78 protein-coding genes, 2 tRNA genes and 1 riboswitch are annotated in these 90,613 nt (G+C 43.3%); of the genes, 53 read left to right on the forward strand and 27 right to left on the reverse strand.

Annotated features, from left to right (window positions below; all coding sequences use genetic code 11):
* The 8 genes from CXF65_RS04240 to recN all read right to left on the reverse strand — a co-directional run.
* Positions 1-539, reverse strand: a 539-nt coding sequence (locus CXF65_RS04240; RefSeq protein WP_101211160.1) for a hypothetical protein, incomplete at its 3' end; no start/stop codon positions are given.
* Between the two features lie 54 nt (positions 540-593).
* The gene (gene xerD, locus CXF65_RS04245) at positions 594-1,532 is read right to left on the reverse strand and encodes a site-specific tyrosine recombinase XerD (RefSeq protein WP_101211161.1); all 939 of its coding nucleotides are present in this window, start codon (positions 1,530-1,532) and stop codon (positions 594-596) included.
* A 38-nt stretch (positions 1,533-1,570) separates the two neighbouring features.
* Positions 1,571-2,791 (reverse strand): methyltransferase, encoded by a 1,221-nt coding sequence (locus CXF65_RS04250; RefSeq protein ID WP_101211162.1) that lies wholly within the window; start codon positions 2,789-2,791, stop codon positions 1,571-1,573.
* A 111-nt stretch (positions 2,792-2,902) separates the two neighbouring features.
* Positions 2,903-3,229, reverse strand: a complete 327-nt coding sequence (gene tusA / locus CXF65_RS04255) for a sulfurtransferase TusA (RefSeq protein ID WP_025652600.1) — start codon at positions 3,227-3,229, stop codon at positions 2,903-2,905.
* Between the two features lie 82 nt (positions 3,230-3,311).
* Positions 3,312-3,788 carry a hypothetical protein gene (locus CXF65_RS04260; RefSeq protein WP_025652599.1) on the reverse strand — a complete coding sequence of 159 codons (477 nt, stop codon included), beginning with the start codon at positions 3,786-3,788 and terminating at the stop codon, positions 3,312-3,314.
* A gap of 78 nt (positions 3,789-3,866) precedes the next feature.
* Positions 3,867-4,397, reverse strand: coding sequence for a Holliday junction resolvase RuvX (ruvX, locus tag CXF65_RS04265; protein WP_413772493.1), 531 nt, complete (start codon positions 4,395-4,397; stop codon positions 3,867-3,869).
* Between the two features lie 40 nt (positions 4,398-4,437).
* The gene (locus CXF65_RS04270; protein WP_025652597.1) at positions 4,438-5,001 is read right to left on the reverse strand and encodes a YqgE/AlgH family protein; all 564 of its coding nucleotides are present in this window, start codon (positions 4,999-5,001) and stop codon (positions 4,438-4,440) included.
* Positions 5,002-5,268: 267 nt separating this feature from the next.
* Complete coding sequence (recN, locus tag CXF65_RS04275; protein WP_101211163.1) at positions 5,269-6,957, reverse strand: DNA repair protein RecN; 1,689 nt, start codon at positions 6,955-6,957, stop codon at positions 5,269-5,271.
* 629 nt (positions 6,958-7,586) lie between these two features.
* Between recN and CXF65_RS04280 the strand changes: the two genes are divergently transcribed.
* A complete protein-coding gene (locus tag CXF65_RS04280; protein ID WP_010197725.1) occupies positions 7,587-7,922 on the forward strand; it encodes a pyrimidine/purine nucleoside phosphorylase in 336 nt (111 codons plus the stop codon).
* 200 nt (positions 7,923-8,122) lie between these two features.
* Complete coding sequence (gene rlmB, locus CXF65_RS04285; protein ID WP_101211164.1) at positions 8,123-8,893, forward strand: 23S rRNA (guanosine(2251)-2'-O)-methyltransferase RlmB; 771 nt, start codon at positions 8,123-8,125, stop codon at positions 8,891-8,893.
* On the opposite strand, the gene coaE is transcribed toward rlmB, so the two are convergent.
* The 4 genes from coaE to pilB all read right to left on the reverse strand — a co-directional run bounded on the left by coaE (position 8,856) and on the right by pilB (position 13,717).
* Positions 8,856-9,548 (reverse strand): dephospho-CoA kinase, encoded by a 693-nt coding sequence (coaE, locus tag CXF65_RS04290; protein ID WP_101211165.1) that lies wholly within the window; start codon positions 9,546-9,548, stop codon positions 8,856-8,858. The genes rlmB and coaE overlap by 38 nt on opposite strands.
* Before the next feature lie 60 nt (positions 9,549-9,608).
* Positions 9,609-10,508 carry a prepilin peptidase gene (locus CXF65_RS04295; RefSeq protein WP_101211166.1) on the reverse strand — a complete coding sequence of 300 codons (900 nt, stop codon included), beginning with the start codon at positions 10,506-10,508 and terminating at the stop codon, positions 9,609-9,611.
* A gap of 25 nt (positions 10,509-10,533) precedes the next feature.
* On the reverse strand, positions 10,534-11,757 hold the full coding sequence (locus CXF65_RS04300; RefSeq protein WP_025652592.1) for a type II secretion system F family protein: 1,224 nt from the start codon (positions 11,755-11,757) through the stop codon (positions 10,534-10,536).
* Positions 11,758-12,007: 250 nt separating this feature from the next.
* Entirely contained in the window at positions 12,008-13,717 is a 1,710-nt protein-coding gene (gene pilB, locus CXF65_RS04305) for a type IV-A pilus assembly ATPase PilB (protein ID WP_025652591.1), read from the reverse strand.
* Positions 13,718-14,048: 331 nt separating this feature from the next.
* On the opposite strand from pilB, the gene tpiA reads away from it, so the two are divergent.
* From tpiA to pnp, 14 genes are all read left to right on the forward strand, one after another.
* Positions 14,049-14,849, forward strand: a complete 801-nt coding sequence (tpiA, locus tag CXF65_RS04310; RefSeq protein WP_101211167.1) for a triose-phosphate isomerase — start codon at positions 14,049-14,051, stop codon at positions 14,847-14,849.
* Between the two features lie 223 nt (positions 14,850-15,072).
* A complete protein-coding gene (secG, locus tag CXF65_RS04315) occupies positions 15,073-15,381 on the forward strand; it encodes a preprotein translocase subunit SecG (protein WP_025652589.1) in 309 nt (102 codons plus the stop codon).
* 215 nt (positions 15,382-15,596) lie between these two features.
* Positions 15,597-15,681, forward strand: a tRNA-Leu gene (locus tag CXF65_RS04320).
* A gap of 124 nt (positions 15,682-15,805) precedes the next feature.
* Positions 15,806-15,882 (forward strand) — tRNA-Met (locus CXF65_RS04325).
* Between the two features lie 459 nt (positions 15,883-16,341).
* Positions 16,342-16,842 (forward strand): ribosome maturation factor RimP, encoded by a 501-nt coding sequence (gene rimP / locus CXF65_RS04330; RefSeq protein WP_025652588.1) that lies wholly within the window; start codon positions 16,342-16,344, stop codon positions 16,840-16,842.
* Positions 16,843-16,978: 136 nt separating this feature from the next.
* Positions 16,979-18,463, forward strand: a complete 1,485-nt coding sequence (gene nusA, locus CXF65_RS04335) for a transcription termination factor NusA (protein WP_101211168.1) — start codon at positions 16,979-16,981, stop codon at positions 18,461-18,463.
* A 166-nt stretch (positions 18,464-18,629) separates the two neighbouring features.
* Complete coding sequence (gene infB / locus CXF65_RS04340; protein WP_025652585.1) at positions 18,630-21,356, forward strand: translation initiation factor IF-2; 2,727 nt, start codon at positions 18,630-18,632, stop codon at positions 21,354-21,356.
* A 185-nt stretch (positions 21,357-21,541) separates the two neighbouring features.
* Complete coding sequence (locus CXF65_RS04345; protein ID WP_025652584.1) at positions 21,542-21,955, forward strand: ribosome-binding factor A; 414 nt, start codon at positions 21,542-21,544, stop codon at positions 21,953-21,955.
* Positions 21,952-23,010, forward strand: a complete 1,059-nt coding sequence (truB, locus tag CXF65_RS04350) for a tRNA pseudouridine(55) synthase TruB (RefSeq protein WP_101211169.1) — start codon at positions 21,952-21,954, stop codon at positions 23,008-23,010. The genes CXF65_RS04345 and truB overlap by 4 nt, the downstream gene beginning before the upstream one ends.
* 408 nt (positions 23,011-23,418) lie before the next feature.
* Positions 23,419-23,943 carry a type 1 glutamine amidotransferase domain-containing protein gene (locus CXF65_RS04355; protein ID WP_025652582.1) on the forward strand — a complete coding sequence of 175 codons (525 nt, stop codon included), beginning with the start codon at positions 23,419-23,421 and terminating at the stop codon, positions 23,941-23,943.
* 74 nt (positions 23,944-24,017) lie between these two features.
* On the forward strand, positions 24,018-24,179 hold the full coding sequence (locus tag CXF65_RS14910; RefSeq protein WP_156915649.1) for a hypothetical protein: 162 nt from the start codon (positions 24,018-24,020) through the stop codon (positions 24,177-24,179).
* 175 nt (positions 24,180-24,354) lie between these two features.
* Positions 24,355-24,528 (forward strand): hypothetical protein, encoded by a 174-nt coding sequence (locus tag CXF65_RS15025; RefSeq protein ID WP_198015448.1) that lies wholly within the window; start codon positions 24,355-24,357, stop codon positions 24,526-24,528.
* A 405-nt stretch (positions 24,529-24,933) separates the two neighbouring features.
* On the forward strand, positions 24,934-25,200 hold the full coding sequence (gene rpsO / locus CXF65_RS04360; RefSeq protein WP_025652581.1) for a 30S ribosomal protein S15: 267 nt from the start codon (positions 24,934-24,936) through the stop codon (positions 25,198-25,200).
* A 658-nt stretch (positions 25,201-25,858) separates the two neighbouring features.
* A complete protein-coding gene (gene pnp, locus CXF65_RS04365) occupies positions 25,859-27,979 on the forward strand; it encodes a polyribonucleotide nucleotidyltransferase (RefSeq protein WP_101211170.1) in 2,121 nt (706 codons plus the stop codon).
* 583 nt (positions 27,980-28,562) lie between these two features.
* On the opposite strand, the gene CXF65_RS04370 is transcribed toward pnp, so the two are convergent.
* The 6 genes from CXF65_RS04370 to CXF65_RS04395 all read right to left on the reverse strand — a co-directional run bounded on the left by CXF65_RS04370 (position 28,563) and on the right by CXF65_RS04395 (position 34,300).
* Positions 28,563-29,207 carry a hypothetical protein gene (locus CXF65_RS04370; protein WP_227523196.1) on the reverse strand — a complete coding sequence of 215 codons (645 nt, stop codon included), beginning with the start codon at positions 29,205-29,207 and terminating at the stop codon, positions 28,563-28,565.
* 200 nt (positions 29,208-29,407) lie between these two features.
* The gene (locus CXF65_RS04375) at positions 29,408-30,328 is read right to left on the reverse strand and encodes a haloalkane dehalogenase (RefSeq protein WP_101211171.1); all 921 of its coding nucleotides are present in this window, start codon (positions 30,326-30,328) and stop codon (positions 29,408-29,410) included.
* 139 nt (positions 30,329-30,467) lie between these two features.
* The gene (locus CXF65_RS04380; RefSeq protein WP_101211172.1) at positions 30,468-31,091 is read right to left on the reverse strand and encodes a hypothetical protein; all 624 of its coding nucleotides are present in this window, start codon (positions 31,089-31,091) and stop codon (positions 30,468-30,470) included.
* Between the two features lie 28 nt (positions 31,092-31,119).
* Positions 31,120-31,689 carry a hypothetical protein gene (locus CXF65_RS04385; protein WP_101211173.1) on the reverse strand — a complete coding sequence of 190 codons (570 nt, stop codon included), beginning with the start codon at positions 31,687-31,689 and terminating at the stop codon, positions 31,120-31,122.
* Positions 31,690-31,834: 145 nt separating this feature from the next.
* A complete protein-coding gene (locus CXF65_RS04390; RefSeq protein WP_101211174.1) occupies positions 31,835-32,092 on the reverse strand; it encodes a YheV family putative metal-binding protein in 258 nt (85 codons plus the stop codon).
* Positions 32,093-34,300, reverse strand: a complete 2,208-nt coding sequence (locus CXF65_RS04395; RefSeq protein ID WP_101211175.1) for a M3 family metallopeptidase — start codon at positions 34,298-34,300, stop codon at positions 32,093-32,095.
* Between the two features lie 600 nt (positions 34,301-34,900).
* Between CXF65_RS04395 and CXF65_RS04400 the strand changes: the two genes are divergently transcribed.
* The 3 genes from CXF65_RS04400 (at position 34,901) to CXF65_RS04410 (ending at position 38,117) form a co-directional block, all read left to right on the forward strand.
* The gene (locus CXF65_RS04400; RefSeq protein ID WP_101211176.1) at positions 34,901-36,013 is read left to right on the forward strand and encodes a hypothetical protein; all 1,113 of its coding nucleotides are present in this window, start codon (positions 34,901-34,903) and stop codon (positions 36,011-36,013) included.
* Positions 36,014-36,309: 296 nt separating this feature from the next.
* Positions 36,310-37,068: an endonuclease/exonuclease/phosphatase family protein gene (locus CXF65_RS04405; protein WP_101211177.1), complete on the forward strand. Its 759-nt coding sequence runs from the start codon at positions 36,310-36,312 to the stop codon at positions 37,066-37,068.
* Between the two features lie 53 nt (positions 37,069-37,121).
* The gene (locus CXF65_RS04410; protein WP_101211178.1) at positions 37,122-38,117 is read left to right on the forward strand and encodes an NADP-dependent oxidoreductase; all 996 of its coding nucleotides are present in this window, start codon (positions 37,122-37,124) and stop codon (positions 38,115-38,117) included.
* Here CXF65_RS04410 and CXF65_RS04415 read toward each other — a convergent pair.
* The 3 genes from CXF65_RS04415 to CXF65_RS04425 all read right to left on the reverse strand — a co-directional run bounded on the left by CXF65_RS04415 (position 38,114) and on the right by CXF65_RS04425 (position 41,637).
* Positions 38,114-38,731, reverse strand: coding sequence for an alpha-ketoglutarate-dependent dioxygenase AlkB family protein (locus CXF65_RS04415; RefSeq protein ID WP_101211179.1), 618 nt, complete (start codon positions 38,729-38,731; stop codon positions 38,114-38,116). The two genes, CXF65_RS04410 and CXF65_RS04415, sit on opposite strands and share 4 nt — an antisense overlap.
* Positions 38,732-38,742: 11 nt before the next feature.
* Positions 38,743-39,633 carry an alpha/beta fold hydrolase gene (locus CXF65_RS04420; RefSeq protein WP_101211180.1) on the reverse strand — a complete coding sequence of 297 codons (891 nt, stop codon included), beginning with the start codon at positions 39,631-39,633 and terminating at the stop codon, positions 38,743-38,745.
* Between the two features lie 90 nt (positions 39,634-39,723).
* The gene (locus CXF65_RS04425) at positions 39,724-41,637 is read right to left on the reverse strand and encodes an ABC transporter ATP-binding protein (protein WP_101211181.1); all 1,914 of its coding nucleotides are present in this window, start codon (positions 41,635-41,637) and stop codon (positions 39,724-39,726) included.
* 341 nt (positions 41,638-41,978) lie between these two features.
* On the opposite strand from CXF65_RS04425, the gene CXF65_RS04430 reads away from it, so the two are divergent.
* From CXF65_RS04430 to CXF65_RS04445, 4 genes are all read left to right on the forward strand, one after another.
* Positions 41,979-42,827, forward strand: coding sequence for a DMT family transporter (locus tag CXF65_RS04430; protein WP_101211182.1), 849 nt, complete (start codon positions 41,979-41,981; stop codon positions 42,825-42,827).
* 181 nt (positions 42,828-43,008) lie between these two features.
* Positions 43,009-43,899, forward strand: coding sequence for a fructose bisphosphate aldolase (locus CXF65_RS04435; protein ID WP_025652566.1), 891 nt, complete (start codon positions 43,009-43,011; stop codon positions 43,897-43,899).
* A 125-nt stretch (positions 43,900-44,024) separates the two neighbouring features.
* Positions 44,025-45,092: a hypothetical protein gene (locus CXF65_RS04440; RefSeq protein WP_156915648.1), complete on the forward strand. Its 1,068-nt coding sequence runs from the start codon at positions 44,025-44,027 to the stop codon at positions 45,090-45,092.
* A 6-nt stretch (positions 45,093-45,098) separates the two neighbouring features.
* Positions 45,099-46,244: a hypothetical protein gene (locus CXF65_RS04445; RefSeq protein ID WP_157824014.1), complete on the forward strand. Its 1,146-nt coding sequence runs from the start codon at positions 45,099-45,101 to the stop codon at positions 46,242-46,244.
* 43 nt (positions 46,245-46,287) lie between these two features.
* Here CXF65_RS04445 and thiC read toward each other — a convergent pair whose 3' ends face one another.
* The gene (gene thiC / locus CXF65_RS04450; protein WP_101211184.1) at positions 46,288-48,390 is read right to left on the reverse strand and encodes a phosphomethylpyrimidine synthase ThiC; all 2,103 of its coding nucleotides are present in this window, start codon (positions 48,388-48,390) and stop codon (positions 46,288-46,290) included.
* Positions 48,391-48,638: 248 nt separating this feature from the next.
* A riboswitch (TPP riboswitch) is annotated at positions 48,639-48,763 on the reverse strand.
* Between the two features lie 290 nt (positions 48,764-49,053).
* Between thiC and pstS the strand changes: the two genes are divergently transcribed.
* From pstS to phoU, 5 genes are all read left to right on the forward strand, one after another.
* On the forward strand, positions 49,054-50,220 hold the full coding sequence (pstS, locus tag CXF65_RS04455) for a phosphate ABC transporter substrate-binding protein PstS (protein ID WP_101211185.1): 1,167 nt from the start codon (positions 49,054-49,056) through the stop codon (positions 50,218-50,220).
* A 208-nt stretch (positions 50,221-50,428) separates the two neighbouring features.
* A complete protein-coding gene (gene pstC / locus CXF65_RS04460; protein ID WP_010200767.1) occupies positions 50,429-51,382 on the forward strand; it encodes a phosphate ABC transporter permease subunit PstC in 954 nt (317 codons plus the stop codon).
* A gap of 100 nt (positions 51,383-51,482) precedes the next feature.
* Positions 51,483-52,391, forward strand: coding sequence for a phosphate ABC transporter permease PstA (gene pstA, locus CXF65_RS04465; protein WP_101211186.1), 909 nt, complete (start codon positions 51,483-51,485; stop codon positions 52,389-52,391).
* A gap of 68 nt (positions 52,392-52,459) precedes the next feature.
* Positions 52,460-53,380 (forward strand): phosphate ABC transporter ATP-binding protein PstB, encoded by a 921-nt coding sequence (gene pstB, locus CXF65_RS04470; RefSeq protein ID WP_101211187.1) that lies wholly within the window; start codon positions 52,460-52,462, stop codon positions 53,378-53,380.
* Between the two features lie 273 nt (positions 53,381-53,653).
* Positions 53,654-54,442 (forward strand): phosphate signaling complex protein PhoU, encoded by a 789-nt coding sequence (gene phoU, locus CXF65_RS04475; RefSeq protein WP_025652558.1) that lies wholly within the window; start codon positions 53,654-53,656, stop codon positions 54,440-54,442.
* 104 nt (positions 54,443-54,546) lie between these two features.
* On the opposite strand, the gene CXF65_RS04480 is transcribed toward phoU, so the two are convergent.
* On the reverse strand, positions 54,547-54,837 hold the full coding sequence (locus CXF65_RS04480; RefSeq protein ID WP_025652557.1) for an oxidative damage protection protein: 291 nt from the start codon (positions 54,835-54,837) through the stop codon (positions 54,547-54,549).
* 189 nt (positions 54,838-55,026) lie between these two features.
* Positions 55,027-56,400, reverse strand: a complete 1,374-nt coding sequence (argH, locus tag CXF65_RS04485; RefSeq protein WP_101211188.1) for an argininosuccinate lyase — start codon at positions 56,398-56,400, stop codon at positions 55,027-55,029.
* A 101-nt stretch (positions 56,401-56,501) separates the two neighbouring features.
* On the opposite strand from argH, the gene CXF65_RS04490 reads away from it, so the two are divergent.
* From CXF65_RS04490 to CXF65_RS04515, 6 genes are all read left to right on the forward strand, one after another.
* Positions 56,502-57,653 carry a histidine kinase gene (locus CXF65_RS04490; protein ID WP_025652555.1) on the forward strand — a complete coding sequence of 384 codons (1,152 nt, stop codon included), beginning with the start codon at positions 56,502-56,504 and terminating at the stop codon, positions 57,651-57,653.
* Between the two features lie 176 nt (positions 57,654-57,829).
* A complete protein-coding gene (locus CXF65_RS04495; RefSeq protein ID WP_101211189.1) occupies positions 57,830-58,567 on the forward strand; it encodes a LytR/AlgR family response regulator transcription factor in 738 nt (245 codons plus the stop codon).
* Positions 58,568-58,773: 206 nt separating this feature from the next.
* Positions 58,774-59,808, forward strand: coding sequence for a hydroxymethylbilane synthase (gene hemC, locus CXF65_RS04500; RefSeq protein WP_101211190.1), 1,035 nt, complete (start codon positions 58,774-58,776; stop codon positions 59,806-59,808).
* Positions 59,809-59,953: 145 nt separating this feature from the next.
* On the forward strand, positions 59,954-60,940 hold the full coding sequence (locus CXF65_RS04505; protein WP_101211191.1) for a uroporphyrinogen-III synthase: 987 nt from the start codon (positions 59,954-59,956) through the stop codon (positions 60,938-60,940).
* Positions 60,941-61,037: 97 nt separating this feature from the next.
* Positions 61,038-62,054 (forward strand): hypothetical protein, encoded by a 1,017-nt coding sequence (locus tag CXF65_RS04510; RefSeq protein ID WP_101211192.1) that lies wholly within the window; start codon positions 61,038-61,040, stop codon positions 62,052-62,054.
* 70 nt (positions 62,055-62,124) lie between these two features.
* The gene (locus CXF65_RS04515) at positions 62,125-62,616 is read left to right on the forward strand and encodes an acyl-CoA thioesterase (protein ID WP_101211193.1); all 492 of its coding nucleotides are present in this window, start codon (positions 62,125-62,127) and stop codon (positions 62,614-62,616) included.
* A gap of 94 nt (positions 62,617-62,710) precedes the next feature.
* Here the strand turns inward: CXF65_RS04515 and ribBA are convergent, their stop codons facing one another.
* The gene (gene ribBA, locus CXF65_RS04520) at positions 62,711-63,823 is read right to left on the reverse strand and encodes a bifunctional 3,4-dihydroxy-2-butanone-4-phosphate synthase/GTP cyclohydrolase II (RefSeq protein ID WP_025652548.1); all 1,113 of its coding nucleotides are present in this window, start codon (positions 63,821-63,823) and stop codon (positions 62,711-62,713) included.
* Positions 63,824-64,108: 285 nt separating this feature from the next.
* Positions 64,109-65,401: a replication-associated recombination protein A gene (locus CXF65_RS04525; protein WP_101211194.1), complete on the reverse strand. Its 1,293-nt coding sequence runs from the start codon at positions 65,399-65,401 to the stop codon at positions 64,109-64,111.
* Positions 65,402-65,725: 324 nt separating this feature from the next.
* Between CXF65_RS04525 and CXF65_RS04530 the strand changes: the two genes are divergently transcribed.
* Together CXF65_RS04530 and CXF65_RS04535 are read left to right on the forward strand one after the other, a co-directional pair.
* On the forward strand, positions 65,726-66,226 hold the full coding sequence (locus CXF65_RS04530; protein WP_051395139.1) for a hypothetical protein: 501 nt from the start codon (positions 65,726-65,728) through the stop codon (positions 66,224-66,226).
* Positions 66,227-66,483: 257 nt separating this feature from the next.
* Positions 66,484-67,461: a hypothetical protein gene (locus CXF65_RS04535; RefSeq protein WP_101211195.1), complete on the forward strand. Its 978-nt coding sequence runs from the start codon at positions 66,484-66,486 to the stop codon at positions 67,459-67,461.
* An 88-nt stretch (positions 67,462-67,549) separates the two neighbouring features.
* Here CXF65_RS04535 and gltA read toward each other — a convergent pair whose 3' ends face one another.
* Positions 67,550-68,830: a citrate synthase gene (gene gltA / locus CXF65_RS04540; RefSeq protein WP_101211196.1), complete on the reverse strand. Its 1,281-nt coding sequence runs from the start codon at positions 68,828-68,830 to the stop codon at positions 67,550-67,552.
* Positions 68,831-69,875: 1,045 nt separating this feature from the next.
* Here gltA and sdhC point away from each other — a divergent pair.
* The 17 genes from sdhC to CXF65_RS04625 all read left to right on the forward strand — a co-directional run.
* A complete protein-coding gene (gene sdhC, locus CXF65_RS04545; protein ID WP_084212321.1) occupies positions 69,876-70,262 on the forward strand; it encodes a succinate dehydrogenase, cytochrome b556 subunit in 387 nt (128 codons plus the stop codon).
* Positions 70,262-70,669 (forward strand): succinate dehydrogenase, hydrophobic membrane anchor protein, encoded by a 408-nt coding sequence (gene sdhD / locus CXF65_RS04550; RefSeq protein ID WP_198551962.1) that lies wholly within the window; start codon positions 70,262-70,264, stop codon positions 70,667-70,669. Before sdhC ends, sdhD begins: the two co-directional genes overlap by 1 nt.
* Positions 70,670-71,097: 428 nt before the next feature.
* Positions 71,098-72,948, forward strand: a complete 1,851-nt coding sequence (sdhA, locus tag CXF65_RS04555) for a succinate dehydrogenase flavoprotein subunit (RefSeq protein ID WP_101211197.1) — start codon at positions 71,098-71,100, stop codon at positions 72,946-72,948.
* Positions 72,949-73,137: 189 nt separating this feature from the next.
* Positions 73,138-73,848, forward strand: a complete 711-nt coding sequence (locus CXF65_RS04560; RefSeq protein ID WP_025652539.1) for a succinate dehydrogenase iron-sulfur subunit — start codon at positions 73,138-73,140, stop codon at positions 73,846-73,848.
* Positions 73,849-74,785: 937 nt separating this feature from the next.
* Positions 74,786-77,665 carry a 2-oxoglutarate dehydrogenase E1 component gene (locus tag CXF65_RS04565; protein ID WP_101211198.1) on the forward strand — a complete coding sequence of 960 codons (2,880 nt, stop codon included), beginning with the start codon at positions 74,786-74,788 and terminating at the stop codon, positions 77,663-77,665.
* Positions 77,666-77,821: 156 nt separating this feature from the next.
* Complete coding sequence (odhB, locus tag CXF65_RS04570) at positions 77,822-79,081, forward strand: 2-oxoglutarate dehydrogenase complex dihydrolipoyllysine-residue succinyltransferase (protein WP_101211199.1); 1,260 nt, start codon at positions 77,822-77,824, stop codon at positions 79,079-79,081.
* 202 nt (positions 79,082-79,283) lie between these two features.
* A complete protein-coding gene (gene lpdA / locus CXF65_RS04575) occupies positions 79,284-80,735 on the forward strand; it encodes a dihydrolipoyl dehydrogenase (protein WP_101211200.1) in 1,452 nt (483 codons plus the stop codon).
* Positions 80,736-80,921: 186 nt separating this feature from the next.
* Positions 80,922-82,088, forward strand: a complete 1,167-nt coding sequence (sucC, locus tag CXF65_RS04580) for an ADP-forming succinate--CoA ligase subunit beta (protein WP_101211201.1) — start codon at positions 80,922-80,924, stop codon at positions 82,086-82,088.
* 133 nt (positions 82,089-82,221) lie between these two features.
* Positions 82,222-83,097 carry a succinate--CoA ligase subunit alpha gene (gene sucD / locus CXF65_RS04585; protein ID WP_025652967.1) on the forward strand — a complete coding sequence of 292 codons (876 nt, stop codon included), beginning with the start codon at positions 82,222-82,224 and terminating at the stop codon, positions 83,095-83,097.
* Between the two features lie 98 nt (positions 83,098-83,195).
* Complete coding sequence (locus CXF65_RS04590) at positions 83,196-84,401, forward strand: UDP-N-acetylglucosamine 4,6-dehydratase (RefSeq protein ID WP_101211202.1); 1,206 nt, start codon at positions 83,196-83,198, stop codon at positions 84,399-84,401.
* Positions 84,401-85,558 carry a LegC family aminotransferase gene (locus tag CXF65_RS04595; RefSeq protein WP_101211203.1) on the forward strand — a complete coding sequence of 386 codons (1,158 nt, stop codon included), beginning with the start codon at positions 84,401-84,403 and terminating at the stop codon, positions 85,556-85,558. Before CXF65_RS04590 ends, CXF65_RS04595 begins: the two co-directional genes overlap by 1 nt.
* On the forward strand, positions 85,548-86,129 hold the full coding sequence (locus CXF65_RS04600) for a NeuD/PglB/VioB family sugar acetyltransferase (protein ID WP_101211204.1): 582 nt from the start codon (positions 85,548-85,550) through the stop codon (positions 86,127-86,129). The genes CXF65_RS04595 and CXF65_RS04600 overlap by 11 nt, the downstream gene beginning before the upstream one ends.
* Positions 86,126-87,154, forward strand: coding sequence for an N-acetylneuraminate synthase (gene neuB / locus CXF65_RS04605; RefSeq protein ID WP_101211205.1), 1,029 nt, complete (start codon positions 86,126-86,128; stop codon positions 87,152-87,154). Before CXF65_RS04600 ends, neuB begins: the two co-directional genes overlap by 4 nt.
* 11 nt (positions 87,155-87,165) lie before the next feature.
* The gene (locus CXF65_RS04610; RefSeq protein WP_101211206.1) at positions 87,166-87,954 is read left to right on the forward strand and encodes a GNAT family N-acetyltransferase; all 789 of its coding nucleotides are present in this window, start codon (positions 87,166-87,168) and stop codon (positions 87,952-87,954) included.
* Positions 87,954-89,117 carry a UDP-N-acetylglucosamine 2-epimerase gene (gene neuC / locus CXF65_RS04615; protein ID WP_101211207.1) on the forward strand — a complete coding sequence of 388 codons (1,164 nt, stop codon included), beginning with the start codon at positions 87,954-87,956 and terminating at the stop codon, positions 89,115-89,117. The genes CXF65_RS04610 and neuC overlap by 1 nt, the downstream gene beginning before the upstream one ends.
* An 18-nt stretch (positions 89,118-89,135) precedes the next feature.
* Positions 89,136-89,798 carry a PIG-L deacetylase family protein gene (locus tag CXF65_RS04620; protein WP_101211208.1) on the forward strand — a complete coding sequence of 221 codons (663 nt, stop codon included), beginning with the start codon at positions 89,136-89,138 and terminating at the stop codon, positions 89,796-89,798.
* A gap of 11 nt (positions 89,799-89,809) precedes the next feature.
* A partial coding sequence (locus CXF65_RS04625; protein WP_101211209.1) for a sugar phosphate nucleotidyltransferase occupies positions 89,810-90,613 on the forward strand: 804 nt, incomplete at its 3' end.

Below are 90,613 nucleotides of genomic sequence, written 5' to 3' on the forward strand. Positions count from 1 at the left end.
AATGCTTCAAGTAAATTTCCTAAATTAGCTTGGTTAAATTTTTCGTATCTTTGATGCTTTACACCGTTATATTCGCGCCACCAACTGCTCAATCTTTCACGATTTTTCATAGATTGAACATCTTCATCCATTTTTACTTCCCCTGTTTTCTTACTTTTTTCTTCTATTTCTATTTCATGATTATAAAACATATTTTCAAAAGGCTTAAACAGCAGACTTTCACCAGTGATATTTAAAGTAACAGCAGTATTTCTCACCTCGGGAAAGTGGTCAAATAACATATCCATATTTCTACTAATACTAGAGCTTTTAGACTTACCTTTATTAATAAATTTATATATTTGCTCAAAGACGCTCTCTGTTTCAACACAGATAGCGAAATACAACTGCATGTTTTTAAGTGAGTAAGTATGAAAATTCGATTGAGTTATAGCAACGTAATCACTTATTTCTATGAGAGACTTTTCTAAGGATAAATAGTGTAGCCAAAATGGATTCAAATGATTGAGTTTCGTACTACCGCTTACTTTTTCCTTCATGTTTTATTCCATATAAAATTAATAACTATTAAAAATAATTTTTTATTTGAAACTTTAACCCCTCGGATGATGCTCCGCATGCAGCTTCTGCAATCTCGCCGTCGCCACATGGGTATATATCTGCGTGGTTGATAAATCACTATGCCCCAGCAACAACTGCACGCTACGTAAGTCCGCACCATGATTTAGCAAATGCGTGGCAAAAGCATGACGTAAGGTATGTGGCGATAGCTCTTTATCTATACTGGCAATTTTGGCGTACTTCTTTAATAAATACCAAAAGTTCTGCCGCGTCATATAGCCGCCTTGTGCGGTCAAAAACACCGCTTGGCAATTCCCCGATTTCAGGTGAGCAATCAAATCACCACGAGCATGCGTTAGATAATCTTCCAGCGCATCCGCTGCATATTCACCTAATGGAACCAATCGGGTTTTATTACCTTTACCGGTGATTTGTAGCCAGCCTGAATTTAGATTCACTTGTTCCAGTGACAGATTAATCAACTCACTGACCCGTAGACCGCAGGCATAGAGCACTTCTAGCATGGCTTTATCACGCAGTCCGAGCGCCGTGCTGGTATCAGGAGATGCTAGGAGATTATCAACATCGCCCTCGTTTAAATCCTTTGGTAATGGACGCCCAAGCTTTGGACTTTTAATACGCTCACAAGGGTTGTCTTCACGCAGGTTGCTAGCAATCATCCATAGATAAAACTGACGCAAGCTTGAGAGCATACGCGCTTGAGTACGTGGCGTTTTGCCGTCTTGGGTAAGCGTTGATAAGCAGTGCAGCACATCGTCGGGTTGCCAGCGTGTTAGAGCGATAGGATTGGTCAGCTCGCAAGAGCGCAGGTCGCGCACATAGGCATTACGCGTCCGCGTGGCTAGACCACGAGCCAGCATCGCTTGACGAAACTCGGTGATATAAGTAGGTTCATCATCAACGGCTAGCGCTTTAGGTTGGCGCTGTTGTACAGCACGGTCGCGGCTCATAATTTGATACTCAATGATTAATTATCAATTATTAAAGATTAGGCAGGTACTAAACACCATAATGAGGTAATTTCCGCACTACGCGCCGCATATAGAGGATCAGACTTATCTTGGCTGCGACCATGCTTAGGTTTTGTATCGAGGCGGTATTTTACTTTTAAATCGCTATCTGCAAACCAACCTAATAATTCCTCACGAGTACGCAGCTGCAAATGCTCAGCCAAATCTGACAGAATTAACCAGACTTCTCCTTGCTCAGCTAAATGAGTTTTCGCGCTCTGCAAAAACCCACGCAGCATGGTGCTATTGGCATCATAAACAGCGTACTCTAAAGGCGAGCTAGGCTTGGCAGGTAACCAAGGCGGATTACAGACAATTAAATTAGCGAGTGGCGCATCAGTCGGATACAAATCAGCTTGCTGCAACTGTACGTTAGTGAGTTTTAATCGCGTAAAATTTTCGCTAGCGCAGGCTAAAGCCCGTGGATTTAAATCGGTGGCAATCACCTGATTTACACCGCGCTGCGCTAAGATAATGGCAAGCAAGCCTGTGCCTGTGCCGATGTCATAAGCGATCTCATGAATGGTCGGCAGCGTCGCATCGAGCAGTAGCTGCACATACTCATGGCGGGTTGGTGCAAAAACGCCATAATGCGGGTAAATCGATAGACCTAAGCTTTCAACTGGCACGCCTTTTTCGCGCCACTGCGCTGCACCTAACGCCCCTTGCAAGTCACGAAATGAAAGTACACATGATTCATCAGCCGCGTTGTCTAACTGGCCAAAAGCTGCTGTACAGGCCGCGCTGACATCAGGGGCGCGACGCAGATGGCTGACATAATTGGCATCAAGCTCTAGTAGCAAGCGACTTAATATACGCGCACGCTGTGCTTGCATTTGCCGTTGTTGATGAAACAAGTTAGGTAGTTCTTTAGAGTTGACCGAATCAGACTCTGCGTTAGACTTAGCAGATTTATTAGCCGCTTTCTTTATTTTGCGCTGCTCAGAGCGCTCATTGGTACGCTCGATACGTCGGTTGAGCGCTTGTAGCAATTGCTTGGCATTATGAAAGTCACCGCGCCACAGCAGTGACGTGCCTTCGCAAGCCAAGCGGTACGCCTCATCAGCGGTTGTTTTGTCATCGACCAATACAATACGCGCAGGCGCTGCATGATTGCTCTCCGATAACCAGCGGGCACGACGTAAGGTTTCATTGCCATTTTCGTGCCACTGTACGTACTGCTGTTGGGTTGCTAACACGTTATCTACCTTTAATTTGTGAATGATATGTTTTGTACAAAGCAAAGATATCTTTGTGTTTTTGATGCTCTTAAATTATTAGTGCAAGGTCAACCGCATGCGTTCAAGCTTTTAAGCGCTCTTTTTCTTCACCAAATAACGATAAAGCGTGGCGCTGATAGGCGCGTTGTCATCGCTCACAATAGTGATTTCATCGGGATCGACATTTAAAGGTACATTTTCAGCAAGGGTTTCTTGCTGCACAAGCTCATGCCCTAAATGACGGCAAAAATTAGGAATATCGCGAGTGGTGGCTGGATCAGTGGCGAGGATCTCAATCACCTCGCCCGCATCAGCCTTACGGATGGTTCGATGCAGCATCATCACTGGCTCAGGGCAAATAAGCCCTTGGGTATCTAGATAATGTTGAATCGTGCTATCAGATATTGAAGTAGTCATAGTCGTCGTTTTAAATTAATAAAGTATGGTTAAAAAAGTTCTTTGCTAGCTATTGCTTAGCGTTATTTTCTGTTCAGCTGTTTTACACTTCTTCGGCGATTTCGGCTTCCTCAGCGTCTAAAAAGTTAAAAAAACGCTTAAAGCTCACCTTAAACAAAAATGCCACGCCAAGCCAGCAGGACAGCCCTAACCAAGCGGTATCGGCAAATAATAGCCCGCCAAGTAATATCACCGTGGATACGCCAATACTCATGGCAATCATCGACGGTTGGTTTAAGCGATAACGATAAATAACCAACGCATCGTAAATGGTAATGGGAATGGTCAACGCCACTAAAACGTAGGGCAAGTTATAGAAGAGTTGATAAAGCAGCTGATTGTCATGAAAGGCTTTGATACTGGCAATGGTACCAAAGACCATAAAGGCGAAGATAGCGGCATAAATAAGATAAATCGCTATTTGATTCGCTCGCTGAGCACCTTTGATACGAGCAATCGCAAGCGGAGCAAAGCCATGTTGCGATTTATTTTGCAGAGACTGGTCTGAGACAGTGGTCATAATAATCAGGCATTTATCCGTGTAGAGTGACGATATGTCAAAAATTAGCGCTATTGTAACAGCAAGCTAGTCGCTAATTTAGTCTGCTTTGATGGCATCGATGGCGATACTGCTACTGGGATCAGCGAAATAAGTCGACATCAGGATACAAGCAGAGATGTCATCGATGGGGTCGCGCTCATGCTTAATCCAGCCATTATCCCACGCGATCTCACGCGCCGCCACTGAAGTTAGGCGTTCATCGCAGAGGCTTACTACAACTGGCAGGTGCTGTTCCATGACTCGATGCGCTAGGCGACGGGCAAATTTGTGCGCGCGCTTCGACAGCATTGAGCTGCTACCATCCATATTAAGCGGCAACCCCACCACCACTTTTGTCACGCCCCATACCTTGATAATACCCAGTAGATTATCCCAATCAGGCTGGCCATTATTCATCGCTAAGATATCAAAAGCACGCGCGGTTTCGGTGATAGTGTTACCTAGCGCCATGCCCATTTTTTTGACGCCATAATCAAGCGCCAAAATAAGATGCGGCTTAATAACTGGTTCCACCATAGTCGTATCGGCAGTTTCGATTTCAGTGCTAGTTTTAGACTCTACCATCATTATGCATACTTCCTATTTTCATACTTATTGAGCTTCTGACTCAAGCGTGACCAATATCGCTACTTAAATAGTCAAAATTAACCCCAATCTTATCGGCAGCGATTTGCCAGCGTTCTTCAAATGGCGTATTAAACAATAAATTCAGATCAGCAGGACAGACGAGCCAGTCGCCACTAGCAAGCTCTTGGTCGAGTTGTTTTTTGCCCCAGCTGGCATGACCTAAGCACAGCTGATAATGACCAACGCCTTGACCGGCGGCGATACGCTTCAAGATATCTTGACTGGTAGTGATACAGACGTTTTCTGAGATGGCAAAAGACGATGCCCATTCTGGTTGACCTGTATGCAGGACAAAGCCGACCTCGGGATACATTGGACCACCTTCTAATGCCACATCTTCCATCACTTGCGGATCGGTGACTTCAATGTCTAAATCCTCTAGTAGTTTGCCCACGCGCGACTGCTCTAATGGACGATTGACCATCAGACCGAGGGCGCCATGTTTGTCATGACGACAGATATAAATCAGCGCCTGCTCAAACCGTGGGTCTGACAGCTCGGGTGCCGCGATTAAGAAATGATGGGTCAAATTGGCTTTAGACATAGCAACAAACGCAACCTAATAATAAAGGTGAAATAATAGAGAAGACACACCACTATATGGTGATAATGAGGGGGAAATCAACCGAGGCCAACAATCGCCATACGTTAGCCAGCAGTTATCTTTTTATAAATGATGGATACTTATAATCAAAATATCCTAAAAACGCTATGGTATTGCTGATATCAATTTTTTGCAGCCTCTGTCTGCGTAGGCACAGTAAGCAAGAAAAATTGATATCAGCAGTGCGCGATGTATCGATATGACTTTTCACTGACTATATTTTACATCAGACAATAGACTACGGGCATGATCACGGGTGACGTCAGTGATGGTCACACCGCCCGACATACGAGCCAACTCATCGACTTGCGCGCTGTCAGTCAATATTAACAGCTCACTTTCAGTCTGTTCGTCATGGTGTTTTTGTACCAAGATATGCTGATGCGCTTGCGCTGCGACTTGCGCCTGATGGGTAATGGCAAGTAGTTGCTGCGTCTGCCCAAGCTCGCGTAAGAGCTCACCGACCACTTGTGCGGTGCCGCCACTGATACCGACATCGACTTCATCAAATACTAGCATTGGCTTGGCGGCATTATTATCGGCATTGGTCGCTTGCAATACTTGCATGACCAGCGCCATGCGTGACAGCTCACCGCCTGAGGCAATCTTATGTAGCGGCTGCATCGGCATACCAACGTTGGCACTAAACAATAAGTCAATATCATAGCAACCTTGCGCACTATATTGGCTTGGATCTGCTTTCTTAGTAAAGACAAACTCGCAGCGGGCGTTGGGCAGGGCAAGCGGTTTTAATTGCTTAATCAGCTGCTTACTGATAGTTGGCGCCGCTTTTGTTCTTTCTTTATTTAGTTGGGTTGCTAGCGTCAGATACTCTTGCCATGCTTGTTCAATTTGCGCTGCCATGGCATCACTGCTTGGTTCGTTTTCAAGCTGCTCTAATTGCGCTTCCCAGCCTTTGGCCTCGTTAATCAAGTCGCTTGCTGGCAAGCTATGCTTACGTGACAAGCGGTGACCTAAGCTGATTAAATTGTCTAATGCTTGCAAGCGCTCTGGGTCAGGCAGTTGCTGCTCGGCATAATCTGAGAGTAGAGCGGTCACCTCAGTGATTTGCTGCTGTGCTAAATGTAGCTGCTCGGAAGCTTGCTCAAAGGTTTGACTAACCCCCAGCTGATGATCACAGAGCTTGATGGCCTGTCCTAATAAGGTCATGACGTCAGGCTCATCGGTATCATTGTCGAGTAGATGAAGACCGTGACTGGCCTCTTGCATTAACGCTTCGATATTAGACAGCTCTTCGTGCTCCGCTTCGACTTCCGCATAATCAACCGCCAGTAATGGGGCAATATCAGCCAGCTGACTTTGCAATAGTTGGATTCTATCTTGACGCTGAGCTTCGCGGCTGGCAATGTCATCCGCACGGCGTTTAAGCTGCTGATAAGCTTGATAGCTGCTAGCCGTTTGTGCCGCTAGTGGCGTGATTTGTGCCATCTCATCGAGCCATTGCACCACAAACTGCGGCTTAAGCAACGCTTGCTGAGCATGTTGGCTATGGATATTAACCAGTAATGCACCCAAACTTTTAAGCTCTGCCAAGCTCACTGGCGTGCCATTGAGCCATGCTTTGGAGCGCCCTGTGTTGCTCAATTGACGACGAATCAATACTTCCGGCTCTTCTAGCGCTCGCTCATTTTTGGCAAACCATTCAGCAACAACATTGTTATTTTCCACATCGAACTGCGCATAAATATCCGCATTTGCAGCGCCATGTCTGACCATCGCACTGTCTGCACGCTCGCCTGCACATAAGGATAGCGCATCTAGTAATAGCGACTTACCAGCCCCTGTCTCACCGGTAATGACATTAAAGCCTTCAGCCACACTCAGCTCATGCTGAGCAATCAATGCAAACTGATGTAAAGTTAATGATACAAGCATCAACGCCTCTCATGACAGACAATCAACCTCACATAAAAGCATGGGAGGTCATATCTAAAATAGGGTAAATAAAGAATTAAAATGGTAGGGGTAATAGTACTAAATAGACAATAGCCATTGGTAAATAGTATGGTGTCAAACGCTATTAAATACAAATTTTAAAGTCGTCAAATACTGCGAACTAACTAGGAAAGACTATCATAAAAATTCAATAAGCCTATGATAAAAAAGCAGTTAACCGTCTTAATAATCGCCTTAATAGCTATCATAAGCGTGATAATGAGCGACTGTCATAATAAGTTATTATCATTAAACAGCAATCGCCATAATGGGGCGCAACGTATATACACTATAGGCATCAGTCGATGGCTGCAAAGCGAATGGTTAAGAATTATTCAGCCTAAAAACGCAACAAAATTTTCATTGGTCCTGTAACAAACTTTATAGATATAATGTGGTAGCATAATCTCACATAATGATAAACTCTTACCACTAGATTTTTAGCCATTGTGCGACATAGCGTGTTTTTACTATAGTGCAAAATGCGTAGTACAACCTAGGTAGAGTAAGCAGTTCAATACGTTACTTATTTTTTAGTTTGGCAATAATTATTTGATAAGGAAGCCACTATGACAGCGGCGCAATTTACCAGTGTGACAGTCAATGCCCAAGCCACGATATCTTATGATGGTCGTTGCTCAAGCCATACCATTATGTTCGAGGATGGTCGGCACAAAACATTAGGTGTGATTTTACCTTGCGACAATTTGGTCGAGCATTATCACTTCAGTACCAATACCTCCGAGCGTATCGAAATTATCAGCGGCGAGTGTGAAGTCAAAATAAATGGTGATGAAGAGTTCAGCTACTATCGCGCGGGACAATCATTCGTCGTTGAAGGCAACAGTGGCTTTAACTTACGCACAGAGGAAATCGTGCAGTATATCTGTCATTTAGAAGGTTGATACTATTACCAGTTAAAGGTTCCAAAAGACAGTTTATAGCGGCTTAGCCCTCAAAAAGAAATAAATCTTGCGATAAGGTTTATTTCTTTTTTTTGGTGACATTATTTTGTTTAAGCCCTTGATTAATTGCTACAATTATCGTCATATCTCCCTTTTCTATCGCAGTGTGCGATAGCCACCTTATAACCGGCAGTCCTATTATGGCAAAACCCATTTATTTCTATGGCATTCATGCTATTGATGCGTTACTCGAACATCGTCCTCTTGATGGCCTTAGCTTGTTTGTACAGCAAGGGCGCGAGAGCGACAGTCATGTTAAAGCGATTATGGCGCAGGCAGCAGATAATGGCATCAGCATTCAACCGACGCAAAAAGACAAGCTCACGCAACTGTGTGGTAGCCCGCAGCATCAAGGTGTGGTGCTGAATGCACGACCGTTAGGTTTCGCTGATGAAGGCTTGCTTGATATTATCATCGGCCGTGAACAGTGTCTGCTATTGGTTTTGGATCAAATCACCGATGCGCATAACTTTGGTGCGTGCTTGCGTACCGCCGTTGCCATGGGTGTTGATGCGGTGGTTTGCCCAAAACATCATGCGGCGAGCCTCACGCCTACGGTTGCGAAAGTGTCGGTAGGGGCAGCAGAGATGATGCCTATTATTAGCGTTACCAATTTGGCACGCACGCTGACGCAAATCAAAAATGCCGGCGTCTTTGTATTCGGTACAGCACTCAATGCAGAGGCGAAGCCGATACATGAGGCAGACTTGACAGGTAAAACAGCTATTATTATGGGGTCAGAAGGAGAGGGCATGCGCCGCCTGACGACGGAGAGCTGTGATGAGCTGGTTTATATTCCGATGTCAGGCAATGAGCATGGCAACTTACAAAGCTTAAATGTAAGCGTTGCCACGGGCATGGCGCTATATGAAGTTAATCGGCAGCGTACTTTAGCTGCTGGGCAAGCGTAAGATAGCTCTGATGTAGTGGCTCTAATTTTAGGTAGAGATCAGCCAAATTACCATCATTAAGTACGACATCATCAGCGTGCTGATTCCGCTCTTCGCGGCTTAGCTGATTGACCATGATGGCTTTAATCTTTTGTACGCTTTGTTCATCTCGCTGGCTGGCACGGGTCAGCTGGGTGTCCACCGCCGCATCCATGACCAAAATACGCTGGCATAAATTGGCCAGCCCTGCTTCCGCCGCTTCGATGAGTAGTGGCGCTGACAACACCACATAAGGTGAGGTGCTTTCGGCCAGCTGTAGTTTTGCCGCCTCACGTATCGCTGGATGGGTAATCGCTTCTAGCTCAATCAGTGCTTCTGGATAAGTAAAAACATGCGTTCTTACCGCTGCCCGATCCATATCTCCTTTTTCATTCACTACCCAATCACCAAACTTCTTCTGGATTTTGCGTAGCGTTGCGCTGCCTTTGGCAACGACTTGATGGGCAATGACATCGGCATCAATAATATCAATGCCTTGCTCAGCGAACCAATCACTGGCGGCAGATTTACCACTACCGATGCCCCCGGTTAGACCTACTACTAGCGTCTTGCTTTTCTTTTGTGGGCTTTGTGGTTGATGAGAATAAGGCGAAGCTGTTGTGGCATATTTTGACATAATAATGACTTATCTAACGGATAGAATGGCAGTAATAAACTGAGAAAATAGTTTGTGACCCTAAGTATACATGCCCAAGTACCAACTGACGATATCTGAGCCATATAATAAAGCAACAATACCAGCCACTGCGATATAAGGACCAAAGGCAAAAGGCTTACTCTCACCTTGTTTTTTCATCAAGATAATCCCAACGATTGAACCGAGTAGGGAAGACAATAAAATAATCAATGGCAACATCATGGGCCCAAGCCAAGCACCCAGTACTGCTAGGAGCTTAAAGTCACCTTGTCCCATGCCATGTTTTTTGGTGATAAGGAAGAATACTTTGACCACTATCCATAATGATAAAAACCCAAACAACAAGCCCCAAATAGACTGAGTTGGTGAGACGAACCAGCTTTGTGAATTGACGGCCAATCCTAAACCCGCTAACGGAAAGGTTAGGCGATCTGGCAGTAGCTGGGTATCAAAATCGATACCCGTTAATGCAACTAGCGTCCATACTAAAACTAAGGCGGACAACCCAGCGGCACTGACCCCAAACTGATAGATGACCAGTATGGATAACAAGGCAGTGACGAGCTCAACCAAAGGATAACGCAGACCGATAGCAGCATTACAGTTTGAGCAGCGCCCACGTAACAGCAGCCAGCTTATTAAGGGTACGTTCTCATACCACTTTATTTTGTGCGCGCAGTGAGGGCAGCGCGACGCTGGTCGACTCAACGTAATAGGGGTATCCGCTGCGACGATATCAGTCAGTGGTATAGTATGCTCTTGCGGCATGTCTGCTTGCTGCGCCATAAATTGACTACATTCTTGACGCCAGCTATAGACCATCATCAGCGGCATACGGTGAATCACCACATTTAAAAAACTGCCCACACAAAGGCCCAACAGACCAAATACGACTAACGCTACCGTCATATTACTTTGTAATAATTCTATAAATTGCATTAAATCGCTGTCCTTTCCGTCATCTTTAACCTACCACTGAGCCCATTTGGAAGATTGGCAAATACATCGCAATCACCAAGCCACCGACCAAAACCCCCAACACAGCCATAATCATAGGCTCCATCAGACTGGTCAAGCCGTCGACCGCATTGTCGACTTCGTTTTCGTAATAGACCGCTACTTTATCTAGCATTTCTTCTAAGCTACCAGACTCTTCACCGATACCAACCATTTGAATGGCCATACTTGGAAATAGATTGGTAGAGCGTATCGAAAACTGCAATTGTTGACCAGTAGATACGTCATTTTTGATTTGCTGCGTCGCATTATAAAACACGACGTTATTAGTGGCGCCAGCAGTCGAATCTAGGGCGTCGATAAGGGGTACACCAGCGGCAAAGGTGGTAGATAAGGTACGAGCGAAACGCGCGATAATGGCTTGATAAGCAATATTGCCAAATATTGGTATTTTTAATACGGCACGGTCTAAAAAGTCTCGGAATTTCTTAGAGCGTTTTTTGGCTTCTGAAAAACCAATAATCGCCCCACCAATGAGAATAATCAAAATAAACCACCACGCCTGCATCCATTCTGACATGCCAACGACCATTTGGGTAAAGGCAGGGAGCTCTGCACCAAAAGATTCAAATAAGTCTGAGAATACAGGGACTACTTTGATAAGCAGAATCATGGTAACGATAACAGCGACGACAATAACCGCGATAGGATATTTTACCGCTTTTTTAATTTTGGCTTTTAATAATTCGCTTTTTTCTTTATAAGTGGCAACCCGCTCCAGCATGGTCTCAAGCGCACCTGATTGCTCGCCAGAGTCGACGAGCGAGCAAAACAGATCATCAAAATAGCGTGGGTGTTTACGCAAGGCTGAGGCAAAAGTCCCACCGGCTTCGATATCGGCTTTTATTTGCAAAACCAGTTCTTTCATACTGGGATTATCCAATGAGTCCGCGACAATCTCAAAGGACTGGGTCAATGGCACGCCCGCTTTCATCATGGTTGCCAATTGACGGGCAAAGATGGCAATATCAATAGGTTTGATGGGTTTTTTGAAGGTGTAGAGGGGCTTGGGCTTTTTCTTGATACCTTTGACGGTGATGCCTTGTTTGCGCAGAGTAGCTTTTGCCAGCTCTAGGCTACGACTGGTGGTTTCGCCCTTTACTTTTTGTCCGCGTCGATTTACCCCGTCATAGACAAAGTCTAACAGCATGTCGGTCTTCGCTTTTGCCATGTTACTACCCTCAAGATTTGTCTAATATAGATATTGCAAAGAAATACAACGATGCCTAACTTATTACACAAAGATGGCATACTTTATTTTAACGTAAAAAACCAGTATAACTCTGTTTTATTTTTAAGTACATCTGAGTAAGTATTATTGCTGGTTTATAAAAATAACGCCATTCGAAGTCAAGACTATTTAAAAGCAATGCTATCAATGCCTAGAGAGTAGAAATAATAAGGCGATTTAGCGTTCATCATTATTCAGAGGTAACGCGCATCATTTCTTGAATACTGGTCACGCCTTGTAAAACTTTTAACACCCCAGAGCGGCGCAAGTCTCGAAAGCCATTTTTGAGAGCCGCATCTTTGATATCAATTGCGTTGCCATCTTCCATGATAATCCGAGAAATATCAGGGCTGACTTTCATCACCTCGTAGATACCTACACGGCCTTTATAACCTTCGCGGCATTCGTTACAGCCTACGGGTTCATAGATGACATTGTCTGGGTTGTCCAAATCGGTGTCAGTAAAGCCAAGCTCAAGCAAGCTTTGCCGTGGCACGTTGATGGGTTTTTTACAGTTTTTACATAAGCGCCGTGCTAGGCGCTGGGCGATAACCAAGTTCACTGACGTGGCAATGTTAAAGGAAGCCACACCCATGTTGCGTAGGCGGGTCAAGGTCTCTGGTGCTGAGTTGGTATGCAGGGTCGAAAGCACCATATGGCCGGTTTGCGCAGCCTTAATGGCAATCTCTGCCGTTTCAAGGTCACGAATCTCACCCACCATTACGATGTCAGGATCTTGACGTAAGAATGACTTTAGCGCATTGGCGAAAGTCAGCCCCACTTTAGCATTCACGTTGACCTGATTAATGCCTTCGAGGTTAATCTCGACCGGATCTTCGGCAGTGGAGATGTTCGTTGCGCCTGTGTTCAAAATGTTAATGCCGGTATAGAGTGACACCGTTTTACCAGAACCAGTCGGACCAGTAATCAGTAGCATACCTTGCGGTTTATGCAACGCTTCCAAAAACATGTCTTGTTGGTCAGGCTCATAACCAAGAGCCTCGATACCAAGCATGGCGGATGACGGGTCCAAAATACGCAATACAAGCTTTTCACCAAACAAGGTCGGTAATGAGTTGACCCGGAAATCGATGGCTTTATTTTTAGATATTTTGAGCTTAATGCGCCCATCTTGTGGTATGCGGCGTTCTGAGATGTCCATCTGTGACATCACCTTTAGCCGCGCTGCAATTTTGCTAGCGAGCTGTACTGGCGGGTTGGCCATTTTTTGCATGACACCGTCGACACGGAAGCGAACACGAAAGCTTTTTTCATACGGTTCAAAATGCAAATCTGAGGCGCCCATACGAATGGCGTCGACCAGCATTTTATTGACAAACTTTACGACAGGGGCTTCGTCGATGTTATCGCTAAGCTTGGTTTCACCTTCCTCTTCTTCACCGTCTTCAAAGCCAATATTTAAGTCACTGTCAGAAAAACTATCAAAACTTTGCATGGTATCGGCATACAGACTCTCGATACGTCTTTTTAGCTTATCTTCTTCGACGACGACGGTTTCAATAGAGAGGCGAGAGTTAAAGGCAATAGCATCAATAGCATCTATACGTGTTGGATCGCTTAAAGCAACAAATAAGCGCTGCCCACGCTTAAAGAGGGGAAGGGCGTGAAACTTGCGTACAATTTTTTCATCGACCAAATCTTTTGGAATGACATCCGCACTGATTGCGTCAAGATCAAAGAGCGGATCGCCAAAAGCCTGTGACAGCATTTGTGCCAGTTGATAAGCATTGGCTAATTTATTGTCTACCAAATAAGGTACGAGCCCGATTTGCTGTTGCTGCGATTCTGTCTGCGCAGTTTTCATATGCGCTTCGCTTACGATACCTTCGCTAATCAGCTGCTGGGCTAAACCACCGTATTTATTGGCTGTGATAGACATAATGACCTCTCTTTGATATCGAATGTTTTGCTAAAACCCGCTTGCTAAGTATTTGAGTATTTAAGTATTGATGGTTTTCATGAGTAGCTCTTAATCATTAATTATCATCAATGTTGGTTAAAGTCGTTTGAGATAAGTAGTTTTAAGCGGCTGTTATTTTTTAGTATTCATAGTAGTGACTGTATTTTTTTAAGCTTTATATAGGGTATGCCACTATATATAAGCCATTTTGCTTCAGCTCGCACTATACTATAGCACTTGTGAAATATTTGTTATACTGGCGCGCATATGAGCCGAATTGGCAGGAATACATGAGACAAGGTAGATGAGTATGCAAGCTTGGGTAATTGGCAATTGGAAGCAAAATCCAGCAACGAGCCACGACGTCAATGCGCTACTAGATGACTTATTAACTGCCGTTGATACCGAAGAGCAAGTGGTCAAAAATAGCTGCAGGTTAATGGTGGCACCCAGTTGTATTCACTTGGCTGCTGTCAGCGTCCGCTTAAAAGATACCTCAGTGCTGTGTGCAGCGCAAGATATTAGTGCGCATAGTGCGAACACTGGTGCGTATACGGGGGATTGTTCCGCGCAGCAAGTGGTTGATGCTGGCGCAACTTGGACGATACTTGGTCACTCTGAACGCCGTCAATACCATCAAGAGTCTCATGAGTGCTTGCTGCAAAAGCTGACTCATGCGCTGACGCAAAATTTGGGCGTGGTATTTTGTATTGGTGAGACCCAAGCACAATATGATGATAAGCAGACGCTGCCAGTCATTGATACGCAGTTGTCAGTTATCAAAGACTTGCTAGCGCAACAGCCCGAGCTTACTGCCTCATTGTCTGAGCGCTTAATCATTGCCTACGAGCCAGTATGGGCGATTGGGACGGGTAAAGTGCCAACCGTGGCAGAGGTGAGCGCCACGCATCAACATATTAAGCAGACGGTTGCAGGCTTCGCTGATTCATTGGACACGATGACCGTACTATATGGTGGTAGTGTTAATGTCGATAACGCCGATAGTTTTGCGGCAGACCCTATGATAGATGGCGCATTAGTCGGCGGCGCGTCATTAAAAGCAGAAAGTTTTTTAGCGATTGCCGAGGCCTTTAGCCGTGCTATGGCTTAATAAAATTAAATAAAACATCCATTTAACAAATATTGAATGGCCACCTTATTCAAAAAATGTCTTTATCAGTTGGCAAAAGTGGGTTTAACAGTGCCCTTGCAATCGTGTACAATGCGCCTTATTTATATAATCGATTTGGCGTCATTACACGCTAAGCGCTATTATTAACCCCTACGATTTATTTTTCGTTATCAGTCGTCATTACGCGGCAAAAGAGGCCACCATGTTTACGTTTATATTAGCCCTGCACATTATCGTGGCAATTGCCATGATTGGCTTGATTTTGATACAGCATGGCAAAGGGGCAGACGCTGGGGCTTCTTTTGGCGCTGGTTCCTCAGGTACCGTATTTGGCGCTGCTGGGACCGCAAACTTTTTGACGCGTGCGACGGCAGTGTTAACCGTGATATTTTTTATCACCAGTATGACGCTGGCTGTACATGCGCGTAAGCAGGCAGAAGATCAGTTTCGTTTAGATGCGCCCGTGTCAGCACCACAAACGCCGCGCCCGTTAACGCAAAATCCTCAGTAGTTATTTTTTTAAAACGCTATCTCTAGAAACGGTATCTTTAATAACTGTTTTTTAGTATTCATTTTTAATCATTGTCTTTTAATGAAGGCAGCGCTTGCTATTTTAAGGCGTTAGATTTACAATGCTTTTTCTGTTTTTACAGTCTGATTCTATCGATGCCTACCTTAAGCATCTATTACGATAGATTAGACAGCAAAAGTAAAGCAGTGAAAAATGCGATTGTGGTGGAATTGGTAGACACGCCATCTTGAGGGGGTGGTGGCGCAAGCTGTGGGGGTTCAAGTCCCCCCAATCGCACCAAGTTTTATGGACGCTGCATAGCGTCAGGTTGGATTTTTTGGTAGCAAACGTTTGATTTAGACTTTATTTAAAATAAACGTTGACACTTCTACAAAACCTCCCTATAATATGCGTTCTAGATTGATGCGGGGTGGAGCAGTCTGGTAGCTCGTCGGGCTCATAACCCGAAGGTCGTTGGTTCAAATCCAGCCCCCGCTACCACTTTTTATACTGATGTTTTGTACACTAAATTTGTCAGTAACGATTAGCCCACCATTATGCTTGTGGGTTTTTTTGTATCTGCTGCTCGGTGTTATCGCGGTATCTATCCTACTTATGCTAAGCTCTAAGCCTATAGAATACGATACTATTCGTTACTGGGCGTCACTTGCTGCTACCAGCGCGATGATTCGTAAGCACACTATCTTTTATTCCTCACTCTTTTATCGATAGTACTGCTTTATGAATAATAAAAGCATTGTTTGGCTGAGCTTGATGTTTTCTATGCTCATCCTTATATAAACGCACAACGCATCTTAATAGATGTTTGTGGTTTAACATAATGACCGTGACTTATATTCATTAATAATAAATCAATATTCGTTAATAATAAATCAAAGTTGATACAGTTACGGTTTACTCAATAAGATAGATAAGTGAATAGGAAAATATAAATAGATTATGAAGCTTTCGACCAAAGTTACAGAACTGACCAAGATTATTGCCCCCGCCGTTGCTGCTTGTGATGTGGCATTATGGGGCATTGAATTTGCACCGCAAGGCAATCGCTCTTTATTACGTATTTATATTGAAGCTTTGCCAGAAGAGCAAGCCCAAGATAAGCAAGTAACCATTGAGAACTGTGCGGCAGTGAATCACCAAGTAAGCGGTATTCTTGAAGTGCATGACCCTATTGCTGGTGAGTACATTTTAGAAGTGTCATCACCTGGCTTTGACCGTGCGTTCTTCTCAGATGAGCAGATGCATGGCTATGTGGGTCAAACAGTGAGCTTGCGTTTGATACAAGCCATTGGTGAAGGCGATCAAAAACGCCGCAAAGCAACAGGTACTTTAGACAGTATCGATGAGACGTCTCTAAAGCTGACATCTGCTGATGGTGAGCAGTTCGAAATTGCTCTGAGTAATATTGATAAAGCCCACTTGATTTATGAAGATGTCTAATTGCAATATTCAATGGTAATGTAGTATTAATCCATATTTTGACCCCTAAATAGCGTATAACTGACGGTGACAATACAACGTCAATATGCCAATTATAAAATTTAAGTCAATTATAAAATGATAGGACAGGTATAGCATGAGTCGTGAAATCTTAACGGTAGTAGAAACTGTCAGTAATGAAAAGGGCTTAAATCCTGAAGATATCTTTGAAGCGATAGAAGACGCTTTGGTGGTATCGACTAAGAAAAAAGTATATACCGAACAGCCAGAAGTGGCGGTGCGGGTATCAATCGATCGTGCAACTGGCGATTATGATACGTACCGTTATTGGACAGTGGTTGCCGATGAAGACCATGAAATGCCAGCCTGTCAGCTGGCTATTACCGATCTTGATCAAGAAGAATGGTCAATTGGGGATATCAAAGAAGAGCAGATTGAGTCGATTGAATTTGGTCGTATTGCTGCTACCCAAGCCAAGCAAGTTATCATCCAAAAAATTCGTGAAGCTGAGCGTGCTCTAGTAGCAGACGCTTTCGAGCCACGTGTTGGTGAGATGATGTATGGCGAAGTCAAAAAACAGACACGCGATGGCTATATTATTGATCTAGGGGATAATGCTGAAGGCTATCTGTCACGTGATCAAATGCTGCCCCGTGAGCAATTACGTGCAAAATCTCGTATCAATGCCATTTTATATCATGTCAACCGCGAAAATCGCGGTGCACAGTTGCTTTTATCACGTACCCATCCCGAAATGCTATCAGCTTTGATGCAAAAAGAAGTGCCTGAGATTGCCGAACAAATTATTGAAATTCGTAACGTCGCTCGTTTGCCGGGTACTCGTGCTAAAATAGCGGTCAAAACCAACGATCATCGTATTGATCCGGTTGGCGCTTGTATTGGTATGCGTGGTACGCGTATCCAAGCGGTTCAGCAAGAGCTTGATGGTGAGCGTATTGATGTGGTGGTTTGGTCAGATGATCCAGCCCAATTTATCATCAGCTCTTTAGAGCCTGCGGATGTTAGTAGTATCATCCTAGATGAAGACATGCAGACCGCTGATATCATCTTTAGCACCAACGATCAGTTAGCGCGCGCCATTGGCTCACAAGGTCAAAACGTCCGTCTGGCCTCTGAGCTAACGGGTTATAAGCTCAATATGATGCTAGAAGAAGAGTATCAGCAGCGCCAACAAAACGAATCAAAAGCGTTCATCGAGTTATTTTATGAGCGCTTAGAAGTTGATAAAGATTTGGCCCAAGCGCTCGTCGATATTGGTTTTACCAGTATTGAAGAAGTGGCTTACGTACCGGTTGAAACCTTCTATGACATCGAAGGTCTCGACGACGAAGCGATCGACATGATTCAAGAACGTGCTAAAGAAGTCGTCATCGCTGATGAGCTGGTTAAACAACAGAACATGAAAGAGCCAAGTCAAGAACTGCAAGATCTTGAAGGAATGACGGTCAGTTGGGCTTATAAAATGGCACAAAAAGACATCATTACCGTTGATGACTTGGCAGAACAAGCCGTCTTCGATTTAGAAGATATCGAAGGATTAGATACCGAAACCGCAGGAAAACTCATCATGAAAGCTCGGGAATCTTGGTTCAATGAATAAGCGGTAACTGCATATCGCTGTCTTTTAGTGATATGCTATCGATAATAAAGTGCTGGTATTTATGTCGCATCATCAAATGCAACACAACCATCAGCCTTAACCCAATCATTTGTAGCCAACAACTGAATTGAACATATAGCAAATAATAGACAGTAGGTGATAATAAATGGCAGATAAGACCGTCAAAGAACTGGCAGATATGGTAGGCAAAACCGCAAGTGCTGTACAACAGCAACTGGTGGACGCTGGGCTGCCTGCTCGCGCAGAGGGTGACCTAGTCACCGAGCTTGAGCAAGAGAAGTTGGTGACGTATTTAAAGCAAAGTCATGGTCAGCAAGAAAAGCGTCGTATTAGTCTCAAGTCTAAAACAACGAGCACTGCGCGTGTGACCGGCTCTTCAGGTAAATCGAAGAGTGTCAATGTGGAAGTGCGTAAAAAGAAAGTGTTCGAGAAGCCTGATCCAGAAAAAATGGCTGAAGAATTGGCTGCGCGTGAGCAAGCGATGATCGAATCGCAAGAGCGTGCTGCTAAAGATGCTGAAGAGCGTGCGGCGACTAAGAAAAAAGCCGAAGAACGTCAAGCGGCAACCTTAGCGGCAATGCGTGCAAGCTTAGGCTCTAGCAAAAAGTCAGACGATAAGAATGACGATATTTCTACTTCAGTGGTTGTGAAGAAGGGTGGCAAGGCGACTGTAGAAGTCAAGCCGAAAGAGCAACCGAAGAAAAAAGTCGCGGCGACGAAACCAAAAGTTGAAACCGCCGCTGAGCGTAAAGCTCGCGAAGTACGCGAAAAAGAAGAAAATCGTCTACGCGAAATCGAGACAGAAACACGCCGTGTTCAAGCGGAAGAAGCGCAGAAGCGTACACTTGAGCAAATGCGTAAAATGGCTGGTAAATATACGGACCAGCCTGCTGCGGAAGTTCGTAAAGATGAGCCACTAGCCGAAGGTTTGGTCGGTGATGCACTAGAAGAATCATTCGAAAAAGAACGTCGCGAAATCAAGCGCGGTACTAGTAGTACTAGTGCCCGTGGTCGTGGTCGTCGTAAGAATCAAGACGAGCGTGAAATGAAAAACCGCAAAAACGGTTTACGTTCAACGCAAGCGTCACAGCATAAGTTTGAAAAGCCTGTCGAAAAAATCGTTTATGATGTCGAGATCAGTGAGCAAATTACCGTCGCAGATCTTGCCCAACGTATGGCAGTTAAAGCTCGTGAAGTCACTAAATTACTCATGAAAATGGGTGAAATGGCTCGTGAGTCAGATACCATTGATCAAGCGACAGCCAGTCTAATCGTTGAAGAGATGGGTCATAACCCTGTACCAGTCAGCGACACCAAGGTTGAAGACGATTTACAAGTTGCAGTCAATGAGCGCAGCAGTAACGTACAAACGCGTCCACCAGTTGTCACTATTATGGGCCACGTCGATCATGGTAAAACGTCTCTACTAGATAAAATTCGTGAGACTAAAGTTGCCACAGGCGAAGCTGGCGGTATTACTCAGCATATCGGTGCTTACCACGTTAAAACCGATCGTGGTGTGATTACTTTCTTAGATACTCCAGGTCACGCAGCCTTTAGTGCAATGCGTTCACGTGGTGCGCAAGCGACAGATATCGTCGTAATCGTTGTCGCTGCTGATGATGGTATGATGCCACAAACAGAAGAAGCAATTGATCATGCACGCGCCGCTGGCACACCGATTATCGTTGCTATCAACAAAATGGATAAGCCAAGCGCTGATCCTGATCGTGTCCTTAATGAATTGACTGCTAAAGAAGTCGTTTCAGAAGAGTGGGGCGGTGATACACCAATGGCGCGTATTTCAGCCAAAACCGGTGATGGTATTGATGGGCTATTAGAGCTTATTAGCTTACAAGCAGAACTAATGGAGCTAGAAGCACCGTTAGATGGTGCTGCGCAAGGTGTGGTGATTGAATCAAGACTTGAAAAAGGTCGTGGTCCTGTTGTCAGTGTGCTCGTCAAAAAAGGCACACTAAAGCAAGGCGACTTGGTCTTAGCGGGCGAGTATTATGGTAAAGTCCGTGCGATGACTGATGAACATGGTCAACGTATCCAGTCAGCTGGCCCTTCTATTCCAGTAGAGATCTTAGGCTTGCCTGAAACGCCGGCTGCTGGTAGCGAATTCTTAGTCGTCACTGATGAGAAAAAAGCCCGTGAAGTCGCTGATTTCAGAACCAATCGTGAGCGTGAGCGTCAGCTTGAACGTCAGAACGCCATGCGCTTAGAAAGCATGTTCGATCAGATGGAACAAGGCGATGTGTCATTCTTGAACATCGTACTTAAGACCGATGTCCGTGGTTCGCTTGAAGCGTTACTATCGGCATTGAATGAGCTGTCTACTGATGAAGTAAAAGTCAGAGTCATTAGCTCAGGTGTCGGTCCCATCTCTGAGTCTGATGTTACGCTTGCCGAATCTAGCGAAGCGGTACTGTTAGGCTTCAACGTTCGTGCAGATGCGACCGCACGCCGTAAAGCAGACGCAGCTAACATGGATATTCGTTATTATAGCGTTATCTATGGCTTGATTGACGATGTGAAAGCAGCCATGAGTGGCATGCTTGCGCCTGAACATCGCGAGAAAATCTTGGGTGTTGCCGATGTTCGTGAAGTATTCCGCTCTAGTAAGTTCGGTGCAGCTGCCGGTTGTATGGTGGTTGAAGGTACGATCTATCGCAACAAGCCTATCCGCGTATTGCGTGATGACCAAGTTATCTTTACCGGTCAATTGCAATCGTTACGTCGCTATAAAGAAGACGTCAACGAAGTACGCACTGGTATGGAATGTGGTCTAGCGGTTCGTGGCTATGATGTCGAAGCTGGTGATAAGATCGAAGTCTTTGAAATCCAAGAGTTCGAACGTACTATCTAAGCCTTCTTGTAGCATTGCACTATATGTGCTGAGCAAGTTAAGCTTAGACTACCGTAATAACGATATGCTTAGGCCTAACAGGTACATCCTGCTAGGCCTTTTTTGACAAATATCAGTTCTTCAGCTTATTCGTAAGCCAATATAGCAACCAATAAAAAAAGCTATTTTAAAAACAAGGTAATAACATGAACCAACGTTTACAACGCTTAGCGGATCAAATCCAGCGTGAGCTTGCCGTTCTTATTCGCGACGCAGTCAATGACCCACGTCTGACGGGTTTTGTCACCATCTCTAGTGTCAAGGTCAGCCCAGACTTAGGGTATGCGGACGTCTATGTCACTATCATGGAGCCAGAGCTTAATGATGCGATGACCAAAACCAACCACGAAGAAAGCATCAAGGTACTGAATAAAGCCGCCGGTTTTTTGCGTACCGAATTGAGCCATAGCCTCAAGACTCGTACCACGCCGCGTCTGCGCTTTCATTATGATGAAGTAACGGCTCGTGGCAACTATATGATGGACTTAATCAGTCAAGCGGTTATCAAAACTGAGCAGAATGAAGATGAAGTCGATAGTAAAGAAAATGATGACTCATGACAATGACTAGTCAAAAGACAACGGATAAACAAAAGGTCTCCGGCGTTATCTTAATTGATAAGCCGCAGGGTATGACCTCACAGCAAGTGGTCTCAAAAGTGAAGTATTTGCTTAAGTCTCCTATCCATGACAGCAAAAAAGCAGGTCATACGGGTACGCTTGATCCAATGGCTACCGGCCTCTTGCCTATTTGCATGGGTGAGGCCACAAAGTTTAGCCATTATCAGCTTGATGCTGACAAATCCTATCAAGCGACGATACTGCTTGGTAGTCAGACAGATACTGGTGATGCAGATGGTCAAATCGTTGCACAGGCGGCTATTCCAATATTTGATGAAGCGCTATTAAAAGACGTTGCCCAGCAGTTTTTAGGCGCTCAGCAACAAATTCCACCAATGTATTCTGCCTTAAAGAAAGACGGTAAAAAACTCTACGAATACGCCCGTGCGGGTATCGAAGTCGATAGACCGCCAAGAGATATCGTGATCAAAGCAATCGAGTTAAAAGCTATCGATAATGAGCAGGTTCAATTGACGGTGACTTGTACCAAAGGTACTTACGTGCGTGTATTGGCAGAAGATATTGCCAAGGTAATGGGTACATTAGGACATTTAATCGCACTGCGCCGTACGCAGGTTGGCAAGTTTGGTATAGCTGAAGCGACTTCTTTATCAGCGTTAGAGGCGCTATCGTTAGATAAGCGGCAGGCACAAATCCTTCCGATCGATGCGTGTGTTGATATAAAGGCTGAGCTTACATTAAGCGCCGAACAGTATGCCCGTGTCCATATGGGGCAACGCTTGAATGTCTTTGAGCAGCTAACAGACAGTCTACGCGACTATATTTCAACCAGTATTAGCCATCAGCCTTCTGTGTCAGCAAGCAATGCTACCCAATTAGATAGTGAGGTTATTAATAGTGACGATGAACAGCAACCATTAGCCCATGAGATAGCAGTTGATATACGCTTGCTAGATGAGCATGGGCAGTTTATTGGCTTGGGTGCTGTTAGTCTTAATGGTCGACTACAACCTAAAAAGTTAATTCAGCGTTAGAATCTTCTTTGCTAAGCTCATCATTGTTCGTACGTTTCGTATGACTGTAAGCCTATGAATCCTCCTAAAACTTACTAACAGTTTACACTAATCACATATCCTCACATTTTATTGCAGGTTTCACCTATGGTGAGACCTGTTTTTTTTGTACAGTAGATACACCAGCTAGGAAAGACTGGATCAAAAATAAACTGGAAAAACAATATAACAATAAAAAATAAGAATAAAAAGTATGTAGAAAGGACATTCTTTAATAAGAAAAAATATGTCAGAGGAAGACTATTATTAATGCAAAAATCATTTATCAAATCATAATAAACAACAAAAATTATCGCGCAATAATAAATTCGATTATAAAAACTCAAATGTAAATAAACAGAAACAAGTATAGACAGAAAAGGAAATATTATGAAAACGATCGCTTTTTTACTACACAATAATTTTGAGCAAGCAGAATACGAAGACGTTAATAACCAGCTGAAAGACAAAGGTTACAAGACCCTTCTGATCACTACTAATGAAGATAAAGAAGTGCAAGCTATGCAGCAAGATGTAAATAAAGGTGATACCTTTACTGCTGATATCTTCGTAAAAGATGCAAATGTTTCCGATTATGATGCATTGGTATTACCAGGTGGTACGGTCAATGCGGATACCATTCGCGGTAATAAAGAAGCCCATGATATTATCAATGCTATCAATGATGCAGGTAAACCATTAGCTGTGATATGCCACGCTCCTTGGGCGCTTATCAACACGGGCATTGCTAAAGGCAAAACACTAACAGCCTATCATACGCTGCAAACCGATCTAGAAAATGCTGGTGCGACGTACGTCGACAAGACTGTACAAGTCGATGGCAATTTAATTACTTCGCGTAATCCAGACGATATCAGTAACTTTGTCGATGCTATCGATAAAGCATTGTCTTAAATTTTGCTTCATTTATTCAAAGATGAAAAATTAAAAATTCTCAACTATTTATAATTACAATTAAGGAAAATATTATGTCTAACTCTAACCCAAATGATGCTGAACTTGAGCAACAACGTGCTGAGTCAGCAACAGCTGCCCTGAAGAGCCAAACTGAAAACAACCATACCGAAGAATCAGAAGCGGCCGCTGATCGCATCGCTGATAATTTAGAGAATGCAAAAAAAGATAAATAAAAAGGCTCTGCGTTATGTAGCGGTCTACGCTATTTAATGTAAGCATTATTTTATATAAACATTATTTCGTTGAGTCTTTACGCATTGATTCGAATATTCATAATTTTGAATGCTAATAAGTATGAACGGTGCGGTAAAGAGTTCACTTAATGAAAATGCTAATCTAGGAGTCATTATGAGTAATTCATCAAAAAACATGGATTCACAAGAACAAGAGATTGAAAAGCTAGCAGAAGATATCAACCCTAGCGAAGATGCTAGCCCTGATAGCTTAGCAGAAGCCACTACAGCCCCTCTTGCTGATGACGAGCTAGGTGGAAATGCAAACGAAGATGACGTGAAAAAGTAAGTCATTAGACTTTTCTAACAATTTATCAGGATCTTGCAAAATCATAGCTGTTATATAAGATTTCTGAATCGATGAATTCTATCGGCATAAAACTATTATGAAAAACTGCTGCTAGTTCAGCAGTTTTTTGTTATAATTGCCGTCACATTTAATAATGCTTTTAGATTAAGCCGATTATTTAGCTCACTGCTCGAAGCAGATTAATGAGTTGAGTGAATTTTTGCTGATATCTGGCTTATTTTTAAATGGTTTTATCATACATTGGGCTTGTCGTACACTAGGTCAACTCTAGTAATGCAGGGTTGTCCTGAATGGCGCACAAGTTACTTTATTTACTATTCTATTGCTTGTAAGATGGCTTAATTTGAGTACATCTTGGAGCTTTTAGCATTGCCGGAGATATTTATGCTAACTAATACCGATCGTGAACAAATCATTTCTCAGTACCAGCGCGGCGAAAACGATACTGGTTCTCCAGAAGTTCAAGTAGCTTTGTTGAGCGCACGTATCAACGATTTGCAGAACCATTTTAAAGCGCACAAAGCTGACCATCATAGCCGTCGCGGTCTTATCCGTATGGTTAACACGCGCCGTAAATTGCTTGATTACCTAAAAGGTAAAGATCTTGGTCGTTATACCACCCTTATTAGCCAGTTAGGTCTACGTCGTTAATTTAACGACAATAGTACGAGTGGTCGCTAAAATAACAGATGCCATCTTATGGCGCTATTTCAGATTTTTTGCTAAACCGCTTGGAACTTGCTTGTTGCTATCGATAAAATAGATTTTCTCTAAAACGGTGTGGAATAGTTTCACGCCGTTTTTTTATGCTTGTTAGTATGGATGATCGCGCTCGAGTGTTTAGATGATATAACGCTACCATATTTTGCAAAAATAACCGTTAATTTAATATCTAATATAGGCCATCATTCAGGGCGATTTATAGACAATGGCTCTGTTTTGCAATTAATTGGTCAATGCCTATAAATCACTGTAAAATAATGTCTTGTGAGCTTTATAGCATTGCTACTATTCGTCACAGTAGAGCAGTAAAGAGATAGTGAATACCATATATGTATGGTTTCTACTGGGCACAAGCTTTAGCCGTATGGGCAAAAAACCGAATTTGAACAACTAAAAATATGTAATAGTACGATGTCTACTATAGACAAATGCGTAAGATAAGTAGGTGACACTATCAGCCTGAGCAATAATACTTGTAGAAAAAAGACTTGTTGATCAGTAGCTAGATAAAAAGAATTTTAATGACAGATATCAGCGTGTTTATAACGTTGATGTTATTTTCGTCAGTCAACATTAGGAAGATTATATGACAATGTTTAACACTATTAAGCGTGAATTCCAGTACGGCAACCAGCAGGTTGTTATCGAAACTGGTCGCGTAGCACGTCAAGCAAACTCTATTTTGGTTCACATGGGCGGCGTTACCGTACTAGTAGCAGCAGTGGTAAAGTCTGACCCTAAAGAAGGTCAAAACTTCTTTCCATTGACCGTGAACTATCAAGAAAAAATGTATGCTGCTGGTAAAATTCCAGGCGCTTATGGCAAACGCGAAGGTCGTGCAAGCGAAAATGAAACGTTAACGTCACGCTTGATTGATCGTCCGATTCGTCCGCTATTCCCTGAAGGTTATGTCAACGAAATTCAAATTACCGCAACGGTTATCTCATCAGATAAGACTCAATCTGCCGATATTGCAGCCCTCATTGGTGCTTCAGCCGCATTGGCGATCTCTGATGCGCCATTCAATGGCCCTGTCGCTGCGGCCCGTGTTGGCTTTATCAATGGTGAGTACGTACTAAACCCAACGCTTGAACAACTCAAAGAAAGTGATCTGGATTTAGTAGTTGCTGGTACTAAATCTGCGGTACTAATGGTTGAATCTGAAGCGGCAGAGCTGTCTGAAGATCAGATGCTAGGCGCGGTATTATACGGTCATGAGCAACAACAAATCGTTATTGATAACATCGCTTCTATGGCGGAAGAAATCGGTACGGCTAAGCAGCAGTACGTCGCCCCTGTACGTGATGCAGCGTTAGAGACTAGCATGAAAGAGCAGTTCGGCGAGCAAGTGGCTGATGCTTATACCATTACTGATAAGCAAGAGCGTTATACTAAGCTTGATGACATTAAGCAATCCATTATCGATGCGCTTGCTGGTGATGCGGAATCTGAAAATTATGCTGATACCGTTTCTGAATTAAAAGAAATCTATAACGATCTTAAATATCGTACGGTTCGTGACAATATCTTGTCAGGTAAGCCACGTATTGATGGTCGTGACCTTGAGACCGTTCGTGCGCTTGACGTGCAAGTTGGCGTACTACCATACACGCATGGTTCAGCGCTATTTACTCGCGGTGAGACCCAAGCATTGGTTACTACGACTTTAGGTAACAGCCGTGATGTCAATATGATTGACTCATTAGCGGGCACTATCCGTGATCATTTCATGCTGCATTATAACTTCCCGCATTTCTCTGTTGGTGAAACGGGTCGTGAAGGTATTCCAAAACGTCGTGAAATTGGTCATGGTCGTCTAGCACGCCGCGGTGTACAAGCGATGCTACCGGACAGCGAACGCTTCCCGTACGTCATCCGTGTGGTATCAGAAATTACTGAATCAAACGGTTCTTCTTCTATGGCCTCTGTCTGTGGTGCCAGCTTGGCATTAATGGATGCAGGCGTACCGATTAAAGCACCAGTTGCTGGTATCGCGATGGGTCTCGTAAAAGAAGGCGAGCGTTTCGCTGTATTGTCAGATATCTTAGGTGATGAAGATCATCTTGGCGATATGGACTTTAAAGTGGCTGGTTCTAAAGACGGTATCACTGCGCTTCAGATGGATATCAAAATCGAAGGGATTACTCCTGACATCATGGAGCAAGCGCTAAAGCAAGCCCATGCCGGTCGTATCCATATCCTAGACGCGATGAATAAAGTATTGCCAGAGAGCCGTACTGAAATTAACGCCCATGCCCCTAACTATGCGGTTATCGAAATCAATCCGGACAAAATCCGTGACGTCATCGGTAAAGGCGGCGCGATGATTCGTCAGCTAACTGAAGAAACTGGTGCCGTTATCGATATCGATGATGGTGGTACGATTCGTATCTTTGGTGAAAACAAAGCAGCAACCAAAGCCGCTATCGGTAAAATCGAAGCATTGACTGCTGAAGTTGAAGTCGGTAAAACTTACGAAGGTACCGTTGCTCGTATCGTTGATTTTGGCGCGTTCGTTAACGTCTTGCCAAACACTGATGGCCTCGTACATATCTCGCAAATCGCAGAAGAGCGTGTAGAGAATGTCTCTGACTATCTAAAAGAAGGTCAAACCGTTAAGGTACTCGTACAAGACGTCGATAACCGTGGTCGCATCAAGTTGACTATGAAAGGCGTTGAGCAGGGTTCAACCTCAACTGCTGAATAAGTATTTTTTTGGTTGATGTCGCTTAGTACAATTTTGAAAACCGCTCTGATTTATTCAGAGCGGTTTTTTTTGTGGCTAAATAATTATTAAATAATCATTTCCATTTGTGTCAGGTTGAATATTGCTATCTCTATCCAATCTATAGTCAAAATATCCTAAAAGCGCGACGGTATTGCTGATATCAGTTTTTTGTAGTCTCTGTCTGCGCAGCCACAGCGAGCAAGAAAAATGTCTATCAGCAGTGCGTGATATATCGATACTGCTCTTTACTCGCTACATTTAATGACATTGCCTTTTAATAAAATCATACCTAAGCAACGGACAATAAAAAATCCAACGCCAAACGCTTATAGTAGACGTTCAACATTGGATTAATAAAATTCTAGACTAGGGCGTATCTTCAATTCAAGCGCTTGTATCTAAATGGCCTAAAAATAGCTAAATTTTGCCAAACATCGTCAAATAGCTGATTAATATCTCGATATTATTTGCGCTATTTTCCTTGTTTAACGACAATTTATTTCATTTTTATGACCATTTTTGAAATGAGGACACGCCCTAACTGGCTAATTAGCCAGAGTAATTACTCCTGATCTAACTCATCGATCATACCTTGGTATTTCTCTTTCTTTGCAGCGATCTTTTTGCGTCTCTCTTCAGCCGTCGCGACTAGATTTTTGGCGACGTCTAAGCTCTTATCAAAGGCCGCTAATTCAAGATCTACCGCATTCAACAGTTTACCAAGCATCATAGCCGTCGCTTTTTCAGAGACATCGTGAGTCATCCCACTAGCGTCAGAGGTAAAGTCATCTTTGAGTTTTGAGGCCCATTGGTAAATACCTGCCATAGTAATGCCAGATTTATCCTCTTGGTCAGCGCCGTCTTTTTTACTAGCTTTATCTTTTTTGCTGGACTTGCCGTCTTTAACCGTTTCATCGTCTTCATTTGACTTAGACTCTTTATCAGCGCTGCTAGCCTTGTCTTTTTTGTCAGATTTCTGCTCTTTTTCAGAATCTTTATTCTTACTTGATTTCTCTGACTTGTTCTTTTTAGCAGCACTGTTCTCTGTACCTTCTTCGTAGTCATGCTCAGTGTTGTACTCTTCAAAGTCGCCGTCCTCAAATACCACGGTATCATCTTTGACCACTTCTACGCCAGTAACGGCTTTGTTGCCTGTAGGGTTTTTCTTATTTCCAGCATTACTATTTTTTGCATCATTGTTTGACATGATTTATTATCCCTATTTGTATTTTGAGTAAAAAGTATTTGTAGTAGACACTCATAAATACTAAGCCAAGGCTATTTTTTAATCAATATACGGATATAAATCTACTGTTTAATGTCTACAGGAAAACACATGTCATGTTATAAACGCTTAAATAGTCACACTAATGTTGTAGGCGATAACGAAGAAAATACCAAATTTTATTAATAATTGCTGAGAGGGTTATCAGCAATAAACTCAACCAGCAGCTCTGCTACTTTTCCCCCTTGATCTTCTTGCAAAAAATGACCAGCGTTATTAACTGTGGTATGGTTTTGACCTTTCGTTCCCGGTATCAGCTTTTGCATGATTCGATCGCCACCAGCCGTGACAGGATCAGAATCACTGAACATCGTAATAAATGGCTTCGTCCATTGGCTGAGCTTACCCCAAGCCGCCCGATTATACTCTGAGGCAGGATCATCGGGCGTGGTGGGGACAAGAAGCGGAAACTGTCTAGCGCCTTCTTTGTATGACTCATCAGGGAAAGGGGCGTTGTACGCATCGATAACCGCCTGCGATAGCTCGGTAGTGGTGCCGCTCTTAATGATGCCTCCGACATGAAACTGCGGGGCGTCCTGTGAGAATTGCTGCCACTGGCGAAAGCTCTCTCCGGGATTATGATCCCCAGTGGGCAACATAGTATTGCCAGCTGCTACTCGAGAAAATTTTTCGGGATTATCGGCGACTAAGCGCAGACCGATTAGGCCGCCCCAATCTTGACAAAAAAGCGTGATGTTTGTTAAGTCTAATTGATCAAGCAGCGATTGCATCCAGTCGACATGGCGCTGGTAAGTATAGTCAGTACGTGCCGCTGGCTTGTCCGAGCGTCCAAAACCAGGTAGGTCTGGAGCAATAACGCGATATCCTGCGGCGGTCAATATCGGTATCATTTTGCGATAAAGATAACACCACGAAGGCTCACCATGTAGCAAAAGTATAGTCTCAGCGTCTTTTGGACCTTCATCGAGGTAATGTACGCGCAGTTCAGCGCCTTCACCATCATCAACCATGAGATAGTTCGGCGAAAAATCGTAATCGAGTAGGTTGGCAAAGTATGAATCGGGGGTTCTAAACGTTTTCATAGGGTATCCTTATCCTGATGATAAATAATCGTGCATTTGCAAACAGCCGATGCCAATTTAGCATAGCACTGACGCCACTATCTGTTGCATATCTTTTGAGTACTATGGCGTCCTATAAACACACTCTACAAATCGCCAATTAGCTTACGATATCAATGCTCTTAGGCACATGCACGTCAATACGTAGCTTAGGTAGATCTTGTAGTTGCTGCCTCAGTAAAGGCAAGATATCGAGATACCAGTCTAATGGCAGTGAGTTTGCGACGTTGGGTTCATTGAAGGACAAGCTACCAACTGAAAAGTTCTTAGATAAAGGTTCGTTAGATGAATTACTCATATTACTACGTAGCCGATTATCGATAAGTGGGCGAGCGAGTAGGGCAGCTCTGCGGATACCATGATAGCGAACAAGGGGGATAAGCTGGTGATGTAAGTCGATTAGAGCGTCAGTAAGCCAGCGTGTGCGTGTCGGATGATAAGGATGATCTGAGATAACAAGGTTGGCAATATAACTGGGTTGATTGCCATTACTGCTGATGCCAAGGCCAGCCTGCTCACGTGTACGCTTATGCAATAAACAGCTACCAGCACTTAAACTACCGTCACGACACGCGCGATAATAACGTTGATAGTTATCAGGGAATAACGTTTTAGCTCGAGTAAGAATAGGGTCGAGTAGTGTACCAGCAGTATTAACCGGTAAGATAAGCAGCTGGGCACTGCTATTTAAAATAGGGGCGTGCGTCAATTGTAAATTCGCCATAGTCAGCCCCTTTAAAAAAATTATGTATTCATTCTACTTTAGTCTGTCCGGCGTTTTCTGCTTCTAATTGGGCGATTTGTTGTTCAATCAGCGCAATTTGCTCTTCCTTCATCTCAGTCAGCTTTTTATTCATTGCCAATTGCTCAGCCGCCAGTTTTTCTTGGGCAGCAAAGCGTTTACTCTCATCTGCTAAGCGATCAATCTCTTCTTTGGCCAAGCTATCGGTTTTTGGTAAAGGGGCGTTTAAGATAGCAGTGGGCTTCGGCACTTGAATGGTCGAGTCAGTGCGCGTATCAGCATCGTCAGAATTTTGATCAATGACAGCATTTTCATTCTGTATAGCGTCATCACTATTGGCCTCACTGAGGACGTTTTCTACTGGCATAGTAGCGGACGGCTCAAGTCCTGTTTGCTCAGGGATTGACGGTGAGCTGCTATCAGTTTTACTTGTTTCAGGCACAGATTGTGCCCAAACTAAATAGCCGATAATAATAAATAGTAATACTAATATAATCGCCATCCAGATTTTACGACGTGATTTAGCGGCTTTCGCTTTTGCACGTTTGCTTAATAAAGGATGCTGTTTTTTATTTTTCATACTACGGTCAATTTATGTCAAAGATATAAGTAGTCATACTATAGCAAACTCAAAATAAAAAGCCTATCTATTGCTAGATAGGCTTAAAATACTGTTAAATGATAAAGCACTTAAAAGCTTTTAGATATGACTATTATTTGTTTGCTTAAGTTTTAAACTTTACCGTACCACTGGTACCTGTAGACATCGCATCACGAGCGAGCTGGTCTTCCGCATGGTTTTTGGCACTGATGGCATCAGGGTCAGGGCGATGCTCTGTATGTCCGCACTGGGTACATTCGATATACTCATCAGGTTCTGGCAGGACGATATTTACTTGTACCACCGCATCCAGCGCCTGACATTTCGGACAGCGAACACCCGCTAAAAAACGCCGCTTTGGACGTGACGATTGATAACGCATTTAAATCACCTCGCGATTGCTTTTAGCATTGGCGGCATCGATATTTTTAACATCGCTAAAGCCACTGTGACGCAATAAGGCATCGATGCTGGCACTGCGACCACGGAAGTTTTCAAAGTTAGTCTTGGCGGGAAAACTACCACCAACCGACAAGATACTCTCGCGGAAAGCTTTACCAGTGACAGGGTTAAAAATACCCTCTTCTTCAAACTTACTAAAAGCGTCTGCAGAGAGCAGCTCCGCCCATTTATAAGAGTAATAACCTGCCGCATAGCCTCCCGCAAAGATATGGCTAAAACCATTGGCAAAGCGGTTATAGTCAGGCGTTTGCATGATAGCAATGTCGCTACGCACGGTATTTAATGTTGCTAAGATACCGTTATAATCAAGCGCTGGCGTCTGTGCATGAATTAATAAATCAAAAAGCGCGAACTCGATTTGACGCAAGGTTTGCATGCCGCTTTGGAAGTTCTTCGCTGCCAATAATGCTGCGAGCTTATCTTTAGGCAGCGGCTCACCAGTCTCGACATGGCTACTAATCAGCGCAATCCCTTCGGCATCCCACGCCCAGTTTTCCATAAATTGGCTCGGCAGCTCGACCGCATCCCACTCGACACCATTGACGCCAGCGACATCGCCCACTGTTACTTGGGTTAAGAGATGATGTAGCCCATGACCAAACTCATGGAACAAGGTCAGCACTTCATCATGAGTCAATAAGCTCGGTTTGCCATCGAGGGCAGGCGTGAAGTTACCGACCATAAAGCAAACCGGTAGCTGTTGATGGTCTTGCTCATCATAAGTATAACGCGACTGAAAACCACTCATCCAAGCACCGCCGCGCTTACCACTGCGGGCAAATAAGTCAAAATAAAAGCCACCAAGCAAGTTATCGTCAGCATCGAACAGTTGGTAGAAGCTTACATCGTCGTGCCAGCGCGATACGGATGTGCTTTCACTGTCTGCCTTATCACTATTTTGCTCTTGGACTTTGATACCGTATAAACGCTCAACGATGGCAAATAAGCCGTTAATGACTTTTGGTAATGGGAAGTATGGACGTATCTCTTCTTGCGATAAACTAAATTCGCTTTGTTTTACTTTTTCAGCGATATAGGCACTGTCCCATGGCTGCAAATCATCAATACCATAATCTCGTGCATATTTTTGTAATTGTGCTAAATCCTGCTTAGCGGTTGGGGTCGCTTGCGTGGCCAAATCGCGTAAGAAGGTTTCAACTTCCGTTACGCTATCTGCCATTTTGGTCGATAGCGAAACTTCTGCATAATTATCAAAACCTAATAGCTTGGCTTTTTGCTCACGTAATTGTAGGATTTGACCCATGATATCGGCATTATTCAGCGATGCGCCTTTGCTATCGGTGTGCTCATCAAATTCAGAGGCGCGGGTGACATAAGCGCGATACAGCGTCTCACGCAGACTGCGATCGTCCGCATGAGTCATAATGGCAAGGTAAACAGGAATATTTAAACTTGCCACATAGTAAGGCGTCGGCAAAGTATCGATATCCGCTTGGGTGAGGGCACCGCTGGCAAGTTCGCGGGTTTTATATTGCTCACCTGCATCGGCCAATAGGCCCAGCCCACTGTCTGTCAAGCCCGCCAATTGCGCTGACTCTAATGGCAATGCATAGGCTTGCGTCGCGTCTAATATATGGTCTGAAAAGGTCGCCGACAGTGTTGACAGCTCACTTTGAATAGCTGCAAATTGTTCTTGCTCAGCTTTAGGTAGCGCCACGCCTGACATCTCAAAGCTTCTAAGCGCCAATTCAATAGCACGAGCGCGGGCAGGCTCAAGCGCGGCAAAGAACGTCTTGTCATTCACAATGGCTTGGTAGCGGTTAAATAATGGCTGATGCTGCCCTACACGAGTGCCATAAGCAGACAGCTTAGGCAACAGCTCATGATGAACATGGCGAATCTCATCATTGCTCATCACGCTATTGAGGTGTGACAAAATGCCCCAACTGCGATCCAAAGCCAGATTGATATGATCAAAGTTCATCACATCACTCAGAGCTTGCTCAGCAGTGATATCAGCCGCATTAGTATCATTTTGCGTCGTTGCTGACAGCGTATCCAAAAAGGCATTGGCATCATCAATAGCGCTCATGACTTGGCTTTGTAGTGCACTTGAAGAAACGTTGTCAAAATCGACAAGGTGTAAATCTGGAGAAAGGGTAGTCATAAAAGTATCCGGTATGAGTAATTAATAGATAAAGAGTATCAATGGTTGTTAATGTGAGGTTGTTCTTATATAGACAGTTTTATATGGGGTGAATTTTCTGACAATATCTATTGGTTGCAAATCGACTGATTCATCTTATAAAAATTATTTTATTCTATAAATTCTATCTAAAGGGTTATCTAAATGATGGGTATTATGCCGCGAGAATACAACCCGCTTCACTCATAATACATCATCCACAATACAATCAATGTTTACTTTGCTAGTAAACCTAGCGTTTAACTACAGATATCAAATCTCACATACAATATAGATTGCTCTGCTTACAAAGTGTCATCATTTGCTTTCAAATCAGCCCTATAGCACGTGAGATTAAGTTGGTAGCATCGTAGTGGTACTTCTTTCTAAAGAAGGATAAACCAAACCCTTAGCTAGAAAAAGATAAAAGTTGGATAAGAAATTTATAAAAAGAACTTGATCAAGGAATGCTGAGGTTCTGTATTAATTATTACCGTAAAACTCATTGAATTTTGATAATTCATATAAAAGTATTTCTACTCATAAGATCAATAACTAATAATAAAACAAGGAGCAATATTTATGAAAGCGACTCTCAAAAGTTTACGCGAAACCAAGGCTAATCCTGCGGTCAGTATTTTTGTTAAAACTCACCGCGAACATCCTGATAATGACAAAGATCCTATCGCCCTTAAAAATCAGTTAAAAGTTGCCGAAGAGCGTCTCACCAAAGAGTACGATAAGCGCACAGCAACGACTATTTTGGACAACATTCACGCCAAAACTAATGAGCTAAACCATAATTATAACCTTGATACTTTAGCGATATTTGCCAGCGTTGATGACGTACAAGTGATTCGTATGCCGATTGATACGACCGAACGCGTGGTCATTTCAAACAGATTTGCTACCCGTGATTTGGTTCGCGATATGGCAAGCGCGGTACATTACTATACAGTGGTGCTGACCCGTGATAGTTCCCGCTTGATTGAAGCATCTAATGATCGCGTTGTTAGAGAGCTTGATAAAGATGATGACGTGCAAAACAATATGGAAAGCATTGCCTTTCCTATCGAGAATAACGGTCTGTATACAACCAGTGACGGTGGCTCTGACCGTTCTGCAAGTAACGAAAGCAGTCATTTAAAAGAGTTCTTTAACCAAGTGGATAAGAGCGTACAAGAGCTGTGGGGCGAGCATAAAATGCCTCTTGTCATCGTCGGTGACGCAAAAAATATCGGCTATTATAAAGAAGTATGTGACCGTCCAGAAAACATCATTGCCACGGTATCAAACGCCACCAATCTAGAAGATGGTAGCGCCCAGCATATCGTCGATTGTGTACAAGAGGCGGTAGAAGAGTACCGTACTTCATTACACCAGGCGGCCATGGGTGAAATTGATAAAGCTCGCGGTGCCAATATGTTGCAGACTGACTTACAAGAAGTCTATCGCAGCGCCTTCCAAGGAGCGGGCGAGACCCTCTATGTGCGCCGTGGTTATATACAATCTGCCAAGATTGACGAAAAAGCACAGACTTTAAGCATCGCTAATGATGCTGCTGCAGAAGGTGTCACGGATGATGCGATTGGCGAAATCATTGAGCACGTGATTCACAATGGCGGTGAGGCTGTGTTTATGCCGCAAGACATCATGGGCGAAGACCAACCGATTGCTCTGGTGACCCGTTACTAATTTTAGTCATATTGGCTGCTAATGACATGTACTTATGAAGTAGCCATTGGTAGCGTATCGGTATAAGATGAGAGCATTGGTTCGATACGAATCAATGCTTTTTTGACTAAATGGCTATCAGGTTTTATGGTTAGTAATTTCAATCATCAAGCTGTACTTGCCTGCTGTTGACTATGATTCTAAATTAAACCACTATAAATTAAACGGTGAGTAAACGCCCTTTTAAAGTTACTGTCATTTTAACGTCATCCACTTTAAACATGACTCCCATTTTTTACACGACGACTGATACATTTATGACTAATACAAGCTCTTTTGTTCTAACCAGCTATAACATTCATAAAGGCATGTCGCCTATGAATCGGCAAGTAAAAATGCAAGGTATTGCCCATGCGCTTGAGGGTATAGGCTCGGACGTTCTGTGTTTGCAAGAGGTACAAGGTCAGAATCTTAAGCGCAATATGCAATACAACGAATATCCTGATCAATCACAGCATGAATGGTTTGGCGAATATCTACAGCTGCAAAACAGTTATGGTAAAAACTCAGAATATGAAAACGGTCATCATGGTAATGCCGTGCTCAGCCGCTTTCCGTTAGATCCAAAACATAACGTCAATATTACGGTAAATAAATTGGAGCAGCGTGGGGTCTTACATTGTGAGGTGCAGCCAGTAGGCTGGGAGAGACCGGTCGTAGTATTGTGCGCGCACTTAAATTTGTTTGAGCGGGATCGTCTTAAGCAGTATGAGGCCATTGCCAATTATGTGCGCAATGAGATTACCCCTGATCAACCGCTGATCTTAGCGGGTGACTTTAACGATTGGAAAAAACTGTCTTGTGATAAGCTGGCGTCCAGTCTCGGCATGACCGAAGCTTTCAAGCATTGTCATGGTAAGCTGTCACCTACTTTTCCGGCCAAGCTACCCGTGCTCAGCTTAGATCGTATCTATGTGCGTAATTTAAGGGTCAAAGATGCGTGGGTACACACTGGCAAACCGTGGTCAGCGCTATCCGATCACTTGCCCATCAGTGCGGAACTGGTGTTGCCATAACGCAGAGAATTTACTAAAAATAAAACAATAGCAGCATACAAGGATGATAAACCATGTCTAATATTCAAATACCAACCACTCAACATGCGGTACTCATTCGTGAGTTTGGCGAACCTGAGGTCATGAACTATGAGGACGGTGTCGCCATTCCTGATTTGGCTGATGAGCAAGTCTTAGTAAAAGTTGCCTACTCCGGCATTAACCCCGTTGATTATAAAACCCGCCAAGGTAAAGGTTGGGGCGCTGATAATATTCAAAAAGATAAGTTTGATCATGATCAGCCAGCGATTTTAGGTTTTGATGTAGCCGGCACTATCGTCAAAAGCAATAACGAGCAGTTTGCCGTTGGTGATAAAGTTGCCGCTCTGACTTTTGATGGGGGTTGCTATGCAGAATACGTAGCAGTCGATGGCAAGTTGCTCGCCAAAGTGCCAGAAGGCGTCACATTAGAGCAGGCGGGTGCGCTCCCTTGCGTCGGCCAAACGGCGCTACAGTTTGTTGAGTTCGCCGATATCAAAAAAGGCGAGCATGTTGTCATGAATGCGCCCGCTGGTGGGGTTGGTCAGCTGGTCATTCAGTTATTAATGGACAAGGTCGACGAGGACAATATTAACGTCACCGTCATCTGCTCAGCAGAAAAGTATACCAAGCTTGATACTTTGATAGATAAAAGCAAGCTGACCGGCTGGATTGACTATACCAAAGAAGAGGCATTTCCTGATTTGCAAGCCGATGTATTGCTAGACTTGGTCGGTGGGGACGCAGGGGTACGCGCACTCGATGTACTCAAATCTGGTGCACGCGTCAATGTGTTACCAACGATTTGGGTTGATAAGCTCGTCGATGCTGGCAGTCAAAAAAGCCTAAACGTGGCAGGTTATAAAGCCCAGCGTAGTGGGCAGGATATGGCGAGAGTGTTAGAACAATTGGCGACTGGCAAGCTTAAATTGCATATTCAGCAGACCTATTCGCTCTCTGAGGTCGTTGCCGCGCATACTGAGCTACAAAAAGGCGATACCTTTGGCAAGATAGTTTTAAAAGTAGACTAATCTGGCAGCATCTGTCGAAACGTGAGACTAATGCGTCCAGTGTTGACCGTTTTAGTCTTGGTAATAGTGTGCTTCCAGTAGGTTTGTGTATCGCCATGCATGACGATAAGCTGACCAGACTCAAGATAAAGCTCGACTTTATCTTGAGTTTTTTTATGTTTAAAAACAAATTTGCGCGTGGCACCGAGCGATAAGGCAGCGATAATAGGTTGATAGCCCAATTCTTTTTCGTCATCAGCATGATAGCCCATACCGTCACTACCTGAGGGGTAATAATTCAACAGGCAAGAATTAAAATTAGCGGTAATCCCAATATTTGCTAGCTGTTGCTCAACATGTTGTTTCACGTGAAACACGTTTTCTGACCATGAAATGCTTTGACGGGCATGTCCTGAGTAATGATAGCTGCTGCTATCCCCACCCATCCAAACGATTTGGCGCGTGGTGACGTGGGTCTTACCAAACAACGTAACAATGTCAGCCTGCCAAGGCAGTTCACTCAATAATATGTCATAAAGCTCATGGCTATTATCAATGACGATACCCAAGTCATTCGCCCGACCATCATAGGGTAGTATATTGTCAGTGGGACTAGGGGTAAATAAATCAGTCATAAGCTCAAAGCTTAACGATTAAAATTCTGTAAGATAACAGTGGCGCATTGTTCCGGTGCTTCTATAGGTAATAAATGTCCGTTCTCAGGCATGATGTTAAGCTGGTCAGTAGGCACAAATTTTTGCCAATTATTACGAACTTTATCATTAATAAAAATAGTCGGCTTGCCAATGATGAGTTGGTAAGGCACTTTGGTTTTCGCCAGCTTCTTTAATGCACCGTCGATATAAGGGATGCCAAAATAATTCGCTATCTCTTGCTCGGGAGTGAAGATAAATGCATAACGGCCATCGTTTTGCTTTACTAAGCTTTGCTCGGCAAAGAGGTATAAGTGCTCATCAGAGATGCGTCGATAAGCGCTTTTTTCTCGTAGGCTGTCATAAAATTCATCAATATTTGCCCAAAATTTTTGCTTAGTTAACGCGCTTTTGAAAGGTTGACGCTTAATCTTAACGCGGCGAGGTATCAGCTTATAGAGCAGCGCCTGTGATTTGGTAAAAGTGACGGGCTCTATCAAGTACAACGCAGAGAATAAATCAGGACGTTTGGCCGCTGCCATAGCCGTCGCAGTAGCGCCCTGCGAATGACCTATGCCCACAACAGGACTATCTTGCGTTTGCTCTAAAAACTTAATAAGCAGGTCAGCATCTTGCTCACGGGTTAGTACCCGAGCTTTTGGCTTGTCATACCAATAGCCACGCATCGCCAGCGCGCTGATATCAAAACCAGCAGCCAGCTCGGTTAATAAGGGCTGATAATTACCGACCGTAAAACCATTACCGCCATAGAAATGCGCTTTGGCTCGTTTAGCATTATCATGGGTCGATTCAGCCAATGAGTGTAAATCGTAGTAACGGGCGCGTTTTTTATTTAGCGTGATACTTTTAGCAAATTGTTCCATAACACTCGTACTTCCCTGTATGACCATTTTTCAATTTTAAGTTTAGTTTTCAAGCTACAGTTTATTGTGAGATTTAAGGTGGTACCAATTTTAGCTCTCTTCTCCTAAGAAACCACCGCTTTGACGCTGCCAAAGCCCCGCATAGACGCCATCCAATGCCAGTAGCTCTTCGTGACTGCCTTGCTCAATGATTTGACCTTTATCCATGACTACCAGTCTGTCAAGCGCGGCAATCGTAGAGAGACGATGAGCAATGGCAATCACCGTTTTGCCCGTCATGATATCGTTCAAGCTTTCGGTAATGGCAAACTCAATCTCAGAGTCTAGCGCACTGGTCGCCTCATCCAAGAGTAGGATCGGCGCATTTTTTAGCATAACACGTGAGATGGCAATACGCTGGCGCTGACCGCCAGAGAGTTTGACGCCCCGTTCACCAACTTGCGTATCCAAACCCGTATTGCCTTTATCGTCATACAAATCTTTGATAAATTCCCATGCTTGTGCTTGCTTGGTGGCACGGATGATTTCTGCATCGCTGGCATCAGGGCGACCATAAGCGATGTTTTCACGAACGGTGCGATGGAGCAATGAGGTATCTTGCGTCACCATACCGATCTGTTGACGCAGAGACTCTTGAGTGACTTCATCAATCGCTTGTCCATCGATGTAGATTTTACCTTTATCAACGTCAAAGAAGCGCAATAATAAATTCACTAAGGTTGATTTACCCGCACCTGAGCGTCCAACCAAACCAATCTTTTCCCCAGGTTTGATATCTAAATGAAAGTTATCGAGCAGTTTGATTTGTGAAGAGGCAATCGCCGTTCCCGCAGTACTCACTTCATCAATACGCTCGCCTTCGTTATCACCATTTTCACTTTCATAACTGAAATCAACATGGTCAAAGACAATGTGACCATCAGTCACTTTTAGCTCAGGTGCATTTGAAACATCCACAATCGTTTGCGGTGCTGACAAAGTACGCATACCGTCTTGGGCAGTACCGATGCTTTCAAACAGGCTAGCAGTTTGCCACATAATCCACTGCGTCAACCCATTGAGTCGTAATGCCATCGCCGTTGCTGCGGCAATAGCACCGACGCCAATATCGCCTTGCTGCCATAAATAAAGACCAATCCCAGCCGTACTACTTACTAAGATGACACTGATGAGATGGGTGGATATCTCTAAATAACTGACCCAGCGCATCTGCGCATGAACCGTACCTAAAAACTGACCCATGGCGTTTTTGGCATAGCCCAGCTCACGGCGCGAATGGCTGAACAGCTTTACCGTCATGATATTGGCGTAAGCATCAGTGATACGGCCAACCATCAATGCGCGGGCATCAGCCTGTATGATAGAGGTCCGTTTAAGCTTGGGAATAAAGAAACGTAAGGTAAAGCCAACCAGTACGAACCAGATAACAAAAGGTATGAGCAATAAGCTGTCTAAATTGAATAAGATAACCCCAGTCGTAATAAAGTAGACAATGACATACATAAACATGTCAGTGACTGTCATCACCGTATCGCGTACGGCCAGCGCCGTTTGCATTACCTTGGCTGACACACGACCAGAGAATTCATCTTGATAAAACTGCATTGACTGCCCAAGCATGTGCTGATGAAAACGCCAGCGCATCTGCATCGGGAACACACCTTGAATCGACTGAAAATGAATGAACGACGATAAGGCAATCCAAAACGGGCTCAGGAGCATGACCGCTAGCATCAAAAGGAGCGTATCGCCTTTTTCAGTCCATAGTGTTTGCGGTGTATACACCCCTAACCAGTCAACAATGTTGCCAATCCATGCAAACAGCATCGCCTCATAGATACCGATACCTGCGGACAAAATCATAAAGAATAGCAGCCAGATACGTAAGCCTTTGGTACATGCCCACAAAAACTTCATCAGCCCTTCGCGAGGTGAGGGCAATGGCATAGGCGTATCAGGAAAGGCCGGTAGACGGTTTTCAAAAAATCGAAATAAAGCATTCATAGGCAAGGGTAAAGCATCAATAGCAATACGCTAAGACAAACGCTGGCAGACATTATCTTAAACGTGTATTTGGGTGAATGGGAAATGCTGCTATTTTAACAAAACTTCGTAATCACGCCTGCATGCTAATTGTAAATTGACAATCAACGGCTGTACTCGTTTATTACTGATTGGCTCAACTCTCATAAATACATTGCTGTATAAAAAATATTTTGTTACATTCTAGTGCTTATTTTCTATTTGGCTGTTATTCATCTCATTTTTATCTCCATTTTAAAAATGAGGACACGCCTTGGATAAATAATAAACACATAAAACTGCGACTTAAAAGGTAGACGTTCATGCTGTATTTAACCATCGCGGTACTATGCAGTGTCGCCGTTTCAATACTCTTGAAAATATTACGTCAACGAGATATCGATATTCGCCAGACTATCGTCGCTGGTTATCCAGTGGCTTTTTTATTGACATGGTTTTTATTGAAGCCAGACATCAGCGGACTTAGTCTGTTAGGAAGCGCGTGGGGGATTATCATAGCACTTGGCGTGCTACTGCCTGCGGTGTTTATCATTCTTGGGCGCGCGATTGCTGCGGTTGGTATGGTGGCAACCGATGCCGCTCAGCGTTTATCATTGATTATTCCTATCGTTGCTGCCTTTTTATTATTCGGTGAGGTACTGACAGGTACGCGTATATTTGGTTTGGTATTAGGCTTTTTGGCACTAGGTGCTTTGGTGTATCGTCCTCAAGCGGGCGGCATAACTAAACAAGCTCGCCAAACGCCGCTTTGGTTACTTGTCGTCTGGGCAGGCTATGGCATTATCGATATTCTATTCAAGCAAGTGGCCAAGCAAGGGTCTGCCTTTCCACTGACGTTATTTGTCAGTTTTGGGCTGGCAGGGCTGTTACTGTTTATTTATTTGCTGATCACACGGGTGCGCTGGCAAGGAGGTGCTTTACGAGCAGGATTACTATTAGGTGCGCTGAATATGGGCAATATTTATGCTTATGTACGAGCGCACCAAGTATTGTCTGAGTCGCCAAGCATTGTCTTTACTGGTATGAACGTGGGCGTCATCGCGGTGGCAACCATCATAGGCGTTGGCGTATTTAAAGAGCGGCTCAATCGCATTAATATAATAGGGCTATTATTGGCGGTTGGTTGTGTGACAGTACTATTTTTAGCATAACCGTTTCGCCTAAATTCATCCATATCGTTGCGATTTATAAAATTGTTAACTTATCAGATATAGGCATGCCGGGCGTCCTATGATAAGGTTATCTAAAAATAGCAAGACTGATATAAGCTGACAAAAAGCGCTTTGCTTTGAGACATTTGACCTCAACGAATAAAAATAGGATGCACGCCCAATGGAATACGAAAAGCAATTACAACGCATAAAGAATGGTTCAGGCTTCATCGCAGCGCTTGACCAAAGTGGGGGCAGTACGCCAAAAGCACTCGAAAACTATGGCGTGAGCAGCGACGATTATGACAATGATGACACCATGTTCGATCTCGTACATGAGATGCGAGCCCGTATCATCACTTGTGAAACCTTTGATAGCGAGCGCGTGCTTGGGGCAATTCTATTCGAAGATACCATGGAGCGTGAGGTTGAGGGTAAGTCGACGGCCAACTATCTGTGGGAAGATAAAAACATCGTACCGTTCCTTAAGGTTGATAAAGGTCTGGCTGAGCAAATGAATGGTGTGCAAGTCATGCGCCCGATACCTGATTTAGATGCACTATTGGACAAGGCCAAAAACTATCCGGTATTTGGTACTAAGATGCGCTCAGTGATTTATGAGCCCAATGTCGATGGTATCGAGCTGGTCGTACAGCAGCAGTTTGATGTGGCCAAGCAGATTCTTTCAAAAGGCTTCATGCCTATTGTCGAGCCAGAAGTGAATATTGACAGCGCTAAAAAACATGACTGTGAGCTGATACTTAAAACCAGTCTTTTGCACAATCTTGATTTTTTAGACGATGGTCATCAAGTAATGCTGAAACTGACCTTGCCAGAGAAAGAAGGCTTTTACCAAGAGCTGGTTGATCACCCAAAAGTGCTAAAAGTTGTGGCATTGTCGGGCGGTTACAGCCGTAGTGCTGCGTGTGCTAAGCTTAAGCAAAACCCAGGTATGATTGCCAGTTTCTCCCGTGCCTTTACTGAAGGGTTGAGTAAGCAGCAAAGTGATGAAGCATTTTCTGAAACGATTAATAACTCAATCGAAGAAATCTATGAGGCGTCGAAGGTTTAAAGCCTTCAACCTTTATAATTGATTTTGAATCCCAGCTGACTTTAGGTTTGCTGGGATTTTTTTAATGGCATTCACAGTAGATATTTATTAAACTTGTGTTTGTTTTCATGGTTTTTGGAGAGGTTGTGTTTCGCTTTATTACTTTAGGATTGTTTTTATTAAGTTGGAGTGTTTCTAGTCAATCTATGGAGCCTGTAGGCTATTCAGGTACTTGGGCAAGCGCTGCTTATTTTAATAATGCCATCGATGTTATATCAGAGACAGTTAATATCGATATTACAGATGATGCTAATAATGCTGGTTATACAGTGAGCTATAAGCTGTATAACAATCGTGAAGGGCTTCAATTCCCATTGGTTTTTGAAGTATTCGATGAATTTGGACAAAGTAATGAGTTCGAAATTACTGTCGATGGTCAATCAGTGCCTGTCGTAACGGTTACTGAAGATAATAACGGGCTTGAGACATCTGATTTCTATATGCCAACCAATACTGGTTTAGAGCAATTCAGAGCAGATTCAAAGTATATCAACCTGGATTTGTCGTCAGGGTTGCATACTATTACAGCTACTTATGACGTCCAGCCGCATTATTATGGCAGTGATTGGACTGGGATAAGCACTTACTCTTATTCGTTAGTGCCGATGAATGAGAGCGTCAGTGATGATAAGCAGTTTAAAGGGTCATTTATTAAGCTAAATTTCAATGGTGGTTTAGACTATATCAGTATGGATATCGATGGCACGAAGAATACTTTACCTTCTAATAACCAATGGCATTTCAACGATAATCTTGCGAAAGAGATTGATTTTATTATTCAAGCACCTCTGAATCCTGTGGCAAAAGTTTTGACGGCTGTTTCGCCATTCATAACTATAAGTTTCGCGCTATTTGTATTGGGTGGACTGCATTTACGTATGATGAAACGTAGACAGCAAGCCCAGCCCGAAACCCTTTGGACAGTCATGCTGGTGGGTGGTTTTCTAGTGCCTCTGCTTAGCCTGATAATTTATTACCTCTATCTACTGGTGACAGATATGATCATTGGTCAAGGCGCAACAGGAGAAAGTCGCGATTTGTTCTTTATATGGGTTTTGCCGTTAGGCTATATAGTAATAACACCTATTTATTTGATAATTAGTTTTGTGGTTTTTATGATGGTTAAACAGACGGTTACTAAAACAGTAAAGTAATTATAGTTGAAGGCTGTAAATAGCTTTGTGATTCGCGAACAGCTAGCTGACGAGCCATTTGAGAGAATATTAATGCGTAGGACCATTTTAGGATTGCTTTTATTAAGCCACAGTATGTTTAGCTATGCCAATATGGCGTCTCCCATTATCGACGGTACTAATGCCAGTACGGCATATTCAAGCAAAGATATCGATATATTGTCTGAAAACATAGATATCAATATTGCTGAAGGTTTTAATCAAGCTGACTATGATGTCACTTACGAAATTTATAGCGCTAAAAAAGGCGATCGAATACCTTTGGTTTTTGAGGTGTTCGATAGCATAGGTAATGATGCAGACAAAAGCTTTATAGTCGAAGTCGATGGGCAAGCGGTACCAGTACTTATCAATTATGATTATGAAAGTCAGTCAAAATCATTGCCTGCTTATCATGATCCAGAAACGGATACGGCTGTACCGTTCAATAATGACGCTAAATACTTTGAGATAAACTTAAGCGAAGGCAATCATGTCATTAATGTTAAATATTCTGCTCATCCTACAATAGACCGTAGTAATTGGACCAATCAGTATATTTATAACTATTCATTAAAACCTGCCAAAACTTGGAAAAGCTTTGGTAATCTAACCGTTACTCTAAAGATTGCTGATGAGTCGCAATACTTAAAGACTAATCTTGGTAAGCCTTTAGGTGGAGCGCTACAAGCTGATTCGAAGTGGGTCTTTGATCATATTCCTAACGATGTTTTAGACATATCTTACCGACAGCCACCAAGTTCTTTGGCTCAATGGCTGATTGATTTAGATGGAAGAGTAGTGTTTTTAGTATCAATAATGTTATTTGGTTTTATGCATTATAGATCGTTGCGTTCGAGTCACAAAAAGCACTCTAAACAAGCAAAAGCAATCCTTTGGTCGGGAGTGTTCATTGTGCCTCTCATAGTATTGATAATAGTTTTCTATAAAATTTACTTTATAGACTGGTTACTAGGCGAGCATGCCAGCAGGTATCATGGATATACAATTTTTATTATTGTCTTTGGCTATCCACTGGTTTTGCCTTTTTATTTACTCATTATGAAACTGTGCGACTCTTACTTCAAACGAGTTTTTCCACGAGACTCAAAAATAAACGTAAAAAAAGCTTAAACCTAGCGACTAGATTTAAGCTTAAGCATTAAATATTAAACAATCAAACTTCTTTATATAATTGGCGTCCTTCACTATTATATTTGTCGGTCATCTCTGCCATACCTTGGCTCACTTCCTCGGCACTGGCTTCACCAACTTGCCCGACCAGCTCAGTATCTACCTCTTTGATCAGATGACCAGCCCCAGTTAGGTCGCCGGTTTGTGGGGTTACTTTTTTATTTGCGGCAGCCTTATCTAGTCCAGCGGCATAATCTCGCACGTTCTGAGTGATTTTCATTGAGCAGAATTTCGGTCCACACATTGAGCAGAAGTGGGCAGATTTGTGCGCGTCTTTCGGCAGCGTTTCGTCGTGATATTCACGGGCGGTATCAGGGTCGAGCGCCAGATTAAACTGATCATCCCAGCGGAACTCAAAACGGGCTTTGGACAAGGCATTATCACGAGATTGTGCACCCGGATGGCCTTTGGCAAGGTCAGCCGCGTGCGCCGCGATTTTATAAGTGATAATACCGTCTTTGACATCTTTTTTATTGGGTAGACCCAAATGTTCTTTCGGCGTGACATAGCAAAGCATCGCCGTGCCAAACCAGCCAATCATAGCAGCACCAATCGCACTGGTAATATGGTCGTAACCGGGTGCGATATCGGTGGTTAATGGCCCTAAGGTATAAAAAGGTGCGTCGGCACAGACTTCTAATTGCAAGTCCATATTTTCTTTAATACGGTTCATTGCTACGTGACCAGGACCTTCAATCATGACCTGTACGTCATGCTTCCACGCCACTTGGGTCAACTCGCCAAGGGTACGCAGCTCACCAAACTGCGCCTCGTCATTGGCATCTTGCAAACAACCGGGGCGCAAGCCATCGCCTAGACTAAACGCCACATCGTACTGCTTCATGATTTCACATATATCTTCAAAATGAGTATATAAAAAGCTCTCTTTATTATGAAACATGCACCACTGCGCCATGATAGATCCGCCACGCGAGACGATGCCCGTTAAGCGTCCAGCAGTTAGCGGCACATACCGCAGCAGTACACCGGCGTGAATTGTAAAGTAATCGACACCTTGTTCGGCTTGCTCAATCAAGGTATCACGAAAGATTTCCCACGTTAAATCTTCTGCCACGCCATCGACTTTTTCGAGTGCTTGATAAATAGGGACGGTACCAATCGGCACGGGCGAGTTACGAATCAGCCATTCGCGGGTTTCGTGAATATGATTGCCCGTAGATAAATCCATTATGTTGTCTGCACCCCAGCGCGTCGCCCACGTCATTTTTGACACTTCTTCGTCGATAGATGAGCCGAGCGCTGAGTTGCCGATATTGGCATTAATTTTCACCAAGAAGTTACGGCCGATAATCATTGGCTCGGACTCAGGGTGATTGATGTTGTTGGGGATAATGGCGCGGCCAGCGGCTACTTCGCTGCGCACAAATTCAGGGGTAATAATAGTTGGCGTGTTGGCACCAAAGTTCTCGCCATCATGTTGGCGCATATCGGTCAGTTCGTGCTGCTTTTGCGTTTCACGAATGGCGATGTATTCCATTTCAGGCGTAATAATGCCGCGACGGGCATAGTACATTTGCGTGACGTTCTTTCCTGCTAATGCACGGCGTGGTTTGTCGATATGGGCGAATCTAAGATTGGCGGTACTGATATTGCGGGCGCGCGCCAGTCCGTAAGAGCTCGACAATCCGTCCAATTGTTCGGTATCACCGCGCTCAGCAATCCAGCCTTCGCGTAGCTTTGGTAAGCCTTTCGTTAAATCGATCTCGACATTAGGATCGGTGTAAACGCCAGAAGTGTCATAAACATAAAAAGGTGGGTTTTGTTCCCAATCGGTTTCAGGCACGCCTTGTATCGGAGTAGGGTCAAGGGTGATTTCGCGCATCGGTACTTGAATGTCAGGACGTGAGCCCTCGATATAGACTTTTCTAGAAGCGGGAAGGACACGGTGTAGGTCGCGCGCGTCTTCTTCAAAGCGGGCATCATTGGCGGTACGGTGAGCAGGGGTTTTGAGGGCATCGGCTTTTTTATCCGCTTTACTGTCAGTTGTTTGACTAGCATTGGCAGTAAGAGGGGCGTCAGTAGCTGGGATGTGGGTTTGGGCTGTTTGTAAATCTAAAGTAGTCATATGCTGTCCTAGCGTGTTGGTTTTTGAATAAAAGCAACACCGCCAGTAGCTGCGGGGATTGGCCTATATGATACGGACAAATTCAATCGTAAAACAAACCTGCTAGCGCTATCAAACCTAAACGTAGTCAGTGATCTTTAGCTGATTGATGGACGCGACTGATTATTAAAGCGCTATATCCGCATAACAATGCTAGTAGATAGTGGCGATAATAAAAAGGCATTTCTGCGCGCCCTTTGTACTTATATAACATAGGCTTAAGACTTCCCTGCGTCGGTACTAACCGCATCAGGTTCGGCGGGTGATCTCTCAGCGAATGTATCAAAAGGCTTATGAAATAAGCTCGTAATACACCGCACCCCGAGTCTGTCAGTGTTGTAAATCCCCTTCATACTAGCAAAATTCTGCGCGCGCGGCTAATGATATTTGGCTATACGTATCTCGTTTCAACTCTATATTTTATGGCTTTATAAACGCAGCTGGCTAATATCGCCCAACAACGTGACTCAAATTAATTGACTGTCAGGTCCTCAAATGAGACTTTTTTAACACGACTGAAATATTAAAAAGGTTGTCATCAAACTGTCATAAAGATTTGGCAAGATAACACGCATATCACAAGCAATGCTTTTTTATACCGTTGTTAAACTTCAGGAGTCCTACATGCGTTATTCGTTATTAGCAGTGGCCGTCAGTTGTACATTAATGCTTACGGCGTGTAATAAGTCAACAGATACGGCGGAGCCAACTGCTGATACTAGCAGTAGCGCTGTGACAACAGCTGAAACAACCTCTCAGACAGCATCTTCTGCTACGTCAGATTTTAAATCTGCTGAAAATATTGCTATGAATATTACAGGTGCAGGTGCGTCGTTCCCGCAGCCTATCTATGCGAAATGGTCATATGACTACAATGCTGCGACCGGCGGCCAAGTCAACTATCAGTCGATTGGCTCATCTGGTGGTATCAAACAAATCCAGTCAAAAACAGTAGACTTTGGTGCTTCTGATGCACCGATGACGCCTGAAGAGTTAGACGAAGCAGGTTTGATTCAGTTCCCAACAGTCATCGGTGGTGTTGTACCAATTGTCAACATCGACGGTGTTGAGCCTGGTGCACTGAAGCTAGACGGCACAACGTTGGCTGATATCTATTTGGGTAAGATTAGCAACTGGAATGACCCTGCGATTAAGGCGATGAACCCAGATTTGACCTTGCCAGATGCCGCAATCACAACAGTATTCCGCTCAGACGGTTCAGGTACGACGTTTAACTTTACTGACTATCTTGCCAAGGTTTCACCAGACTGGAAAGACACCGTTGGCGTTGATAAAACCGTCAAGTGGCCGACCTCTGCTACTGGTGCAGGCGGTAAAGGTAACGAAGGCGTCTCAAGCTACGTCAACCGTATGAAAAACTCTATCGGCTATGTTGAGTATGCTTACGCTAAGCAGAATAAGATGTCACATACTGCGCTGAAAAACGCAGCTGGTAACATCGTACAGCCATCTGCTGAGACGTTTGCTGCGGCAGGTGATATCGATTGGTCACAGCAAGAAGGCTTTTATAAAGTCATCACCAACTCTGAAACTGACCAAGCATGGCCTATCGCTGCTGCGACCTTTATCTTGGTACATAAGCAACCAGAAAATCCTCAGCAAGTCGCTGGTGTGTTGAACTTCTTTGACTGGGCTTATACCCAAGGTGATGACAGCGCCATGGAACTAGACTACGTACCATTCTCTGACACGGCAGTGGCCTTGTTCAAAGAGAAGTGGAACGAAGTGAAAGGTAGCGATGGACAGCCTGTCTATAAACCTGCTCAGTAATTCGATAGTCATTATTTAATAACGATCGAATTACCCTTTCAAACAACTATTCTCCGGTAGTTGTTTGAAAGGTTTTATCACAGCGAATTTAATCGCAAAGCCAATGATATTTATAGCTTCTGATACTTATATCTGCTGAGTTTGTTGTGATAAAACCTGATAAACACACTCATTTTTTAATCTTATCCTATTGAATGCTGAGACACTTATGACAGACTTAAGGTCCCAACTGGCTAAACAAAAACGTTACGATGCTTTATTCGTTAACTCCACCAAAGCATTTGCCATACTGGTATTGATGTCTCTAGGTGGTATTTTAGTGTCGTTAATTGTCGGGGCTTGGCCAAGTATTCAAGAGTTTGGTCTAGGTTTTTATACCAGCAATAACTGGGATACGGTCGCCAATGAATATGGTGCACTTGCACCCATCTATGGCACCTTAGTGACCTCATTTATCGCCATTCTGATAGCCGTGCCAGTGAGCTTTGGCATTGCCATATTTTTGACCGAAATGTGTCCTGCTTTTCTAAAAAAACCACTTGGTATCGCCATTGAGTTATTGGCTGGTATCCCCTCTATCATTTATGGTATGTGGGGCTTGTTCGTCTTCGCGCCGTTTTTTGGCGATCACATCCAACCATGGTTTATTGAACACGTCGGCCCTTTACCGATTATCGGTAAACTGTTTGAAGGCGCACCGATGGGACTGGGTATGTTCACAGCGTCCTTGGTGCTTGCCATCATGATTATTCCCTTTATCGCTGCCACCATGCGCGATGTTTTTTCCGTCGTGCCAGACTTATTAAAAGAATCAGCCTATGGGATGGGCGCGACGACTTGGGAAGTCATGTTCAAGATTATTTTGCCGTATACCAAAGCTGGTGTGGTTGGTGGTGTTATTTTAGGACTGGGTCGCGCATTGGGCGAGACCATGGCAGTGACTTTCTTGATTGGTAATGCCTTTAATATCAGTCCAAGCCTGTTTACCTCTGGGGTTACGATTACCTCAGCGCTGGCCAATGAGTTTGCCGAAGCCTCTAGTGAGCTACATCTGGCATCGTTGCTGCATCTGGGCTTAATATTATTTGTGATTACTTTTATAGTGTTGTCCATAGCGAAGCTTATGCTCATGCGCATGGATCATAAAGCAGGCAATCGCTAAGCCGGTGTCAGTTCTTAGTTCGGCTCAGAGTGACAGAGATGGATAGTATCGAAAGAGCTGTCTAAAAAGGCTATCTAAAAAGATATGGGAAACGAATGTTATGCCTAACCCTGCTATCAATGCTACTAGCGCATTACCGGTAAAGACAAGCTTTGAGGTACGTTATAACAAAAGCCTTTATAACAAGCGTCGTCGTCTGAATAAGCTTGGTCTAGGCTTTGCGTTGTCGGCGATGGCGTTTGGCTTATTTTGGCTATTATGGATTTTACTGACCCTGTTCGTTGAAGGTTTTCAAGGATTGGTACAGTTGCCAGTATTTACGGCTGATACCCCACCACCGATGAGCGCAGGTGGTCTACGCAATGCCATTGTCGGCTCAATCATGTTGGCATTTTCAGGACTGTTTATCGGTGCGCCCATTGGCCTGATGACCGGTATTTATTTATCAGAATTTTCTCAAGGCAGTATGCTGGGCAAAGTCACCCGATTTTTAAATGATATTTTGCTATCAGCACCCTCGATTGTGATTGGTCTCTTTATTTATGCGCTGATGGTCAAAGGCAATAATTTTTCTGGTTGGGCAGGCGCGTTGGCGTTGGCATTAATCGTCATCCCTGTGGTCGTACGCACCACAGAAAACATGCTTAACTTAGTGCCTAATAGTATTCGTGAAGCGGCCTATGCATTGGGTACACCAAAGTGGCAACTGGTGACCAAAGTTACGATTAAAGCGGCCAAAGCGGGATTGACCACAGGCGTATTGTTAGCCTTTGCCAGAATTACCGGTGAGACTGCACCGTTATTATTCACTGCGTTGAATAATCAATACTTCAGTACCGATATGGGTAAACCTATTGCTAACTTGCCCAACACCATTTATCAGTTTGCGATGAGTCCCTATGACAACTGGCATACCTTGGCATGGTCGGCGGCCTTACTGATTACCTTGTCGGTATTGATATTGAATGTTTTGGCACGGTTTATTGGCAATCGGGGTCACAGTAAATAACAGCTACCAAAAAATCAGGCCTCGTCGGTTTTTACTTAAATTTATATCAAGTCAGGTTGGATACTATTATGAATGATGTCATCAATAAAGCGCCTAAAAAAACGGCGGTTAAAAAGTCTCATATCACTGAAGACAATCTATTAACCAACCCTTTATCGACCAGTGCACAAATGGCTCAGCCAGATGCCGCAAGCTTTAATAAGCAAACCCTGCATGATATTCCGCAGAATATGCCGCCAGCAAAGCTAGAAGTTCGAGATTTAAGTTTTTATTATGGGGATTTTAAAGCCCTTAAAAACATCGACATCGATATTCCGGATAAAAAGGTGACGGCGTTTATTGGGCCTTCAGGGTGTGGTAAATCAACGCTGCTGCGTACTTTTAACCGTATGTATGATTTGTATCCGGGCATGCACGCAGAAGGCAGTATCAACCTTGATGGCAAAAATATCTTAGGTAAAGACGTCGATGTTAACCTGCTACGCGCGCAGGTCGGTATGGTCTTTCAAAAGCCAACGCCATTCCCAATGTCGATATACGATAACGTCGCCTTTGGTGTGCGACTTTATGAAAAGTTAAGCAAAGCTGAGCTGGATAATCGCGTGGAATGGGCGCTAAAAAAATCGGCATTGTGGCCAGAAGTAAAAGACAAGCTAAAAGCGTCAGGCTTGTCTTTATCAGGCGGACAGCAGCAACGACTGTGTATCGCCCGTAGTGTTGCTACCAAGCCTGAAGTGCTGTTGCTTGATGAGCCAACCTCTGCATTGGATCCTATCTCAACGGGTGCAATCGAAGACCTGATTGAAGATTTAAAAAACGACTACACCATCGCTATCGTCACGCATAACATGCAGCAAGCGGCAAGGGTATCGGACTATACGGTCTATATGTATTTGGGCGATATGATTGAGATGGGCGAGACGGATCAGATATTTACCAAACCGGCGCAAAAAGCCACAGAAGATTATATTACCGGTCGTTATGGCTAAGCGCATTGATGATTAAGGTGGGCGACGTTTAGAGTCAGCAATATTGTCGCGTTTTTAGGATATTTTGACTATAGATAAGCTGCACTAATAATAAGACGCTGATAACAAGACGCTGATAACAAGCAAACAGGATGAGTACTTATTGTGAGCAATCATTCGAAGTTTTTAGCATTGACCGAAGTATATCGGCAGCTCGGGTTTGAGCACTCAAATCATGTGCGATTTAATAGGCATACGGTGTCATCAAAACCTAGATTTCAGGGAATACGTTCTATGCAAAATGACAAGCATATCTCCAAAAGTTTTGACCAAGATCTTGATGAAGCGATTCGACTGTTTCTGCATATGGGTGACAGCGCGGCCAATCAAGTTGCCAAGGCCATCCATGCGTTGACCGATAAAAACCAGACGCTGGCACAAGAAGTAATTGATATGGATTTTGACATCAATCGCATGGAAGTCGATTTGGACGAACATATTTTATTATTGGTCGCCAAGCGTCAGCCCGCTGCTAGTGATTTGCGTTTGGTCATGGCTATTAGCAAGGGTGTGGTCGATTTAGAGCGTATCGGTGATGAAGCAGTAAAAATTGCCCAGATGGCAATCAAAATTATCGCGCAAGGTAAGACTGAATACGGCTATGCGGAAGTGCAGCATCTGAGCAACCAAGTTCGGTTAATGGTACACAATGCGCTAGAAGCTTTTAGTCAGTCGAATGCTGAGCAAGCCTTTGAAGTCATGCGTAACGACAAAGTGGTCAATGATGAGTATCAGTCGGCCATTCGCGCCTTGATGACCTACATTATGGAAGACTCGCGCTACGTCTCAAAAGTCATGAATATCATGTGGGTACTGCGCGCGCTTGAGCGTATCGGTGATCATGCGCAAAACGTGGCAGAGCTGGTTATCAATTATATTAGCGGGCAGGATGTGCGGCATTCAGATTATGCCGAGGTCGAAAAAGCGGTGCAAGAAGCCAATGATCGCATGGCGGCTCGTCAAGCTAGTGCCACGCAAGTTGCTGATACTGATGCTGAGTCAGTAGACAAGCATAAGGATTAAACAGCTATTCAGCTTATCAGGCATTTAGTCTATCAATAAAATCTCAATAAAAAACGCGCCATATTATTTATATAGCACGTTTTTTATAGCAGAAAATCAAAAAATTAGCTTTCTGGCGTCCAACCTTGCGCGCGCTCATAATCTTCATTGTCTAAAAATTTATCACGTTGCTCGGTCAAAAACTGCTTGGCTTTAGGATCCATCATGCTTAGGTGGTTTTCGTTAATGAGCATGGTTTGATGCTCAAGCCACTCTTTCCAAGCTTTGTCAGAGACCGTTTCTTGCAGCTCTTGACCTTTTTTATTAGGAAAAGGGGGATGTGGCATCTTTGGTAATTCTTGCTGATATTTGCGGCAAAATACCGTATTGGCTTGGGGATTAAAACTCTCAGCCATAATGGACTCCTTATTAATTATCAAATGATTGAATCAAATATTGGTATCCCCCTATGATAACGGTCTTGGTAGATTTAACCAAGCCTATCAGGTGTAGAGAAGGTAACCATTCATTTTTTTTAACCTAATAAAAAACCCGCCTAGAGAGCGGGTGTTTTTACTAGTAGGCTTATATTTTTATCAAATGTTTTATGCAAACACTTTTAAACGCGCGCGACCATTAACGACGGCTTGCTTGACCTGATTGGGTGCAGTACCACCTAAATGATCGCGAGCGGCCAATGAGCCTTCTAGCGTTAGATACTCAAAGACATCGTCACCGATGGCATCGCTAAATTGCTGTAGCTGTGCCAATGATAAATCGCTCAAATCGACCCCTTCTTTAATACCTAAAGCGACGGCATGACCAACCACTTCATGAGCATCACGGAAGGCCACACCGTTACGCACCAAATAATCAGCCAAATCAGTCGCTGTCGCATAGCCTTTCATCGTAGCGGCGCGCATGTTTTCTTTATTTGGCGTGATATTTGGTAGCATATCAGCGAACGCTAATAGCGAACCCGTTAAGGTATCGACGCAATCAAAGAGTGGCTCTTTGTCTTCTTGGTTGTCTTTATTATAGGCAAGCGGCTGGCTTTTCATTAGACTTAATAATGTCATTAGTTGGCCAAAGACACGGGCGGCTTTACCGCGAACCAACTCTGGCACATCAGGATTTTTCTTTTGCGGCATGATAGAGGAGCCGGTACAAAAGCGATCTGGAATCTGCACAAAGTTAAACTGTGCTGACATCCAAAGAATAATCTCTTCGCTCATGCGTGACATGTGCATCATTAGAATAGAAGCTGCTGAGGTAAACTCAATGGCAAAATCTCGGTCCGAAACCGCATCGAGTGAGTTTTGACAAATACCTTCAAAACCTAGCAGTTTGGCCGTAATCGTACGGTCGATGGGGAAGGTCGTACCCGCAAGGGCGGCGCTACCGAGCGGCATTTGATTGATACGGCGACGCGCGTCAACGAGGCGTTCGGTATCGCGGTATAACATCTCAAACCATGCCATTACGTGATGACCAAAGCTGACGGGCTGCGCGGTTTGCAAATGGGTAAAGCCTGGCATGATAGTATCAGTATGCTGCTCAGCCAAATCTAGCAAGCCGCTTTGTAAACGTACCAATAGAGCGATGATATTGTCGGTCTCTTCACGTAGCCACAGGCGGATATCGGTGGCAACCTGATCGTTACGGCTACGACCTGTATGTAGCTTTTTGCCTACCGCACCGACGATATCTGTCAGGCGTGATTCAACGTTCATATGCACGTCTTCAAGCGCAATCGACCAGTTAAACTCACCGGCTTCAATCTCACGTAGTACTTGTTGTAGACCGTCAATAATAGTCGCAACGTCCTCGGCGCTCAAGATATCGCACTCTTTAAGCATGGTGGCATGCGCAATCGAGCCTTGAATATCATGACGGGCAAAACGTTGGTCAAAACCAACCGAAGCGGTGAAGGCGGCAACGAAGCTATCAGTCGCTTCACTAAAGCGCCCGCCCCACATCTTTTGGCCTTGGCTGTTTTGTGGCGCTGCGTTTGTTATAGGGGCATCTGTGCTAAAATCAGTGGCAGATGAATTTTTATTTGAATCGGGATTACTAGGATTTGAAGAATTGGCGTTCATATCGGTCTAAGACAAGTCAAGAGAATAAGAGCTCAAGTATAGCAAATGATGAGGTTGCCTTACTAGCTGCGCGCTTAGAGTTTTTTATTCCCAAGCTCATGGATGTCATGAGACCTTGGCAGTGGCTGCTGTATATCTTTTTTTGGTCACTGTTTGTGACGGTGATTGACCGTCATGACTTGGCAACTTGGTCAGAATTTATGATTAAGTTTATGAGCCGATTTGTGCAAAACACAGTGAGCATCATCCCTTCATTGTACTTAATTGATTATTTACGCCCTGTCTTTACACGCATGAGCATCGTTAAAGCCAGTATTTATGTACTGATGCTACTTATGGTCGCCTCTGGCATAACCATGACATTAGTCATGCTGATCATGCTCAATGTGGGCTGGATTGAATACAATCTGCAAACTTTTATTATAGAGGTCCTGTTCGATACCATCATTGGTGGTGGCTTTACCTTGGTATTCTTGCTGTATTTTTTACGCCGCTATCGTGAAGTCAACGCGCTCAAGCAATCGTTTGAATATAAATTGACAGCGCAAAACGATGTGATTAAAGCGCGCCTTGCCCCGCATTTTTTCTTTAATACCATTAATACTTTGGTGTCCCTTATCGAGTCTAACCCATCACGAGCCGCCGACTTATTACAGCACGTGTCAGCATTATTTCGTGCCAGTTTTGAAGGCGCACGCGAGATTAGCTTTGAAGAAGAAATCGCCCTTTGTGAGCATTATCTTGCCATTGAGTCTATCCGCTTAGCAGATAAGCTGATCATGAGTTGGCAGCTTCCCGATGAGGATGTGATGTATGATATGGTCATCACCGCGTTGACGCTACAGAGTGTGATTGAAAAAATGCTGCTGAATGTGGTTGAGATGACGACAGAGACTATTTATATGGATATCGAGGTAACGTGGCAACAGCACCGCGTGACCATCACAATCCATGTGCAGCTGCCCCAAAAAACCTTGATGATTAATTACGATTTGCGCCAGCATATGAATTTTTATATTCAAGCTGAGCGCTTACGGGCTTATTTTGGCGAAAGCGCGGACATTCAAAGTACGGTGACCAGTAAACAAATTGTCACTGTTATTGACTATCCTCTGCAAGACGTCAGTTTATAATACTTTTCTGGTTTTATTCCTATCGGTAACTGACCGTGGCATATTTATTGCAGAATTTATTATACTACTATCGTCGTTGGTTTTAGATGATGGCGATAAAAGTTTAGGAATAAATGCTATTATGTTATTGATACTATTAAAAAATCTACTAAGTATGCCGTAAGAGAGGAGTTTCCATGCGGATTGTAGTTTGTGATGATGAGCCATTGGCACGTGAGCGTTTGGTTAGAATTGTGCAGGAGTCAGGTCATCAAGTGGTTGCGCAAGCAACGACAGGCGCAGAGGCCATTGTTGCGGTAAAAACTCAACAGCCAGACATCATTTTACTAGACATTCGCATGCCTGAAATGGACGGTGTACGCTGTGCGCAAGAGCTGTCCAAGCTGGAGCATCCACCAGCGATTATTTTTGTCACCGCTTACGATCATTACGCGATTGCGGCGTTGAAAGCCAATGCGATTGGTTACTTATTAAAACCGGCTAACAAAGATGAATTGTTAGAAGCGCTTAATAAGGCTAAAAATCTAAATGCGGCCCAGCTAAATGAGATTCGTAAGCTCGAAGACCCAACGGCACGTCCCGTGCGAGAACATATCGCGGCGCGTACCCATCGCGGTGTCGAGTTGATTAAGCTCAAAGATATTTATTATTTTACCGCGGATCAAAAGTACGTCAAAGTTCGTCATAAAGACGGTATTGTATTGATTGACGAGACCCTAAAAGAGCTTGAGCAAGAGTTTGAAGACCGCCTCTTTCGGGTACACCGGAACGCTATCATCAACCTCAGCTTTTTGGACTTTTTAGAGACCCTAGATGCTGGACAGTATCAGATACGCTTTAAAGGGATTGATGAGACGCTAGCGGTTAGCCGCCGTCACCTACCAGCGTTACGTGACAAAATCCAAAGTATGTAACAGACCGTTGCGATAGCGAAATAATCAGCCCATATCATCAAACCCTTATTTATGCTTAAATAGGGGTATTTTTTTGCGTCAGCAGTCATGACATATGGTTTTTATCACCTATTTGATAGGGTGGATTTGCGTGAGGGTTTAGCATCCATTTGGCGTCCATTTGGCATTGACAGCGCATTATCGTACCGAACTTATTGAGGCCCTTTATGAGCAATCCGCAGCAACCTGCTTTGACTACCTTAAATATCGCCACGCGTCAGAGCCCATTGGCGTTATGGCAAGCTGAGCATATTCGTGATCGCCTGTTAGAGATGTATCCTAGCTTGACCATTAATTTGCTAAAAATTGTCACTAAAGGTGACAAAATTTTGGATACACCCTTGGCTAAAATCGGTGGTAAAGGCTTGTTTGTCAAAGAGCTTGAGCAGGCATTGTATGCTAAACAAGCGGATATCGCCGTGCATTCACTAAAAGACGTACCCATGCAGTTACCAGAAGGCTTGACGCTCGGTGTTTATTGCAAACGCGCCTCGCCCACGGATGCCTTTGTCTCCAATACTTATAATAGTATTGATGAGTTGCCACAAGGCGCGGTAGTCGGCACGTCAAGCTTGCGTCGTCAGTGTCAAATCAAAGCCTACCGCCCTGATCTGCAAATCAAAACCTTGCGCGGCAACGTTGGTACCCGTTTGGGTAAGCTGGATGCGGGCGAGTATGATGCGATTATCCTAGCGACCAGTGGGCTACAGCGCATTGAGCTGGATGAGCGTATCCGCGGTGAGCTTGATATCGATGCTTGCTTGCCAGCAGTTGGACAAGGCGCTTTAGCGATTGAATGCCGTGAGGGTGATGCTGAAGTACTAAAACTACTCGCGCCGCTTAATGACGACAAAGCCCGTATTCGCCTTATCGCTGAGCGCGCGCTAAACCGTCATTTAGAAGGTGGTTGCCAAGTGCCAATTGCGGCTTATGCTGTTTTACAAATGGCTGATGAAACCGCCGCCAACAACGATGACAATGGTAATAATGGCAACAATGATAACGGCAATGTATTGTGGCTACGTGGTCGTGTGGGTCAGGCTGATGGTAGTGAGCTGCTAAAAGCGGACAAACGATTAACATTAAGCGGCACACAAGATGAGCAAGAAGCGCAAGCCAATCAGCTCGGTATCGATGTCGCCGATCTGCTGCTCGCTGATGGTGCTGGTGCTATCTTATCAGCGATTTATCATCCTGAATAATACCTCAGTGCTAGTGCTTAAACAGTAAATAAGTACGGCGACTGGCTTGGGCATATAGTGGTAATCGCTTATACGCCCTTTGATTACGCTAACTTTAATTTCATCAGCATTTTGTCATTGTCATTGTGATTATCATGGTAGGTTTATGTCTTACTCAACATCGCAGTCTACTGATTCCAATCGGTCCACTGAGAATTTATCAGCGCCGCAACAAGTGGTCATCAATACGCGCCCGATAGAGCGTGCAGCGCCACTGACCCAGTGTCTACAAGCGGCAGGACTGTCGGTCATTGAGATGCCGATGTTGACATTACAAGCGCGTGCCACGACCGATAAAGACAGACAAATGATGCGGCAGTGGCTGGCAGGTGATTATCAAGCATTGGTTATTGTTAGTCCGACCGCTGCGGCCTCTGGGTTAGCCATGTGGCAAGCACTTGAGGTTGAGCGTCAAAAACCAAATAAGACTACTGAGCTGGTAGAGTCCGCATTGATGGCATTAGAAACGCCAAGTCATTTGATTGCGGTTGGTGATGCGACTGCTGCTGTCCTCAATAATGCCCAGCTACCCGTGGCCAGTTATCAAGTACGACAGCCTAGCATTGCCAATAATGAAGGTATGCTAGCGATGCCTGAGATAGAAAGTCTACAAGCAGGCGATAAGCTATTGATATGGCGCGGGCTTGGCGGACGTCGTCTGCTAGTCGATACCTTACAGGCGCGCGGTGTGCATATCGATAGTATTGCTTGGTACGAGCGCATCATGCCAGAGGATGCGCAGAGCCAGTATGAGCAATGGTTGCAGGATTTTTATGCACAAAATGCTTTGCAAGCTAATGCCACTGTAGATAGAGTAAAGCCAATCGTCGTGATCAGTAGTGGCACGGCCTTTGAGCATTGGGCCAGTATTGTTGAAGCCGCGGTAGTTAAGGTTTTAGACGAGAAGAATTTAGAAGCAATTGCAAATCAAAGCAAGACCGATAACGCGGCGCTTAAATTATCAGACTTCGCTTATGTCGTATTGGGCGAACGTTTGGCAAACATGGTCGCACAACAGCAGCTGAGCTATTGGCGTGTGGAAGATTTGGCACCAGAAACTATTCTGGCAGCCATTAACTCTAAAACTTTATAAACATATAACTGTGCTAATTGATGACATGCCTTAGTGCTTGATACATTTTTTCGCTCGCTTTAAACATGGTTAACCTTACCAATAACGGTACTGTCTTATGTCAACGAATTCTGAATCATTATCTAGGGATCCTTCTGCTATCCAGCAGCGCCGCCAAGCAAACACCTTATTGTTGCGTCTGCAATGGTTGGTGATATTGCTACTTATCGCGGCGTTATTAGGCCTATATATTAGCCATCAACGTTTTCAACACAGCGTCAATGAGCGCTTACAAAGCAATGAGCAGGTGATCAGTCGTCTAAATGAGATGGATGATCGCATATTCGCCATGAGTCAGCAGACCTTACCAGAGCCGAGCGTAGCGGCCAGTAACCAAGCTCAAAACCAGCTAGATTTACTGCGTATCCAAATACAGGCAGCCAATAGATTACTGGCTGACAATAACGATAGTGCAGCGATAGACTTACTACGCGGTCTGCACTGGCAACTATCACAAAGCAGCAATGAGATTGCCCCGGCGTTGACGGTGGTCATTAAGCAAAGCCTGCTCAAAGATATCGAACGCCTGCAAGCCCAAAGTGCACAACCAAGCCCATGGCAAATCCAAAATCTAGCGATTCAGAATATTCAAGATTTTTTGCACAGTCATGAGCGGGCAGCGAACAGCAATAGTAATGGCACTAACAATAATAATGGCAATGAGAGCACTCAAAAAAATACTCAGCAAAGTAGAGCAGTAGGCAATAATAATCTTACCTTGAACCGCCGCCAATTAACCATTCATGAAGTTATCATGACATTGAATTTAGCGAGCCAAGCCAGCAATATGCGTGAACAGGATCAGCTTATCAGCTATCTGACGCAAGCTCGTAAGCAATTAAAAACCTTAGTACCACCATCTTCTATGACTGCTAGCAAACAACCTGCGCAATCAGCAGCAAAAAGTATGACGAGCGCTACTAAAAATACAAACGATTTGGCCAAGAATTTAGAAACAATGAAAGCGCCAAGCGATATTGCAGAAGTGATTAATTGGCTCGATCAACTTATTGCCAACGCACCGAAACCAACGCCACTATTGACCACGCAAATTCTAGAAAAACCGCCACGTTAATGACAACGTCAATGAGCAAATCTTGTTTAAAATAGTCGTCTATATCAAGATTGAAAGATAAGGTTAAAACATGGATAAGAAAAATAAGACAGCCAATCGTGCCGCTGATGTATCAAGCGCTAGCCGCCCTGAGGAATTGGCACATTATCCGGTTATTCATCATCAGCCGATTCACTGGGGCGAGATGGATGCGTTTAACCACTTAAACAATGTCGTCTATTATCGTTATGCTGAGTCAGCGCGTATTGCGTATTTGCAGACGTTAGGGATGTTTGATGGCAGTATGGTGACAGTCCTCGCTCAGTCTAGCTGTCAGTATTTACGACCAGTCGTATATCCTGACACTTTATTATTGGGCGTACGCTGTCAACGCTTGGGCACAACCAGTATTGTTATAGAATATAGTTATTATAGCGCTTCGCAGCAAGCGCTGGTCGCTACTGCTGAGGCAGTCGTGGTGCGCTTAGAGAGTGATGGCAAAACTAAGTTGCCTTGGACAACCGAGGAGCGCAAGCGACTGCTCGCATTAGAAACAGCAGTCGGACACACGCCTAAATTTTAAAAATTAACCCCTAATAAATAAAAAAGCACGCTAACGGTAAAGTAGCGTGCCTTTTTACGTATGACTAATATTGAATCATCCAGCCAATCAAATCCTAAACTTGCTTTGGCGCATGCACAAAATCAACCACGTTCAGATCAAAGCCTGAAAGGGCATAAAACTTCATTGGTGAGGACAATAGGCGCATATCACGCACGCCTAAATGACGCAAAATCTGTGCACCAACCCCGATACTGCGATAAGGCTGTTGGGTAATCGTAGATAGCGACTCATTATCAGCGGCTTTATCCAAGGCATCGCCCAAATCAATCGGTTGATGACTGCCAATCCAAACCAACACGCCGCGATCTGAGGCACTGATTTCTTCTAACGCCGACTGTACGCTCCAGCCACTACGGCCTGTGGTATCATTTTTGGCAGCAAATAAATCACGCAAAGGGTGGAAGCCGTGTACACGTACCGTACTAACGCCTTCGCTCACATCACCTTTTACCAAGGCTAAATGCGTTTCATCCGCCCCAAATTCGCGGAAGCGATGTAGGGTAAAGGTGCCGTGTTCAGTCTCAAAGGGACGCGACTCAATCTCTTCTACCGTTTGCTCATTGGCAATGCGGTAGTTGATAAGATCAGCGATGGTGCCCATTTTGATGCCGTGCTCTTTTGCAAATATCTCGAGATCATCACGGCGTGCCATTGTACCATCAGCATTGATGATCTCTACAATCACTGCTGCGGGCTCAAGACCTGCCAATCGTGCTAAGTCGCACCCTGCTTCGGTATGTCCGGCACGGTGCAATACGCCGCCGTTTTGTGCCATGATCGGGAAGATATGCCCAGGTTGTACGATGTCTTCAGGTTTTGCTGCAGATGAGACCGCTGCTTGAATAGTGCGCGCGCGATCGGCCGCAGAGATACCCGTGGTGACACCTTCAGCTGCTTCAATTGACACGGTAAAGTTGGTGCTAAATTTTGCCTCATTGCGATCTGACATCAGCGGTAGTGCCAACTGTTGGCAACGTGCTTGTGATAAAGTCAAACAAACCAAACCACGAGCATGGGTAATCATAAAGTTAATATCTTCAGGGCGCACATGGGTCGCTGCCATGATGATATCACCTTCGTTTTCGCGGTCTTCATCATCCATCAAAATAACCATTTTTCCGGCACGAATGTCTTCGATAATCTCAGGAATCGTATCTAAACTCATAGGAAGTCTCAATATTTTATTATGTATAAATCAGTGTGATGTGGGATATAAATGTTTATCCGGCTATTGTAGCAGTAGATAGCACCACGCGCTGCTGTGCTAAGGTAAAACCTGCCTTAGTTGGCGCAATATGCTATAAAAATGACCTACTCAATTGGCTGGTGTATATCGTTATGAGGTCATTTTAACGCTTTTCACCCCAGCATGCTGCATCATCTTGACAATCTGTCCATTAATAGCTTAAAAATAGTGATAAGTAATATCAATGATGCAGGCAGATAATCTTTATTGGTCATTACTCGCCGCTTGGCTTTTTAGCCAATCCATAAACTGCTTGCTGTGTTGTTCACGCTGATTGTCCGCAAACTCATAAAAGCTTGTCCCGATTAAATTGTCTGGCAAATATGACTGCGGATAATAGTGGTTGGGATAATCGTGCGGGTAGATGTAATCTTGACCATAGCCTTGATTACGCATCAGCTTGGTCACGCCATTACGTAGATGTAGCGGCACAGGAGATGCATCCTTTTCTGCCAACGCCATTGCAGCATTGATGGCTTTATACGTGCTATTGCTTTTGGCACTGGTCGCCAGATAAACCACCACTTGTCCTAAGATAATACGTGCTTCTGGCATACCAATCGACTGTACACTACGTAATGCTGCATCGGCGAGGAGTAGGGCATTAGGATTGGCATTGCCGATATCTTCACTGGCCAAAATCACTAAGCGCCGCGCAATAAAATCGGCAGGCTCACCGCCAACGAGCATGCGCGCCATCCAATAAAGTGCCGCATCAGGATCGGAGCCGCGTACGGATTTTATCATTGCCGATATAATATCGTAATGCTGCTCACCATCCTTGTCATACCGTACTAAGGCGGTTTGCGCCACTCGGCTAACCAGTTCGTCATCAATAATCATTGGCGACTGCTTAGCGTCAGCCGTTTGAATGGCTAGCTCTAATACATTTAGCGCCTTTCTGGCATCACCATGCGCCAGTTGACTGATGGTATTTTGTGCTTGCAGGTCGATAGTCAAATTTTGCAGAATGTTGTCTTCTTGCATGGCTCGTTGTAAGACCGCACTGATTTGTTCAGGCGTTAGTGGCTCTAGACGATAAACTTGGCAACGAGATAGCAGCGCATTATTGACACTAAAAGAGGGGTTCTCGGTGGTCGCGCCAATCAAAGTAATATCACCAGATTCTACCGCGCCCAGTAGCGCATCTTGTTGGGCTTTGTTAAAACGATGAATCTCGTCGATAAAAACCACTGGCGATTCAAAGTTTAAAGAATCTTTGGTATCTAGCACTTCACGCAGTTGTTTGACGCCAGTATTCAAGGCGGATAGTGCATGAAAAGGCCTGCCAACCGCGTCAGCCAACAGCATCGCAATCGTGGTTTTACCAATGCCAGCTTCGCCATGCAAGATAATGGACGGCAGGTGTCCTTGCTCCACCAAGCGTCTCAATGGCGCACCCTCTGCTAATAAATGTTCTTGACCAATGATGGCATCAAGAGTCGTGGGGCGCATACGCTGAGCAAGTGGGGTATCGGCATGAAAGTTAGGCGGCATAGGACTCTCTATTATAGGGTCGGTTGTTACAGGGTCTGATAATGATTATTTCATCAAAACGACTATTGATTGAATTGAAGACACGCCCTAGACATTGGTAGTAAAAATAAGCTAATTTAGACAGACAGTACTTCATTTTTATACAAACAGCTCTTTATTACTATTATGGTTGAGCTGCTAGGCTAACGCAGATTGGCGTTAAGAAAAACTGGCTAAGTGTACAGCTTATGTCCTAGACAATTGGTTTTTAATGTTTGGTTTTTAATGTCTGTATCCCTATTAAGGGCTCAGCACCATTCGCTAGCATAAGGCAATCCATTGATGATGTCTCAGCAGACTTTCAAACAGTTTTTACGGGCAAAATTTTCCAAAAAACAATCACGCAAGCTGACTGCTGGTGAAATTGTGCTGGCTCGTTCAGTGTTCGGTAGCAATATTAAACTTGATGATGTTCATCTTAAAACGGCGCTTTGGGTACTAAAAAACTATGCGGTTAGTCCCAATGGCAACATTTACTTTCATCCTGCAGATTGGATAGCAGATTTTAGCCATGCCTCTATTGGTAAGCAAAGTTGGCTGATACACGAGCTAACCCATGTTTGGCAGCTACAACAGGGCCTCAAGGTGGTACGCGGTGCGCTTATCAATCGCCGCTATGATTATGTATTAGAAACAGGCAAGTCCTTTTTTAACTATGGTATCGAGCAACAGGCGCGCATGGTACAGGATTATTTCGTACGTCAGCAGCTTGGGAAAGACTGTCACGATTTAGAAGCCTGTATTCCATTTTTGACCAGACACTCTGTGGACAATACTAAAAAATAGATAGCTCATTCAGCGGTTAAGCTCTATATTGTGATAAATAGCTATTTTTCTGAATACCCAATATTATAAATAGCGATGATGATAAAGCAGGCTAAATACTACAAACACCAGTATGGCTGCGCAAAAACCGAACGCATTAGCACTATACTGAAGCCATACACTGAAACAATGCACTGAAGCCATGAAATGTCGCGACAATCTGAGCTTTTAATAGGTTAGCTTCTAACGTTAGCTTTTAACAAAGGATATGTACTCTGATGTTTAAATTTTTGTCAGCTGAGTCTGATATCGATTCGCACAACGATAGTATCAACCAAGGTCGCCTTTGTCTGCGCCCATCGTCAATGTTGCTGGCGGCGACAATGACAGGGCTGCTATTCTTGACGGGCTGTCAGCAAAAGCCAGCAGAAGAGCCTGTGATAGATTATGACCAAACCACTGAAAAAACAAGCGTAGAAGACAGCGAGCCTATGCCGCAAAGTGATTCAGCTGCTGCCCGCATAGAGCAGTTCCAGCCCTTGTACGTCGCTCAAGCGCAAGGGTTGCAGCAGCGCTTGCAAGCAGAGTATGAGTCATTACAAGCTGCTGATGCGTCAGGTGGCGATGCTTTATTGCTTGAAGGAGCGCCTGACACTACGGCTAATGATGATGGCAATCTTGGCAATCAAGTGACTGCTAGTAATACACCCGATGATAGCGGCTTGCCAGCTACAGAGGCAAGCGACAGTAATGTGTCTGAGCAAGCATCAGTACCAGCCGCTACCGAAGGCGATGTTACGGATGCTGACATTAACACCAGTACTGAGGTTGGTGAGCGCGATTTGACCGTGCTTAAGCGTATCAGTCTTGAGCCACGTAAGCCGGTGATGTTGTCGGAAGCACAGATAATAGAAAGCTATCAGCAAGCGATGGAAGCACTATATCAACCGGTAACGACACCACTTAGTGCTGAAGATATCAATACCTTAATTAATATAGCAACCTTGACCCCGCAACTGTTCGAGCATGCAGAAATCGCTGGCAGAGTCAGTGCAAAAAGCCCAGCGCTGGCGCGTTTGATAATTCAACATCAAGTCTGGGAGCAGATAGAAGCTCAGCAAGTGTTAGATATGCAGCAGATGAAAATCAATCAGCAGCAAGAGTTTGAAACACTGATGACTAAGTTCAATGAAACCATTAAAGACTACGATGAGCAAATTGCTAAATATGAGCAGACGTTAAAAGAGTTTCAGTAAAGTGTGATTTGTCATCACGTTATTAAATTTAGACCATAAAAAATCCCGCTACGAGAGCGGGATTTTTTATGTTGCTGATAAGGGCTTACTATTTGCGATCTTCAACTTTAACAAAATCGCGTTTTGTCTCACCAGTATATAACTGACGCGGGCGACCGATTTTGAACGGTGCACTGTGCATCTCTAACCAATGGCTGATCCAACCAGAGGTACGGGCTAGAGAGAAGATAACCGTAAACATTGACGTTGGGATACCAATGGCTTTTAGAATGATGCCAGAGTAAAAATCAACGTTTGGATACAAGTTACGCTCGATGAAGAACGGGTCTTCTAAAGCGATTTTCTCAAGTGCCATAGCAAGCTCAAGCTTAGGGTCGTTGATACCAAGCGCGGCTAATACTTCATCACAAGTCTCTTTCATGACTTGTGCGCGTGGGTCAAAGTTTTTGTAGACGCGATGACCAAAGCCCATAAGCTTCACTTCACGGCTCTTCACTTTTTCCATGAATTCAGGCACGTTTTCTACCGAACCGATTTCATCAAGCATCTCAAGAACAGCTTCGTTCGCGCCGCCATGTGATGGGCCCCAAAGAGCCGCGATACCAGCAGCGATACAAGCGTAAGGGTTTGCACCAGTAGAACCCGCTAGACGTACAGTAGACGTTGAGGCGTTTTGCTCATGATCTGCGTGCAAAGTAAAGATTTTGTCCATGGCGCGAGTGATAACGTCATTGGTTTTATAATCAACATCAGCAGGCGTGGCAAACATCATGTATAAGAAGTTTTCTGCGTAATTGAAGTCATTACGTGGATACATGAACGGTTCGCCCTGTGAGTATTTATAACTCATGGCCGCAAGCGTTGGCATCTTAGCAATCAGACGGATAGCCGTGATTTCACGATGTTCTTCATTGCTGACGTCTAGGTTTTCATGATAGAACGCTGATAACGCACCAACGACACCGACCATAATCGCCATTGGATGCGCGTCACGGCGGAAACCTTCAAAGAACTTACGTAATTGATCGTGAACGCCTGTATGCTTACGAATTTTTTCAAAGAAATCCGCTTTTTGTTCAGCATTAGGTAGGTCACCATGAATCAGCGCATAAGCCACTTCTAAGTATTCTGCGTTGTTTGCTAACTGGTCGATAGGGTAGCCGCGATGTAATAATTCGCCTTTGCCACCGTCAATAAAGGTGATTTTTGATTCAACAGGGGCGGTTACTTTAAAACCAGGGTCATAAGACCAAAAGCCTGACTCTTGCAAAGCTGCAACGTCGATAACTGGACGCCCTAAAGTACCTTTAATAATTGGAAGTTCGTATTCTTTACCATCTACGGTTAGTTTGGCGGTAGTGTCAGCCATAAATTCCTCTCCATTGGTTGTAACTTGTTAGAATAAAAATATACCGACGCACAGCCTCGCGCCATTAGTAGTCAAACGGTCAAAATGTTTTAACCCATTTAATATGCAGGCTATATTAGCAGCAATTCTCTCTGATTTGAAAAAACTTTTAGCAGCAATGGCACCAACTGGTGTGGTTTCATAGTATTTATCTACTGTAATTTTTGTATCAAAATATGTCTGCTTGGTTATTTTACTTAAAAAATGCCTTTTTATGGCATTAAGCCAAATCCCATTATTCACATAATATTGGTGTCAATTTGCCAAAATATAGCTATTAGCATTTTGGTTATTTATGCTAAAAACAGAGTGCGTATGAGTAGTAGGCGAACAGAATAGGTCAACAAATTCGTTAGGCTGAGATGTCGGAGGGGATTTAGTATTGCACAAATCCGCTTGTTTGTTAAATAAGCCTTCTAATTTCATTACTTTAGGGATAAATTTGTAATTGTCGCCCAGTCATTTTATAATTAGCGTTACTTAACTGGCACTCGCTCTGTGCGAATTGATAAGTGGTCGTGATATAGTATCGCTTAAAGCTGATTCTATCTGTATTTGGCGATGACCAAATGGTGACTGTTTAGACCAAAACCCTAGGTGATGGTCTCATGGATCTTGTTAACTGTCCTATTCTTAAGTAATTAGTAAATAATTAGCCTGTTTTAATGAATGCACTTATGGTTCATAGTGATATAGAAACGACAGTCGTATTTTTCTGTATCAAAAGTATCAGTAAAAATAGAATAGTTAATCGATCTAATGAATGTTTATCTTTACTTGTTGGCTAGTGGATGGGCTGTCGTCAAGAGCTTATCAGTTTGATGAGTCCTGCTAAACCGTTTATCAAAACCTTTTATCATACGATCCTTTCTTCATATTTAGCACAAACTAAACGAAGTCAGCTAGCTCTTCCTTACTTTATTCGTCTCGTGTGTTGCTCAATGCCTAATTGACGCCATTAATGTCAAGCGTTGCTAGCAGATACAGGAGTATAACCGCAAAAAGGATGCCCGCTGTGAAAAGCAACCGACCTATTGATCTGCCTTTAAGCCAAGTGATTAGCGTTAATCGCTCACCGATCGCAATTGCCTCAATCTTGCATCGTATCACTGGTATTATCTTATTTTTACTGATTCCTGTCATGCTGTGGTTACTACAGAACTCATTGGCCTCGCCTGAGAGTTTTGAGACCGTGTTTGACAACGTACTCGTGCGCTTTTTGGCATGGATATTCGTGGCCGCGATTGCTTATCACTTTGTGATGGGTATCAAGCACTTATTCGCTGATATGGGCATGAACGAAGAACTAAAATCTGGCCGCACTGCCTCTATGGTCAGTTTTGTGATTGCAGCGATTCTAATTGTCGCGTCATTTGTATGGGTGATGTTCTAATGATAAAAAATAATTCAGGAGTCAAAAGCGCGACTGGTCTCACCGGATCAGGCTCACGTGATTGGATTGTTCAGCGCATTAGTGCTGTCGTCTTAGCCGTTTATAGTGTAGTACTTCTAGGCTTTTTCTTAACGCATGGCGATGTGACCTTTGTTGAATGGTCACAGTTTATGATGAGCTTACCTATGCGCTTATTTAGCCTAATAGCTATTCTTGCGCTAGCAGGTCACGCTTGGGTGGGAATGTGGACCGTATTTACTGACTATATTACCACGGGCAAACTGGGCTCAAGCGCATCAGCTCTACGTCTGGTGTTGCAGACACTTATGATCATTGCCATTTTAGTATTCTTATTTTGGGGTATTATGATTTTTTGGGGTAATGGCTTCGCTGTCGTTGCTGTCTAAAGACTCAATATTTAAGCTTTATTTATCGGTAGGTTTTATCAATAACGCTATCAATAATTCAGGTTTTACAAACGAAGCTAGATTCTACAAAATAAGCTAGGCTTTAAAAATAAGGATGGACTGCTTGGTCAGTTTTATAGACGGTTAAAGTCTTTAAGAGCAGTCTTTCAGTAGCCATATAATAGTCACGAGTTTCAATTGTTTTTGGCTGAGACAGTCGCTTATATGAGGGTGAATATAAGTCAACTTTGCCAGACACGACGATGACTATGCACATTTTAGTAAGTGGTTTGAGGTGGTTTACCTCGTCAATTTTAAGTGGTTTGCTTGATTAGACAGAATAGACGTTCAATCAGCCAACTACCGTGACGTAATAAGTAACCCTTGTATTTACTTCGCAAGCATTAACAGGCATTAGGAAAACCGTAATGGCAACTAGACAAGATAATACCATTAGTAATATTAAGACCCTAAACTACGATGCCGTCATCGTTGGTGGTGGTGGCTCAGGTATGCGTGCGTCACTACATTTGGCCGAAGCGGGCATGAATGTGGCGGTCATTACCAAAGTATTCCCGACCCGTTCGCACACGGTTGCCGCTCAAGGTGGTATCGGTGCAAGTTTGGGTAACATGAGCAATGACAACTGGCACTTTCACTTTTATGACACCGTTAAAGGGTCAGATTGGTTGGGTGACCAAGACGCTATCGAATATATGTGCCGTGAAGCGCCAAAAGTGGTGTATGAGCTTGAGCACATGGGCATGCCGTTTGACCGTAATGAGGATGGCACGATTTATCAGCGCCCATTCGGTGGTCATACTTCTAACTATGGTGAAAAAGCTGTACAACGTGCTTGTGCTGCGGCTGACCGTACGGGTCACGCACTATTGCATACCCTTTATCAAAAAAACTTAGAGCAAGGTACTCAATTCTTTATTGAGTGGATTGCCCTTGATTTAATCAAAGATGAAGCCGGTAATATCAACGGTGTGGTCGCGCTTGAGCAAGAAACAGGGACGGTTGCGGTATTCCAGTCACCAATTACTGTTTTGGCAACTGGCGGCGCTGGTCGTATCTTTGAAGCCTCTACCAACGCTTATATCAATACTGGTGACGGTATCGGTATGGCAGTTCGTGCTGGCGTGCCACTTCAGGATATGGAATTCTGGCAGTTCCACCCAACGGGTGTGGCTGGTGCGGGCGTTCTATTGACGGAAGGTTGCCGCGGTGAAGGTGCTATCTTGCGTAATAAAGATGGTGAAGCCTTTATGGAGCGTTATGCGCCAACCGTAAAAGACTTGGCACCACGTGATTTGGTTTCGCGCTCTATGGATCAAGAAATCAAAGAAGGCCGTGGTTGTGGTCCGAATGCAGACTATATCGTTATGGATATGACGCATTTGGGTGTTGAAACCATCATGAAGCGTTTGCCATCAGTCTTTGAGATTGGTAAAAACTTTGCGAACGTCGATATCACCAAAGAGCCTATCCCCGTTATTCCAACCATTCACTACATGATGGGCGGTATTCCGACGACGATTCATGGTCAAGTCATCACGCCAGATTTAGACGCGGAGACGGATGAAGACGGCCTATATACCAAAGGCAATGTCGTCAAAGGGTTGTATGCTATTGGCGAATGTGCTTGTGTCAGTGTCCATGGTGCCAACCGTTTAGGAACCAATTCACTGCTCGATTTATTGGTATTCGGTCGGGCAGCAGGTAAGCATATCGTTGATGAATTCCATCATGCCGATCACAACTACAAGCCGCTTGATCCACGCGTTCTTGATTTTACCGTGAAGCGTTTAGACAAGTTACAACAGTCTACTGAAGGCTATAATGCTCAAGACGTTGCAGACGAGATTCGTGCCGTGATGCAAAAGCATGCTAGCGTATTCCGTACCCAAGCCATGATGGACGAAGGTGTTGAGAAAATCTTAGCTCTGGGTGACAAAATTGACCAAATCTATTTAGCTGATAAATCACAAGTGTTCAACACCGCTCGTATTGAAGCATTTGAAGTCGCAAACCTTTACGAAGTGGCTAAAGCAACCATGATCTCAGCGGCTAACCGTCACGAAAGTCGCGGTGCCCACAGTGTGTCAGATTATGACCGCCCAGAAGATGATGACTATGCACCAAACGGTCGTAACGATCATGACTGGATGAAGCATACACTTTGGTACTCTGAAGGCAATCGCATTGTTTATAAGCCTGTTCGTAAAGTACCGCTGACTGTTGACTATATCGAGCCAAAAGTTCGCGTCTATTAAGTCTAGACTGCGCGGCTTTTATATCTGTTATATAAAAGCCGCGCAAACGTTCTATCCCTTATTAATTTATTAAAAAGGTGACCGCCAGCTACATGCTCATGCCAGCGCTGTAATAAAGAGAGACCCTCTAGCGCTGACATGCGGCAACCTTTGTATGCCCGCCATCACCTACGTGTGGAGTTTAGCATTATGAGCCGAGGTACTCGCACCATCGAAATCTATCGCTACGATCCTGACTTGGACGCAGCGCCGCGCATGCAAACTTATACGATTGAGCTACTAGACTCAGATCGTATGTTGCTTGACGTGTTATTACGCCTAAAAAAGGAAGATGAAACCATCACCTTCCGTCGCTCTTGCCGTGAAGGCATTTGTGGCTCTGACGGTATGAATATTAATGGTAAAAACGGTTTAGCCTGTTTGTTAAACATGAACACGCTACCCGAAAAAATTACTATTCGTCCGTTACCAGGCTTGCCTGTTGTGCGTGATTTGGTTGTCGATATGAACCAATTCTACGAGCAGTACGAAAAAGTACACCCGTACTTAATTAATGATCAGCCTGCACCGCCAACGGAGCGTTTACAGTCACCTGAACAACGTGAAAAGCTAAACGGTCTTTATGAATGCATCCTATGTGCGTGCTGCTCAACCAGCTGCCCATCATTCTGGTGGAATCCTGATAAGTTCTTAGGCCCATCAGCACTATTACACGCTTATCGCTTTGTTGCTGATAGCCGTGATGGTGATACGCAAGCACGTTTGGCACGTTTGGACGATCCATTCAGCCTATTCCGCTGCCGTGGTATCATGAACTGTGTTTCAGTTTGTCCAAAGGGCTTAAACCCTACCAAGGCAATCGGTCATCTACGTAACATGCTCATTGATCAAGCAGGTTAAACGGGTTCATTGTTGCATGGTTGTATGCACACATCATCACGAAACACCGTCTCATTATTAGGCGGTGTTTTTTATTGAACAAATTTGCTTAGTGATAGAATGTGTCGTGATCGAATGCAAGCGAGGTTTTTCTGATTGCTATCTAACTTGCTATTTAAGAAGACAGCCATCATATATTTTAAAGGACGATACGAGGCGCGAAAAAACGTTGCTTCTTACCGTTGTAAGACCAAAAAATATTATAGATAGTAGAGTTTTTCATCAAAAAAGCAGGAAATAACTGGTCAAAAGTAAGGCAGTATTAACAATACGTTGGTGGTATGTAAGAAGATGAGTTATATGAGCAAACTCTCTATATAATTACCAATAGAAATGTACGAAGTGGGAGGTTTATAATAGATATTCATTATGTAAATACCTACTATTGAGCAAACAAACTATGTCATGCGGGGTACGCATGCTAAGCTATACAGCAATGTATGTTTGTCAAAAAAGACGGTAAATATCTCTCATACAAAAACATTTCAGCGAAAATAGCCAGTTTATAGGCTAGCTGAACGATAGGATGTTTACCAAAGATATTACCATTAATGAATTGGTTATAGCTGATAGCAGTATATATAAATTAATGTTGTGAAACGAGTCTGATAAGAAAACCGGACGTTCACAAATAATTTGATTGAATGACTATTATCTGAGATAAGTATTGTAGTAGCACTCGTTGTCGTTGCTTGATATATGTTTTATCAATAGTGATAACGGCTTCTTTCTATAGCACAAATAACATTTAATACGAATAGAGCTTTTATATACTAAATATTAGCCATCGCCATTCTTACTTAATGGTGAATTTTAAGAGTCAAAATACCGAACGTACAATGAACGACACAATAATAAGCACGATTCCATTCATTTATCTATCAAATAGACGATTATTATGAATAGTATAACTAAAGAAGCTGCAGACGTAGAACATACTGAACTGGCTGCTGATAATGCCAATTATATCGAAGCACTTTATGAGCAGTACTTAACTGACCCTACGAGTGTTGATACCGATTGGCAAGCGTATTTTGCCCAGTATCAGTCGCCAAATGATGCTCAGCATAACGCCATCAAAGATCAGTTTTTATTGCTTGCTCGCAATCAGACGGCCAACAAGATTACCCCCGCAACCACAACGACTAGCAATGCCGCTGACTGTGCCGACCCTAAGCAAATGGGCGTACAGCAGCTGATTTCTGCTTATCGTCGCCGTGGTCATCGCCGTGCAAAATTAGATCCGTTGGATCTACATCCGCGCGCTGAAGTCGAAGATTTGACCCTTGAGTACCACAATCTCTCAGAAGCTGATTTAGACACCATTTATCCTACCAACGATTTGAATATCGGTAAGGACGAAGCACCGTTACGAGAAATTATCGAAATTATGGAGCGTGTTTATTGCCGCTACATCGGTGTCGAATATATGCACGTCACCACCAGTACCGAAAAGCGCTGGATGGAACAATATCTAGAGACCAACTTAGGTCATATCGAGTTTGACAAAGAAAAGCGTTTGTCTATTCTTGAACGTTTGACGGCAGCCGAAGGCCTAGAAAAATATCTAGCGCGTAAGTATACAGGTGTTAAGCGTTTTGGTTTAGAAGGCGGTGAAAGCTTTATTCCTGCCGTTAACGAAATTATACAGCGTGCTGGTGGCTATGGTACCAAAGAGATGGTTATTGGTATGGCGCATCGTGGACGCCTGAACTTACTCGTAAATATCTTAGGTAAAAACCCCGCTGATTTGTTTGACGAATTCGATGGCAAAGTACAGCCAGAAAAAGGCTCAGGCGACGTTAAGTATCATAATGGTTATTCATCTAACGTGATGACGCCAGGTGGCGAAGCGCATTTAGCATTGGCCTTTAACCCATCGCATCTTGAGATTGTGGCACCCGTATTACAAGGCTCAGTCCGTGCTCGTCAAGTGCGTCGCAACGACCAAGCTCGCCATGAAGGTAAAGATGGCAATTCAGTACTGCCAATCGTTATCCACGGTGATGCAGCATTTGCCGGTCAAGGTGTGGTGCAAGAGACCTTCCAGATGTCACAAACTCGCGCTTATACCACTGGTGGTACGGTACATATTGTCATTAATAACCAAGTCGGCTTTACGACCAGTCGTCAAGAAGATTTGCGTTCGACAGAGTACTGTACTGATGTGGCGAAAATGGTACATGCGCCCATTCTACATGTGAATGGTGATGACCCTGAGTCTGTCGTATTTGCCGCTCAATTAGCATTAGATTACCGTCATGAGTTTGATAAAGACATTATCATTGATCTGTTCTGCTATCGTCGTAATGGCCACAATGAAGCAGACGAGCCGTCAGCGACTCAGCCATTGATGTATGCAGTCATCAAACAGCTACCAACGACCCGCACTCTCTATGCCCAGCAGTTAATTGAAGCGGGTATTATTAGTGAAGAAGAAGCGAAAAGTTACGAAGATTCTTACCGCGAATCGTTAGATCGTGGCGATTATGTGGTGAATTCTTTGGTTAGTGATCCTGATGAAGCGCTTTTTGTCGATTGGAAACCCTATCTAGGTCATGACCTCGTCGATGACTGGGATACCAGTGTCGATATCGAAACCCTTAAAGGCTACGGTCGCCGTATGGCTGAAATGCCTGAAGGCTACAAGTTACAGCGCCAAGTTCAAAAGATGGTCGATCAGCGTCTAGCGATGCAGACTGGCGAAGAGCCGCTGAACTGGGGCGCTGCTGAAACGTTGGCTTATGCCTCACTGGTTGATAATGATGGTGTATTAGTACGCATTACTGGCGAAGATGTCGGCCGTGGTACTTTCTCGCATCGTCATAGTGAAATTTATAACGTCAATGACGGTAGCATGTATGTGCCACTTGCGCATATGAGTGAAAAACAAGCGCGTTTTGCCACTTATAACTCACTATTATCAGAAGAAGCAGTATTGGCCTTTGAGTATGGCTATGCCACGACTGTACCAAACGCATTGATCGTTTGGGAAGCGCAGTTTGGTGACTTCGTCAACGGTGCGCAAGTAGTGATTGACCAGTTTATCTCAAGTGGCGAGACCAAATGGCAGCGTGTTTGTGGTCTAACCATGCTGTTACCGCATGGCTATGAAGGTCAAGGCCCAGAGCATTCATCTGCCCGTCTTGAGCGCTTCTTACAGTTATGTGCCGAAGACAACATGCAAGTGATTACGCCAACGACGCCGGCACAGATTTATCATGCGCTACGTCGTCAAGCCATACGTCCAATTCGCAAGCCATTGATCGTCATGTCACCGAAGAGCTTGCTACGTCATAAGCTTGCCACGTCAAATCTAGAAGAGTTGGCCGTTGGTAAGTTTGAGACGGTTATCTCAGAGATGGATGATCACAATGCAGATAAAGTAACTCGTATGGTGCTATGTGGCGGCAAGGTTTATTATGATTTGTTAGAGCAGCGCCGTGCATTGGGTCTAGAGCATGTGGCTATTGTACGTATTGAGCAGCTTTATCCGTTACCAGAAGAGCGTTTGATTGCTGAGATTGAAAAATATAGCAATCTACAAGAGATCGTTTGGACGCAAGAAGAGCCGTTGAACCAAGGCGCTTGGTATTATTTGGCACCGCATATGTTCCGTATTGTCGTACCGCATCCAACCAAGGCAAAAGTCATGGAGCCGGTAGCACGCCCTCCTAGTGCCGCACCTGCGACGGGCTCACCCAAATTACATGCTCAGCAGCAACAAGCATTGATTGCCGGTGGTCTTGGCATCAGTGTCGATAAGTTGTCAAAGTAATAGCTTATATCAGTAACAGTTTATAAAAGACACATGAATCAGGCGATGACAGTCAGTACCTAGCAATACCATATGAGTAACGCGATTGAAAACGGTATTGACTGCCCATCACGACTTAATAATAAATATGAATATCCAAATCTAAGGAGTATATCGATGGCTGATATTAAAGCCCCCGTTTTTCCAGAATCGGTTGCCGATGGCACAATCGTTGAATGGCATGTCACTGAAGGTCAACAAGTTAATCGTGATGACCTATTGGCTGAAATTGAAACCGATAAAGTTGTCCTCGAAGTCGTAGCGCCTGATGATGGTGTGGTGACTAAAATCGTTAAGCAAGTTGACGACACTGTGTTATCTGATGAGTTAATTGCAGAGTTCGAAGCGGGTGCAAGCGGTAGTGCAGATGCCGGTTCTAGCTCAAATGACGCTCCAGCTGTCAACCCAGATCAGCCAGCTGCGCCAGTACAAGCCAAGCAAAGTACTGACGGCGGTGAGCCAGTACAAGCGACTGACAAAAAAGATGAAGCTGACCATAAAGATCAAAGCCCAGCAGTGCGTAAAGCGGCAAAAGAAAGCGGCGTAGATCCTAAAAACGTTGAAGGTAGTGGTCGCGGCGGTCGTGTGACCAAAACTGACATGGCAAATCCAACGCTTAAAGCAGACAGCTCTATCAAGTCTGATAGTGGTCGTCCAGTCGCTGAATCGACGGGTGAACGTACTGAAAAACGTGTTCCGATGACGCGTCTACGTAAGCGTGTGGCTGAGCGTCTATTATCAGCGACGCAAGAGACTGCAATGCTGACGACGTTTAACGAAGTCAACATGAAGCCATTGATGGACATGCGTACCAAATATAAAGACCAATTCGAAAAACGTCATGGTGTGCGTCTAGGTTTTATGTCATTGTTTGTCAAAGCAGCGACTGAGGCTCTTAAACGCTACCCAGCAGTGAACGCGTCACTAGACGGTGATGATATTGTTTATCATGGTTTCTATGATATCGGTGTTGCGGTATCGTCTGATCGTGGTCTAGTGGTTCCAGTACTACGTGATACCGATCGCATGAGCATGGCAGATGTCGAAGCCAAAATCCGTGAGCTTGGCGGTAAAGCACAAGAAGGTAAGCTTGGTTTGGACGAGATGACTGGTGGTACATTCACCATCTCTAACGGTGGTGTCTTTGGCTCATTGATGTCAACGCCTATCTTGAACCCACCACAAACTGCTATCTTGGGTATGCATGCGATCAATGATCGCCCGATGGCGGTTAATGGTGAGGTTAAGATCCTACCAATGATGTATCTCGCGTTATCTTATGACCATCGTATGATTGATGGTAAAGAAGCGGTACAGTTCTTAGTTACCTTAAAAGATTTGGTCGAAGACCCAACCATGCTGCTATTAGACCTGTAAGCTTCTAAGCTTGTATTGGCAACCGCCGATACAAGCTTTTTAACTTTGGTGTAAGTGATTATTATTTGTCGATAAATAAATAAAGGGTTTCACTCAAATAACGTATTGGTTATGGAGTGAGGTCCTCATCAGTTTATCAAAAATACAATCAATCACTTAAATTCTAAAAAAATTAGAAAGACATTAAAAATAGGAACGTACTATGAAAGATAATTATGATCTAGTCGTTATCGGCGGCGGTCCTGGTGGTTACGAAGCAGCGATTCGTGCAGGGCAGCTTGGTATGAGCGTTGCTTGTATCGAAAAACGTGTTTATAAAGGTGAGCCTGCTCTTGGCGGTACTTGCTTAAACGTTGGTTGTATTCCATCAAAAGCCCTACTTGATAGTTCGCATCGTTATGAAGCGACCCAGCATGATCTTGAAGAACATGGTATTAGCACTGGCGACGTCGCTATCGATATCGAGCAAATGATTGCTCGCAAAGAAGGTATCGTTAAGCAATTGACTGGCGGTGTGGCAGCGTTATTAAAAGGTAACGGCGTTGACTGGCTACAAGGCTGGGGCACATTGGTTAATGGCAAAGGCGCTGATAAACAAGTTAAGTTTGTCGCTTTAGAAGACGAAGCAGAAAGCACTATTACCGCTAAAAACGTGATTCTAGCGGCTGGTTCAGTACCTATTGATATCCCAGTTGCCAAAACTGACGGTGATCGTATCGTTGACTCTACTGGTGCCCTTGATTTTACCTCAGTTCCTAAGCGTCTAGGTGTTATCGGTGCTGGCGTTATCGGTCTTGAGCTCGGTTCTGTATGGCGTCGTTTGGGTAGCGAAGTTGTTGTTTATGAAGCGCTTCCAAGTTTCTTAGCAGCCGCTGACAAAGACATCGCAAAAGAAGCAGGCAAAATGCTGAAGAAGCAGGGTCTTGATATCCGTGTTGATACCAAAGTCACCAATGCTGAAGTGAAGGGCGATCAAGTCGTCGTTACTAGCGAAAATAAAGGCGAGTCATCTGAAGAGAGCTTTGACAAGCTCATCGTTTGTGTTGGTCGCCGTGCATATTCTGAGAAGTTACTTGGTGATGACAGCGGTGTGACCTTGACTGAACGCGGTTTGATCGATGTCGATGACCAGTGCAAAACCAATCTTGATGGCGTTTATGCTATTGGTGATTTAGTCCGTGGTCCAATGCTTGCGCATAAAGCAATGGAAGAGGGCATGATGGCGGTGGAGCGTATTCACGGTGAAAAAGCTCAGGTTAATTACGACACGATTATCAATGTTATCTATACCCATCCAGAAATCGCATGGGTTGGTTTGACCGAGCAAGAAGCGACTGAAGCGGGTTATGAAGTTAAGACCGGTTCATTCAACCTAGCGGCTAATGGTCGTGCCCTTGCGCAAAGCGAAGCGCAAGGCTCTATTAAAGTCGTCGCTGATGCTAAAACAGACCGTCTATTAGGTATGCACGCTATCTCAGCTGGCGCCGGTGATATCGTCCATCAGGGTATGATTGCGATGGAATTCGTCTCTAGTATCGAAGATTTACAGTTGATGACGTTTGCCCATCCAACGATTTCAGAAGCGGTACATGAAGCGGCTCTATCTGCAGATGGCCGTGCTATTCACGCGATTCAGCGTAAAAAACGTAAGTAATTTTGATAGCGTTCAATAGTGTTTACAGCGCTTTTAGAAGTTTAAGTAACAAGCTATAGCCTGAACGCAGTACCGTTTTTATTATTTGCGGTGTCAGCGTTGGGGTTACAAGTGCCGCAGCAGAAAATCGCTGCTGTGTACTTGTTTTCACTTTTTATTAATTGTAAAAAATAAAGGATACAATCAATGAATTTACATGAGTATCAAGCAAAAGAGCTATTAAAAAGCTACGGACTGCCCATTCAAGAAGGCATCATCGCGTATAACGGCGAAGAAGCTGCAGCTGCTTTTGATAAAACACCAACAGACATTGCGGTTATCAAAGCGCAAGTACATGCTGGTGGTCGCGGTAAAGCGGGTGGTGTTAAGCTGGTTAAGACTCGTGAAGAAGCTAAGCAAGTGGCTGAAGCGCTTATCGGTACCAATCTAGTCACGTTCCAAACTGACGCTGATGGTCAACCAGTTAACTTCGTATTGGTTGCAGAAGATATGTACCCAGTACAGACTGAACTGTATCTTGGTGCCGTTGTAGATCGTTCTACGCGTCGCGTAACCTTCATGGCATCAACCGAAGGTGGTGTTGATATCGAAGAAGTCGCTAACGAGACGCCAGAAAAAATCTTTAAAGTAAGCGTAGACCCATTAGTAGGTCTTATGCCTTACCAAGCGCGTGATGTTGCATTCAAGCTAGGTCTTGAAGGCAAGCAGATCAACCAGTTTGTAAAAATTATGACTGGTGCTTATCATGCTTTTGTCGAAAACGACTTTGCATTACTTGAAGTCAACCCGTTAGCCGTTCGCGAAAATGGCGAAATCGTCTGTGTTGATGGCAAAATCGGTATCGACTCAAACGCATTATATCGTCTACCTAAAATCGCAGCGCTACAAGACAAAACGCAAGAAAACGAGCGTGAGCTAAAAGCCGCTGAATTCGACCTAAACTACGTTGCTCTAGAAGGCAACATCGGTTGTATGGTCAACGGTGCTGGTCTTGCAATGGCTACCATGGACATCATCAAACTGTATGGCGGCAAGCCTGCTAACTTCTTGGACGTTGGCGGCGGTGCAACCAAAGATCGCGTTGTTGAAGCGTTCAAAATCATTCTAGAAGACAGCAGTGTTGAAGGTGTTCTAATCAACATCTTTGGCGGTATCGTACGTTGTGACATGATTGCAGAAGCGATTATCGCTGCCGTTAAAGAAGTCGACGTAAAAGTACCGGTCGTTGTACGCCTAGAAGGTAACAATGCTGAATTGGGCTTACAGATCTTAGAAGAATCTGGTCTGAAGCTAACATCAGCCCAAGGCCTAGCCGATGCTGCACAAAAAATTGTCGATGCTGTTCAAGCATAAACCTATCAATTTAGGTGCTTAAACATAGTAGTCAAAGCGTGATAGCAGTTTTCAGTCAACGAGACGTGGTTAGCATTTAACGACACCTAAACGGCAAACTGCTATTGCAAGACAACCGAATAAGGAAAACATAATGAGTGTATTAATTGATAAAGATACCAAAGTATTGGTACAAGGCTTCACTGGTAAAAATGGTACGTTCCATTCTGAACAAGCGATCGAATACGGTACAAAAGTCGTTGGTGGTGTAACACCAGGTAAAGGCGGTCAAACGCATCTAGGCCTACCAGTATTTAACACGATGGCGGAAGCCATGGAAGCCACTCAAGCCGATGCTTCAGTTATCTATGTACCAGCGCCATTCGTCCTAGACTCAATCGTTGAAGCGGTAGATGCAGGCGTGAAGCTGATCGTCGTGATCACGGAAGGCGTACCAACGATCGATATGCTAAAAGCCAAGCGCTACATCGAAGAAGCAGACGGCGTACGCATGGTTGGTCCTAACTGCCCAGGCGTTATCACTCCAGGTCAGTGCAAAATCGGTATCATGCCAGGTCATATCCATCTGCCGGGTAAAGTAGGTATCATCTCACGCTCTGGTACGCTAACGTATGAAGCCGTTGCACAGACCACTAAGCTTGGCTTTGGTCAATCAACTTGTATCGGTATCGGCGGCGATCCTATCCCTGGTATGAACCAGATTGACGCACTAAAACTATTCCAAGACGATCCACAGACTGAAGCTATCATCCTAATCGGTGAAATCGGCGGTACTGCTGAAGAAGAAGCTGCTGCTTATATTAAAGATCATGTGACTAAGCCAGTGGTTGGTTATATCGCTGGTGTGACTGCTCCAGAAGGCAAGCGTATGGGCCATGCTGGCGCGATCATCTCTGGTGGTCAAGGTACTGCTGAAGAGAAATTCAAAGCCTTTGAAGATGCAGGAATCGCGTATACGCGTGATCCAGCTAAAATCGGTGATAAGCTAAAAGAAGTCACTGGTTGGTAAGTCAGAATTAATTCTGTAATGTAACTACTAAAACTATATTGAAAAAAAACAGAGACACCCCTACAATGGGGTGTCTTTTTACATTACAGAGAATCAAGATGAAAAATGTCTTAGAGCTAATTGGAAGAGAAAATAGACTTTTCGATCAAGATATTGGTAACAAAGAAAAACAGTTAACTTCTATCATAAATGAATCGAGTTTTTTAATTATAGGTGGAGCAGGATCCATAGGCCAAGCAGTTACTAAAGAGATATTCAAAAGAAATCCTAAAAAACTGTACGTCGTTGATATAAGTGAAAATAATTTAGTTGAATTAGTAAGAGATTTACGTAGTAGTTATGGTTATATTGACGGAGATTTTCAAACATTTGCCTTAGATATTAGTTCAACTGAGTATGATGCTTTTATAGAAGCTGATGGTAAATATGACTATGTCTTAAATTTATCAGCGCTCAAACATGTGCGTAGTGAGAAAGATCCTTTCACACTGATGCGTATGATTAATGTGAATATATTTAATACTGAAAAGACCATCAAACAGTCAATAAGAAAAGGTACTAAAAAATATTTTTGTGTATCGACTGATAAAGCTGCTAATCCAGTTAATATGATGGGAGCTAGCAAAAGAATCATGGAAATGTTTCTGTCGAAATATTCACAACAGATTGATATTTCAACGGCAAGGTTTGCAAACGTTGCATTTAGTGACGGCTCGTTACTTCATAGTTTTGAGCAAAGAATCAAGAAAAATCAACCGATTGTAGCTCCTTCTGATATTAGACGTTATTTTGTCACTCCTCAGGAATCAGGAGAACTATGTTTAATGTCCTGTATTTTTGGTGAAAAAGGCGACATTTTCTTTCCAAAGCTTAGTGAGGATTTACATCTGATTACCTTTGAAGATATTGCAATCAAGTATCTTCAAAGCAAAAGTCTAACTCCATATTTGTGTTATTCTGAAGAAGAAGCAAGAGAGTACCTCTCTAATAACTCGCAGTTAGAAAACAATACTTGGCCTTGTTTATTCACATTGAGTGATACAACGGGTGAAAAAGATTTTGAAGAATTTTATACAGATAAAGAAGTTTTAGATTTTAATGCTTTTAATAACTTAGGTATTATTAAGAATACAGATAATATAAATGCTACTCTAAATGAAAAGCTTGATTATTTCACCAGTGAAATTAATGCAATGCAATCATCGTTAAAATGGAGTAAAGATGAGATTATAAAGCTGTTCTTCTTTATGCTTCCTGAGTTTGGACATAAAGAAACAGGAAAATATTTGGATGGGAAAATGTAATGGATAAGAAACTTGTAGAGTTTGTAAAAGATTATTATGAAACGAATGATTTTATACCATTGCATGAGCCTAGGTTCAATAGTTTAGAAAAAGAGTTTGTTGACGAGACGATCAGCTCTACCTTTGTTTCAAGCGTTGGCAAGTTTGTTACTCAATTTGAAGAAGATTTTTCAAAATTTATAGAAATCCCAAAATCGGTTGCGGTTGTTAATGGTACTGCAGCTTTATATATCTCATTGTATCAGTGCGATGTTCAGCGTGATGATTTAGTAATAACACAAGCCTTAACGTTTGTAGCCACAGCTAATGCGGTGAATCAGCTTGGTGCAGAATGTATATTTATTGATGTATCACCTAGTACTTTGGGAATGTGCCCAATAGCACTAGAAAATTATTTAATAGAACATGCTACTTTGAATGAAAATGGTAACTGTATCCATAAAAAGTCAGGAAAGAGGTTTAAAGCTGTTGTGCCTATGCATACTTTTGGCTTTCCAGTAGAGATTGATAAAATCCAAGAGATATGTGCTAAATGGCATATATCTTTAGTAGAAGATGCTGCTGAGTCTTTAGGCAGTTATTTCAAAAATAAGCATACAGGTACGTTTGGACGAGTTAGCGCATTTAGCTTCAATGGCAACAAAATCATCACAACAGGTGGTGGTGGTATGGTGGTCTGTAATTCAATGGATGATGCCGATCGTGTCAAGCATCTTACAACAACGGCTAAAGTAGCCCATCCATATAAATTTTATCATGATGAAGCTGCCTTCAATTATAGAATGCCAAATTTGAATGCCGCTCTTGGATGTGCGCAGCTTGACAAGTTAAGTATGTTTGTTGAACAAAAAAGAAAGCTTGCAAAAAAATATCAGTCATTACTTGAAGGTTCTAACTTAATGTTCTTCACTGAACCCGTAAATACCAAAGCGAATTACTGGTTAAATACTATTATTTGTGAAGATGTTGACCATAGAGATTCGATGTTGAATTATTTAAATAATAATAATGTGATGAGTCGTCCAGTTTGGGATCTTATGACTGATCTTCCGATGTATAAACATTGTGAATCAGATAGCCTTAGGCATAGTCGTTGGTTTGCTGACCGTATCATTAATATCCCTAGCAGTGTAAGAAATTTTCATTATGAAAAATAAAATTATACTTATCGGTGGTGGTGGGCACTGTCATTCTGTGATTGATGCTATTGAGCAAGCTGCCGAATATGAGATAGTAGGAATTATAGACCATATAGATAAGGTAGGTACTAATGTAATGTCTTATTCTGTTATTGGTACAGATGATGATTTAGTAGCGATGGTTGATGATATAGAATATGCTTTTATCACTTTAGGGCAGATTCAGACTGCAGTAGTGCGTAAATCATTGTTTGAGAGGCTAATGAAGTTAGGGTATAAAGTGCCAAATATTATTTCTCCTTTAGCTTATGTGTCGAGATCAGCGACGCTGGGTATAGGTAATTTTATAGGCCATCAAGCCATAGTAAATGCTAATGCAGTTATCCATGACAACTGTATTATTAATACTAAAGCATTAATAGAGCATGATGCATTTATTGACTCGCATTGCCATATAGCGACTGGCGCAATAATCAATGGTGGTTGTAAAGTTCACAGTGAGGTGTTTGTGGGTTCAGCAGCGACTACTAAACAAAATGCCATTATAGAAAGTATGTCATTTATTAAAGCAGGGAGCATCGTGAAATGAGTGATAATAAAGCTGTATTTATCATTGCCGAGGCAGGAGTAAACCATAACGGCTCTTTAGAATTAGCAAAAAAACTAGTATTAGCTGCAAAAGATTCGGGTTCTGACGCTGTAAAATTTCAAACATTTAAAGCCGAAAGACTGGTAAGAAGAGATGTGAAGCAAGCGGCTTACCAAACAGCAAACACAGGGGTTGAAGAATCTCAGTATGAAATGTTGAAACGTTTAGAGCTGTCGGATGAAGATCATGAAGAGTTAAATGACTTCTGTATACAGAAAAGTATTAAATTTATGTCCACACCATTTGATTTAGATAGTATTGACTTTCTAGCCTCATTGAAAATGGAGATTTGGAAAATTGCTAGTGGTGAAATTACTAATGTTCCATATTTAAGAAAAGTTGCAGCAGTTGCAAAAGAAATTATTTTATCCACTGGAATGTCTACTTTAGAAGAAGTCGAATTTGCCGTTAATATTATTGAATCGTCAGGTTTTGACTTGAAGAGACTGACATTACTTCATGCAACTTCTGAGTATCCTTGTCCAGTTAATGAAGTTAATCTTAAAGCAATGATTACATTGAGAGATAAATTCAACGTAAAAATAGGTTATTCAGATCATACTCAAGGTATTCATATTCCTTTTTTAGCATCAGCGATGGGGGCTGAAGTTATAGAAAAGCATTTTACGTTAGATCGAACCTTAGAAGGTCCGGATCATAAATCTAGTTTAGAACCTAGCGAGCTTTTAGAAATGGTTACCCAGATACGTCAACTACCGTTGGTTTTAGGTACTGGCGAGAAAAAGCCTAGTATTAGTGAATCAAAAAATATCGTTCTTGCACGAAAATATATAGTAACTAAGCAAGACATAAAGGCTGGTGATATTTTTAGTGATACTAATTTGAATACGATGCGAGCTGGTGGTGAAATATCGGCTCGCTATTGGGATGATGTAATTGGTAAAATATCGAGCAAAGACTACATGCTAGGTGACAAAATAAATTTAGAAGAACTTAATAAATAAGGTGCTACCTCATGGATTATTCAACGCAAATAGTGAGTTCTAAGCTAGAATTAGCGAGTTATAAGAATCAAATAATACATCTTTTCTCACTTGCGTTTGAAAAAGATATGGATGAAAGCCTATGGGAATGGGCTTTTATGGAGAACCCATGTGGTAACCCTATTGTCTCATTGTGTTTTGACGGTGATGTATTAGTTGGTCATTATGCCATTATACCTTATGACTTAACCTACCAAGGTCGATTAATAAAAGGTTCTCTTTCTATGACAACTATGGTTCATCCTGAACATCACAAGAAAGGAATTTTTGTTAAGCTAGCTGAGCAAGTGTATGACGTAGCAAACGAGCTTGAGTATGATTTGGTGTTTGGTTTCCCAAATAAGAACTCTGCTCCAGGTTTTGAGCGTAAGCTGGATTGGTCTATTGACAAAAGTTATCACGTTATAACGACTGCTAAGAATGGTATTAGTCAATACTTTTCTGAACCTGAAAGAGAGTCTTTGAAGTTTGATCTAAACAATCAAGAGTTGGTTAATTGGCGCTTGTCGAAGCCAAATTGTAAATATGATAAATTAGATGGTGGTCTTGTAGTTAAAGAGTTTGAAGGCAGCTTGGATATTATGCATCATGAAAGAGACTTCTCTGCTATCAACGATGACATCGACTTATCAATTATCTGCAAATGCGACCCAGAAGATAATAATATTTTATTTGACTATGTATTTGGCTATAGATTTTTTAATCAAAATTTAAAAAACCTACCAATTACTCCATCGTTGATTCTTTCGGATGTTTTTTAATGAAAATTCTTGCTTGTACCTCTATTCGTTCAGATTATGATTTAATGAGCCCATTGTATGAGCTCTTAGACAAAGACGATGATATTGAGCTTAAATTATTGGTTAGTGGTGCTCATTTATCTAGAAATTATGGATATAGTGTTGAGCAAATTGAAAAAGATGGGTTTAATGTACTCTTAAGAGTTGAGACTTTAATCAGTTCAGATTCAGCAGTTTCAAGAGTTAAAACGGCAGGGAATTTACTCTTATCATCAGTAGATTTGATAAATAACTATCAGCCTGACTTGATTATATATGCAGGTGACAGAGAAGATGTGCTGATCTACTCCATTATGGGTGGATACTTAAATATCCCGACAGCTCACTTCTTTGCTGGTGATCATGCTCCAGACGGTTATATTGATAATCCAGTTCGGCATGCAACCTCTAAGTTGTCTACTGCTCACTTTGCATCTTTACCTATACATGGACAAAGGCTAATCGATTTAGGTGAAAATCCTAAACGTATTCATGTCATTGGTAACATTGCACTAGACCGTTTTGTGAGTTTTACGCCTCTGCCTATCCAAGAGCTAGAAAAATCTCTTGATCTCTCGATTTTTGATAAAGGCTTTGCTATTGTCATTTTTCATCCAATTACTGAAGAAAAGGACGTTGCTAGTACTTATTTTGAAAATATCTTATTAGCTCTATCCAACAATGGTATCCCTGCTTATGTTGGATATCCAAATGTCGATCCTGGTAATCACTCGATTATTGAAGTTATTCAAAAGTATGAGTCCGATGACAATTTTGTATTTTATAAAAACCTTGATAGACAAGTGTTTTTATCATTATACAAGAATGCAAGCCTCCTCATTGGAAACTCTTCTTCTGGAGTTTGTGAGGCTGCATCGGTTCAAATACCAGTTGTCAACGTGGGTAAACGTCAGGTTGGTAGATTTGCGGATGAAAATGTAATGTTTGTTGATGGTGAATATGAAAAGATTGATAACGCTATCAAAACCGTTACAAATGACAGCTTTAGTGATAAGTTGAAGACTTTAAAAAATTCATATGGTGATGGTGACAGCGCGCAAAAAGCTTATAACATTATCAAAAAAATCAATTTTAGTGAGCTACTTGCAAAACCCGATGATCCATTAAAATCAAAGATTTTGTAATAATATAAAGGCAATTATATGAATAAAATATTAGTGGTAGCTGTCCATCCTGATGATGAAACGATAGCCTGTGGTGGAACTTTATTGAAACACAAAGCCAATGGTGATGAAATACATTGGTTAATTTGCACGGAAACAAACAAAAAATCCAATCCAGAGTTTTATAAAATTAGAAAAGAGGAAATACAGCAGGTTAGTAAAATGTTTCAGTTTGATTCAGTACATCATTTAAACTTTTTAGCTACCAAGGTCGATGAGTATACTGACTCTGAGAGAGTGGGGAGCATCTCAAAAGTTGTCAATGAAGTACGCCCTAATATTATTTATTTACCTTTTAGATGTGATATCCACAGTGATCATCGCTATATTTTTGAAGCTGCATATAGTTGCACTAAAAGCTTTAGATATCCCTTTGTAAAAAGAGTATTAATGATGGAAGCCCCAAGTGAAACCGAGTTTGCACTAAGCTTACCATCGCAGTCTTTTATCCCAAATGTATTTAATGACATTAGCGAATATATTGACCGTAAGATAGAAATCACGAAAATATACGAAAGTGAGGTAGGTGAGCATCCCTTTCCTCGAAGTGAAAAAACAATTAGAGCATTAGCTGAATTTAGAGGTTCAACTTGTGGTAGCCATGCCGCTGAAAGCTTCATGCTACTAAAAGAAATTATATAAAGGACTGTCTAATGGAAAATATTGATAAAATCAAGCTGCCTTTACAAGCTTCTATAAGAGATGCTCTTAATATCATTGATGAGGGTGGTTTACATATTGCTGTTGTTACTGACGAAAATCATCAACTTATTGGCCTTGTTTCAGATGGTGATATACGCCGAGCGTTACTGAGTGGTAAAAATTTAGAAGATTCAGTGATAGACATACTGAATGAAAAGCCTATCACAGTAAGAAAAAATGAATCTAGAGAAGATATTTTAGCTAAGGCTAAGGAGTATAGACTCAGTCAGCTGCCTGTAGTAGATAAAAACAATATTTTATTAGACGTGATAGACATCACAAGATTAGCAACGGCACTCTCCAAAAGTAATCCTGTGATTCTAATGGTAGGTGGATTGGGAACTAGGTTGAGACCTTTGACAGATAAAGTGCCAAAACCATTACTTAAGGTAGGTGATAAACCTATACTTCAAACCATTATTGAGCAGTTTAAATCACATGGATTCAAAAACATTATTCTATGTGTTAATTATCGCTCTGAAATGATTAAAGAATATTTTGGTGATGGTAAGGAGTTTGGTGTAAATATTAGTTATGTTAATGAACTAAAACGAATGGGTACAGCTGGTGCTTTAAGTTTGATTAAAGATATTAAAGAACCTTTTTTTGTAATGAATGGTGATCTACTAACGAATATAAACTTTGAGTATCTATATAAATATCATTTATCTACAAATGCTGAAGCTACGATGTGTGTCAGAGAATACGAGTATCAAGTGCCGTATGGTGTGATAGAAATGAAAGGTAACAATATA

The sequence above is a fragment of the Psychrobacter sp. Sarcosine-3u-12 genome, assembly GCF_002836005.1.
Classification (GTDB): Bacteria; Pseudomonadota; Gammaproteobacteria; order Pseudomonadales; family Moraxellaceae; genus Psychrobacter; species Psychrobacter okhotskensis.

What these genes read in the sequence shown, in the direction of transcription:
- CXF65_RS04300 (WP_025652592.1), bottom strand. Translation starts at nt 11,757, where the DNA reads ATGGCAAAAGCGAAGACCGACATGCTGTTAGACTTTGTCTATGACGGG.
- nusA (WP_101211168.1), top strand. Translation starts at nt 16,979, where the DNA reads ATGAGTCGTGAAATCTTAACGGTAGTAGAAACTGTCAGTAATGAAAAG.
- CXF65_RS04410 (WP_101211178.1), top strand. Translation starts at nt 37,122, where the DNA reads ATGTCTAATATTCAAATACCAACCACTCAACATGCGGTACTCATTCGT.
- sucC (WP_101211201.1), top strand. Translation starts at nt 80,922, where the DNA reads ATGAATTTACATGAGTATCAAGCAAAAGAGCTATTAAAAAGCTACGGA.
- CXF65_RS04370 (WP_227523196.1), bottom strand. Translation starts at nt 29,207, where the DNA reads ATGTCAAACAATGATGCAAAAAATAGTAATGCTGGAAATAAGAAAAAC.
- CXF65_RS04530 (WP_051395139.1), top strand. Translation starts at nt 65,726, where the DNA reads ATGTCTCAGCAGACTTTCAAACAGTTTTTACGGGCAAAATTTTCCAAA.
- pstS (WP_101211185.1), top strand. Translation starts at nt 49,054, where the DNA reads ATGCGTTATTCGTTATTAGCAGTGGCCGTCAGTTGTACATTAATGCTT.
- CXF65_RS04395 (WP_101211175.1), bottom strand. Translation starts at nt 34,300, where the DNA reads ATGACTACCCTTTCTCCAGATTTACACCTTGTCGATTTTGACAACGTT.
- CXF65_RS14910 (WP_156915649.1), top strand. Translation starts at nt 24,018, where the DNA reads ATGTCTAACTCTAACCCAAATGATGCTGAACTTGAGCAACAACGTGCT.
- pstB (WP_101211187.1), top strand. Translation starts at nt 52,460, where the DNA reads ATGAATGATGTCATCAATAAAGCGCCTAAAAAAACGGCGGTTAAAAAG.
- secG (WP_025652589.1), top strand. Translation starts at nt 15,073, where the DNA reads ATGTTTACGTTTATATTAGCCCTGCACATTATCGTGGCAATTGCCATG.
- neuC (WP_101211207.1), top strand. Translation starts at nt 87,954, where the DNA reads ATGAAAATTCTTGCTTGTACCTCTATTCGTTCAGATTATGATTTAATG.
- CXF65_RS04535 (WP_101211195.1), top strand. Translation starts at nt 66,484, where the DNA reads ATGTTTAAATTTTTGTCAGCTGAGTCTGATATCGATTCGCACAACGAT.
- CXF65_RS04620 (WP_101211208.1), top strand. Translation starts at nt 89,136, where the DNA reads ATGAATAAAATATTAGTGGTAGCTGTCCATCCTGATGATGAAACGATA.
- CXF65_RS04510 (WP_101211192.1), top strand. Translation starts at nt 61,038, where the DNA reads ATGTCAACGAATTCTGAATCATTATCTAGGGATCCTTCTGCTATCCAG.
- CXF65_RS04385 (WP_101211173.1), bottom strand. Translation starts at nt 31,689, where the DNA reads ATGAAAAATAAAAAACAGCATCCTTTATTAAGCAAACGTGCAAAAGCG.
- rpsO (WP_025652581.1), top strand. Translation starts at nt 24,934, where the DNA reads ATGCTAACTAATACCGATCGTGAACAAATCATTTCTCAGTACCAGCGC.
- pstC (WP_010200767.1), top strand. Translation starts at nt 50,429, where the DNA reads ATGACAGACTTAAGGTCCCAACTGGCTAAACAAAAACGTTACGATGCT.
- CXF65_RS04480 (WP_025652557.1), bottom strand. Translation starts at nt 54,837, where the DNA reads ATGGCTGAGAGTTTTAATCCCCAAGCCAATACGGTATTTTGCCGCAAA.
- CXF65_RS04590 (WP_101211202.1), top strand. Translation starts at nt 83,196, where the DNA reads ATGAAAAATGTCTTAGAGCTAATTGGAAGAGAAAATAGACTTTTCGAT.
- CXF65_RS04270 (WP_025652597.1), bottom strand. Translation starts at nt 5,001, where the DNA reads ATGTCTAAAGCCAATTTGACCCATCATTTCTTAATCGCGGCACCCGAG.
- pnp (WP_101211170.1), top strand. Translation starts at nt 25,859, where the DNA reads ATGACAATGTTTAACACTATTAAGCGTGAATTCCAGTACGGCAACCAG.
- CXF65_RS04495 (WP_101211189.1), top strand. Translation starts at nt 57,830, where the DNA reads ATGCGGATTGTAGTTTGTGATGATGAGCCATTGGCACGTGAGCGTTTG.
- gltA (WP_101211196.1), bottom strand. Translation starts at nt 68,830, where the DNA reads ATGGCTGACACTACCGCCAAACTAACCGTAGATGGTAAAGAATACGAA.
- CXF65_RS04415 (WP_101211179.1), bottom strand. Translation starts at nt 38,731, where the DNA reads ATGACTGATTTATTTACCCCTAGTCCCACTGACAATATACTACCCTAT.
- pilB (WP_025652591.1), bottom strand. Translation starts at nt 13,717, where the DNA reads ATGTCTATCACAGCCAATAAATACGGTGGTTTAGCCCAGCAGCTGATT.
- ruvX (WP_413772493.1), bottom strand. Translation starts at nt 4,397, where the DNA reads ATGATGGTAGAGTCTAAAACTAGCACTGAAATCGAAACTGCCGATACG.
- rlmB (WP_101211164.1), top strand. Translation starts at nt 8,123, where the DNA reads ATGGCAAAACCCATTTATTTCTATGGCATTCATGCTATTGATGCGTTA.
- CXF65_RS04610 (WP_101211206.1), top strand. Translation starts at nt 87,166, where the DNA reads ATGGATTATTCAACGCAAATAGTGAGTTCTAAGCTAGAATTAGCGAGT.
- sdhC (WP_084212321.1), top strand. Translation starts at nt 69,876, where the DNA reads ATGCCCGCTGTGAAAAGCAACCGACCTATTGATCTGCCTTTAAGCCAA.
- ribBA (WP_025652548.1), bottom strand. Translation starts at nt 63,823, where the DNA reads ATGAGTTTAGATACGATTCCTGAGATTATCGAAGACATTCGTGCCGGA.
- xerD (WP_101211161.1), bottom strand. Translation starts at nt 1,532, where the DNA reads ATGAGCCGCGACCGTGCTGTACAACAGCGCCAACCTAAAGCGCTAGCC.
- CXF65_RS04400 (WP_101211176.1), top strand. Translation starts at nt 34,901, where the DNA reads ATGAAAGCGACTCTCAAAAGTTTACGCGAAACCAAGGCTAATCCTGCG.
- neuB (WP_101211205.1), top strand. Translation starts at nt 86,126, where the DNA reads ATGAGTGATAATAAAGCTGTATTTATCATTGCCGAGGCAGGAGTAAAC.
- CXF65_RS04380 (WP_101211172.1), bottom strand. Translation starts at nt 31,091, where the DNA reads ATGGCGAATTTACAATTGACGCACGCCCCTATTTTAAATAGCAGTGCC.
- CXF65_RS04390 (WP_101211174.1), bottom strand. Translation starts at nt 32,092, where the DNA reads ATGCGTTATCAATCGTCACGTCCAAAGCGGCGTTTTTTAGCGGGTGTT.
- phoU (WP_025652558.1), top strand. Translation starts at nt 53,654, where the DNA reads ATGCAAAATGACAAGCATATCTCCAAAAGTTTTGACCAAGATCTTGAT.
- CXF65_RS04595 (WP_101211203.1), top strand. Translation starts at nt 84,401, where the DNA reads ATGGATAAGAAACTTGTAGAGTTTGTAAAAGATTATTATGAAACGAAT.
- CXF65_RS04505 (WP_101211191.1), top strand. Translation starts at nt 59,954, where the DNA reads ATGTCTTACTCAACATCGCAGTCTACTGATTCCAATCGGTCCACTGAG.
- CXF65_RS04260 (WP_025652599.1), bottom strand. Translation starts at nt 3,788, where the DNA reads ATGACCACTGTCTCAGACCAGTCTCTGCAAAATAAATCGCAACATGGC.
- CXF65_RS04420 (WP_101211180.1), bottom strand. Translation starts at nt 39,633, where the DNA reads ATGGAACAATTTGCTAAAAGTATCACGCTAAATAAAAAACGCGCCCGT.
- pstA (WP_101211186.1), top strand. Translation starts at nt 51,483, where the DNA reads ATGCCTAACCCTGCTATCAATGCTACTAGCGCATTACCGGTAAAGACA.
- odhB (WP_101211199.1), top strand. Translation starts at nt 77,822, where the DNA reads ATGGCTGATATTAAAGCCCCCGTTTTTCCAGAATCGGTTGCCGATGGC.
- CXF65_RS04515 (WP_101211193.1), top strand. Translation starts at nt 62,125, where the DNA reads ATGGATAAGAAAAATAAGACAGCCAATCGTGCCGCTGATGTATCAAGC.
- sdhA (WP_101211197.1), top strand. Translation starts at nt 71,098, where the DNA reads ATGGCAACTAGACAAGATAATACCATTAGTAATATTAAGACCCTAAAC.
- thiC (WP_101211184.1), bottom strand. Translation starts at nt 48,390, where the DNA reads ATGACTACTTTAGATTTACAAACAGCCCAAACCCACATCCCAGCTACT.
- truB (WP_101211169.1), top strand. Translation starts at nt 21,952, where the DNA reads ATGACAATGACTAGTCAAAAGACAACGGATAAACAAAAGGTCTCCGGC.
- CXF65_RS04375 (WP_101211171.1), bottom strand. Translation starts at nt 30,328, where the DNA reads ATGAAAACGTTTAGAACCCCCGATTCATACTTTGCCAACCTACTCGAT.
- recN (WP_101211163.1), bottom strand. Translation starts at nt 6,957, where the DNA reads ATGCTTGTATCATTAACTTTACATCAGTTTGCATTGATTGCTCAGCAT.
- CXF65_RS04430 (WP_101211182.1), top strand. Translation starts at nt 41,979, where the DNA reads ATGCTGTATTTAACCATCGCGGTACTATGCAGTGTCGCCGTTTCAATA.
- sdhD (WP_198551962.1), top strand. Translation starts at nt 70,262, where the DNA reads ATGATAAAAAATAATTCAGGAGTCAAAAGCGCGACTGGTCTCACCGGA.
- tpiA (WP_101211167.1), top strand. Translation starts at nt 14,049, where the DNA reads ATGCAAGCTTGGGTAATTGGCAATTGGAAGCAAAATCCAGCAACGAGC.
- CXF65_RS04525 (WP_101211194.1), bottom strand. Translation starts at nt 65,401, where the DNA reads ATGCCGCCTAACTTTCATGCCGATACCCCACTTGCTCAGCGTATGCGC.
- CXF65_RS04600 (WP_101211204.1), top strand. Translation starts at nt 85,548, where the DNA reads ATGAAAAATAAAATTATACTTATCGGTGGTGGTGGGCACTGTCATTCT.
- coaE (WP_101211165.1), bottom strand. Translation starts at nt 9,548, where the DNA reads ATGTCAAAATATGCCACAACAGCTTCGCCTTATTCTCATCAACCACAA.
- sucD (WP_025652967.1), top strand. Translation starts at nt 82,222, where the DNA reads ATGAGTGTATTAATTGATAAAGATACCAAAGTATTGGTACAAGGCTTC.
- CXF65_RS04295 (WP_101211166.1), bottom strand. Translation starts at nt 10,508, where the DNA reads ATGCAATTTATAGAATTATTACAAAGTAATATGACGGTAGCGTTAGTC.
- tusA (WP_025652600.1), bottom strand. Translation starts at nt 3,229, where the DNA reads ATGACTACTTCAATATCTGATAGCACGATTCAACATTATCTAGATACC.
- CXF65_RS04435 (WP_025652566.1), top strand. Translation starts at nt 43,009, where the DNA reads ATGGAATACGAAAAGCAATTACAACGCATAAAGAATGGTTCAGGCTTC.
- CXF65_RS04355 (WP_025652582.1), top strand. Translation starts at nt 23,419, where the DNA reads ATGAAAACGATCGCTTTTTTACTACACAATAATTTTGAGCAAGCAGAA.
- infB (WP_025652585.1), top strand. Translation starts at nt 18,630, where the DNA reads ATGGCAGATAAGACCGTCAAAGAACTGGCAGATATGGTAGGCAAAACC.
- CXF65_RS04280 (WP_010197725.1), top strand. Translation starts at nt 7,587, where the DNA reads ATGACAGCGGCGCAATTTACCAGTGTGACAGTCAATGCCCAAGCCACG.
- CXF65_RS04425 (WP_101211181.1), bottom strand. Translation starts at nt 41,637, where the DNA reads ATGAATGCTTTATTTCGATTTTTTGAAAACCGTCTACCGGCCTTTCCT.
- CXF65_RS04345 (WP_025652584.1), top strand. Translation starts at nt 21,542, where the DNA reads ATGAACCAACGTTTACAACGCTTAGCGGATCAAATCCAGCGTGAGCTT.
- CXF65_RS04565 (WP_101211198.1), top strand. Translation starts at nt 74,786, where the DNA reads ATGAATAGTATAACTAAAGAAGCTGCAGACGTAGAACATACTGAACTG.
- rimP (WP_025652588.1), top strand. Translation starts at nt 16,342, where the DNA reads ATGAAGCTTTCGACCAAAGTTACAGAACTGACCAAGATTATTGCCCCC.
- lpdA (WP_101211200.1), top strand. Translation starts at nt 79,284, where the DNA reads ATGAAAGATAATTATGATCTAGTCGTTATCGGCGGCGGTCCTGGTGGT.
- CXF65_RS04560 (WP_025652539.1), top strand. Translation starts at nt 73,138, where the DNA reads ATGAGCCGAGGTACTCGCACCATCGAAATCTATCGCTACGATCCTGAC.
- CXF65_RS15025 (WP_198015448.1), top strand. Translation starts at nt 24,355, where the DNA reads ATGAGTAATTCATCAAAAAACATGGATTCACAAGAACAAGAGATTGAA.
- hemC (WP_101211190.1), top strand. Translation starts at nt 58,774, where the DNA reads ATGAGCAATCCGCAGCAACCTGCTTTGACTACCTTAAATATCGCCACG.
- CXF65_RS04405 (WP_101211177.1), top strand. Translation starts at nt 36,310, where the DNA reads ATGACTAATACAAGCTCTTTTGTTCTAACCAGCTATAACATTCATAAA.
- argH (WP_101211188.1), bottom strand. Translation starts at nt 56,400, where the DNA reads ATGTGGGGCGGGCGCTTTAGTGAAGCGACTGATAGCTTCGTTGCCGCC.